Origin of the sequence: Paenibacillus periandrae, from assembly GCF_022458865.1 — a bacterium.
In the GTDB taxonomy this organism is placed as follows: Bacteria; Bacillota; Bacilli; order Paenibacillales; family NBRC-103111; genus Paenibacillus_S; species Paenibacillus_S periandrae.
Genome location: NZ_JAJNMU010000025.1, coordinates 57,672 through 144,599 on the forward strand (window position 1 = coordinate 57,672; position 86,928 = coordinate 144,599).

At 39.2% G+C, this 86,928-nt stretch carries 78 protein-coding genes and 2 pseudogenes (1 of these 80 cut by a window edge); 17 read left to right on the plus strand and 63 right to left on the minus strand.

Translation table 11 applies throughout. The features are described from left to right. Nucleotides 1-52, plus strand: the end of a protein-coding gene (locus LRL21_RS34325; RefSeq protein WP_240420317.1) for a hypothetical protein. The gene continues 209 nt to the left of window position 1, outside the view; 52 of the gene's 261 nt are visible here — the last part of the coding sequence; its start codon lies off the left edge, out of view; its stop codon occupies nucleotides 50-52. Nucleotides 53-111: 59 nt separating this feature from the next. Here LRL21_RS34325 and LRL21_RS34330 read toward each other — a convergent pair whose 3' ends face one another. The 20 genes from LRL21_RS34330 to LRL21_RS34425 all read right to left on the minus strand — a co-directional run bounded on the left by LRL21_RS34330 (nucleotide 112) and on the right by LRL21_RS34425 (nucleotide 21,545). Beyond that, on the minus strand, nucleotides 112-2,031 hold the full coding sequence (locus tag LRL21_RS34330; RefSeq protein ID WP_240420318.1) for a phosphoadenosine phosphosulfate reductase domain-containing protein: 1,920 nt from the start codon (nucleotides 2,029-2,031) through the stop codon (nucleotides 112-114). 119 nt (nucleotides 2,032-2,150) lie between these two features. Continuing rightward, nucleotides 2,151-2,303, minus strand: a complete 153-nt coding sequence (locus tag LRL21_RS34335) for a hypothetical protein (RefSeq protein ID WP_240420319.1) — start codon at nucleotides 2,301-2,303, stop codon at nucleotides 2,151-2,153. Nucleotides 2,304-2,453: 150 nt separating this feature from the next. Continuing rightward, complete coding sequence (locus LRL21_RS34340) at nucleotides 2,454-4,382, minus strand: DNA cytosine methyltransferase (RefSeq protein ID WP_240420393.1); 1,929 nt, start codon at nucleotides 4,380-4,382, stop codon at nucleotides 2,454-2,456. Between the two features lie 160 nt (nucleotides 4,383-4,542). Beyond that, nucleotides 4,543-4,821: a hypothetical protein gene (locus tag LRL21_RS34345; protein ID WP_240420320.1), complete on the minus strand. Its 279-nt coding sequence runs from the start codon at nucleotides 4,819-4,821 to the stop codon at nucleotides 4,543-4,545. 229 nt (nucleotides 4,822-5,050) lie between these two features. Continuing rightward, nucleotides 5,051-5,482 carry a single-stranded DNA-binding protein gene (gene ssb, locus LRL21_RS34350; protein ID WP_240420321.1) on the minus strand — a complete coding sequence of 144 codons (432 nt, stop codon included), beginning with the start codon at nucleotides 5,480-5,482 and terminating at the stop codon, nucleotides 5,051-5,053. Between the two features lie 45 nt (nucleotides 5,483-5,527). Further along, nucleotides 5,528-5,803: a DUF3854 domain-containing protein gene (locus LRL21_RS34355; protein WP_240420322.1), complete on the minus strand. Its 276-nt coding sequence runs from the start codon at nucleotides 5,801-5,803 to the stop codon at nucleotides 5,528-5,530. A gap of 340 nt (nucleotides 5,804-6,143) precedes the next feature. Continuing rightward, the gene (ltrA, locus tag LRL21_RS34360; RefSeq protein ID WP_240420323.1) at nucleotides 6,144-7,688 is read right to left on the minus strand and encodes a group II intron reverse transcriptase/maturase; all 1,545 of its coding nucleotides are present in this window, start codon (nucleotides 7,686-7,688) and stop codon (nucleotides 6,144-6,146) included. A 667-nt stretch (nucleotides 7,689-8,355) separates the two neighbouring features. Next, nucleotides 8,356-9,459 carry a hypothetical protein gene (locus tag LRL21_RS34365; RefSeq protein WP_240420324.1) on the minus strand — a complete coding sequence of 368 codons (1,104 nt, stop codon included), beginning with the start codon at nucleotides 9,457-9,459 and terminating at the stop codon, nucleotides 8,356-8,358. A 248-nt stretch (nucleotides 9,460-9,707) separates the two neighbouring features. Then, the gene (locus LRL21_RS34370; protein WP_240420325.1) at nucleotides 9,708-10,037 is read right to left on the minus strand and encodes a hypothetical protein; all 330 of its coding nucleotides are present in this window, start codon (nucleotides 10,035-10,037) and stop codon (nucleotides 9,708-9,710) included. Between the two features lie 19 nt (nucleotides 10,038-10,056). Further along, nucleotides 10,057-11,145, minus strand: a complete 1,089-nt coding sequence (locus LRL21_RS34375; protein ID WP_240420326.1) for a phosphoadenosine phosphosulfate reductase domain-containing protein — start codon at nucleotides 11,143-11,145, stop codon at nucleotides 10,057-10,059. 102 nt (nucleotides 11,146-11,247) lie between these two features. Next, the gene (locus tag LRL21_RS34380; RefSeq protein WP_240420327.1) at nucleotides 11,248-11,409 is read right to left on the minus strand and encodes a hypothetical protein; all 162 of its coding nucleotides are present in this window, start codon (nucleotides 11,407-11,409) and stop codon (nucleotides 11,248-11,250) included. Then, nucleotides 11,409-11,768 carry a hypothetical protein gene (locus LRL21_RS34385; protein ID WP_240420328.1) on the minus strand — a complete coding sequence of 120 codons (360 nt, stop codon included), beginning with the start codon at nucleotides 11,766-11,768 and terminating at the stop codon, nucleotides 11,409-11,411. The genes LRL21_RS34380 and LRL21_RS34385 overlap by 1 nt, the downstream gene beginning before the upstream one ends. A 196-nt stretch (nucleotides 11,769-11,964) precedes the next feature. After that, on the minus strand, nucleotides 11,965-12,408 hold the full coding sequence (locus tag LRL21_RS34390; RefSeq protein WP_240420329.1) for a DUF4258 domain-containing protein: 444 nt from the start codon (nucleotides 12,406-12,408) through the stop codon (nucleotides 11,965-11,967). A gap of 43 nt (nucleotides 12,409-12,451) precedes the next feature. Continuing rightward, complete coding sequence (gene dnaN, locus LRL21_RS34395; RefSeq protein WP_240420330.1) at nucleotides 12,452-13,591, minus strand: DNA polymerase III subunit beta; 1,140 nt, start codon at nucleotides 13,589-13,591, stop codon at nucleotides 12,452-12,454. 492 nt (nucleotides 13,592-14,083) lie between these two features. Next, complete coding sequence (locus LRL21_RS34400) at nucleotides 14,084-16,096, minus strand: hypothetical protein (RefSeq protein ID WP_240420331.1); 2,013 nt, start codon at nucleotides 16,094-16,096, stop codon at nucleotides 14,084-14,086. Nucleotides 16,097-16,941: 845 nt separating this feature from the next. Then, nucleotides 16,942-18,093 carry a GAF domain-containing protein gene (locus tag LRL21_RS34405; protein ID WP_240420332.1) on the minus strand — a complete coding sequence of 384 codons (1,152 nt, stop codon included), beginning with the start codon at nucleotides 18,091-18,093 and terminating at the stop codon, nucleotides 16,942-16,944. Nucleotides 18,094-18,252: 159 nt separating this feature from the next. Next, nucleotides 18,253-18,930, minus strand: coding sequence for a RadC family protein (gene radC / locus LRL21_RS34410; RefSeq protein ID WP_240420333.1), 678 nt, complete (start codon nucleotides 18,928-18,930; stop codon nucleotides 18,253-18,255). Between the two features lie 159 nt (nucleotides 18,931-19,089). Then, on the minus strand, nucleotides 19,090-19,437 hold the full coding sequence (locus tag LRL21_RS34415; protein ID WP_240420334.1) for a hypothetical protein: 348 nt from the start codon (nucleotides 19,435-19,437) through the stop codon (nucleotides 19,090-19,092). Further along, on the minus strand, nucleotides 19,403-20,119 hold the full coding sequence (locus tag LRL21_RS34420; RefSeq protein ID WP_240420335.1) for a DUF3990 domain-containing protein: 717 nt from the start codon (nucleotides 20,117-20,119) through the stop codon (nucleotides 19,403-19,405). Before LRL21_RS34420 ends, LRL21_RS34415 begins: the two co-directional genes overlap by 35 nt. 766 nt (nucleotides 20,120-20,885) lie before the next feature. Then, nucleotides 20,886-21,545 (minus strand): TetR/AcrR family transcriptional regulator, encoded by a 660-nt coding sequence (locus LRL21_RS34425; protein WP_240420336.1) that lies wholly within the window; start codon nucleotides 21,543-21,545, stop codon nucleotides 20,886-20,888. A 197-nt stretch (nucleotides 21,546-21,742) separates the two neighbouring features. Here LRL21_RS34425 and LRL21_RS34430 point away from each other — a divergent pair, with 197 nt between their 5' ends. Together LRL21_RS34430 and LRL21_RS34435 are read left to right on the plus strand one after the other, a co-directional pair. After that, nucleotides 21,743-22,690: an SDR family NAD(P)-dependent oxidoreductase gene (locus tag LRL21_RS34430; protein ID WP_240420337.1), complete on the plus strand. Its 948-nt coding sequence runs from the start codon at nucleotides 21,743-21,745 to the stop codon at nucleotides 22,688-22,690. A 284-nt stretch (nucleotides 22,691-22,974) separates the two neighbouring features. Next, a complete protein-coding gene (locus LRL21_RS34435) occupies nucleotides 22,975-23,289 on the plus strand; it encodes a hypothetical protein (protein WP_240420338.1) in 315 nt (104 codons plus the stop codon). Here LRL21_RS34435 and LRL21_RS34440 read toward each other — a convergent pair. The 42 genes from LRL21_RS34440 to LRL21_RS34655 form a co-directional block, all read right to left on the minus strand. Beyond that, nucleotides 23,270-23,587 (minus strand): M24 family metallopeptidase, encoded by a 318-nt coding sequence (locus tag LRL21_RS34440; RefSeq protein WP_338044719.1) that lies wholly within the window; start codon nucleotides 23,585-23,587, stop codon nucleotides 23,270-23,272. The two genes, LRL21_RS34435 and LRL21_RS34440, sit on opposite strands and share 20 nt — an antisense overlap. Before the next feature lie 62 nt (nucleotides 23,588-23,649). Then, nucleotides 23,650-23,922, minus strand: coding sequence for a hypothetical protein (locus tag LRL21_RS34450; protein WP_240420339.1), 273 nt, complete (start codon nucleotides 23,920-23,922; stop codon nucleotides 23,650-23,652). Nucleotides 23,923-24,209: 287 nt separating this feature from the next. Continuing rightward, nucleotides 24,210-25,658 carry a hypothetical protein gene (locus LRL21_RS34455; RefSeq protein WP_240420340.1) on the minus strand — a complete coding sequence of 483 codons (1,449 nt, stop codon included), beginning with the start codon at nucleotides 25,656-25,658 and terminating at the stop codon, nucleotides 24,210-24,212. Nucleotides 25,659-25,766: 108 nt separating this feature from the next. Beyond that, a complete protein-coding gene (locus LRL21_RS34460) occupies nucleotides 25,767-27,119 on the minus strand; it encodes a hypothetical protein (protein ID WP_240420341.1) in 1,353 nt (450 codons plus the stop codon). 695 nt (nucleotides 27,120-27,814) lie between these two features. After that, nucleotides 27,815-28,342 carry an adenylyl-sulfate kinase gene (gene cysC / locus LRL21_RS34465; protein ID WP_240420342.1) on the minus strand — a complete coding sequence of 176 codons (528 nt, stop codon included), beginning with the start codon at nucleotides 28,340-28,342 and terminating at the stop codon, nucleotides 27,815-27,817. 78 nt (nucleotides 28,343-28,420) lie between these two features. Continuing rightward, nucleotides 28,421-29,845, minus strand: coding sequence for a sulfatase family protein (locus LRL21_RS34470; protein WP_240420343.1), 1,425 nt, complete (start codon nucleotides 29,843-29,845; stop codon nucleotides 28,421-28,423). 91 nt (nucleotides 29,846-29,936) lie between these two features. Continuing rightward, a complete protein-coding gene (locus tag LRL21_RS34475; protein WP_240420344.1) occupies nucleotides 29,937-31,355 on the minus strand; it encodes a hypothetical protein in 1,419 nt (472 codons plus the stop codon). Between the two features lie 104 nt (nucleotides 31,356-31,459). Continuing rightward, entirely contained in the window at nucleotides 31,460-32,539 is a 1,080-nt protein-coding gene (locus LRL21_RS46445) for a radical SAM protein (RefSeq protein ID WP_240420345.1), read from the minus strand. After that, a complete protein-coding gene (locus LRL21_RS34485; protein ID WP_240420346.1) occupies nucleotides 32,529-33,428 on the minus strand; it encodes a hypothetical protein in 900 nt (299 codons plus the stop codon). The genes LRL21_RS46445 and LRL21_RS34485 overlap by 11 nt, the downstream gene beginning before the upstream one ends. Before the next feature lie 143 nt (nucleotides 33,429-33,571). Continuing rightward, a complete protein-coding gene (locus LRL21_RS34490; RefSeq protein ID WP_240420347.1) occupies nucleotides 33,572-34,348 on the minus strand; it encodes a hypothetical protein in 777 nt (258 codons plus the stop codon). Between the two features lie 109 nt (nucleotides 34,349-34,457). After that, nucleotides 34,458-35,231, minus strand: coding sequence for an arginase family protein (locus tag LRL21_RS34495; protein ID WP_240420348.1), 774 nt, complete (start codon nucleotides 35,229-35,231; stop codon nucleotides 34,458-34,460). After that, complete coding sequence (locus LRL21_RS34500) at nucleotides 35,185-35,793, minus strand: hypothetical protein (RefSeq protein ID WP_240420349.1); 609 nt, start codon at nucleotides 35,791-35,793, stop codon at nucleotides 35,185-35,187. Before LRL21_RS34500 ends, LRL21_RS34495 begins: the two co-directional genes overlap by 47 nt. After that, nucleotides 35,790-36,815 (minus strand): hypothetical protein, encoded by a 1,026-nt coding sequence (locus LRL21_RS34505; protein ID WP_240420350.1) that lies wholly within the window; start codon nucleotides 36,813-36,815, stop codon nucleotides 35,790-35,792. Before LRL21_RS34505 ends, LRL21_RS34500 begins: the two co-directional genes overlap by 4 nt. A gap of 49 nt (nucleotides 36,816-36,864) precedes the next feature. Continuing rightward, the gene (locus LRL21_RS34510; protein ID WP_240420351.1) at nucleotides 36,865-38,016 is read right to left on the minus strand and encodes a DegT/DnrJ/EryC1/StrS family aminotransferase; all 1,152 of its coding nucleotides are present in this window, start codon (nucleotides 38,014-38,016) and stop codon (nucleotides 36,865-36,867) included. A gap of 40 nt (nucleotides 38,017-38,056) precedes the next feature. Then, a complete protein-coding gene (locus tag LRL21_RS34515; protein ID WP_240420352.1) occupies nucleotides 38,057-38,527 on the minus strand; it encodes a GNAT family N-acetyltransferase in 471 nt (156 codons plus the stop codon). A gap of 458 nt (nucleotides 38,528-38,985) precedes the next feature. Then, entirely contained in the window at nucleotides 38,986-39,507 is a 522-nt protein-coding gene (locus LRL21_RS34520) for an AAA family ATPase (protein ID WP_240420353.1), read from the minus strand. Further along, a complete protein-coding gene (locus LRL21_RS34525; RefSeq protein ID WP_240420354.1) occupies nucleotides 39,504-40,757 on the minus strand; it encodes a DegT/DnrJ/EryC1/StrS family aminotransferase in 1,254 nt (417 codons plus the stop codon). Before LRL21_RS34525 ends, LRL21_RS34520 begins: the two co-directional genes overlap by 4 nt. Next, entirely contained in the window at nucleotides 40,741-41,898 is a 1,158-nt protein-coding gene (locus LRL21_RS34530) for a hypothetical protein (protein ID WP_240420355.1), read from the minus strand. The genes LRL21_RS34525 and LRL21_RS34530 overlap by 17 nt, the downstream gene beginning before the upstream one ends. Continuing rightward, nucleotides 41,895-42,926, minus strand: a complete 1,032-nt coding sequence (locus LRL21_RS34535) for a radical SAM protein (RefSeq protein ID WP_240420356.1) — start codon at nucleotides 42,924-42,926, stop codon at nucleotides 41,895-41,897. Before LRL21_RS34535 ends, LRL21_RS34530 begins: the two co-directional genes overlap by 4 nt. Nucleotides 42,927-42,989: 63 nt before the next feature. Then, the gene (locus LRL21_RS34540) at nucleotides 42,990-44,279 is read right to left on the minus strand and encodes an aminotransferase class III-fold pyridoxal phosphate-dependent enzyme (protein ID WP_240420394.1); all 1,290 of its coding nucleotides are present in this window, start codon (nucleotides 44,277-44,279) and stop codon (nucleotides 42,990-42,992) included. An 89-nt stretch (nucleotides 44,280-44,368) separates the two neighbouring features. Beyond that, a complete protein-coding gene (locus tag LRL21_RS34545; protein WP_240420357.1) occupies nucleotides 44,369-45,310 on the minus strand; it encodes an aldo/keto reductase in 942 nt (313 codons plus the stop codon). Nucleotides 45,311-45,400: 90 nt separating this feature from the next. Further along, nucleotides 45,401-46,216 carry a sugar phosphate isomerase/epimerase family protein gene (locus LRL21_RS34550; RefSeq protein ID WP_240420358.1) on the minus strand — a complete coding sequence of 272 codons (816 nt, stop codon included), beginning with the start codon at nucleotides 46,214-46,216 and terminating at the stop codon, nucleotides 45,401-45,403. A gap of 142 nt (nucleotides 46,217-46,358) precedes the next feature. Then, nucleotides 46,359-46,829: a nucleoside 2-deoxyribosyltransferase gene (locus LRL21_RS34555; protein ID WP_240420359.1), complete on the minus strand. Its 471-nt coding sequence runs from the start codon at nucleotides 46,827-46,829 to the stop codon at nucleotides 46,359-46,361. 850 nt (nucleotides 46,830-47,679) lie between these two features. Further along, a complete protein-coding gene (locus tag LRL21_RS34560) occupies nucleotides 47,680-49,227 on the minus strand; it encodes a nucleotidyltransferase family protein (protein ID WP_240420360.1) in 1,548 nt (515 codons plus the stop codon). An 851-nt stretch (nucleotides 49,228-50,078) separates the two neighbouring features. Further along, nucleotides 50,079-50,873, minus strand: coding sequence for an ABC transporter permease (locus LRL21_RS34570; protein WP_240420361.1), 795 nt, complete (start codon nucleotides 50,871-50,873; stop codon nucleotides 50,079-50,081). 19 nt (nucleotides 50,874-50,892) lie between these two features. After that, nucleotides 50,893-51,681, minus strand: coding sequence for an ABC transporter permease (locus LRL21_RS34575; protein WP_240420362.1), 789 nt, complete (start codon nucleotides 51,679-51,681; stop codon nucleotides 50,893-50,895). A 25-nt stretch (nucleotides 51,682-51,706) separates the two neighbouring features. After that, nucleotides 51,707-52,705, minus strand: a complete 999-nt coding sequence (locus LRL21_RS34580; RefSeq protein ID WP_240420363.1) for an ABC transporter ATP-binding protein — start codon at nucleotides 52,703-52,705, stop codon at nucleotides 51,707-51,709. Nucleotides 52,706-53,569: 864 nt separating this feature from the next. Continuing rightward, on the minus strand, nucleotides 53,570-53,713 hold the full coding sequence (locus tag LRL21_RS34585) for a hypothetical protein (RefSeq protein ID WP_240420364.1): 144 nt from the start codon (nucleotides 53,711-53,713) through the stop codon (nucleotides 53,570-53,572). 135 nt (nucleotides 53,714-53,848) lie between these two features. Next, nucleotides 53,849-57,871, minus strand: coding sequence for a glycoside hydrolase family 78 protein (locus LRL21_RS34590; RefSeq protein ID WP_240420365.1), 4,023 nt, complete (start codon nucleotides 57,869-57,871; stop codon nucleotides 53,849-53,851). Between the two features lie 62 nt (nucleotides 57,872-57,933). Next, complete coding sequence (locus LRL21_RS34595) at nucleotides 57,934-60,609, minus strand: CARDB domain-containing protein (RefSeq protein ID WP_240420366.1); 2,676 nt, start codon at nucleotides 60,607-60,609, stop codon at nucleotides 57,934-57,936. Between the two features lie 2 nt (nucleotides 60,610-60,611). Further along, entirely contained in the window at nucleotides 60,612-61,814 is a 1,203-nt protein-coding gene (locus tag LRL21_RS34600; RefSeq protein WP_240420367.1) for an S-layer homology domain-containing protein, read from the minus strand. 295 nt (nucleotides 61,815-62,109) lie between these two features. After that, complete coding sequence (locus LRL21_RS34605; RefSeq protein WP_240420368.1) at nucleotides 62,110-62,553, minus strand: hypothetical protein; 444 nt, start codon at nucleotides 62,551-62,553, stop codon at nucleotides 62,110-62,112. 118 nt (nucleotides 62,554-62,671) lie between these two features. Then, nucleotides 62,672-63,061, minus strand: coding sequence for a hypothetical protein (locus tag LRL21_RS34610; RefSeq protein WP_240420369.1), 390 nt, complete (start codon nucleotides 63,059-63,061; stop codon nucleotides 62,672-62,674). Nucleotides 63,062-63,323: 262 nt separating this feature from the next. After that, a complete protein-coding gene (locus LRL21_RS34615; RefSeq protein ID WP_240420370.1) occupies nucleotides 63,324-64,211 on the minus strand; it encodes a hypothetical protein in 888 nt (295 codons plus the stop codon). A gap of 12 nt (nucleotides 64,212-64,223) precedes the next feature. Continuing rightward, entirely contained in the window at nucleotides 64,224-65,228 is a 1,005-nt protein-coding gene (locus LRL21_RS34620) for a hypothetical protein (protein ID WP_240420371.1), read from the minus strand. 50 nt (nucleotides 65,229-65,278) lie between these two features. Continuing rightward, on the minus strand, nucleotides 65,279-66,739 hold the full coding sequence (locus LRL21_RS34625; protein ID WP_240420372.1) for an ATPase, T2SS/T4P/T4SS family: 1,461 nt from the start codon (nucleotides 66,737-66,739) through the stop codon (nucleotides 65,279-65,281). After that, nucleotides 66,740-67,837: a CpaE/TadZ family protein gene (locus tag LRL21_RS34630; RefSeq protein ID WP_240420373.1), complete on the minus strand. Its 1,098-nt coding sequence runs from the start codon at nucleotides 67,835-67,837 to the stop codon at nucleotides 66,740-66,742. A 3-nt stretch (nucleotides 67,838-67,840) separates the two neighbouring features. Continuing rightward, nucleotides 67,841-68,569 carry a hypothetical protein gene (locus LRL21_RS34635; protein WP_240420374.1) on the minus strand — a complete coding sequence of 243 codons (729 nt, stop codon included), beginning with the start codon at nucleotides 68,567-68,569 and terminating at the stop codon, nucleotides 67,841-67,843. Nucleotides 68,570-68,673: 104 nt separating this feature from the next. Further along, nucleotides 68,674-69,624: a hypothetical protein gene (locus LRL21_RS34640; RefSeq protein ID WP_240420375.1), complete on the minus strand. Its 951-nt coding sequence runs from the start codon at nucleotides 69,622-69,624 to the stop codon at nucleotides 68,674-68,676. Next, complete coding sequence (locus LRL21_RS34645) at nucleotides 69,599-70,525, minus strand: S1 RNA-binding domain-containing protein (protein WP_240420376.1); 927 nt, start codon at nucleotides 70,523-70,525, stop codon at nucleotides 69,599-69,601. Before LRL21_RS34645 ends, LRL21_RS34640 begins: the two co-directional genes overlap by 26 nt. A gap of 178 nt (nucleotides 70,526-70,703) precedes the next feature. Beyond that, nucleotides 70,704-73,661: a TraM recognition domain-containing protein gene (locus LRL21_RS46450; RefSeq protein ID WP_240420377.1), complete on the minus strand. Its 2,958-nt coding sequence runs from the start codon at nucleotides 73,659-73,661 to the stop codon at nucleotides 70,704-70,706. Beyond that, a complete protein-coding gene (locus tag LRL21_RS34655; protein ID WP_240420378.1) occupies nucleotides 73,658-75,334 on the minus strand; it encodes a replication-relaxation family protein in 1,677 nt (558 codons plus the stop codon). Before LRL21_RS34655 ends, LRL21_RS46450 begins: the two co-directional genes overlap by 4 nt. A gap of 1,914 nt (nucleotides 75,335-77,248) precedes the next feature. Here LRL21_RS34655 and LRL21_RS34660 point away from each other — a divergent pair. From LRL21_RS34660 to LRL21_RS34710, 11 genes are all read left to right on the plus strand, one after another. Next, nucleotides 77,249-77,674 carry a hypothetical protein gene (locus tag LRL21_RS34660; RefSeq protein ID WP_240420379.1) on the plus strand — a complete coding sequence of 142 codons (426 nt, stop codon included), beginning with the start codon at nucleotides 77,249-77,251 and terminating at the stop codon, nucleotides 77,672-77,674. 6 nt (nucleotides 77,675-77,680) lie between these two features. Beyond that, nucleotides 77,681-79,132 (plus strand): FtsZ/tubulin family protein, encoded by a 1,452-nt coding sequence (locus LRL21_RS34665; protein ID WP_420832526.1) that lies wholly within the window; start codon nucleotides 77,681-77,683, stop codon nucleotides 79,130-79,132. Nucleotides 79,133-80,110: 978 nt separating this feature from the next. Further along, nucleotides 80,111-80,833: a hypothetical protein gene (locus tag LRL21_RS34670; RefSeq protein ID WP_240420381.1), complete on the plus strand. Its 723-nt coding sequence runs from the start codon at nucleotides 80,111-80,113 to the stop codon at nucleotides 80,831-80,833. Nucleotides 80,834-81,058: 225 nt separating this feature from the next. Then, entirely contained in the window at nucleotides 81,059-81,331 is a 273-nt protein-coding gene (locus LRL21_RS34675; protein WP_240420382.1) for a hypothetical protein, read from the plus strand. Nucleotides 81,332-81,401: 70 nt separating this feature from the next. Further along, nucleotides 81,402-81,599 carry a hypothetical protein gene (locus tag LRL21_RS34680; protein WP_240420383.1) on the plus strand — a complete coding sequence of 66 codons (198 nt, stop codon included), beginning with the start codon at nucleotides 81,402-81,404 and terminating at the stop codon, nucleotides 81,597-81,599. 40 nt (nucleotides 81,600-81,639) lie between these two features. Then, nucleotides 81,640-81,846, plus strand: a complete 207-nt coding sequence (locus tag LRL21_RS34685; RefSeq protein ID WP_240420384.1) for a hypothetical protein — start codon at nucleotides 81,640-81,642, stop codon at nucleotides 81,844-81,846. Between the two features lie 14 nt (nucleotides 81,847-81,860). Continuing rightward, on the plus strand, nucleotides 81,861-82,166 hold the full coding sequence (locus LRL21_RS34690; RefSeq protein WP_240420385.1) for a hypothetical protein: 306 nt from the start codon (nucleotides 81,861-81,863) through the stop codon (nucleotides 82,164-82,166). 31 nt (nucleotides 82,167-82,197) lie between these two features. Continuing rightward, complete coding sequence (locus LRL21_RS34695) at nucleotides 82,198-82,428, plus strand: hypothetical protein (RefSeq protein WP_240420386.1); 231 nt, start codon at nucleotides 82,198-82,200, stop codon at nucleotides 82,426-82,428. Between the two features lie 236 nt (nucleotides 82,429-82,664). Then, nucleotides 82,665-82,862 (plus strand): hypothetical protein, encoded by a 198-nt coding sequence (locus LRL21_RS34700; RefSeq protein ID WP_240420387.1) that lies wholly within the window; start codon nucleotides 82,665-82,667, stop codon nucleotides 82,860-82,862. A gap of 33 nt (nucleotides 82,863-82,895) precedes the next feature. Further along, a complete protein-coding gene (locus tag LRL21_RS34705) occupies nucleotides 82,896-83,102 on the plus strand; it encodes a hypothetical protein (RefSeq protein ID WP_240420388.1) in 207 nt (68 codons plus the stop codon). A 673-nt stretch (nucleotides 83,103-83,775) separates the two neighbouring features. Beyond that, on the plus strand, nucleotides 83,776-84,213 hold the full coding sequence (locus LRL21_RS34710) for a hypothetical protein (RefSeq protein ID WP_240420389.1): 438 nt from the start codon (nucleotides 83,776-83,778) through the stop codon (nucleotides 84,211-84,213). A gap of 131 nt (nucleotides 84,214-84,344) precedes the next feature. Here the strand turns inward: LRL21_RS34710 and LRL21_RS46995 are convergent, their stop codons facing one another. Beyond that, on the minus strand, nucleotides 84,345-84,689 hold the full coding sequence (locus LRL21_RS46995; RefSeq protein WP_420832525.1) for a stalk domain-containing protein: 345 nt from the start codon (nucleotides 84,687-84,689) through the stop codon (nucleotides 84,345-84,347). Nucleotides 84,690-85,168: 479 nt separating this feature from the next. Between LRL21_RS46995 and tnpA the strand changes: the two are divergent. The 3 genes and pseudogenes from tnpA to LRL21_RS34730 all read left to right on the plus strand — a co-directional run. Continuing rightward, nucleotides 85,169-85,461: pseudogene (gene tnpA, locus LRL21_RS34720) on the plus strand (IS200/IS605 family transposase); the annotation flags it as partial. Nucleotides 85,462-85,594: 133 nt separating this feature from the next. Beyond that, nucleotides 85,595-86,167, plus strand: coding sequence for a Ger(x)C family spore germination protein (locus LRL21_RS34725; RefSeq protein WP_240420396.1), 573 nt, complete (start codon nucleotides 85,595-85,597; stop codon nucleotides 86,165-86,167). Between the two features lie 469 nt (nucleotides 86,168-86,636). Next, nucleotides 86,637-86,928, plus strand: a pseudogene (locus LRL21_RS34730) (hypothetical protein); the annotation flags it as partial.

The following is an 86,928-nucleotide window of genomic DNA, read 5'->3' on the forward strand; positions in this document are numbered from 1 at the left end:
GTTGTTTGTCTTCACTGGGACCGCATTTGTCGACCGTCTGACTTGTGCATAGCATATTACAGGATTATTGAAGGTATAAAAAAAGGATGCGGGCTATAAGCCCAACATCCGCTAATATCTTTCACTCGTCTCCCAATAGGGCACGATTTCACCCGATTGAATCATAGCCATTACGTTGTCTATCGCTATTGCATCGTTTTCGGTTCTTCTATCAATCATACCGGTTGGATTCAATAACGGATCATACATATCAGTTATAATTAAAGGATCAACCGTGTAAAAAGAACGCAGTACATTTCGAAAGCGATGAGATACGGGTATTCCTTCGCTAATTTCACGATTAGCGACCTCTTTGAAAATTTCATTCACTTCCTCATCCTTCAACGAAATACCGTACTCTTTCATTTTTTTCAGTAAGTTCGTACGAATATCCATCCCTAAGTTTCCAAAACCAGGCTCGAAGCGTTGCCGACCGTGGTTGTCACGTTTATATCCAGTTAAACCCGCATAACGAATGTCTTGCGATGCTTTTAATAAAGCTCTCATTCGATAATAAGGCTCAAGCTCTGGATAATCACCTCCAACCCCATTTATGCCTATCGATAGATTCCGTAACGATACATCCTCCGCTACAACAGTACATGACCAGCAACCCATACGAGCAGCCCTGCCAGTGCAGGAACGAACAGCCTCATTATCGCTCATAATTGCAGCCCCAACAGGGCACTCTGCAATCCCGCCCATTGATGATCCATACAAATTGATCAAATGATAGTTACTATAGTCAGCCCATGGTGTGTCATTTCGTACCAAATACGTTACAATATCCGTTGCCGACCAATCTCGAATTGGTGCACATGTGCGTATACCCTCTACGACATGACAACCATAGAAATCTTCTGCATAGTGACGATCTATGCTTGCAGATCTACTCTGGCTTTCTGATGCCCTTAGGCCTAGTAACTGGCAAACCAACTTGCCTTCTGAAACGAAACCTTTAAGTGCTTGTCGCCCTGGCATTGTCTTTATTCGAGCTACACACCATTTAAAATTAGGTTCTGATGGTGTCGAATAACCACGCCCAAACACCGTTACCATAAAGCTATCCTGAACACGAGGTTCTACAATAAGAAATGGGATATCTAAATCAAGGCTTTCTACAGCTTTTTTAAGCCTTCGCACATGGGCTTGCATTAAAGGGTTATCTACCCCTGTATCTGCTGAGACAATAACCAACTGGGCACGTGACTGGGGATGTTGTATCTTATAGTGAATACATTTTTGCATCACAACGGATGAATCTTTTCCCCCACTGACCGGTATAACACAAACGTCATTCTCTCGAAAGGCACGCGCTATGCTCTCCTCTGTTGCTTTCTCCAACTCCGTAGGAACAAAATCGGAAATAATCATTTGTTCCCCCCTGGAAGGTTCCGGTGATTCAGGAATAAGATAAGGTTCAATAGAAAACAACTCTAATTGTTCACTCTCATCCTTTAACCGAAGTGACGGCCAAGCTAAAGCCTCTTTTACTCCATAAGGGGGAAATGGCATGCTGTCTCCGTATATTTCAATCGTTATAGTCGTTTTAGCTTTTTTAGCAACAAAAAACAACTTGTGGCACGGTGAGTTCAGGTGCCAATTGTTGGCCCCCGCTAACTCGCTTTCCAATGCATCTATATAGACTTGCTCCGGAACGATTATAGTAAACCCTAAAGAAGTAAGATCATCGAGAAAATCAATTATTTCGCTGCCCATTGGGACTTGGGAATACGAGAACAAGCTTTCTTTCCCAAAGAGTTCTTCAAAAGGCTCTTGTTCGATAAAATGGTGTAACACAATATAAGTTCCATCCAATCCAAATATGGCACTCCAATTTCTTACTACTCCATAAAACTCCAGTCCGAAGCTTTTAAGTAACCCCCAAATAGTTCGGGTTTCATTGGTTTGTTTTTTTAAGTCAAGAGTAGGCTTTACCTTATTTGGCGCATCTTCAAATAGGTAATGTTGTTCATCCTTCAAATCGATCATTCTAATTCCCCCTGTGACTCCCGCTGCATCGGGAGTCGAAATTATCGGCTCCCATGCAGGGTCACAGCCTGCCCACATAGCATTTAATTTTCTTTTTTATGTTTGTCTATAATTCTTCATCAAGACTTATGATAAATTACTTTGTATGACCTATCTTTTTTCATATTTGATTGGTTAATTTGATTTACGACTCTTTCCGCTAATGCTGAGGAAACGGACGGAAACCAGATAATTTCTGTACCATTGATAACTTTTACAACGGATGCTGTCATTGTAATGCCTCCCTGTATTGACCAAATTAATCAAAATATCGAAACAATTGTTCACTGCAGCTTATCGATGTATCTTTGCCTAAATAATCTCGAAACTACTGCATAGATATTATGACCTCTCGAACTGCTCTTTAGAAATTTTAACCTTCATTAAATAGATAATTGCAATTGCCCTACCGGCTCTTTATACCGTTCAAACGTGAGTACGTTTCCTGAACCCGGACAGTGCTCTGGCATATTGGCACGAACTAATGCTGTCGCGAATGGTGGTGGGACACTGTTACCACAGCGAGCTACCTGATCCGATTTGGTCACGGCTTTCCCGTTCACCTGGTATCCTGAAATAATATAACTTATTGGAAAGCCCTGTGCTGCGTACAGCTCATGCGGTTCTAACATTCGCATTCCAATGTCTACTATTTGGTATACAGTCCCTTTAATCATGACAAGGCCAAAGCGTTCGCGTGTGGTGATCGTCCCCAAAGGATTTTTCACATCTTGCCCTACACTGCTGCCATAGTAGGCAATCAAGAAAGCTCTAACCTCTGCATGATGTAGCCCTCCGGACGTTACAGTCCGTAATGGCTCGTTCACAGGTTGTCCGATGTTTTTACCTCGAAGCTTGACCAAGTTACTTGTCACTAACGCTGATTTATTTATAGCCGTTATCGTAGAAGATGGTCGATCCAATCCATGACCAATCGATTCTCCAAAATGCTGTGCGACATGAGCTGTTACCAAAGCATTATGATCTACGGTAGTTATGGTAGAAAGTGGATCATTTAGATCATTTCCCGCTCCGGTATAGTTGCCTCCGTAATGCTTGATAAGGTAAGCTGCAGCAACAGCAAATTTGTTCCCACCGGCTACTATTGTACCAAGCGGACGTTTTAGATCGAGTGCGCGCGGTTCTTGACCCGGTCCCTCTCCATAACCTACTTGAATAAGTGTAGGACTGACAAGCAAGTGCTCCGCTTTTGTTACAATCGTAGTAAGAGGATCCATCAGAGGATACTGCATATTATCGCCGCCGAATTTGGTTTGACCTATCTTCGATATAAATGGTGTTACAAGCCCATAACCATTCTTGGCTGTCATAGTCTGCATCGGTTCCTTAATTCCTTGACCTCTAAACTCATTACCAGCATGATTAACCTTAACGATAAAAGGATCTGGGGCTTCTTCAAACCCAGGCTCGTAATAATTCGCTATATAAGGATCATCATTGTTAATAACATATTTCATGATTCCTCTAGCGATTCTTCGAAGCGTATTTTTTGCCAAAGGTTTTTTTCGCTCGAAAATACTCGGACAAGGGATGTCCCAATCGATGATCTCAGCTGCTGTTCTCCATGGTTTTAACTTACCGGACATTACCTCTGGATTGTTTGGTTCGCCATGTGTTGGCTCTGGCCATACAATTGGCTGTCCGTCGCAGCGAGCAACCAAGAAAAACCGTTTACGAATCGTAGGAGCGCCATAATCGCAAGCCCGAAGTTCTCTCCATTCAACGTCGTAACCATGCCTCTTAAGTGCATTTACAAAGGATTTGAACGTTCTGCCCTTTTTCTTGGGGTCGGGTATAAGGTATCGTTGATCAATTGGAACAAACTCACCCGGTTCAGAAACAACAATCTTATCGTCCTCATCTTCATTCCCACGGATTATTTTGAGCATTCTTCCAGTCTCAGGATCTACCTTTGCGATGAGTGGCCCCCAAGTCTTGAATTCCTCTACGTTCTCCAACATTATGACTCTCGGTTTGACCGTAGCTACCCATCGTAAGGTAATCCATGCCAGCCCGCGGATGCCCTTTTCGACTGGTTTTCCGCCCTTGGCTTTACTAAAATGCTTACAATCTGGAGAAAACCAAATATGTCCTACCGGACGACCCTTGGCGACTACTCTCGGATCCACATCCCATACAGATTCACAGTAATGATAGGTTCCCGGATGATTGGCTTGGTGCATAGCAATTGCTGCAGGATCATGGTTGATCGCTGCATCCACTGATCTACCAATAGCTATTTCAATTCCGGTACTTGCACCGCCTCCGCCGGCGAAATTATCTATGAAGATTTCCCGCTTATAATCGGGGTGCTGGTACTGATACCTGCCATGCTTCCTATCAAACTTGCGCTGTGCTACCCGACTTAATTCCAATAGATCATCTCCCTAAATTTCTCATTAAATAAAAAAAGACCACAGATTTCTCTGCAGCCTTTCACTTCCAATTTGTTTATGCTATCACCGCTTCACCCATATACCGCAAGCGATAAGTCCAAGGTCCGTTCGCAAAGTACAATAGTTCACCTTTTTTTGTGACCTCACCCAATAGAGAAGAGTGTAGCTTCGGAAGATTGTACTCGTCCGAATAAATGGTCGCTTTCCCCAATTTTTGCCCTCTGCTGTCTGTAAATATAAATCTAACCTGGCCAACGGGAGTTTCATCGGTTTGTGTTACAAAGCCATCTTCGGTCTTGTATCTCATTTCAACTACCACACGAATAGCTTTCATCAAAAAGCACCTCCGATTTCTATATAAGGGGGAAACCCAATTAAGATTTTTCTATAAAAACCCAACTATGGTCTTAATCCCAACTATGAATAAATAAATTGCTACTCCAACTGCAAGCGATCCAATAGTATCCTTCCATGTCCATCCGTCCATAGAATGGCACCTCCAATAAATATTTCAATTGCACAGTTCGGTCAGGTAAAATCCCCATAGAGAGCAAATTCACCTTCTAAAATGGCAAATCATCGTCAGAAATATCAACTGGTTTTCCCTCATCTTGAAATGGATCTCGATAGCTCTGTGACGGGGAACCACCTGTATTTCCACTACCTCCGCCACTATTTGAGGACTCCAAGAATCGTACGTTATCAGCAACAACTTCTGTTACATAAACACGACGCCCTTCATTGTTATCATAATGTCGGACTTGCATTCTTCCTTCGACAGCAGCGAGTCTCCCTTTTCTTAAGTAATTGGCGCAAGTTTCAGCCAGCTGCCTCCATGTTACAATAGGAATGAAATCCGCTTCTTTTTCCTTTTGCTGATTTGTATATGGACGATCTACAGCTAGCGTGAAAGTCGTTACTGCTATACCTTGGGGGGTATAACGCAATTCTGGCTCCTTGGTCAGCCTGCCGATTAAAATAACCCGGTTCAACATCTTCGGACACATCCTTTGTATTTTTAGTAATAATTGATATACCTTTTAAATGACAAATAACTGACCTTTATATCCATTATTAAAAAGATCATCAATACCTTTTCCAGCTTCCTCTGGCCACACATAGATGGCAAGCTCAATTCCATGCTCATTGAGTAATGGCTTAGCTCCTTCAATGCATTTCAATACTGCTTTGCCAACACTTTCTTCCTTCGATTGAGCATCTGCATCGAATCCTATAACGACACGTTTTGGTTTCAGTTTAATAGTGGGTTGCAATAGAAAGCGCCATGAAGATACACCAGCGACTTGCAAATGCAATTCGTCAGTAAAATCAGAAGCAGTGTCTCATGATGATAGGTAAGGTTTTGATGTAATCTCCACCTTTTCCCCCATCCCACACCGTACGTGCGGCTTTCACCGCATACAGCGTTCCATCGAAAAAAGGATTTATCTAAATCTTCGCAGATTTAGACATTCTGGTTAACTTTCCAAGTTCTTACGGAGTAATAGAATCAACTCAGCACCTTTACTGTTAATACCAGTAATAATTCCGCTACTATGAACCATATGATGGCACTCATTACAAAGGGTGATTAAGTTATTAACCTTATTAACTTTTTCCAAAGGAAGTTTATTGGTTTTATGATGGCAGTGAGGCTTAATACCGAAAAGGAAACACTTGCAAGCACGACACTTGCCTCCAAAGATTTCTGCCAACAATCGTATATGGAGTCCATTTTCGATTGAAATTTCTTGAGTAAGCGACTGGTGTGATAGATGCAAGTGTCAACCCAATTCTCAAACCATCAAATTCAACAAAGAAGCTTTTAGTCAAATAGCCGCTATGTCTGAACTTTCTGTTGTTGAAAGAGTCTATCGAATCGTATGCTTTTATAAACACTTGATTAATCTTTTCACAGCCATATAGCCATTTCATAGAAACCGCCATCTTCCAGAATAACCTGTTATCAATTTTCTGAAGAGCTCTTTTACTGATACCTTTATTAAAGTAGTTAGCAAGTCCAACTATTTTCGCATTAATTTTCTCGATATTTACAGCAGCCCATTCCATATCATGTAGATAGCGTAGACGCTTTACATCACGACTAATATCACGAATTTTATTCCCGAGTTTTTTCATATCCGGATATAAAATCCCCGTTATTTTATCACTTTTTCTGGGCTTGTCTGCTTTTAGGCAATAACCGAGGAATTTAGCTGGACGTACTCTAAGGTCAGTAATCAGAGTCTTTTCAGGTGACAACCTAATCTTCAATCTGTGTGAGAAGTATTTATCAATTTTCTCTAAAATCCTTTTGGCATTTTCCTCAGTCTTCGTAAGAATAATCCAATCATCTGCGTATCTTACAAGAAATGTAGGCTGGTGACCTCGCTTCATCAGTCGATCGTAAGCAGAATCCCTTCTGGTGTAACGATTAGTATGGGAGTGATATTCATATTCATTAGCAATCATCCAATCAAAATGATTTAGATAAATATTTGCCAACAAAGGACTGATAATCCCACCCTGAGGGGTTCCTACATCTGTTGAAAAGAGATTCCCTTTCTCCATATAACCTGCTTCCAACATCTTCTTGATAATCGCAAGATAGCGTTTGTCCTTAACACCCATAGTCCAAAGAGTTTCGATTAATTTGTTATGATTTACGTTATCGAAGAATGCTTGTATGTCTCCTTCAATAGCGAAATACGTTTTGCTTTTACAAATTAAATCTCTTACTCTGGCTAGTGCATGCTCTGCACTGCGGTAAGGTCTAAAACCATAGCTATGATGATAGAATTTTGCTTCTGCGATTGGTTCAAGAATAAGTCGTGCAAGCTCTTGTATGATACGGTCAATCATCGTTGGAATACCCAATGGACGTTCCTTCCCGTTTGTCTTTGGAATGTAGACTCTTCGGACAGGAGTTGGTTCATAGTTATCTACTGAATGAAGAACCAAACTGATTAGATATTCCTCATCCAATTGAAGGATATGGTCAATATCTTTATTATCAATACCCGGTGTATAACTACCTTTATTGCTCTTAATGTTGTGTATAGCGGTAATGATCGCCTGTTTGTTCTTCATCAGCTCAACAAGTCCAAAGAAGGATTTGCCATCTTTAGCTTCATGGAACATACGATCTCTTGTACTGTTCAATTCTTCTTCCGTTCGAATCACAAGTCTATTTACCTTCAAGTAATCACCACTTTCGGTTCAAACTTGAATTGACTCTTTACTCCAACATGTTTCGTTTGGACTTGTGAAAGAAATTAACCAACTCTTTCCGACTAGTCCCCTTCGCTCCCATGAGTTTCCCCATTTTCATCACTACTATGGGACTGCTGACTTCCTGTAAATTTCGTTTGAACTGCAGTCCATCCATTTACAGGATCTCAAACGTTCCATCTAGTCTATCCCTTTGTTTTCTACCTTTTAGGTGCCCACTGTCCGCCGGTGGCTTATCAGGTTTAACAGTCAATTATTCCTGATACTCTCGTACATTTCAGAACAAGAGGAATTTATATCATCCAACAAGATGATATCTTTTCGTAACCATAAAAGAGGGTTACATTCAACCACAAATACTTTTCAGTATGAGGACCTTACGACGGTTCGCACGTGGATTCGTTGTCTCACCATGAGTTAGATTTTAAGGAACACCGCGTCACTTTCTCCATATCTCTTTCGAGACTTAGGATACTTGAACTACGTCTTCACCTGGCTTCATACAGCGTTATTTGCAGATAACGTTGCATGCAGGAGTATCATGTACAAAGCCGTTTGACTGTTGGCTAAGGTTGAGGCTTCCACTCAACATTTCGACTAGATAGTTAGCAGCAGTTCGCTGCCTTCCATTTCCCACTTAATTTGCGGTTGTAGGAAAACGTTTCGCACCTTTTAAGGGACCTTCTCCCCACCAAATGGTTGAGGTGTCCATTACATCTTGCACGCTTTGTCCAGGCCTCCACTTTTCTAAAATAGAAGTTGGAACAGCACAGTGATATGGTGCCGGATCTCCGCTACTCGTCCCTTTTAAAATACCTTTCACAGGATCTGATTTCGATGCAAGCCAACCATACCAGCGGCGCTTAGAAATGATCTCTACTCCGTCTGGAAGCACAATTGGGAGTTGCTCTTCTCGTCCATCCCACATAATCGAGCCGGTATCACCATCAACAACTTTTATTTGTTCGGAACCGTGGACTTTGACATTTTCAATACCTTTAACTGCAATCTCAATTTGGGGCTTATCATAACGAATTTGAAACCCCGAAATATGATTGGATATGTCGCGGAATGGTATGAGCAAGCCCGGCTTTCCTCCAATGGTCCAATAATTTCCCGTTGAAGTCCCTTTAACGAACATGAAACCAGGTATCCCTTCGGGTTCACCAAATTCTTTACTGATTTTAGAAGCTGCATAATATCTAGCCTGCTTGTTATCGGTCAGGGATCGATACTGGCGAACCTGAATTTGGTGATCGTTCATTTTTCTTTTTTCAGATGTCAGATGAGTTTTGTGTGCAGAAATAATAGGGAACTCGTTCATCAAACGTCTAAAATAACGATCAAGCGTTGGATTGTCTTTCTTCGTGTTCTCCGGTATCATAGGCGGAGCTTGTTTTATTTTTGGAATCCCCGTATAGCCGGTTGGCTCCCATTTACGCCCATCCTCGTATTCGATAAGGATACCTGCGATCTGGGCTACATCTTTCACTGCTTCGATAAAATCTTTACCACTAGGATAGGGATTATTCCATTTGCGATACCCATAGTAGCTAATTGCATTACGTCCTGATTCCGTAGAACCAAAAGCAGTCCACATTCTCATATCTGGCGTAATACATAAGCTTGGTGTTTTCTCCCCACCATTACGATAAGTGAAAAAGTGACGGCCTTCTTTCTTTAATGGATCTCCCAACATTTCGGCAAAATCAGCTAAATCCAATTCCTCAATTTGATCCATAGTCCTTTGGCTAATCCTCGACATGCTATACATCTCCTTTTAAGGTTTTAAAACAACGCAAAAAAACCCTATGTGTAGAAGTTGTAGGCATAGCTATGCCGTACATACATCCACCCATAGGGTTTCACTCTTCAAGATAACGTCCAACCAACACAGTGGTTGAAAAAAAGTAAGTTTACTCTTTTATGTTAAATCACATCGTTAAAAAAATCAACCGTTGTTTATAGTAATTGCTTTTTGAGATTCAGTCATTCTTCATCTTCATCATTGGGGAGCTTTGTAATCGTTACAAATCCAAAACCAGCGTCAACTAATTCATCCTCTTCTTGACATATAGGACATGTTACGGATGTTTGATCTTCAAAAGCAGCTTCAACTCCAAAAGTGACAATACAACCTGAGCATTGATAGAAATGCATCTCGGGATAAAATTCCACAACTGGAGTACATGCACTACAAATATCCTCATCATTATTTATCCAATGGCAAGCTCCATTCTTCGTTATACATGCAGTATTTTCAGTGCATCCACATACCTTACATCTACTTACGCTTAACATTTGATTTCCTCCATTCATCTTATATCTTGCTACGACCTTAACAAGGTCCACCCTCAGACCCACGGAATGCCCCGGCTGGAAACTCCCATTCATGGCCATACGGAACAAATACATCTTCTGGATAAAAAAAGCCTTCTATCACTTGTGAGAGTGCTCGTCGATCAGAATGATCAATACAACTACTCGCATTCCCGACAAAGGTATTTATATCAACTTTATTGTCGAGCGTGAACCCAAGCTCTCTTTCGGCGTCTACAACCTGTTGAAACATACTGCCTTCTCCGCTGCCATAAAGCTCTTTAACACCGGCCCATTGACTTGGGCCATTAAATATACAGAGCGCGCATGATACTCTATTCAAACCAACCCTATAAAGCTGGTTAGGGTTGATGCGAAATCTCTTAATCTTCTCCCACACATCACGTAAAGACCAATCGATAAGTGGCCGCCACACATGCACAGTTCGATTATTTCTGATTTCTGCATTTGTTCCATGTTTTTCACATTCATTATACATTCGACGATTATTGCTTTCGCCTCGTCTCTCACCACTGACCATTAAGATTTTACAATCTCGTTTTGTTTCTTCTGAATGAACTATTGCAACGTTACCCACCATAATTTTTAAATATGCTGAGCAAAATCTTGTAGACAGATCTGCCCCCTTGGCTGGCAGCTTCATCCTATAACCTATTTGCTTTAATTCATTAAAGCACGTTTCCAGTACATCTAAATTATCCTCAAGTTCAGCCTGCTCCATTAGTTCTTTAAGTTGGAGCGTCCGTTTCCATAATTTAGATTCCACAGTTGTAATGCCATATTCATCCTCAAATGAAACCGGAGTCGATGAACACAAGCGATATACCTCTGACCAAAAGCCACCTTCACGCCAACTAAACCTGAGTCGTATTCCCAAAGCTTTTGCAAATGCCTTAGCGTAAGGAAGTGTAACAGGGTGGTCCATTTTCTTATCAGAGCCTTTATCGATTAGATGATGCCATAACTCGATCTTCTCTTTGGGTACACCTAGTTCCAATAGATGGAGCACACACCCGAGACTATCCTTTCCGGTACTAAATAAAACAATAATTTTCGAATATTCTTCTAATGGCAAGAGATTTTCCAAAAAATGCTCTTTATCGTGATGCGTCTCCGTTCTACCTTTATACCGAGGTGATATCTTTATAGCATTTCCATATATAGGATCGACAGAACCACCATAGACTACTTACGTATTAATTGAACAATCGATGTCTCTTATTATTTCTGGAATATCCATTAAACCGCCAGTATCAAAATCAAACTGCATACGTAATCCCATAGTTAATAATCCTCCCAAAAAAAAGCAAAATAAAAGAGCAGCTGCAAGTTGCAGTGCCCTCTTCATCATTATGTTAAGGTGACTAATTCATTAAATTCTATTTGCTTAGGAATGATATGGTGATTATTGACTCTCCATAAAATCTCCTCATCAAGAACATTTTCTAATTTTGCAGCCAATCGCATGTCTCCCATAATTCGACCGCAACTGCTACATTCACTTCGTGGGACGCCGGTAAGTGTAAGAATTAAATCTTGATTTCCCACATTTACCTCCCGCTCCTCATCTATGTAGATGATTTTTAGTGAAGTGCTTCCACAAATGCAGGTTGGCATGGGCTTTGGAATGCGGGTATCGTTTAAAACTAAATCACGAATATATTCGGCCATATTTCCTTTAGTATGTAAGACAGCCTTCAGTTCAATCATCCGTCTTTCCTCCCTGGTTAAACGAGTCTTTGGTAGGTCGAACGTACGCGGGTTCTCGGACTTGTGGCGGCCAGCTTTTTTAGTATGCATGGTCCATCTCCTTCAAAACGTTGTACGATCATTATACCGCAGATTCGCAATTAATGCACGTGCATAAATAGATAGCTATTCAGGATTCTTTGTTTAGAATCCTACCTCATTGATCACGAGTATCACATAAACAAATCCGTCGCGTATAATTTTCGGTCCAAATCCATTCTTTAGTTCGTGGATCATAAACTGTCATAACCATCATAAAATTTTGATTATTTTCAGGCATGTTAACACGAACATGCATTGGTCGATATTGACGAGTTGCTATTTTGACGTTGTACCAAATAAGAAATCCATATTCGCCATTTCTATAATGACTTTCAATGACCTCTCCCTTTAGCAATGCTTCTAGAACCTGACTCTCCGAAAAAGCGCGCCAGAGCACCCGAAATTCAGCGTGATCATCGAATGCCAGATCCGCTTCTCCGTTTTCATATGCATCTCTGAATTTACTAAAGCGGTCATTATCTTCCTCAAAATGTCTCATCATACGAGCATGACGTTCATTTGTAACTTGAGCGCAGCGTAATTCATTTCTGCAAATCATCCCGGTACACCTCCTTAAGACTTTTCTTATAGTCCTTCATTCTCTAACTTTCTTCTCTAATTCTCATAGGTATCAAAACACCAAGTGTTTTTAACGTATCCTCTGCCGGCTTAATGCACATGGGTGTAACCGGACTCGTAAATGATAACCTTATTTCTTTTTGATCAATCACTTTCAAAGCATCCATTAGGTAAAAGACATCAAGTCCTATCCGCAATTCCTTTCCGTCTGTTTTGCAATCCAAAACATCTAGAACTTGTCCAACTTCAGCCTTACTCACAATGGATATTTGATCATTATTCAAAGTAAATATAGCCATTTTTTTATCCTTAGCAAATAAGCTGGCTCGATTCAAAGCCCCTACTAATTTATCCTTCTCCAAAGTAGTCTCCAATTCAAATTCACGAGGAATAAGCCTATCAGTATCAGGAAAATCTTCATCCAAAACTTTGGTAATCAGTTTGACGCCTGGCCCTGATATTGAAATAACTGCTTCTGATATTTCCATTTTTAAATTTGTCTCAGACCCATCGAAAATACGTACAATCTCTCTGCACGAGGTCAACGATAGCGTTTCCCTAAAAGGAATCGCAACAACATTTTCGATCAGAGAACGTGACAATCGATTTCGATCCGTAGCAGTCAGCTTTAAATCCGTACCCCCTACTGCGACCTCAAAATTTACTCCAATAAGATTCACCTGCTTTGTTGAAGCAGCATACATCGAGCTCTTAAGTGACGCTACAAGTGAACTGGCAGGGATTGTAAATGTACTCTTTATCTCCTTATCAAGTAAGATGGATGGGTATTCATTCACGTCCAATATGGCCAGATCGAATTTTGCCTTTCCAGCTTCAATCAATAACAATGTTTCGGTTTTCATGGTTAGATTTATTTCACCGGAAGGTAACTTTCGAATAATTTCAGCAAATAATTTAGCCGGTACCGCAAAAGAGGCATCATGTTTTGCTGAAATCAGATCTCTTTCTCCTATGCATGTTGTAATAACACCATCTCCACCTGTTAACATTACATTCCCTGCTTTAATATCGATTTTCAAGCAACTCAGAATTGGGGTAGCCGTGGTTGTTGAGCAAGCATCTGCAACACTTGAAACTTTATCAGCAAACCTTTTTACATCCTTAATAGTAAACTTCATCTTCTCTTTAACTGGTGTTTTCATATCGCTTCATCTCCCAAGAATAGTTTTTGTAAATTCACGTACACGCAAAAAAGCCCCGTGTCGGTGATCCTTTCTTGAAATAGACATATCTATCCCAAGGAATTCATACCGCCACTAGGGCTTTTATCTTCGTGTGTAACGATTAACAAAGGTTAATCAACATGAAATTATACATTTACATACTAACATATGATCCTAATGCTGGCAATAATCTTGCCTGTTACTGCTACGTCATCCAGTCCAGAGGTTGACACTATATACAAAAGCAAACTACGGCCCCGACAGCTCCTTATGAATGGCATCTCTATCTACAGGAAGGGATGCTTGAATTATTGCTTGTCACAAACGCTCAACAAATTAAGAAAATGTCTTGATCCCCGCTTTATTCAATACATTGGTTGAAGGTTTTGACCAGATGAATTCAATATGAGCTTCGTCGGGGCTGACGCTATCTTGATCATTATACCTAGCCTTAGCATGCGGCGTTACGTTCTACAACTCAGCCCCATGCTTTTTGAATTCAACCACCTGTATAAACATCTGAGGAGATGCCTTCTCGAGCGTAATCAGGCTCTCTTTAAGCTCGACTTTTTCCAATAAGTTCTTCACGATAGTCGGCTTTCTTAGATACGCTTCGAAATGGTCATAAAATTCATCGATATTACTCCACAATTTTACCTGATTCACGACTTCCGTTTCAAATTCATTATTGTCGTCGAAGGAAGCTTTCATATCGTTGATTTCGCCAGTATTCATATAACTCTGCAGTGCCATATAGTCAATAACCGGCACGCCATCGATCTCCATCCCAGTGAAATGTGGATAGTTGCAAACTACCGCAATGTGGATACTTTTCCCTTCTATGCCTCGCAGCTCCGAATCGAAAGTCGATCGATGTCTCAATAGGAAGTCCCGCTTCCGCACCGCTTGCTCCGCGCCTTCCTTCAAGCGCTTATATCCATTATGTAAATCCCTTGGTTCCATCGGAAACTTAATATTTTTAATTTCTATTATCAGTATCATCTTTTCCATAGACACAATTAGATCGATTTCTTCGTATTCCCTCTTATTTGCATAGAACTTTTGCTTCTCCGGAATTACTGCGTACTTGCCTTTCCCTTTCAGATAACTCTGCAAATTCGCTTTCATTAACTTTTCCAGCGCGGTCCCCCTCTCCTTCAGTGAATAATTCGCCGACTCTAGCCATTCGTCGATGAGCTGTAAGTAATTTGGCGCATTAAGGCTCGACAAAAGCAGAAAATAGACGTCCCTTGTTTTTACCAAGGGCCTTGACCAAAGATGGATTCTTCTTTCTGTGTCGTACAGATCACTCTCGACAATTGTAAGGAACGATTCAATTTGCGATTTGGAATACATGGTCACGCTTTGCAGGTAGGAAAGAAGCTCTTTCTTCTTGATTCTTATGAAAAAGCGTTTTAGTTTCTTGCTCTCTTCGCCTCCCTCTTGGCTTAAATCATGCTTCAACGCACCGGCCAAGGTCAGTAAGGCGCTGTAGATGGCAAGTATATCCCGGATGGACAGCCGGTCCAAGCCCTTTAAAGTTTCCATATTAACATGTGGATAGAAGGAAAAGATTGCTGCCAATCCATCCAGCATTTCATCATTCGCTGGGTATTCTTCTGATTTGGTAACCCGGATCGAAACGAACCCCCGGTTGTCCACCCGCGCTTCGTGAAGATGCACCTTCTTTCTCATATAGTTCGTCATATCTTGATACTCCGGACGCTCCGTTAAGAGATTTCGGAATTCTACGAGGGCGGAGAGTATATTCCGCTCGATGCGATGTTGTCCGACCTTCAGAAGCAATGGGTATTGATCATCTTTATAGATCAGACGGAGCTCGTTATGATGCGGCCCTTCCATCTTCCCCTCTTCCCAAACGATTCTGTCGTATGAATCCTTCACGGCGAACATGACGTTGGAGGAGGAATACAAATAACTTGAGATTTGCTCTAATTGCTCTTCGTCGTAATGGCTGTGCAATTCCTTAGTATGTAGAAAGTACCGTAAGTAATTCAGTAAGCTGGTGAGGAGATCGACCTGCATCTCGAAAGCACCTATCGCATGAAGTGGGGGAAGCCCGTTCCCCGGTTCAAATTGAATATCAGCAATTTCTTCCAACCTTATGGAATCGAAATCACGAAGCAAAGTCTCGTTCAGATGCTCATTTAAGAGGATCGTATCAGAATTCCCCATGGCGACAAGATACTTCATGATTTGTTCCGGGTGAGCCTTCGTCCTATCGATGGCATCCCTCATATATTCATATAACTGTTTGAAGTATTGATGAAAGAGGGGCCCGTTTTTCACGATAGTCAAGGCGTACAGATCGTCCGGATCCTGGTCCTTCCCATTGTCCTGTTTCCAAGCTTCTAAGTATGTCTCCAATTCATCACTAATCTTATTCACATCGTATTTGTCACTGAATGGATTCCAATGACTCTGATTTCTAAGCATATGCCGAATACTTTTAGGTTTCGCCAACGTATGATCCCTCCCGATTATGATCCTTTTCGCTTCATAGCTATCTACAGATGCCACATGTATAATCGATTCTTCAGTTTCGGCTCCGTCCACCAATTAGTACTCCAGATTCCCACGTAGTTCATCGGTGCGCATCCGTTCATTATTTATTTCATCAGCTTGTCGATATCCCTATTCCTTCACCTCAATCCATTACCCCATATTGTTAACACAGTAAAATATTAACACTACTATTCTATCGCCTAAAGCACTCGAATTCTACTTTAAATTTGGGGAAATCATATCGCAACGACATAACGACAGTACGCGCGGACCCGGGCTCATTTCAGAAAAAAGGTCTTAGCGGTAAAGATAAGGCATTCGATAATAGAGCGCTGCACTCGTTCCCAGGGCGTATCGGTTAACGTTAATATACCGTTTATAACACCATTAATAAATGCAGTAACCCCGACCATGGTTCTAGAGCCGGGGGAGAAATAAATAACGCGCTGCCAGTCTATCCTGAAATAACTTTATTTCATCATCTGATGGCTCCGCGTTAGCGGCATGGGCGTCTAATACTCTATTTCCAAATAGCAGTTGGGTATTTCGATTTGTCCGCATCCGGAAGCACCAGGATGCGGTGATGCTGCGGGAGTTTATTATAGTCGAGGTACATAAATAAAATAAACCCAACACAGAGTGTTGGGTTTATTGATCAACTATGGCTATGGGCTAAAGCTTTTTTTGTGTTTTTTTCCGAGATAGCAAGTTGAGCTTGATTCACAATATTCAAGACACTCTTTAAACGAAGATCACTGTCCATGTTTCGATTATCATTAATGCTTCGAAGTTCTAAAGTTAATTTAAGAAGTTGATCCAGATTTTGATCTTCCAAAGAACGTCTTTTGCGAAATAAGTTCATAAAGAATTGCATGCTCGTCACCACCTTTTTTAATTCTGTAAGATAATTCAATTAATATACTCAGTTGAATAATATTAAGATATCTTTGAATATTGTCATAATCAACTTCACTTATTTCATCCTTTAATTGCGAGGCTACCACAACAATACCGATAACATCATCATTATGAATAATTGGTACCCCTGCAATGCTATTATACCTTCTTTCTCCTTGCTTTACAATGATTTCGTGGGCCTGCTTATCAATGTCTGTGTAAATCATTTTTTCTTTATTCTTCCATACCCTACCGACAAATCCAATTCCCTCTTCAAATGACAAATTACTACTGATATTGCTTCCACTTCTACATTCACCTACAAGTTCCATCTTTTCATCAGTAAAATCTCTTAAAAAAATGTAGGCGTGCTTATTATTGTTGCTATCCATAGTTGTACTGCAAATCTCAGCACAAACACTGTTTAAAAATAAATTCAAGCGGTATGGTTCATGATCTTTAAGCGTGAATGATTTCGCAGCCATACTGTAACATTTCCCAATTAAATTATCTAGATTTAACACCAGTCTGCGGTCTCTAAGGGAGTTATTAACAGATCTCCGCATTTCATCAAGAAGAAGACCTGTAACCATTTTTTCGGCTTCAATTGCTGCCATATCTTTTTGAAGTTTTTTTATTTCCTCTTCTTTATTCGACAGCTTGTATCTTTCTACTGCATATCCATGGTAAAGAAAATTTGGCATCCAAGAATAAAGCTGACCTCTCTCTCTGTCTCGGCTACACAACCATAGCGCCCATTTACCTAGATAATGATACATACCCAATCCAGCAAAAATCAAAAATATAAATGCAATGAATATGGTTTTTGTGTTAAAGTTTCCATTTAACACAAAAAAGAAGCTAACAATTTCATTAAGAATCAGATATGTCTTAACGATCAGGATTGAGAAAGCAGTATCAATCATTGCATTGAATGCAAACAGTGTTAGAGCTAACAGGCCAAATGCAGTGATAAATGCAAAAATCATCCTTATTCCAAGTCCTTTTTCAGGGTTCAAAATATCTTGCGTTTGCTCCGGCTTTAATGGTGCTTCCATCGTTATGTTCCTCCAATAATCTGTTCTTATATTATCCTCATGACAATAGTCAGCCTTAAGAGCAAAACTCGAACATATTCAACATAACATTTTTTTTCATTAATGCTCAATGATTCTTTTATGAAAAAATGATTATTCATTTTATTTATGGCTTCCAAATTAAATGTTACCATTTTCTTTAAAGCTGTAAGTGGTCTGTCCAACAATAATATGATCAAGAACTTCGATACCCACAATCTCCCCTGCTTCCACCAATCTTTTCGTAAGTTCGATATCTTCAGACGATGGATCTGGTTTACCACTGGGATGGTTATGTGCACAAATAATAGAAGCTGCACCTCTTCGAATAGCTGCTTTAAAGACTTCTCTTGGATGCACAATTGCTGCATTTAGAGAACCAATAGATATTGTCTCCCGTCCAATCACTCTGTTTTTAACGTTAAGGTAAATGACTATGAAGTGCTCTCTGTCCAGGTTCGTAATATCCCAAAGCATTTTTGTTACATCATTGGAACTACGAATAATTATTTCTTCATCCGGTGAAGCGCCATGAATTCGCCGCGACATCTCAAAAACCGACATTAAATGAAAGCTTTGAGTTTCAGTTAACCCGAACAATGTTGACAACTCAAATTCAGAAAGAGTTGCTAAATAAGGCAATCCTTTTTGAAGAATATCGTCCGCAACTGTTGAGAGTGATTGATTACCAATTAGAGGCTCCAATATCAAGATTAGAAGATCCTTATCAGTTAATCTATTTGTATCGCAGCTTCTGTAAAAAACAGTCTTAGCTTCCTTAACTGCTGTTTGATTTAATACTAATATTGAGTTCTTCATTCAATTAACCTCCATAGGACGCCCCCTTGATTGCACAGGGGGATTTATTAGTTCTCACTGTGCATAGGGATATTACATGAAGTTGTATTTAAATAGTAAAGAGCCGCTGGCAAATTTGCCGCGGCTCTTTCACTTCTAACAATTTTTTAGTTTCTAAATTTAATGTAAGTGAGCATATTCTCGAGGAGAATGTTTGGCATGTGTCACACGCTTGCCAACGTTAACAATATGTTTCTTAATATTATCATTAGTCCAAGAATATGTCTTAATCGATTTTACACCAAGTGTTCTTTTTAGTACTTCTTCAGGCTTCATTCTTTTTAAATAAATACCACGAAGCATGCTAGAATATTTTTCTGGTTCTACTTCTTTACGATAGATATTCAGCACCAGAGGGTAATATTTTTTAAAAACTTTATGCGCTTCGGTTTTGGGGATGCGATTATCTGCCAACACCCCGTCTAGTACCGCTTTATCGTACGGACTCAGATTTACCATTGTAAACATGGTACATCCACCCCTTCCAGTAAGTATCCTCAAGATTGTTTGTATTATTATCATCATTACCTGTACAATAACCAACTAATTTTAACATATCGTTTAATCTTTCGTCAAAGAAAGCAATTTGATCGCCAAGCTCCAGTCCAGCCAGCACTCGTTTATGCTTCTGCTTATAAACAATTTGGTTTTGAAACCAAAGCTGGTCATGAACAAAATCGATCCGATAGCCATTCGTACGGAAGGTCTTAATGACTTCTCCAGTATCATTGTCAGCCATAGAGCCACTGACAACCTGAGGATGAATATCACCACACGGATCAAAATCCAATGAACTTTTAAATCGATGCTTCAAGATAAAATTGGACCATGCACTTGATTCCCCACGAAAGTCCATCACATCAACAACCCCATCATAATTATCAGGCTCTACCTTAATTACAATAACAAGTGGCGTATCGTCTCCAAAAAAATTATCTGACAACGCCAAGTCATTGGATAACTTACGAGCCCAATCTGCTGCCTGCTGAAAATCAATTGTTGTGTACAAACCTGTTCCAAAATCTTTATTGAAACTATGTTGCAGGTTTTCTTTATTAATTAATTTATCCTTATAACCATTTAAATATTCTCGTACTGTTCCATGATAAACGTAATCAGGAAAAGTGAATCTCGAAAAAATTTCAGCCATGATCTCTCTCCACCATTATATCAATTATTTTCAGAAAATTCAAACAAATAACCATTAGACATTCCTCCATTTATTTTATTTTACTTTTGAAAAATACACCGTGCAATTCATTTTTCATTGCCTCAAAAATTTCTGTATTCACCACAACGCACGCAAAAAAAAAGCCCGGTGTCGGAGATCCTTTCTTGAGATAGACATATCTATCCCAAGGAATTCATACCGCCACTAGAGCTTTTATCTTCGTGTGTAACGATTAACAAAGTTAATCAAAATGAAATTTACATTTTTATTTTAGCATATGATGATAATTACTGACAATCACCCTTCACCATAATAATTTATGATCTGCAATAAAGAGATTCATTTTGGAATCAAAGGCTTGTTCGCGGAGAACTGGTGGCTCACACCTTATAGATACAAATGGTTTTTATTATTCTATAACAATTTCTCCATCGCCATAACATCAACATACTCACCATCTAAAATTCCCTGGTTATGAAAAACGCCTACTTTCCAGCATTTGTAATATGGAGTCTGTTATCTTGGCGATTCGAAAAGCCGCGTGAATAAAAACATCCTAATTAAAGTTTTTTGCTGACATTTAATTTTCTTTTATTTAATTGCATTGATTATTGCCGATTGAATATAGTTTTCAACATTGGTTTAAGAGGTTCTGACACCTAAATTTGGCCTAATACAACGTGACAGAACTAAGCTTTTTCGATTACTATAGGGTTTTGGCAGCTCGCTTGAGTTAGTACTGTTTTTATGGGTTAGCTTGGCTCCGTCCCTTTTTTGCCATTTCCACGTCCTGCGGGTTGGTCGCAAATGAAAATACATAAGCGTAGGCCGTTTGAAGGGCAATTTTGAAAGGACGGGTCGATTTGCGGGTCTTGGTTAAGAGCTGCCCTCCCTGTAGACTGGTTATAACTGCACAAGCTAGTTCAGCCGGGTCAGTCTCGGCCCGAAGATCACCCCGCTCTTTCATCTTGCTAAATCCATCAATAAAGTATTGCTCCCATTCATCAAAAGAATGCACCAGGGCCACCCTGGCTGTCTCGTCCTGGTCGGCTAGTTCGCTAGCCAGTGAACCGAGCGGGCATCCTCCCAAGCTCTCGCTGCTTTCCTTTAAGTCTATAATCGTCGTTCTCCATTTTTCGAGGTTTTCCCAGGTGTCCAGATGTTCCAGGAGAGGCAGTTGCGCACCCAGCACATTGACGGTTTGCCGCTCAATAACCGCCAGGACCAATTCGTCCTTATTATCAAAATAGTGATAGAGCTGGCTTTTACTGACGCAAGCTGCGACCCTCATATCGTCCATACTGGTACCCCGGACGCCTTTTTCGTAAACAAGTTGGGCTGCCTGATTGAGAATACGCTCTCTACTGTTCTGCCCGCGTGAAGTTAAAGACCCGTTGTTTGGCATAAGCTTTCTTCCCTCTTCCTTTCTCATTCTTTTTGCAGTAATCTCCTATCCTGAAAGTAAAGCACGATTTTCACCAATATTATACCATGAACTGGACTATTGGGTCCATTAATGTTACTATGGACTAAGTAGTCCATTTTTCATCACACACAGTTCAAAATCAGCAAAGCAACCCTAACCTCAGAAGGAGAATACACATGGAACATTCGATCGCACTCGTCACAGGCGCCACCTCCGGGCTCGGTTATGCGGCAGCCCGCAAGCTCGCCATCGAGGGTTACCGCCAGGTCATCGTCACCGGGCGCAGCCTGGCCCGGGTTCAAGAAGCGGCCGCTCAACTCGCGGCTGAGACCAAGACACAGGTTTTCACTCCGCTGGAGCTGGATCTGGACGCACCGACCAGCGTTCAATCCGCCCTCGACGAGCTGGTCAAACGAGGTTGGCCGGTTGATTTCTTGCTGCTCAATGCGGGGCTGGTTCCCTTCAAGCAGCGCGAGATTACCGCGGCGGGCGTCGAGGCATCTCAGGCCCCGCTCATTGGTCATCATGAACTGACTGTCGGGTTGCTGAATGCCAACCTGTTGAGTCCCGACGCGCGGATTGTTATCGCCGGCGCGGAGCCTGCCCGAGGGGGCGTGCCCATGTTCAAATACACTGACCTGCCCGCCTTCGCCGCCAAATACCACCAAGGCGACCGAACCGCCGCTGTTGAAGCCCTGATTCGCAACGGGCCGAACGTGAAGTACGTGCCCAACAATGCGTATGCCGACGCGAAGCTGATCATCGCTTGGTGGGTCGCAGCGTTGGCGCGCCGGCTGCCGTCCGGCATGGCTGTGTACGCTGTATCGCCCGGTGGGGCGACCGCCACCAACGTGAAGCGAAGCGCTAGCCCTCTGTTGAAGTATGTGTTTATCCCAATCGTGAACCTCATTCCCGGCATGAACCAGACGCCGGAGACCGCGGCCAGTCGCTACATCCAGGCGTCGGAGTTCGGAACCGACGTCTCAGGGCAATTCTTCGCCTCGGCCAAAGGGAAGTTCTCAGGCCCAATCGAGGTGCAGCTCGAGCCACACCTCCACGATCGCGCCAACCAGGAAGCCGCGTGGCAGGCTGTCGTCAAGGTCTCAGGCGTCGACTTGTCTTAGTGTCTCCGGCGTCCTTGTCTTATCGTACTAAACAGTCAGCTAGGCGCCGCTGGCGTCGCAAGGAGAGTACGCATGGAACGGTACGAAGCGAAGCGGGCGGTGATCATTGGCGGCACGAGCGGAATAGGGCTCGCGACTGCGAAGATGCTGAAACGCATAGCGGCGCACGGTATCCTCAATTACTAGGTAAGCGTCAAATATCCCCATATCCGGAATACCGGATATGGGGATATTTGACGCTTACCTAGATACCAATGGTAGTGCACTCTGGAGGAAGCGAGAGTGTGAGTTTACGAGTGAACCGACTGCCGAAAGGCAGACACAAAAGAGCGGCTCCGATGAACCGCCCGCTCACGCTCTTGAAAGGGCCAAGGCCTCCTAACCCGCATTCTCGCAGCATGCGCAGTGCCGCCCGCAACGACAAGCTGGCGCATCCACTGCGTTACAGCGGGTGCCGGTGCTGCGTTGTAGCGATAGCTAGTCTTGGACCGGGCTCTGCGATCTCAATAATGCGCCGGCCTTCCCCCCACCTCTCCAACGCCCCGAACGGAAATGTAATCGCGATCAGCTCGTTGCGGTTCAAATCGACGGCGATATAGATCGCTTGGTCTTCCTCGTCCACGTAGCGTCGGGATAGTGGTACAAGTCGATTTCGCGGCGCGGCACGCTAAGCGCCCAGCGGTCCGGCTGCGCGATGACGAAGCGGGCGACCGTCGACAGGAACGTCTTGATCGTTAGCACCATGCCTTCCTGCAGCACCCGCTTATAGTGCTTGTTATATACCGGCAAATTTTCCGTCGGAGCCACGTGCAACACCTTGCCGATGCCGTGACTGCATAAATTGCGGATCAGCTGATAGGCGCCGCGGTGCTCCTCCAGCTGGATCAGATGTCCGATCTAGTGCACCTTTACGCCGTGCGTGAGATGGGAAATGACCTTTATCATGAGTCTCCAGGTGATTAAATAAAAAATTTGATTTGTTCAACTTGTTGGATGTTAGCTTTCGGAACTCCAAGGATTTTCTTATCATCCGCTTGGGTGGCATTGACCGCAACAGCAATGGATTCTTGAACATTATTGATTGGTACAGAAATAACAACAAGAACATGTTCTTCATGACAAACTGAACAAACATATTTGATTCCTGGAACTCGTTCGACGGCAAGGGCGTAACGGGTGTTCAAATCTAATCCTTCCTTAATAGCGCATGGTCCACAAATCTTACTTATCATTGTATCACTCCTAAGTTGTATTTCTTTTCATTATCTTGAGGTAATCTAATTAAGAAATTTTCAAATCTGGTTATTCAAATCTAGATGATTAGAAGGACGGGATTTCTTCGAGGAACATCTCAAGATGATCCGCCAAAGTGCAGTCGATCGTTCCTCACTTAACAAACGAATGCAATACTACAGCTGCTCAAGCTGTTCACCTCAGTGACAGCATGATGTGTGCACAAGCATTCTCTCCTTCTTAATTTTATCAATTACCTCATTGTTATAGCAGCGGCGGTTAATATTTAAGCGGGGCTATCATCCAATTCAGCGGGTGGTTGTTTATTCTCCTTTTTAAACTTGTTAATTATTTTCCCTATAAATCCTTGTTTGTCTTTCTTTATAAGCTTTTGTATCAATTCAGCTGTGAGAAGTTCCACTGATATTTCAGCAAAGACGGATTTAATATGTTCATGCGTATCCGTTTTAATAAAAGCACTTTCCCAAAACGAATCGCCACTCATATATATATCTGGCATAGCCGGGATTACAGGGAGTGGATAGATATGATTAACACCATATGCCTTTTTAAGTCCTTCCTCATTTTCTTTATGTAACCAAGTGGTTGATTTATTGGATACAACAATTACTTTATCGCGAATAGTACGGAGTGTTTCTTCATACTGCTTGTAGTCGCGATTCACCCGGAGCGGGTCATATCCACTAACTAATATAATTTTGTTAGCCTGCCGTAGGATGATTTTCTCACGTTCATCCGATAATCCCGAGCTGCTCATATCGTAAATAAGGATAGGATAGTGTCTTGCAAAACCTACTAAATGTGCCGTGTGCATCATATCCCAATCTTTTAGAATATCATCTCTATGCTTGATCATATAAGCTACACCATGTGAATAAAGTTCTGTTCCAATCTCAATAGTTTCATCCTCAAGAATTTGTCGATGCCAGCTTTTCCAACCGGTATCGAACTTCTGGTCACGTAGGAGCTTCAGACCGTGAATCAATTCAAAATAAGAATATGGATTATATGGAGATTCACAAATTCCTACTTGCAAAGTCAAATTCACTAAATATTCAGATAACATACGGGCAATAATCGATGAGCCGGCACCTGGAAACGCAGAAGCTATTACTATCAATTGAGGCTTAACAAACAAACGCTCATAAACATGAACCAGTTTTTCCCTCTCTACGACTTCTTTGGCTACTTCCTTCACAACTTTTGTCTTTTTTGGTTGCTGCTCTTTTATCCCTTCTCTTATAATTTCTTCAGCTCGCTGCTCGCGTGATTTTTCAGCAATTTGTTGGGCAGCCTCCGCCACTTTACCTCTAAATTTCTCAATGTTCTTATAAGCTGGGGGAATTTTAAGTTGTTCCAAATAGGAAGGCGGCAGCTTCCCCTCATTAAAAATGTCATAGACTGAATGTGTCGTTAATTTTGTCAAAAATAGATCTTCGGCTGGTCGATCACAGAAGTACACAATACGAATCTGTAAACTAATACGCCTAATTTCCTCGATAATGCGTTCCCACTCATCATCCGATCCATCATCACCAACCAGTTCTTCTCCAATAAATATCATACTTGCTTCAGTTTCCATAAACCTTTTGATAACCGTATTTCGTGTTGTCACGGTTGCAACAACAGAGCCTATGCTTGCTTCTTCCATATCCGTTTTTATTAAATCATCTAAATGCTCATTACCTGTCCCAATAATTATAGTGTGTCTCATATAAACTCTCCCTCCCAATGAAAAAAGGCAAAGGACGCCTACAATCTGCGTCCTTCGCCTTTTAAAATTATAGCATAGCTTCCCAAAATTTTGAATGATATTTCCCATTCATAAACGTATCATCTGCAAGGCTTTCTCTATATTCATGCCTCTCAAATAAAAAACTTTGATTCCACGATCCGCTGCCCATTCTTTGATCTCCCACATTGAGTCGTGAGAGATGAATTCCCACCACACAATATAAACGTCAGCTGATCTTAAAGCTGAGAAAAATTCGGGATCGTGGCGTTTGCCGTCATGCAATATAACTTTACAACCGAATTCTTTTCTAAGTTCGCTCCGCCATCCTCCGAAAAATGCTACAGTTTTTCCCTCTAGATGTTCATTACAATCTTCGACATCATTAGATATTTGGAGATCGTTTATATCAGGATATGTATTTATCTCATCATTGTCAGAGAGACGATTATACAAGTTTTTATTTTCTTCCTTCAACTCAGTTATTAATGCTTTTAAACGTTCAATTTTTTTGGATTGCCCTGTTTCCTGTCTAACTTCAAAACGGTCTTCTTTAAGGTTCTCAATATCCTGATAAGCAATTCCAAGCCTATCCTGTAGATTTCCAACTTCTTGCTGAAGTCGGTTCGCTCTAAGATTTGATTTCTCTAAACGACCTGACAGTTGCTCTATACGACGATACAGAAACGCTTGTTCGCTATTTTCCTTCTTAACCAACTCACCAATGCTCCGAGAACGCAGCCCTTCTAACTCCTCTGGAATAGGTAAATTTAAAACAATATAACGAACACGTTCACGTCCAAACAACTTAATGTCATTTTTAATATCCCATGCTTCGATACCTAAATCGATAAAATGCCGCAACATTCTATGATTAGCAAAACGCCAGAACTCCCTTTTAGAACCCTCCGCTAGCAATACAGCTGCATTTTTACGATACATAAACACCGTTGATTTCGGATCCAGAAGCTTCCAACCACATGCTATATAGGCATCTTCATAATCCTGTTTAGATAATTCAGAAATGAAGTCATTCCAATGTTTAATGGCATGATTCACGAATTGCTCCCAAAACGATCCGCTTTGATCAACTATAAAATCATTCCATTTTGATAGCCCACGATCTATCTCCACTTGTTCCTCATCTGTTCGGGAATATACATAACCTGCTCGTTCCCCATCAACTACTGGTACGTCGATTCCGATTTTAGCTTCCGTTATGATACGCTTCTGCAGCTTATCAAAAAGCCTCATTATTGTCGGTAGGGTAGATTGACCGCAATTTTTACATAGGATCGGGTAGAGACTAATATCCCGCTCCTCCATCTTCCTCTCAAGAGCAGCTAAATCCATTTTCCCAAAGTCTTCAATTATTTCTTCCGTACGCCGACTGCAATCACTACAAATAGAAATAAACGAAAGAATGACATGAAGCTGTTTCAAGATATAAACCCTCGTTTCGTATTCAAATATTCACTTCAATAATATCATTTATATCATCAGGTTTATATAAATTGGCAAAGAAATAGTTCAAGTCACATTTATATGAGACTTGAACTATTTCTTTGCCAAAACAGCACGTAAATGCTTCCAAAGTCGCAAATGGGATCCGCAGAATTCGAAGATCCCGTTTCAATTGATTGAACTATCGTATCCGTTCGTAATGTTGTTTCAGTCAAAATTTTCTCTGATCCCTTGCCGATTAACAATGTTGCTACATCTTCACTTACTTGTATAGGGGATTCCCAAGTATAGGTTTCCCAAAGTATAATGGACCCGTCTGGTTTTCCTATCATTCTTGTTAATGAAAAATTCCATATTTGAAATTGTGGGTTCTATAGTTGTATTTATATCTAAGACTACGTTCTCAAACTGATCCTCTTCGAGAACTCGTTTCTACAGGCTCAATCCTGTAATTGGTCTTTAAGCAATTTATCAGCCTCTGAACATTGATCCAGCCAGGTATAAGCGTTGTTTCGAAACAAGATAACTTTCGCTGCTTTGATCCTCAATACCCGTCAATGTGTTAGTGCTTCTTCACAACAACCGGTTTGTATTCCACTTGTGGACCCCGAGACGTTTTTTCGGTTGATCCCACACTCCTCAGCGGTTAATTTAGTTCATAAAACCATCAACACTTAAATGTGGCCACATTGCTCTAACTTAGTTAGAATTTTTGTTACACATAATTTTATATCTTCGTACTGTGTATTCACAACTAGATCTGGATTCAAAGGTACTTCATAAGTATCAGTAATACCGGTGAAATGCTTGATTTCTCCCTTTAAAGCCTTTTGGTATAAGCCCTTAACATCCCTCTTTATGCACTCTTCAATGGAACAATCCACATGAATTTCCAAATAGTTGGTGATATATTTTTTTAATTCTTCTCTAGTTTCTCGGTAAGGAGAGATTGTTGCTACAACAACACCAATCCCGTTACGTGACAAAAGCTCAGTGATATATCCTATACGCCGAATGTTAGTGTTTCGATCATCTCGAGTATATCCAAGATCACTTGAAAGGTTCTGCCGGACTTCATCTCCATCTAGTAATTCAACTCTTACTCCTCTAATGTTTAGTTCCTCACTTATAGCTTTAGCTAGCGTCGTTTTCCCTGAACCTGATAAACCTGTTAACCATAGGGCAAATCCATTAGACTTCAATCAAAATTCCCCCAACCTAAAATTAAAAACGTGTTTACCATAGGCATTTTAAATTTGTTTATGGCTATCTATACTTTTTTATACAGTATATTTTTCTGTTTGTGATAACGCTTTCTTTCTTTTCAAACTTTCCAATGCTTTATTTAACTCTGTAGGAGAAGGATTACTGATCCATTCTTCATACGTTAGGCCAAAATCCATTAATATCTGCTCCATTTTTTTTCTTTTAGGTAGCATTTCATTATTTAATATATAATCCATAGGATCCTCTTTACCATTCAATTTAGTCTGAACCCAACAATCAAGCTCCTCTGAAAAAATTCTAGTTAATTCGGGTAATTTCTCCGCGATATTATGCTCCTCATTTGGGTCTTCAATGAGATCATACAGTTCAATTTCCGGTCTTGAGAATATTCCTGAAGATTTAGTTTTCATAAACTTATATTCGTTAGTTCTAATTCCTCTACTCGCCTGGTGAGCACATTCACTGAGATAAATTTTTGTATGTGCTTCTGATGCGTGCCCATTTATTACTGGCCAAAGACTTTTCCCATCTAGATCGTTTGGTACATCCAAATTAGCATCCTGTAATATTGTTGGCATAATATCAGCTTGTTGAACCATTCCTTTAATTGTCTGACCAGCCTTAATCTTACTTGGATACCTCATTATCATAGGAACACGGACAGTATTATCATATAGCCCACAATGATCCCAATAGATGCCATGCTCTAGTAGGCTTTCACCATGGTCACCCAAAATAATGAGGAATACGTCGTCCTTTATTCCTAATTCACTTAAATTGGAGTCAAGCTCTTTTAATAAATCATCTAGATAGCGTATCTCCGAATCATATAAGGCATTAACATAATTTGAATCGGTCACTTCACCAAGAAAATCATAATGATTGAGTTTCTGATTAGGATAGGAAGTATGACTATAAGCTTTATCCATACTTCTATTTGACTTATCAAATGGATCTAATTTTGTGTCGTAGAATAGAGGCAAATATTCTTTAGGTGGCAAATAAGGAGTATGAGGATCCCAATAATGTAAAAACAAAAAGAAGTCATCCTGTGCATGATCACGCAACCAAGGTATTGCGAAATCGTTTATCGTCCGTCCATCAATCCATCTGTTTTCTCCCGTTGTATTCATATAATATTTAAATCCTCGTGCAAACCATTCTTGTAGGTGATAAAGATTATCCACCGCTGCCGTGGTTATTCCTTTTTTCCTTAACATAGATGGCAACCATTTAATATTTTTTTGTAAATAATTTGATTTTGATCCATGGGCTATAACACCTGTAGACAAACCGACTTTTCCGGTGAACAAATCTGTATGTGCAACCTCCGTAGGAATATCGGCGGCAAAGGCTTTATCAAAAATTACTCCTTCCTTAGCAATTTGATCAATGTATGGACTTGTAGGTAAGTGATAACCATAACAACCAAGTCTATCTGCACGCAAAGTATCAAGTGTTATTAAGATAATTTTCATTATTAGATAACCTACCTTAGATTAATTTGTATTTTGAAAAATAAACAATCGTTACACTACTATTAGACACACCGAATTGTGAAATAATCGATTATTTGATTTTCATGTAATAAGAACCATTTCTTGTAACATTATGTTTCATTAAAGCATTCACAAAATCTTCATCAGTTACAGGTAAACGATCGATTGAAACCAAAATATCAGTCAGTTCATCTAATTCATGGGTATATGGATACCCGCATTTTTCCATTACACTACAATAAAAGAGTAGTTGACCTTTGTGGCGTTCATCCTCGTCTCTTTTAATAAGTATTGATAACTTTGATTTATCCGCCCTCTGAAGAACAGTTAGGCAAACGTCCTTAAACAAAAGTTTATTGGGCTCAATATCAAGGCTTTTAATATATGATTCCAATTGATAGTAAGCAGGTCTATAGTCGTAGTAATTATTAATAACTCCCTTGTAGCCCCAACTCAATGGGACAGGAACAATATCAAACAAGGTTGATCGCGTTTCAATGATTTCATATCCTAAAAAATCGGGCGCTTCCACCGCCAACTTCTTAGCAATACCTGTTCCTCTAAATTCCGGATGTACAACAATACGATGCATGGATATCATCTTTGAATTAATCAGTTTGAAATAGGGATGAAGTATTTCTCTTCTTGAAGATAGCGGTGGTATCATTATTATAATTCCAACAGGAATATCTTCACTAATTGCTAACACAGTCTTAGCATTATCCATACGACCATCAATATGAAGATAATGGTACTTTCTAAATTGTTCGTATTTATCAGGGGTACTGACTAATAATTCAATTTCTGGCGTATTAAAAATGTTAGCTTGCAGTTTATTGGGATATTGAATTTCAACCTGATTATCGTAGCCTACGGCTATTTCAACATCAGCACCAAAAGCTTTTGCGACATCTGGGTTATTACAGCAAACAAATAAACATTGGTTTTTTTTTCTCATTTGTTTAGAAAACGTTCTAGCAACTGCCTTCGCTGTTGAGGGATCTAATTTGGAAGCAAATTCATCAATAAATAAATTCTCTTCGCTGTTTTTGTCGAGTTCTAGTGCGAGTTGCATTCGGAACTTTTGTCCTTCCGAAAGCTGTGAATAGGTTCGTAAAAACAAATTCCCTTCTCCCAACCCCGAGTGTGTTAGTATTCGAATGGCTTCTTTCGCATCTTCTCCTACCATTTCAATTAAATAATCATTTTGTTTTTCAACCACATCAATAAATCGTCCGCCAATAATTTGTTTGATTTGATTTATGATCGATGATTTACCTGCACCACTTGGACCGTAAATAACGTTAATTCTGCCAACCCGAAAGTTAAATCCCGAGCTTACTAAAATAACTGAATTTGCAGGTGCATCATCAGCAAGATAATTAAATGTATTAACCACCATATTCACTCTATCAGTTGAAGCTAGGTTATCTTTTTGATAGAAAATACTTGGAATGTCGATTTGGTCTCCAATATTGGTCATATGCATAATATTCCAACCCCTATTTTTCAGTCTCTTAGATTACTATGTTAATTTTATTTTTTAGTATCGTACAATTGTGTAATTTTTATTATCTTTAAGCTATAACAAATTCATTTTTGATTATTCCAATCCGCATACTCCTTTTTATTATTTATATCTTTAACAATTCCTCGTCGAGCCGTTCCTTTTCTCCCTAAAGCATCAATCAATTCAGAGATCGATCTATGACTTTTACGATGTATACAACTTGAACAATGGATTTCTTTATGGTCAGAAACTTGTATTTTTCCCATAACAATTTTTCTAGCATCTTTCATTTTCGGATTATTCCAAACTTTTTTAAATCCATCATTAAACACATTTCCCATCCTATGATCATCCCCATATACATAACTACAAGTGAACATATCACCATTACCGTTAATAACTGGAGAATTCCAAAGTTCTAAACATCTATCAATATATGGTTTATCACTCACATCATTATGATCAGCTTTTCGATACAAAGGATTTTCAGGATACCATTTATCCTTATCCTCTTGACTAAGTTCATCAAGCGATAGCGCCTTAACACGAAAGCGCATACCTAAATCTTTAGCCATTTTTCTTGCTTCTTCAACTTCACTCTCATTTTGTTTCATTAATATGTATTGCCAAACCAAAATAGGATACTTACTATTGTACTTTTGTTTCATTTCATTTATCCTTTTGATCCCTTCAATAACTTTATTGAGGTCCCCCTTTTGACGGTATTTCTCATACGTTTCTTGGGTAGCTCCATCTAAACCAATAGATATCTTATACAAACCGCTTTGTACAATAGATTCGATTATTTCATCATTATAGTAATTTAAATTGCTGCTAATATGAGTACGTATTCCTTTTTTCGTTGCATGATGAATACATTTAAAGAGATCAGGATTTAGCAGAGGCTCTCCCCAATTATAGAAGGTAATTTTGTATAAATAATCCCCAATCTCATCCATTAATTTTATGTAATCCGAGAATTTTAAAAAAGCTGGCTTAATCTTCTTTAATCGTTGGCCGGTTGGACATAAGGGACAACTCAATTGACAAGTATTAGCGGAATCTATACAAATACGTGTTGGATAACCCACAACATTAGAATTTCTTAAAACATATGATTGGATGTCATTTAAATACTTGTTAAGAATACGTTTAATTTTCACTTTGTTCACATCCCGTTATATTTTTTTCGAGTAAATGGACAAATTCACATAAATCTCCTCGTCCAGTTAATCTATAAAAATTCACCTTTTTCAAATCCTCACCTACTAAAGTTAATGAATTAGTGTTGTTATCTTTTAAAGCAATTGATAATATTCCCTCTTCTGAAGGATCGATTGTGTTAAGCATTAATTCATCAAATGAATTGTCTGTCATTTTTTTGAGAGAATACCCAACTTGCTTTTCATCATACTTGATGAATATTCCGACGTCGAACAAACTATAAGAAATTGATTTTATTTTTAGGCAGTGAATTAAATTCGATGGTGACATGCGAATCTTATTTTTCTGAAAATAATCTTGATTTTCTTTATATTTATCGTAGTACTTTGTTAAATTCAAACGAGCTTCATCATTGGGTAAAAACGAAAGGACGTCTATACTGGGTCTATATGTGCTAATCCAACCCGCACAAAATAATCTTCCTTCTTTTTTCCAAACTAATGTTCGGTCAGCACTTATGAAACTGGCTTTTAGTGTGTGCATTAAATAGTGCTGAATCGTTGTCTTCCCCGCACCCTTTTCTCCCATTATAATTATAGTTTTGTTATTATAGCGTACACTACAACTATGAAGTAGACACCCCCCCTGATCTATCACATGAAGATAACATAGATGTTTTATAACTGAATAGCAGTCTTCAAGTAATTTCATATTTACTTGATAGTCTGTATATATTATTCTAGCTGTTCTATACTTGAAATTAACAATTGTAACGTTGTTACTTTCTTCATTGCAATACATTATTTCTTGAGCATCATTTAGAATCCTGTACGAGCTCAAATCAAACTCTGATTGATGAAGATAAAAAACTTCCCATTTATCTTTCAAGTCTCCATTCGTGGTTTCATTAAGATGTGGACTTAGAAATTTATTGACTTCAATGAATAAAAAAATGTTAGAACAATAAATATAAAAAGTAGTCTCTTCAAAACGATATATTTTTCGTAACGTGGATGAGTTTAGACTATTTGTCATAGTAAACCTCTAGGTTCGAATATCCCTGGAAAGTAAACTCTGTTTCTTTTGCTTAACTGAGTGAAAAACAGATTGGAATCTTCAATAACAAACTCAACGAAACGAATATCTTTATAGTGGTTTTCTATTGTTTCCAACTTATCTTTTAACTCGCAGTATACGGTAGGCATTAATAATTTTAATTCTGATATATCTTTCCAATATTCATCAGCTATATTATTCACTTCTATACCCTGCTTATTCACCATAAATTGACAATAATCTACCTTATCACCATTATAAGGATTTCTTGTGTATGCCGTTCCATAGCCAGATCTGTGATTACGGTTACCATAAACCATTGTTTGTATGATAATTGAGAAATCTATTCCCTTATCTTGAATATTTTCCAAATTATTAAACGCTGAATAAAACATCATTAAGATTTCTAGGACCTGGTTAAAAGTGGGAAGTTCTATTAGGTTTTCGATTACACACTGCTTTTTAGAAACTAACATCAAATTTTCCAATTGTATCTTATACAGATGATAATTCTCTGCATAATTCTCTGAGTTTTCCGTCTGGAATTTTTTTTTCAAACCTACGTTGATCAAACTAGAGGGCAATACTTTGTGACTGTTTTTATCCCCACACCGTATAGCAAAAAGTGTTGAGTCCCCACTTTGTTCAAGAAATTTTTTTAGATTTAAACAAGTCTCATCTGGTAAGTGATTGTATTTTAAATAATAAAATAAATTATATTCTGTGAGGATTAGTGCGTTAGGCACTCTCAAATTTAACCTTTTACATTCTATTAAATTATAAGCTTTGCTATCTTCTCGTATTTCTCTTATTTGTTCACTTAAGTTTATGGTATTTAATTCGTAAGTTAGCTTATGCAGTTCAACTCACCACCCAATTTTCAATAATCTCAATAGCAATTTGTAAACTTTTCTTATCAACATCATTTTGGGGAACATATTCTACAAGATCGAACGCAATAACATTTAATTGAAAGAGTTTTTTCAGAATATTCAACAACTCATTCTTGCTCAAACCACCAGGCACAGGGAAATTAACTCCAGGACATATACTCGGGTCTAACACATCAATATCAATTGATACATAGCAAGGCTTATTCCCCAATCTTTTAAAAAAATCCTCTAAGCCATCATGATGTAAAAACGAGAAAGCTGGATAGACCATCTCATCGATGTCACTTAATTTTATGGGGTCGTAGCGGATACCTATATGAAAAATCTCTGGTTTTATATTTTTAGTCAGTTCTCGTACAAATGTTCCTTGGTTAATCCAACCATCGTATAACCGACTCGAATCCGAATGGGCATCCAATATAACAAGTACAGGTGGTTCATTAAAATTAGACGCACAAATACGATATAAGTAATAGGTAATACTATGATCCCCTGATATGAACATAATCGAATCATTCTTTTGTATAAGCTTCTGTATAATGGGGCTTATTTCCACGAGCTGTTGATAAACATCTGCTGTCTCACTTTTATTTGAAAGCAATACCTTATTTTTCATATAATATAAATTATCAATATTTTTATTTGCTTGTATTTGTAAAAAAATTTTATTTACACCTTCGTTGGCACCTACTATATCAGCTCCCGCATCGAAAGGGATTAAAAATAAATTTTTCCTGCGCAAAATTATTCAACACTCCCTTTAAAATTTGAATGATTGCTTCTGACAACATTGGGTCGTAGACGCAGGATGAGATGTTATTAATAATTATTGTGTTGCAACGGTATAATTCTAAACTATAGATAAGAAATGTTATTAAACGTAAATTCAAAATCACTTGCGGACTCCAATTAAGAACTATTTGCTCATAATTCCCAACATCCTTATAAATCTCATTAATATGGTGGATTTGGTCGTAACTATCCGCAATCTTATCGATATTAATTTGTCCTATCTTATTTGTCAGACTAATCTGTGAATCGGATGCTTCTATTATGCAGCTATTTCTTTGGTTATCTTGTTGACCTTGTGAAGCAAGAAGAAATATTCGTTTTTTGTAAAAGGATAACTGATTATGTTTCTCTAATTGCACGATAGGGATTGTCCTTGAAATTAGTTCCTGTAATGTCTTATAAACCACTTCTGATTTGTAAATCTTTAAGTGTGAAGCAACGTAATTCACTATTAATTCTATTGAAGGATTAATTTCGAAATACAAGTAAATAGATGGCCAATCTTTATTCATAATACTAATTCTCTTATATTATTAAGACTATAAATAACTTGTTCAACATAATCTAACTCCGATGGATATAGGTTTTCGGGAAATATGTTCGAGTAATAAGACTTTACACCTTCACTTGATCGGTTTAGATTTTTCAAGATGTATGCATCCTCGGTCTCTAGTCGAATTTGGTGTCGGGGATAACTTTGATTCATTTCATATCCATTTAATCCAGGTGTGCTGATGTAAGCAAGGTGACTAATTTCGCTGTTTGTTTTGAATACTGCACGATGCAACTCACTTGCTCTATAAGATGTTTTTATTTGTGTACAATTTTCAACCACTAAAACATCAACATCTTCTCTTAAATCTAGTATTTTATTTATAGTGACTGGCAAATAACTGATAATATTTCTTTTATAGACTTCTAATAGAAGCTTTTCAAATTCGTTACCCATTGGATGTGAACCTGTATTGTTTATTGAATACAAACCATATAAAATCTCCTCTGTTAAATGCCTATTCACCTCGTCCAATGATAGTATATTAGTTATTATTTCATCTATCCTAGGTTCCGCTGTAGATATTATTGATACCTCTTTGTCAGACATCCCAAGCAATGACATTATATGCTTAGTTAATAGGGTCAATTTTTCGAAAAGGGTATTCCAACTATCTACTGCCGAATGATAATGATCTATCGCTATTTGTTGATCTACTGACTCTTTTATTTGAAAATAAATCAGGCACTTTGACCCCATTTGTTTGGCAGTGAGAAGTGGGTAAATAATATCAACTATGTCCTGTATATTTATCTTGCTAATATTAGCTTGGCAATAACAAATACACGGCCCTCCGATAATTATACAGTTTTTATCTATATCGTTTTCCTTCTGCTCTGTTACTCCAACTGCTATCCCAGAGAGGACAATACTTAGATCTTTATATATTAACGACTGCCGTGGATCAGCTAATTGATATAATGCAAATAGCTCTTCCTTGGTTATATTATGTATGCGGTGCAATAAACTATCATCATTCATATTATGAAAACCTACTTTCTGTGTTATCTGTCGCTGCAACCTAATTTATTTAGCTTGACGATAATTTACTTAAAATAAAAGTCGAAACTATGTCAATGCTCTTATCATTAACCAGATCGTGTGTGGAAAGGTATAAATATCGATTTAAATTTTTCCTCCAACCTGGGAAACACGAATCTGGTAAATATGCCAACTCACTCCTATTATTCATCTCTAAATATTGATTCACAAATTTTACTTTAAAAGGAGGATTAGTTAACGCAGTTTGGATTATATTAAAATTATGAATTGTATTTGCACTTACTATTTTATTGAACTTTACACATTCCTCTTCAGTCATAGTGTCGGGTAACTTTAAAATCATTTTATGGAAAATAGATTTACTGCCTGTCGTTGCGTCAATATAATCCCCTACATAGTTGAGCTTGCCGGTAAAGTATTTTTTGTATCTCTCAATTCTTTTATCTTTTAGAATTAATTTTTCATCAAATGACTTTAAGATAAAATAAATATAAAGGGCATGTATTTCATTCACACTAAGATTTAGACCTACACTGATAAAATTGGGATAATTTTGTGCTCCTTCTCTTGCTATCACTCTGGCTTTTTGTATAAGTTCATTATTCTTAGAAGATAAAATTCCACCGCCACCAGCGGATATAGGTTTGTTCTGACCAAATGAAAAAATTGAAAAGTCCCCTTGGTTACCAACATAATTACCTTTGATCAAGGCTCCCGGAGCTTGCGCACAATCTTCTATAGTATATATTCCAAGTTTTTTGCATTGCGCAATAGTCGAATTGAGTTCTAATGGAAAACCAAAAGGATGAACAAAAACAATGATTGAGGTACTGGGAGATACTTTATTGAACAAATCACCAATATCCATACATAAATCATCGTCTATATCAGCGAAAACTGGAATGAATCCAAGAAGAATCACACAGTTTACCATACTTTGACAAATATTTACTGGGAGAATTACCTCAGATTTCTCTTTAATATTCAGAGACAATATTGCTGTGTAAAAAGCCATTGAAGCAGAGGTTACTAACACTGAATTTCCTAAGTTAAATCTTCTTTTGAAATAATGTTCAATATTTTTCACAAGATGACTGCCTTCAAAGTCATAATTCAGTAGTGGTTCCATTTCCTTTATGAAACTTAATATTTCTTCAGAATTTTCTTTGAATTCAGTCAACTGATTACCTCCTTCCTTTTGAGAGCATCAAACATGCCATTCATTCTAATGTTTTGACTAGTTTCAACGCACCTCCCTGCCAAATTTCAACATATTCCTTCTCTAGAACAAATCCATTTTTTTGATAAAAAGCTATAGTCGCTGTATATTGGGGATTATTATTTGGTTTTACAGTGAAAAGTTCTACTTTTTTATAACCATTAATAAACAAATAATTAAAGAACTGTTTTAATAGCTCTGAGCCGTAACCTTTGTTGTGTTCACTGGGGTCTGTTCCCATAAGACTTATCCTTATACTGCCTTCGTAGCTTGTAAAAATAATAAATGATTTCAATTGATCTTCTCTTTCAAGGCAAATAACATCATGAAACTTTAAGTCAACAAGAGTATCACTAATAACATCCTTAGAAAACCACCTATCAACCATTCTTTGTGTTATATCTAAAATCTGCTGTTCAATCCTATGGTTATTCAAACCCGGACGTTGATATAAAGTTATTTCATTATTCATGGGAAACCACCTTTAGATGATAATTACATTCTTAGTTTGTAACTATTTCGCATTCAATAAGGTAATTCAATCGACTTGAAAGTTAAAATTAAAATCATCCCAGATAGATAAAGGTATTACAGTAGATGCTGCCGGACTTCACTTCATGTGATATATTATTCGCTATTTCAAAACAATGGTATTAATAACTATGTAAGAAATAATGTTGTTTTAGGTGATTACAACGTGATTGGCGTAAAGAGATGTCCATATACTATAAGTAATAAGTAATAGTAGTATTATATTAATAGCATTAAAATAGGAATTTACTTTGTATAAGATTTATCTTTGGAAAGACTTTTTCATGAATTAAAAGCATAACGACATGAGGACTGGCCCGGTAAATTGTATCACATGATCTTCAGTAATTTTATAACTAATTATATGATCTGAAAGATGGTTTCACATATTTTTTCTTTTTACTCATATTCACCCAGCAAATTGTAACTCATTAAGTCGAGCATATTAACTAAAGTGGTCTCTAGACTTAAGTTAGTTGTATCCAACGTATAGTCAAAACCACCGGGTCCCATTAATCTGAAAACTTCATTAAGCTCATTTATTCGTTGTGCTGTCATAAGATCCATTACTGAACGAGAATTATTACGTTTTTGATTTTCACTAATTTCGCAATAAAGCATAAAAGATACAATATTCTGATCATGAATCAATAATTGTTTATATGCTGCCTCATACTGAGTTCTTGTCTCATACACGCCATCAATAATAATATATTTAAATCCATATCTTCGATAATTTTTCACCATGTCTGCGATGTTCTCATCAGTCAATGCTAGGTACTCTTCAGTAATTTCGTCAGCCCCGATAAAGTTATAAACTTCATCGTAATTAATATGAACACTGGATTTTAGTTGTGAGGCCAAAAGAGAACAAACAGTAGTTTTCCCGACCCCTGAAGGGCCTGTAATAATAATTATCATTTAAACTCCCTATGTCGTAAATTTGAGGAAGACAGTTCCGACTTAGGATAACCTATCCCAATTAAAGTGTCTTTAGTTTCATCAAATATTGTATGTATTGTGTATATATTTCCACTCGTTAATAATGGTGATATTGGGAACCAAGCGGTTCTCTTGCTCAGTTCTTCAGAAATTGGACAATCATTCAATTGATATGTTGCATTTGTATAAGGTATACCACTAGAATGCCATGAACTTTTCATTCTAAAAGTCGTATATGTTGTCAATATTTTATCGCAATATTTATCCATTTCCAGGTTTCTCTTTTTACATTCTTGTATAAAGGATTCACACATTGAAATTGAGTGAAATACAAAACATATACTGACGGGAACTGGATTTGCTTTAGGTGGAAAATTTCTCAGATTATAAAATGTCACATCAATTCCTTTCACTAATTCACAATATAATTCGCGTTGTTTTTCAATTATGATATGGCTTTTTTTTAATTGTTCTAATGCAATAGCGCTTTGTATCTCAGTTATTTTAAAGTTTTCACCGAAACTACACTCAGGATCATCCCATATTGGATAGCCGTTATCAATCCGTTTCCCTCCATTATCATGATAACGTTTTGCTCTTTCAAACCCGTCTTTAGATTTACAGATGAAGATTCCCCCTTCTCCACATGTTATAATTTTGCCAGCCTGTAGGCTAAATGCTGCTGCATCACCGAGTGTACCAACATAATAATCATCATACCGAGCACCGAAGGCTTGAGCTACATCTTCTATTACATAAAGCCCATGTTTTTTTGCTATGTCCAAAATAAGATCCATGTTGCAAGGGACGCCTTGTATGTGTACCGCCATAATGGCTTTCGTTTGAGGAGTTATCCGCTCCTCTATTTTTTTGCAATCGACATTCATACTTTCATCAATTTCGAGAAAATTAGGGATAGCGCCGCAACTAAGAACCGCACCGGCAGATGCGATAAATGTGAAAGCGGGAATCAGTACTTCATCACCTGGTCCAATTCCAAGTGCGACGCAACACAACTTAAGAGCAGCAGCCCCTGAAGAACAAACTAAGCTATTTTCAATACCAAAAAAAGAATTTAAACTTTCTTCTAAAAATAAACTTTTATTCAACAACCTTGGACCATCATATCTAAACAAAGATTTAGACTTTAAAACTTCAATGACTGCATTCTCCTCTTCTTGGCCGATGTAATGAGTACCAATAAAGTTATCACTAGGTATAATATTCATTTTGCCTACTCCTTTTAAGAATTTCATTTACCACTGTGTCAATTCCATTGGGCTTTAGACATGATACTATTTTTTGTCGTTCTTCCCCATAATTACAGTATGCATGAGGTTTCATGAAAAAATTTTTTATATGATGCGCTACTTCTTTTTGCGCCCTCTCAGACTCAAGAAAATATTTCACATTCTGGAGGACTTGATTGACACCCAATTCTTCTTTCGCACATCTATCAACATGATGGCCCCATTCAAAGTTTGACCAATTGATTTGATCAAAAGCAGTTGAATATTTTTTGTAATCCTCTATTTGCCAAAATTGACTAAAATTAATAGGTGGGATAAAAAGAACTGGCACTGTTTGGTTTAAGACTTCGAAAAAATTTCCTAGACCGGGCGAAAGAACAATAGAAGTAGATTCGTTCAGTTTTTCTAGATATTCTTCATTGGAGAAAGTACAAAATGATAGTAAAGACAATTTTGTAGTCCTAGACTGCAATTCTTTGATCAGCCCACTACCACCACAAACAAGAATCGAACTAAATGTTTCAGTAGTAACATCCAAAATCTTTGACAACAGACATTCATAATAGTCATAGATTAAATGCTTATCTATCATAAAAGACTCTGCGCCGCCAAAATTAATTAAAAGTTGATTTACTTTATTATTGTTTTTTATCGATTCAGAATGTGCCACTTGTCTGAGGGGACCGACAATCTTTAATCTTCTAATACTATTCTTAAATCTTGATAAATTAGATGAAATATCCAAAGATTCTGCAATAAAATAAGTATCTACCTCCCCTAATTCTTGAGGAATCTCATCCCACATCCAAAAGAGGTTATCAATATAAAACACCTTTTTTCCGGCCTTCACCCCATAAATGGCTCCTTCAATATTTTCTGAAGAGACTATGAAGCTAGCTTCGTTAAATACTCCATCATGTTTTTTTAAATCCGCCGATGAGAAGGTGTCACACTCCACATATTCATCGAACAATTCAGATAATTTAGCCTGTTCCATTGACACCCCAGAACCTAAAAAAGAAAAAGTTCCTACCGTTCTTCTTTTTAATTTCTCTATGACATTTAAACAGGTGATGATAGGCCCGTATCCAAATGACTCTGCTGTAACCAGAATCTTCATGTTAACAACATTACCTCCTCAATTGTTCTGTTAAACAGTACATTCGCTCGGTCACAATTTTTCTTGCAAATCATATACTGATGTTCCAACTTATGCCGCAGATTTTGCATCGGCACATCATTCCAAATTTCTGTGAATGTTTTTTCATTTAAATTACCGCAATTGAATAATTTGGGGCTTCTATGTATTGTGCAATCACAAGGATAGACTGACGCCGTTGGGCAATCAATATAACTCGCATATTGTGGGTAATAGCATTTGAAATTAGTATTTTCCCACCTTTTTTTTGTCATACCATCTAAATTTTCATCAATACCAAAAAAGTTAATTCCATCATAGAGAAACTCAACATGTTGTTCTACTGATAATTTTTCATAGTCTTTTAATGAATTATTATATTTTTCAATTTGCTGATTGGTCATTTCAAGCTCAGGACAATCTTTTATGAGCAAAGGATTAAAAAAATCGAAGGGTATTTGATCTTTAAGTTGTAACATATTTGAAAAAAAGTCGATATTATTTTTATTTAAAACGTGATTTATTACAATTTTAGCTTTCGGAATCGCTTTCTTAAGAGAAACAATATTTTCGGTTGCTCTCTTCCATAATCCAGGAACGCGTCTAATTTGATCATGAATTTCAGCAGTATGTCCATCAATGGAAAAAAAGATGTGATTCAAATTATAATTGGCAAGCTCGGAAATTTTGCGATCATCTAAATAAAAACCATTTGTGGTTATTGCAAATTTCATTCCCAGATTGGTTATTTTACCAAAATACTTCCATATATCTTTATTTATTAAAGGTTCTCCCCCACCTATAAAATGGATATATTTCGTTCCTAAACTTTGAAGTTCATCTAACAACACTTCAACATCAACATGACCCTGTTTATACCTTTGTTCATGTACATCACAAAAAACGCAGTTTGCATTGCAAAAATTACTTAATGAAATATATACATAGTAAGGAGTACCTTGAAATTGTTTCATATTAGTTAAATCGTCTGTTATTAATTTCTGATACAATGTAATCCTCCCTTTTATAGATAATGGTACTATCCGAGTTTAAAATGATTAATATTCACGATTTCATTTTTCTAGGGGATAATCTCCTCTACCAAATGGACCAGCATATCGATTTAGAAAACCTTTTTTATTTCGATATAATTGAATGGAATCCAGTGAAAAATCTTCATTCGTACCTTTGTAATCACTTAACGATTTGCTGGCCACATCATTTATTGTTTCTAATACCTGCCCGAGAATTGTCTCGTTATGAGCTGCACTGATAAAAGAATTATCATATGCGTAGAATAAAATACCTTTACTTGCCATTTCAGTGTAAAAAAGTGATTCCATTTGTAAATTTTTGCACCAGAAACGGAAACTACCACCACCAAAGAGTCCTTGTATTCCTATTTCGTGTTCGGTAAAAATTTGATTTAATTCTTTAATAAATTTCTTTCCTATCAGTTCTATTTTGTGATTTATATTTTCTTTTTCCAAAATGCTAATTGTAGTTAGTGCAGCGGCTAAGGGGATAACTTCCGTATCATAAGTTCCAGCAGTATGAATGCGCTGATTTAACTCCATGATTGCTTTTTTGCCAACCACTGCAGAAATCGAATACCCGTTTGACATGGCTTTACTGAACACCGACAAATCTGGATCTAAGTTATATTTCGCTTGAAATCCACCTAGAGCTACTCTAAATCCACTTTTCACTTCATCTAATATGAACAAAATACCATTCTCTTTACACACTCGCTGCAATTCTTTATAAAAAATAGAGTCAAAATATCCATCTTCTGGAGTAACAATAACAGCACATGTATCATCGATATAATCGTGAAGCAGGGACTCTAGGAGATTCAAATCATAATTAAAATCAATAAGATGGCCAACCTCTTTAGAATTTACTCCTAAATTACTCCAATCATGCCAACCATGGTAACCACTACTAAATATCATATTTTTACCAGTAAATTCTTTAGCAATTCTTACCGCAGCAGTTGTAGCACAAGATCCTGTTTTATAAAATAAAACTCTTTCTGCTGTGGGAATTTTGGTTTTTAAAATTTCTGCCAACTCATTATGAAGCACATTGCCCATTGGAAAAACATTGCCAAGGCGAACCTGTCGGATGACAGCTTCGTCAACTTCTGGTCTACAATAACCTAAGATGTATGGACCCTTTCCCATTATAAAATCCACATAACGATTATTGTCTAAGTCCCAAACGTGAGCACCTTTACCCTTACTAAAATAGTAAGGATACTCACCGTTTCCAATAATTTTATGCATACCTTTAATTCCTTCAGGAATCAAATCCTGAGCCCTATTGAATTCATCATTGGAACGACTATAATTATAATTCATTTTCAACTCTTTCCTCCTGTCATATACTAATATGCATGGCACCGATTTACGATTGATTTTCAATATGATTCCTTTTTTGTGATATTGACTTACATAGACAATTTGATATCTTTCTCTAAATTCAGATAATGAATTTCTTCCACAGTCAATTGTATATCGATCGCTTGTACACTTGAACGAAGTTCCTCAACAGAATGAGGCCCGATTAGTGCACATGTTGGGAAGCTCTGATTCAAAACATAGCCGAGGGCAATAGTATTTGCTGAGGCTCCCTTGATCTTTCCAAGAGTTTCTGCTCTATGATTTCTCTCCCAGTTATCATCACTATAATACACACGTATCATATTCGAATCGCCATTGTGAGGATTATATCGTCCTGTAAAAAAACCTCCAGCTTGGGAAGACCAGGAGAAGACAGGAAGTTGTGTACTTTCATACCAAACCATATCCTGTGAGTCGATATGAACACATCCAGCCCATCGTGGTTCATTTGGCTTAGCTAGACTAAAGTTTGGACTGCTACATACCAAACCTTGGAGACCATGAGATTGAGCATAATTATTGGCTTCATGAATTCGTTCGGTAGTCCAATTTGATACACCTATCGCGCGACAGTATCCTGCCTCCAACTGTTTATTTAATGATTCCATTATGTATCCGACTGGTTGATTAGGGTCATCTTTATGTAACATAAAGATATCCACGTAATTTGTCTGCATCCATTCAAAGGTATCATGCAAGTCTTGTTCTATGTCTTCCAATGTCACACGATTGTTACCTTCATCATCTGGGTGACCACCCTTACCAATAATCATAATTTGAGATCTATTCTTACGTTGTTGTAACCAAACCCCTATAGCACGTGAACTACTTCTTCCATAAACATGTCCTGTATCAATACAATTACCACCAAATGAAACAAAATCATCCATAATTTGTATCGAGTTATCCAGTTTCTCTTCACTAAGCATCATAGAACCTAAAACAAGTTGCGAGCAGTTAATTCCGTCTACAATTGGTATTTGTTTCATATATATTTCATCCTCCTAATATTTTCACAGTATAATAACAGTGGCTAGTCAGTGCTGTAATTAGACGCATTTACGCTTTCCCATAAGTTGTTATTTATCTTGTAGCGACCTTAAAATTTTGGCGCTTTTCAAATTATCTTGCCGACTATAGCATTCAAACAAAAGTGGCCGATCAGATAAAAGATATTGCAAAATTTTTAATAATACTATTTTAGAAGAATCATCTAGTGGCAAATGGCTGTCTTCATATTTATCATTCCAATGCAAATGGAAAGCCAAAATTCGGTCAAAAACTTTTTCAATAAATTGATTAACGGTGTTTGATTCGCATTCTAAAATTCTAGCGTGCCCAATATCGAATAGCATTTTTAATCTTTCGGATTTTATATGGCTGAAAATATATTCGAATTCCTCCTTACTATCACCCAGACGAGTTTTAGCAAAAGAAGGCGGACAACGAGGTAGATTTTCAATTGCAATATTAATTTTAAGATTTTTAGTTACTTCCAAAATCTCATGCAAAGTTTCAATCACAAGGTCAAGTCTATGTTTCTTCTTATCAATCCTTTCACTAGAAAAACCAGCGGTTCCCAAGTGAATAGTCACCCACTTAGCATCAATATATTCACCACAATATAGTGTTTCTATAACTATATCTCTCGAAACATTACGTAAGCGTCTAACTTTTTCACCTAAGTTAATCCCTTGGATTGCATGCAGGCTTAAAGAATAGTTCTTTTTGGAAGAGGTTTCTTTTACCTTTGTAAGATAACTATGATCAAACATATATGATTCAGGGGAGACATCTGATGAATACAGCTCAATATGCGTAAAATCTAGATTCTGCTCTGATTCCAAGAATTCTAGCCAATCCCCTTGAATTTTTTGACAAATACCATATATCATATGTATCTTATACCTCATTATTTTTTATTTTGCCTTTGGATAAAAGCATTTAAAAAAACACTTTTTGTATTGACATCTACGACGGGGGTTTCATACATATATTTGTTGATGGCAAACTAAGGCCCCCGTCTGAATGAGCAATTTAACTTACTCTGATCGCTCGATTTGTAAATATAACAACATTATCTACCACCATCGAAGTAAGTTCATTAATAGATTTATCATTAAAATGAACATATTCTACATTGGTGACTTTATGTAAACCAGTTATCATAGGTGTGTACTCCTGATCGTCGTGTAAAAAAGCAATTATTGGCTTTTTCATTGAGGATGCCCAGCCGAGTTCAACATGAACCCCACCTGAAATAGGTTTCCATCCTGGGAAAGCAACCACAAGGTCAGCTTTACACATTTCCATGTGGTCCAAATTGGTGGCAACATCAGGTGTCATCAATTTATCCCCAAATTCTTCACGTAATTGCGCTGAAAAAACGCTATGACCCTTGTTGGTGAGAGCATTGATCGTATTAACCAAAAAATCTTTCATATTTTCATCAAATATATTATCTTCGGTAAGCAATTTGGTAAATGGAAAAGCAAGAAAAATTCTCATTTTTTATTCTCCCTTAGCATTTGTAGTAGTTGGCATTAAATGATTTAAGTAAGTATTTAAATGACGCGAAAACTGATTACATGTAAAACACCTCCTTATCAAACTAAATGGTTTTGAATGGTTTAAATTATTTAAATGACCAAATGTTTATATAGTATGGTCTTTGATTTTATAAAACGCATTTAAGATTATTACCTAACGAGTAGTCAATCAATCATCTTCAACGCCTCCTCTCCTGCTTTGGTAAGCGTATAGGTAGCTTTGGTTTGGTAAAGCTGAAGTTCATCCGTTTGAGCATCGTGCTGATTTCACGTACGCATAGTGTCTGGCCACAACTCCCGCTGAATGCACTTGGCTACCTGAGGCAGTGTCCAATGTATATCGGGCCTCAAAACCAATATCAGCATGTGCTGATGCCTCCACATGATTTCCATTTGCTGTTGTTGTTCATGGGTTAGTTTAGGAGGTTGCCCTGGTGAATGATCCATTCCCTAGCCTGCGATACCTTCTTCCTGATAGCTTTGGCAATAACTGCTGATGGTCTGGTAAACACATTGGGCAACTGAACGATCTTGGTAAACGAGTGGCTTTCCAGTTGCAGGAACCTCAGGAATCTATCGCATTAACGTTTCTTTTAAGTGTCTTTCATCGCTTTATTTAAGCTTTGAATCTCATCTTTAATCTTATTCATATTCATCACTACCTAAGGGTCTTTTTAAGAAATCAACCCATTTAACAGTGAATTAATTTGTCAAATGCACCTCATATAATAATAAAGGAACTCATGCTTTTACTAAAACGAATGAGAGATTACAATATCATAGAAGATCTTAGCAAAATTTTCTGATTATCAGGTCTGATTACCTCTAATAATCTCTATAGGGATAACAACACTTTCCTTATCTATATTATTCCATATTCTTTTTACATTGAGCATCACAGAGAGAGAATGATTACTTGGTGAATGGTTTGGAAGTTTTGACCAAGGAACTATAAAACGAATGCTATGTCCTTTTTCATTTTTTTTCATTTTAATACCATCTTTATCTACAATTATTCCTTTTATCTCCTGTTTTTCGTTAATATAACACCATTCAGAAAATAGTGGAGTCCCAAAATTAATTCTTACATATTCATTCACATATAGAAGATCATCCATTATTAATATATTAAAAGAAATATTTTCTGAATCCCAATCTATAGTAATTTCAATTTCTAATTTTTTTATTTCTTTTGACCAATGTATAACTCTAGCTAAATTTTTATTCTTGTCCTTAGAATATGTACTATAAATGTTTTTTTTATTTAATGATGAAGTGATTATTTCATTTGCCCCAATATGATTTACAATAGCATCAATATTACGGTCTAGAAGCTGATAAGGATTGTTTAACGATACCCAAGGCCCCCAAATTATTCCCACCATTTTTTGAGGAAATTGTACCCACTCTAATCTCTCTTCGCTAAAATTAAAGCTTGGGAGATTGCAACATTCAAAAAAAGCGATTAGTAGATGCCTGACAAAAGATACCGCTACCTTTGCATCGTATTTTTCTATTAATTCAAGTAATTTATTTTTATCAAATTTTTCATGTTTGCATAAATCATTAATTTCAGCTAATTCACCTAATCTTAATAAGTCAACTTTATATGGCTCCCATACATAATCCTTAAAAATATGTGCGCATAAAATTAATATCAACATACAAGGTTCTAATATCTTAATGTTATTTGTATCTACTGTAATACCAAAGGTTGAATTTTCGAGTAAATCGTTATAGTAAATTTTTGTAACTCTAAGTTCTTGATTTTTTTGAAACCAATAACCTTGAAATTGATCAGGTAAATAATCTTTTTGTTGTTGAACGATCTTTGGATAACTAAGGACCGGAAAATAGTTATGAACATCCATAACAATATTATTTCTAATCATATTGCCTATTTCATGAGGTGACAGAAACTCATTGGTATCAACAAAATTTATTGATGATAATCCCGCTTTTAGTAATTGAAATTCATTACAAAATAAATCTATATCTGTGGAATAACGAATACTTTGACTTTCTCCGGTTAATGCATAATATGAGAAGCCCTTAATTACAATGTAAGATGAATTTCTGGAATCTATTACTTCATTCAGCTCATTTAATACTTTCATAAAATTCCTATTCCTTACCTCTATGTCATTTTGAAAATTACTCAATTTCTCTATTAATTCATTACTAAATTTCTTTGGATAATCACTCTTCATTCTTTTCAGAAACCTACCTATTACACGTTGCTCTTTTAGTACTTGAAATAAGATGTCGTCATCAGTAATGTTGACCTCATTTATATCCTGCGTTCCACCAACAGCCCATTTAGCAATTTCGTAATATTGACTATTCTCAATTTTCATATGTCACCTCTTATGCATATATTATTGAAAGTAAAAAATCACTAGCATTGCATTAAATTCGTCCATCATATTATACATATATTTCCATATATTATTATGCAAAAAAGTTGATCTCCTCAGAGAGGTAGCGTGTCCATTGTGTAATCTATGTAATATGTTTACCAATGACTTCAATATTGTTTTACATTTTTACGGTGTCTTCCTGCTGATGTTCGGCTGGGCTTTTAGTGAACCAGCTAATCTGATGCACAAGCCTATAACAAGACTTTTAACCAACGGTAGAGTTCCAGAAGACTATGTTTAGAGACCGTTTTCATTTTAAATGAGCACAAAGCATTTAAAAAGCATAAGAGCCAAACAACCTGGTTTATAACCGCTTGTACACTGGTTCCGTAAAAAGTTTTAATTCGGACATGCTGTTTCATATATTTAAAAAAGGTCATATAGCCCATCGTTCACGATAAATTTGCCCAATTTCATCCGCACACAATTCAAACCGGTTAGTTAGAATGGCATTTTACCGCTTTTCGAATCAATGGTATGGATGCCATTTTCCATTCATTTTTGCGACATTCCGATAGACCATTTCTGCGGTGAGTAGAACAGAATTTGTAGAACCAATTCCATGTTATGCTTGCAGTTCAACTTAGACGCATAAATCGATTGTATGCCCAAATCTTGTTGAAATTTTTTAGATAGCACAGCAGCAGCAATTTCACGTACGTGTATGGACAGCTACTACATGTCATTTCATTGTGGAGGATTTTTTCATACGTTGACAATGATTGAATATCATGAATTTTCAGATAAATTTAATGCAATACAAATGAAAAATTATTACTCAATAAGTATCACCCCCCTGCTCCTTGATATTTATTAAGACTATACATCCATAACTTATAACCGATCCAATAACAAAATGGTCCTACTAAAGGTGAAAGCCAACTTCCGAATTGAAATATTGAAGATGACTCTTTTGCCAATATTAATGTGCTTGGAAAAAAGTTAACGAATGCTAATGGAACAACAAAGACTATTATAACTTGAATAAACACCACATAAATAGAAATAGGATATGAAATAAATTCCTTTAATCGGAAAAATAAATCAAACATGAAAGCCGTCCGGACCCACACGAAGGAGCAAGCACCAATTATAGTCATGATCCCAGCTTGTATCATTGCGCCACTAAAGAGAATGATTATAAAATATACCAATTTAATCCAGGTCCATTCAATATTTAACTGGATCAATGTCCAAATAAGAATAGAGCCGGAAATAATCATGTGAGCTATGTACGCAAGATTAAAACCTCTAGATACCAGATAAAAATATGGATTTACTGGTTTAACTAATACGATTTCAAATGTACCATTTCTTACATGGCCTTCGAGCTCACGCATTTGTACATATGAGAAAGCGGCTCCCAAGGCGTAGGTGAATAAACCCATACTGTAAAGAAGTGCAACTTCCGGCCAAGACCATCCTCCAATGGTTTCAAACCTTTTAAGAAAAAGCCAAAGGATTAAATAACTTGCACCATAATTAATAATTTGCGCGATTGCATTCAAGAAAAAATTTGCGCGATATTCCATTTTCTGTTTCATTAGTAACTGAACCAATTTGCCAAACAAAGACCAAGTCATGTTGATACCCCTTTACATTTTATCCACCTTGTACAACGAGCCTGCGAATTGCTTTCCGCCATAACCAATTGACCAATAGAAATAAACCCGCTATCCAAGTCATTCCAATCAATAAAGTATCACCGATTTGTTCTTTTGGAATATATCCCATGTATATTGCAGCAGGAACATAACCAAGGAACTGAAATGGTAGCGATCGGGCGATTAAAGCCCATGATTCGGGATAAAACCATAACGGTAGGAATGATCCGGAAAATAAAATCAATAACCCACCTACGATCCATTCAAGTGAAAAGCTAGTCAGAATCCAAAAAGCAATTAATGAAATCAAATAGCCAAGGAAGAATGATAGTATCAAGGCAATTAATAAAGATATTATAAATCCTACAAAATGATTAAAACTAACCGGCGCTTTAATGCCAAAAGCTATCCAAGATATAAGAAAAGACGGAATAACGACAAACACAAACTGGTAGGCAACAGAACCTAATCCATCTGAAAAAAGATACAAAGGATAAGATAAGGGCTTTAATAGTTCCGAAGCGATGCTACCAGTAGTAAGGCTATCATTTACTTTTCTACTGACGTTATGGAGCAGTAAAGATAAAATCAAGGTGTTCAATATGCTATAAGTGACCATTTGTTCCAGTGAAATACCAATCACACTTCCGCTTCCGATTACGGCCTTCCAGATGGAAACTTGGATGAATATCGTTACAAAGTTTCCTATCGTTTTAAGCCATACCTCTGAACGGTATGCTAAGTTATTAGAAAAGGACTTCAGACCAAAAAAAATATAAGTTTTCATACCGTCTCCTTCTTACCAAAAACTTCTATTCGTTAATAGAAGTGGTTTCTAGATTCTCGTAAAGTGTCCGTATCACTGATTCAATATCTGAATCTTCCAATGAAACATCTTCCACAGGATATTTCTCTGCTATTTTACTCACCCATTCGAATGCGCTTTCTTTTCCTCTCTCGAGCACAAATGTTTTTCTAAGACCTTGATCTTTCACCAATATAGTACCAGGAAAATCAATATTCCCAATATCATGCCGAAAATCAATCGTTATTTTTCGTTCGTTACCTATTTGTGTACGGAGATCAGAAACTTTTCCATCATAAACAAGATCTCCCTTGTTTACTATGATCATTCTTGGACAAATTTCCTCAATATCTTTTAAATCATGAGTGGTTAATATGATGGTTACTTTCCTTTCGGAATTAACTTTTTTAAGAAAATTTCTAATTTGATCTTTAGCAAACAAGTCCAGACCAATGGTTGGCTCATCAAGAAAAAGAATCCTCGGTTCATGCAATAAAGCCATCGCAATCTCAACACGCATACGCTGCCCCAAACTAAGTTGTCTGACAGGCTTATGAATAAATTCTTGTATACCCAAAATTTCAACACAATAATTAAGATTATCATGAAACCGTTTGTTTTCTATCTTATAGATGTGTTTATGCAAATCAAAAGAGTCCTCGACCGGTAAATCCCACCATAATTGACTGCGTTGTCCGAATACAACACCAATTTCTTGAGCATTTTTTTTCCTTGATGTATGAGGAGTATTTCCCATAACTTGCAGCACTCCACTTGTAGGAACAAGTATCCCTGTCATCATTTTAATCATGGTTGATTTACCCGCACCGTTAGTACCCAAATAACCTACACTTTCGCCTTCCCTAATTTCAAATGATATTCCGTTTACTGCTGTATGCTCCGTATATTCGCGTGTGATTAAGCTACGTAAGGAACCTATAACCCCTGGAAATCTTCGATATTGACGAAATACCTTTACTGCTTCATTAACACGAATGATACTCATTTCAGTTCTCCTTTTCCACATCTTCCTGTCTAAGCGAATATTACCATTATATCCCTTGTACTTCCAGAGACGGAAATTGACTATATGCATAAATCTGCTTTAAATTAATAAAAATCACTATATTAAGATTAAAAAGATCAAATTATGTCTCTTTTTAAAAGATAATGTCCGTAATTTTATATGGGACATCCGCGGTTAAACTTATTATACGAATACTGATCTTCAGAATGTGGTGCTATAAGATGAGATTTGATTCATATTCCTAGTGATGCGACCATTAAGCCACGAGCTTGCATCAGCTAAGTACCAGTTCCGGTAACCATCATATTCCTCGAAATTGGCTTAGTCCGTTTGGATATTCTCATTCATCTTGCTTACGACATCGCGGCAGACATTTAAAGCTGTCTATGGCTAAAGCCTTAGCAAAATTCACAATAAACCACTGCATTCTATTGTTGGAAGACATAATCAAACTGACGATTTTTGCCTTGCTTAAATCCCTTTGTTGCTCCGATGGTTCCCAAGCGGTGTCCTTGCGGATTATCCGGTCCCGGCTCTCTTCCCCCGTTTCCTTGTCCAACCGGATATCCACATATTTGTTGGAATATATGGAATTACCACCTTCCCTTATTTATTCGTCCAAAAATGCCTCAATGCTGTTCCATTTGGGTTGCAGCCCTTTTTTGATCTTCAGATTATGGTATGCTGGGGTCCCCGAATTCCCCCGTGATCATCTCGATCAACCATTCTCCTCCTCAGCCCAAAACGATATTCTTTGCTTCCACCGCCCACTCGGACGATGCAGTCCGCAGGATCTAGTCGATTTCTTTCCCCCTGTCCTTCTTGTCTAGGTATTTTTCTTTCTTATCCGAGCAGGTGTGGGCCAGTAGCAAGCTGCTGCAGCTCCTCCGCTGCAACCCCGATCAATTGAGGCTGCCCGCTTCCATAAGAACCTGGAGCGCACACTGCCGCTGCTCCATACTCCGCCGCCGAGGTGCTTCGAATCAATTACGGCGGGTCACACCCACTTCTTGTCTTATAAGCTAATTACCTTCGTCACTGGGGACTTTCACTCTGTAGATAGCGCCCATGCTGGGCGCAAACTAAAAAGGGCTGCATTAGGCTGCAGCCCTTTTCTTCTAACTATTTATCTCGCTTCAATACCCAAAATTCATCAACAGTATTATCTAGAATGTCAACTGGGACTACTGCCGTTTTTATCGTTCCGTTCGAAAAAGTCACTGTAAATGTAAACACAGCAGCTCCGCTAGTTAACTTTTTAAAATTCTCATTCCACATTTCACCATCCCAAGAATTATGTGAAATATTTGGAATGAGCAAGAATGGATCCGCATTCCGATTCCAAGTTACAACAACTGTCTGAGCGATATCAGAACTTGCCGGGTCGATAATCGTTGTATCTGCATGTAACAAGAATGGTTCTCCTGCAAGAAATTGTTCCCGTTTCCATGGCATTTCTGGATTCGGACCTTTAGAAAGATTGAATTCCTGACGCAAAATATCCCATCTTGGTATGTGCCTTACAGAACCAGTAATCGTGAGTGGCAAAACGGTTATCACATGCGAAACTGAATCGCTCAATCCATAAGGGTCTGTAACCGTTAGCGTAACGGTGTTATCACCTGGGTTATACCTAGTCGAATTACCGTCTATAACAGCATTCTGAGTGTTCTGACTGGATGTGTATCCATTGGGCCCTGTAATCAACCATTGACTTGTTAATGCATCGCCATCAGGGTCCGTTGATTGATTTATGATTGTGATCGTATCCCCTTCGTAAGCTGGCTTGGGTGTCCAATCAAATTTGGCAACCGGGGGCCGATTGATCATAAACCACGTTTGTGGCGACCAATTCGATTCAGCCCCATACTGGTCCCAGATTTTCACGCGGACCCTCATTTTTTGTCCGGTTGGTAGATCAATGGGAACTGTCATTCTCCCGGTTGTAGAGGTCGTGTTCTGCCACGTTTTCCCCGAATCGTAAATCATCACATCATTGGCCTCGTTTGTAATCTGGATCTGATACCAATACAGCACGTATCCGATATCCGGATCGGTTTGATACCACGTTAGCTCGGGCCGCAGCGTGTTTATGATGTTGGGAGCTGCTTGCGTTCCGTAAGGAAAGGTCATATAGGCAGATGGTGGGCTGTTCGTAGACATCCATCCGATATTACTCCAATCGGACCAATCTTCCCCATCGCTGACTTGTACCTGCCACCAATATTTTTGTCCCATCGCAAGTGGAGTTTCCATCGTCCAGGCCCAACTTGTTAAGGGTGTACTCATGTCACGATTTTTGACGCACTCTACCGGATTATTCGATACATCGTACACACATAAATTAAAAGTAGAAAATATCGTGTTCGAATCGATATCGGCCTGATTCCAAGAAAGGGTAGGCTGCAGCGAAACGTGTGAAGGCTCCGAATAGCTTCCATTCGGGAAGATGATCGATACCGTCGGTGGATGATTCCGAGCTACCGGCTGATCGATCTGGATGGTCTGAACGTACCAATCGGACCATGCTTTGTCCTCGTCTCTAACAGCCATAGCAACAGTGTATTCCCCGCCCTCTAAAGGTCTGATGAGCTTGCTATCCTTCTTCACGCCGGATGGGGTGATGTAATAAAACTTTTTGGCATAAATCCCGTTGTTGGCTGCATAGGGCGCTTGACAATTGCCGTGTGCGTAGCAACGGTCTGGATCAAAGCTCAGGTCCGTCCATCCAACTGTTCCGTCCGATTCGATATGGAGGGTGAATGGCGCTTCAGGTATCCGATGCACAATTAAGTACTGCTCGTAATCCTCCGAATATTTGCGATACGAATCAAACGCAGCGTTATCTGGCCTTGGATTATCCGGCACCCGATATTTGAGCTTATATAAACCAACCTTGTCAAACTGTGGAACGGGATTGGTCACGGTTTGGCCATGCATCGACGATAAGCCAAAATCCGCATCATAGGGTGCCCAGGTGTACGGTAGGAATCGATTTGGATCAACGTGGTCAATGTACCACTGCGTTCCCGGAGCATACATCGCATCCCTTTCCGGATCGTCATAGGTAGTTTCATACGTAATGGGTGTATTGACGATCGCAGCGCCCGGTGTATCGTAGCTCAGATCCGACTCGGACCACATGTAGCTAATGCCTTTAAATTCGGTATTATCGGCTGTTGAATACGGACCCAGCGTACCGGATGTAAACGTGTTATCTACCACATCGATGATAAGTCCATTTTTTTCATAGACCTTGATATGCGTGCCTGTTATTTTAATTTTAAAAGCTACCTGTTGTTCATTAGCTAAGTAATGGCTCGCGGGTTGAGAAATTGCGGTCTTCCTGCCGTTTACGATACGAAACAGCTGAACAGTATCTTTATATACTTCGACTCGATACATATTTTGGTGATTTTGAATTCGGAATCCCATACCCGCATGATAATCAGGCCCGTCCAGCTTGGCGAACTTCATAGTCCATGAAATCGTACCGTTGAGCACCTGTTGAGAAGAAGGATTGAACAGTTGGCCGAATGTAATAGGTTCGTTACTGTAGGGTGATTGTCCTGTACTCGGCTTGTAGCCGTAGGATATCGAATATTCGACTCCAGCTTTAGTCGTGGAACCTCCAATATACCTTGTGCTGCTAGTAGGTAGTTGATTGCTTCGAGGTTGTGGATTAATTTCAACCCCGGAAACAAGGTCAATTGTCTTGCCAGTAATCCGGTGTGTGCCATAGCCATTCCTATAGGTTGTATAATCTTTGTAACCATCAGAGGTACTTGTGCCTTCCGACCATTCGAAGAAATCTGCAGGCTTGGTTGTCGTTACCGCACTTGTACTCAGATTTTCGTAGTAGTAATTACAACCAGCAGGTGTCTCATATTCAGAATCATAAGGCCAACAATAGGATAAACCAACATATTTTTGATCAGCTGATACTCCGCCTCCGATAAATCCATTGATATAATCATGAGCTGCAATTTGTTTAACAATAGAAGGAAATCCAGTTTCAGCATCCCATCTAATTAAGTGGGGTTTATTGTTAATTCTGCTTAAAGTATAATAGTTGCCTTTCGGATCTCCAGCAGGTGCCCAATACCCGATATCCTCGTCATCCACACTTCGCTTAGCCCCACTGGACGTTCCTAAAATTTGATCCAAGCCGTCAGGTAGATACGCGATATAGCCATTCTGTGACGTGTTGCCGGGATTTGATCTGGGCTCGGCAGGAATATTATCAAATGATTCTGTCTTATAGGGGGTAGCCATGTTATCAGGCTTAAACGATTTAATTGTCCTGGTAGTAAGATTAATTTCCTTAAAATCTGAATTAAACCGCATACGGGCATAGCGACCAAGCTCATCCCCATTACTAAATGTTCCTCGTGCGCCCGTATAAGATGGTCTACCTGAATCGATTTCTATCATAAAACTTCCAGATGCCGATGCCGATGCTCTTAATGCAAGAAGATCATCAATTCGGTACCTCCACCAATATTCATTATATTGATATCTACTCCCACCTGTATTTCTAGGCGAAACTATAGTTCGGAACATAATTTCTCCTAAATCTTTGCGCACATACATCACTGGAGCGCTACCATTAACTGCAAAGGGGCTCAGTAGTATTGGATCGTGCGTATCTCCTAGTAGATAATGCTTACCATAATTCGTATCTGCAAATGTCGCGCTACTTACATATTCTCCTTGACCCAAATAATGGTAAGGCGCGGCCCCACCGTAAGGTAATTTAATCTCCTTTGGATCAAGATCCATATTTTCGGCTCCTATCGGCAAGGAGAATTTACTATGCACTCCATTGCCCATCCTAGCGCTTATTAATCGACCATCAGCAGATGCAAACCACCCATTGTTGATCCATGACTTATCCAAGCTGGTATTCGTCCAGTTCATAAAATCGGACGCTAGGAAGGGAGTTACATTGATGGGCATAGGCTCTGTGGCAATACCTGTAGCTGTAAAGGTGGCTTCCGGATTATCATTGGTCACCTTTACAGGGAAATGCTTCGTTGCCCTATCTCCAATGGCGTGAAGAGGCATCGAGTCAACAAAAAGGGAGAGAAATAAAAGAACGGCCATGACGCTGTATAACCATTTATTTTTTTGTTTCCGAAACAATGTTGTCCCTCCTAACCAAGTTGAATAGGTGGGCCGATTACGGTCCCACCTATTTTCAAAAATTAATGTACGAGATCCGTAGGCTGTCCGGGTGCTTCAACCACTGAAAGTATGATATCAAAATCTCCTACATGCTGACCTCTCAGTTCTAAGACATGAACTCCAGTTTTTGCGATATAGAAAGATTCTGTACCGACTGAATATAGATACTCAGCCCCTATTACCAAACTATCCTCATCGATTTCGGCTGTTACCCCTTCATTAAAAATGCCATCATTGTTGCCATCATAGGAAAATGACCATAATCGCTTCATAATGATATCCTGGTCTACACTTAATCCGGTTCCAAGTACAGTAAAGGTTGCCAACCCTCGATTGGTTATATCTCTCCCCGCCCTATCATTACCTACTATATCGACAATAGGGGGAAGATCGGGTTTAACTTCTACCGTTTTAGTTGCCGATCCTGTAAGGCCCTCTGTATCTGTGACGACAAGCGTAACCAGATAATTCCCGAGCTTTGGTGTTTTAAAATCTTTGAGTTTGCCTGTTAACGGCTGGATGTACTCAATTTCTGCTTGAGTCCCTGCTGTTTGTCCAGCTATCGGTGCTATCGTCCAGGCATACGTCAACGCCATATCTCTTGGACTGCTGCTTTTCTCTCCGGACAATTCAATTCTCCGGCCTTCCTTCAGCCAGCCGCCTACATCAATGACAGCTACAGGCTCAGGGCCGATGACATCCAGGTACGAGCAAGCTTTAGCGCTTATTCCTGATTCATTGGTTCCCGTTACGCAAACTTGGTGGGTTCCTTTTACAGCTGCTGTTATATTCGAATACTGCGTTTTGTTTAGTGGTGAGGTCCATCCCATGGAAGCTGGTAATCCAGCGAGCCAGCTTGTGCTCCCTGTGAATGTCCAGCTCAGTGTTACTTTCTCGTTTTTGCTATCGGTGGCTGCTGCTTTCAAGAATACATTTTCATCCTGTACAACAAAGGAGGTTTTTGCGCCTGTGCTGGTTTTGTACCAATCCACTTGAACTGTTGGTGCGCCTGCGACCTTGATAATTTCAAAAGGTTCAGGACCTATCAACGATATACGGCCGCAGCTATCCTCGACGTCATACATAACGATGACATTCCCAGCCCCGATGTTACCCGGATAGGTCGAAGATCCCGCCATTTGCCACGCAAATCCTATCGTATCTTTGCCACCAACAATGGGCGTCCAACCATATGCGTAAGCGTTATTCCCTTGCGTGACTCGAAACCGCCCTGTAACAGCTGTGCAGCCATTGGCCGGATCTGTCAGCGTGACGTTAAAATCATTTTGGTCTTTCCATTCAATTGTTGGGTAATGGACCTTTAGGGTTCCTTTCCATTCTCCGGGGCAGCCTGCGCCTAAACTGCATCCGCCAGGATCGGTTCCGCCGCCATTACAATTGGCTGAGGCTGTAAAAGATTCAGTTTTGGAATTGTTGTTGGTCGATTCCTCGTCTAATGAATTGTCGCTATTGGCTAGAACTGTGATACCCTTTGCACCAGGAGCTGAAAACGTATAGGTAAACGTCCCATCCTCCGTGGTTGTTCCGATCCCATTGAACGTATGGGTAATGATCTCCACTCCATCGGCTGAAATTTTGACCTTAAACGGGCTGGATGTAGCCGGGCCGCTGTTTGTGATGGAATATTTGAATGTTGCGCTTTTGCCTGCTTCGATGCAGGAAGGTCCGGTTAAGGTAGGAACAGTTAAATCCACTTTAGCTGTAGGTGCAGCTGTGTAGGCTACGGCTTCGAGTTTGGGGTATTTGTAGACGTAGCCGGTTAGTTTGATTTTCCAGTTGCTGTACCATCTCAGAACACGGCCATCACTGGGATTATCTACCGGTATCCTATCTGGTTGGGTGGAAAATAATGTGGTAAAGCTAAATCGATAGGATAAAGTTGGTATATCTAAGTAATCTGTTGTCACTCCTGTTATGTTAGATGCAGTTAAGGAACCAGCATCGTCAAGTTGAAAATCTGAGGTATTGAACTCCAAATGTACTGCATCCTTAACATTTAATTTCACGGATGTGTCACTAAGAACACTCAATTCTGAAACTGGCAACACTCCTTCTCTGTAATCGTAAGCACTATCGCAATATTGAACAGTAGATTCATATCCAGATGGGTAAGCAGGTATGCCATAGGGCATTCCTCCTTTGTGCTGCAAGCAAGATGATGGTGGGGGTGCTGAATAGACTGCATTATCCTTGTTCCTATAATAACGATTTGTTGGACCACCACCACCAGAAACATACTCCTCATAGTCAAACATCCATACCTTTTGGTTAGGATCTCTGAACCACTCAAAAGTACCTTCATCAAGCTGTACATAATCCTTAGTACCAACTATGATTTGACCCTGCTGTTGTAGTGGATTTGCTACATTATACTTGCCCCCACCAACGCTAATCATTTCCTGTAGTACTGTATGGGTGTTAGCATCCCTCAACTCAACCTTCGTTATTGGATCGCCGGAAGGATTTGAAATCGTGATGTCACCCAATGTAATGTTTTGATTTTTAGACCCAAACGAGTTACCATCTGACATTGTAAAGAGCATATCCCCTGACTTATAACTAACAACTTGAGCAGGCAAGGCCCCAGCAGCTTGGACTTCGTTTGGTTCTACGAGAAATAAAAAATTCGTTAAGGTAAAAGATATTATTAGGATTAAATATAATAATTTCTTCACACCTATTTACCTCCCAGAGCTTTCTTAATTACAGAGCTATAAACAACGGGACTGCCTTTCTCTCCCAAACTTTGCGCTGGTCTGTGATATACGCTGAACCCATTACCATCAATACCTTTCATTTTCGGAACGATCTGACCTGTCACCACTCGCACATCATTAACTCCGGCTTTCAGGCTAATCCTTCCGAAATTTAGCCCTTCTGGAACTAACTCCGCGTAAGGAGTTACATCAAGCAGTTGACCATCCTTTCCAATATTATCTCCGGTAATGTATAGGTTTGTTAAACTTAGGTAGGAATATTGAAAGCCTCCTTCAGGCTTAACTAATTCCGCATAAATGTGATCAAAGGATAAAAAAGCGTATGCATTAGTTGGGACATCTTGCGTATAAGTTCGTTCATTACCAACCTTCATCATCCATCGCATATTATCCGGAATCAGTTTTCGATTAGGGTCTGTCGGATCACCCATATCGACAACGATATATTTTTCAGTTTCCGAATAGCCATTAGGAGCATCGAAACGAAGCTTATCAAACTCAAATGGACTGTTGTTCTCAATAGCCCATCCAAAGTATTCAGGGGCAATCGTGGAAGCATTGGTTTTATGCCAAAGGATCTCAGCGGCTGAGGTTGCGTACTTATCTGAAGGTAGCTTTTCACCGGCTTTAAGCTGTAACATCCGTTCAATGACCGTAATCGCTTGTGCCCTCGTTGTCGGTTGATCTGACCCGATTGTTCCTTGGTTATCCAAACCATTGATAATACCTTTGCTCGTAGCCAAATACATCCACTTTAAATCATCTGTATTCTTCTCTCCAGCGCTTCTAACTGCTATTCTAGCCATCTCCTCCCGGGTAATGGGAGTGTTAATATCGCCGCTGGTGTAATCCTCGTAACGATGGATTCCGTTCGTTACAGCCGATTCGACAAAGGGCTCATACCATTGTTGCCCTGGCTTAGACTGCGTTTTGATGTTCAATGCTGTGACGGCCAGCTTGATAAATTCGGCCCTGCTTACGTTCTGTTCCGGTTTGAACGTTCCATCCGGATAACCGTCTACATAGCCATAACTAATTGCTGCATTAATGGTTTTAAGCGCCCAATGTCCATTCGTATCGGTAAAGCTCGCTGCTTGTGCTCCCATAGCTAAGGCAAGTGTACCTGCAGCTCCTACGATGCTAATAATAGTTGTTTTTTTCATTTAATCTCTTCCTCTCTTCATTTGAAAATTAGTATCTAATCGACTGACGGAGATACCAGATTCTTAATAATACAAAAAAATAAAAAGACGAAGGAAGTGATTCCCGCGTCTTTCGCCCTAAATCAAAAGTTAATTAATATAGAGTTATTTCTTCATCAAACAGAGCTTCCCCGGAAAATAAAATATCGTCCATAGGACTTTAAACTTCGAGATAACGCTCACAAAAGTTGAGCAATCAACATTTCTCTATTTCCATTTTAGCATATATTTGATAATTGCAACACCTTATTTTATTTCATATTGATTTATCTTTGTACCGATACACAGCCTTTTTTAAGGTTACGGGCTCCCCTTCTACTTTATAAGAAACTTCAATCAACCCAAGTACACTGGGACCATACAGAGTTTCCTTCACTATGACTGTATCCCCTCGATACGACACATTTTCTTGAAAATCATAAGGATATATTGGATTCCCGCTTCCATCCTTTGGAACTTTATCATCTCCTATAAAAAAAAGACCGATGATTTTGACGGGAGAAGCAAAGATAGAGTTAGCTTTGGGCGAAAGATCCGAGTTTAACAATAAAGTTTTGACTAAAGTCTGACGAAAGTTAAGAAGTCCCATGGTTTCGTCGAACACGACCCAACCATGCGCCATTTCATATTCAAGCGGGATGGCAGCATCATGGCAACCATTTATAGTCGCTGAATATGATCTTAATTCTCCCGTGATCATGATTCGGTCATAGGTGTCATTTCTCATAAGTATGACAAACAATATACAGGTCACAATAAGTCTGAACACAATATTCACAATATCACCTGCCAACTTCTATGTATTCATTAAAAGAGGTCTATGGAACATACTCGGTTTTTATCGTACGATATGCTTTGCTATTATTAGAGATCATAGCTCCAAAAAAAATATAAATACGCTTAGGGTAACTAATCATGAGCGTTATGTCTTCCGAGACGCTACCTCGTACTTTCCGTTGAGTCAAATTGATGTCTCCAGTGATTTGTATATCACTAGCAACCAAACCGCGTGTTTTAACCAGGTTATCTTTAATTTGCTGTTGAAGCGCACTTGATATATACCCAGTTGGTGGTGCTTTTAATATGGCTTCAGAAGCTTCCATTTCAATATACATAACATTTTTAGTGTCTGCATGGTCCAATATGATAGCAACCATCATGAGTGTAGTGATCAAAAGGTAAAGAATCATTTTGAAGGTAAAACTCAAGGAAAACCCTCCATTCAGAGTAAGAGAGCGGGTCTCCCCGCTCTCCAGTTTGTATAATATTTTGAAACTACGGATCCATTACTCTGAGTATCCAGATACAACGGTATCCACTCTCGTAACCGCCTTAGTTTGAGCATCATTCGTTTTAGGAATAAGCCCTGTACCTGGTTGAAATATCAAAGTTACTACCAAAAACGCTGTCAATCCAAAACCTAGTACTTTCTGCCATGTCCAACTCATTGCTATGATCGTCTCCTCTTATCTAGTAATTTGTATCAAATGAATACGACCACAGAAACAATCCAATGACGAACCAAACCATTGCAAGTCCTGTACCCGCTACATTGATCATGAACAACACTTGATTTAAATCGTTCTCCCGGGCTTCAAAGCTTGATTGCTGTTTTTTATTGAGTGTATCGGAGTTTTCCTTCAACATCTTGTCGAGCTCCTTGTACTCGACGCCATCCAGATCTCGAAACATCGCGGCCAAGTAGGTTATCTCCTCGTTACCCGGATGTCGCTGTTGCAACCGCATAAGAGCAACTTCTTTCCCCTTTCCCCATTCGTGTTCCAACAGAATGAGGTCACCCTTAATGATTCTAAAGTAATCTTGGTATTTCTGGATCAAGTAAAGAACATTTCGTTGCTGGACCTCCTGCACTTCATTTCGTAAAAGCAAAAGAAGCACATGTGTTTCCCTGGTGACGCGGTATCTTCGAACCTTTTGCAAAACTGGACCTATGACATTTGAAAATATCGTAAAGTTCTTAACACTTGGCCACATTGTGCTATAAAGTAATAGCAAACTGGCAATGGGTAAGAACAAATTACCTTGATAATCTGGCCATCTCATTAACATGGTTACAAATACAACCAATGTTACGATGTCCCGAAATACTTTTAGCTTAGCAGCATTGATAGGAATACCCATGCTTTGGATCAACTGATCTTCATCTTCGTTAATATAGATCTTTTGCCATCTTGATAAGCGCTCTGTCGTCTCCAACTGGACATAAATTCTCATTTCATTGACCGCTAGAATCCGCTGTCCCTTGCCGATCGAAAGAATTACCGAAAGACCAGCTGCAATTATTAACAGGAAACTCGCCCATAAGATGGTATCGAACGGATTTTCCCAAAAATACAAGATATCACCCCCCTATAAATCAAACTTTCTCCGGGAAATAATGAGATTGACTACAATAGCCATAAATCCAAAGAAAATACTACCGATAAACAAGGTCGATCCAATTACACTTTCAAACATAAACTTCCTTGTTCCATCTTCTCCCATCATCCGTAGCGCAAAGTAATAGGCGCCGTAGAGCAGTGGAAAGGCAAAAAAACCAACTTGAACTATTTCCTTTTTCTTGGGTTTATCCTGATGTGAAACGCGAAGATAGCCATGCATTTGTTCAATTAATGATCGAAGGCCCATTGATATCTTTTTGGCTTCTCTGCGGCCTGTTCCTTTATGATCAAGACCATAGGCTTCGCGAAACATAATAAAAAAAGTCGTTGCAAAAATGGATCCCACCTGATGCTCAAAAACATCCAACTCAAAAACTAAGCGAATCTCCTGTTTCCTTTGCATGGCCTGTGAAACCCGAAAGGTCATCGATTTTAGGGGGCCGGTATGCAGCACATCCGTTAGTTCCATCATCGTTGAGTACAGATCATATTTCTGTAGATACTTCCTTTCAAATTCCTCCACATAATTCAGAAATTGGTGGCTCAATTTGGCTCGACGACGTTGAACAAACGCACGCAGGAATATAAATGGTAGCAGCATCACAGCAAAAATGATAAGCACAGGTATGATATAACTAAGTCCGCTAAAAGGAAGTAGACTGCTTCCAGCTTTAAAATAATTGTTTTGCACCCATATTCCACAAGTTATCCCCATAACTATACTAGCCGTAAAAATAATGATCAGTGTTACACGAGTCGCTGTCGCCGATAACATAATCAAGGCATTTAAGTCCAATGCAACAACACGGTACCACGATTTTTCAAAATAGTGCTCGTTATTTTGGGGTGATAATCTTCCAAAACCATTTTCAGAAAATCGATGATCAATTTCTTCCTGAATTTGATGCAATTTGATTCCTTGGATAAGGAAATGGATACCGCAACCCACACCTCCTAACAAAATGGATAACATGGAGATGAACAACCAGTATTCGCTCAGGTACGTCAGGATAACTGCCAGCATTAGCCCCCTCCCCATGTTAAGGAAACTTCTTTCTCTTCTTCCGGAATAGGATATTTGAGTGATAATGCCTCTAAAGCTTTCATTCCCTCTTCAAAACTTTCGCGATTCTTTCGACGCATCCGATTCTTTAAGCGGTTATCGATATGATGATGGAAGAGCCACTGCTGACCATCGAACCACATTATCCGTCGGCTTGTTACAGTCAATGTAATGGCATCAAATACAATTTCGGATATTTCAACATTCCTTAGTGTGATTTGGTTTTCATCCAATTCCATAACCAAAACAAAATCGATATGATTGGCATAATCCGTTAATGCAATTTGATAATTCAATCCCTGTACCCACCGTATTTCCTTCCGTGCCAATGTACCCGGTACGTTTGACGAATCTTTTTCATGCATCGTTGTTCCTACAAAACCCGTAGTATTCGCACAAGCCTCCTTGTACAGAGAAGCCTCTACTTCCCGGACCTCCCCGATAATGTACTGACCGGGATCCTGCCTGAGCGTTCGTGGAAATACAACGGCTACCATGGTTTTGTCGTCACCCACAAATTCAGTTATATCACGATCGGGAAATCGAGACTTTAACCCAAGCTCCGGAGCATTTTCAGCAGAAACCGTAATTTTATCAGTTTCTGTTTCGGCAAATAGGGACAATAGGATGGTTGACTTTCCCGTTCCTGGCTCACCGGAAATGATGCATTTAGAACCACATCGAGCGATCATTCGGTAAATGGGAGCCGCCTTATCATCAATCGTTTCTAGCTTGGCTTGTTCTTTCAGTGTGAAATGCTCTACTGTATTTCGCCTAAATACAATTGTTGGTAACAGAGTTAAAGTTGGCTGTGTAATTACTACCCTTGTCCCGTCGTACAAACGCAATTCAGCATATTGTTTATCCCGACTCATGACTGCCGCTTCATCATTGCGCATTAAATTCTCGATTAGTCGATAGACATCCTTGATGCTCCGATACTGCTCATGCATACGATGTTTCTCACCAATTTTTTTGTACCTTACTTCTGTACCGTTCACACGACATTTCCCAATGTTTCGATGCCGCTCCAACCATACACTTACCACACCCAGCCCCCATATTTCATGGAATAAGGCATCTATAAGATTCTGGTAGATAGAAGGATACTGTGTTTCTGTAAGCTTCATGTGCTCAACCTGCTGCTTAATAATAATTTTTATTTCTTGAACAGCTTCAGGATGCCCGATTGTTGCTCTATGTTGTTGGTTCAGATAGGACTTTTTCTCATCATCGGTTTTTGCGGAATCGAGACGTTGATCAAAGTATTTACTAATGACTTCAAGAGTTCCATCAAAAGCTCCCAGGGAATAACCGGTTGTTGCAGCAGCTTTATTTTTTTGATTTTCACGAGTGTAATTAATCAACTGTTCAATGGTAACTTCTTTATTTTCCTTGGTTTCCTTTTCAATGGCAGCCATTTAACCCGTCCTTCCAGCAAACATTGCAGAAAAAAAGGATACTTTTTCATTTTTCGCCGTGATTAGAGGTAAATCGTAATCAGATATGATGAGATCAACAAGCTTGCCAAGTCCATTCTTAAAATGTTTCGAGTTCTGTGCATTCATTGGCACATATGGGAGCGTAGCGATGTTGGGAGAATCCATATAGGTCGCTATACTTGATTTTGTACCGGTCCCCTGACCATCAAAATTTAAAATAAAGCTTGTCTTCCTCAAATCGATCTCAAACTGATGTTTCAAATCAGGCATTACTCCATAAAATTCTTGCATTTCCTCTGCTTTACTCGTGGTACACATATACTTTCGCTGAATTGCCTTTAAAGCAACAAGTGTAAATGAATTATCCCAATACGGACTAACGTCGAACAAGGTCACATCAAAAGCATGCTGCACAATTCCAATGATCTGCTCCAAGCGATTAGGAACAAACGTTCGTGCGTATTCCAGATGCGGATTACCAGATATCTCAAATATTTTTTTTTCTTTTTCGCGGGCTATTTCTTTTACTCGCTCTGCAGTCAGCCCGCCTGATTCAAATTCACGATATAACTGGAAAATGCCCTCAGGCACTGAGTTAAAAGCGTAGGGATCCAACCGAATGACCCCAATTGTGGCACTTGTTTTTTCTGATAGCTGTTGAGCAATGGAATCGACAATTTTAGATGTACCCGATTTGCGATGGCAGGATACAAACGCGACTGCATTTTGCCGTTGTGACTGAAATCTCTCCGGAAATACGGTCCTGGCGATCTCATCTTGTATTTGTGAATCGGTACGATCTACCAGGAAACTGGCCGATTTGATGTCGCAGGTCTCTTTGGCTTGTTCATAGTCTCCGTCCAAGCCACGACGAACACCATAAACATAAATGATCTTTGCATTCGGGTACTCATTGACAGCATAGTCTAACAACTGTAATGACGTATGATCTAAAATGATTACCTCGGTTTCAATACGTTCTGTAAACTCGAAAACGTATTTCGTTGTTTGCAGGTCCTTGATATTTTGAACAATTGGTGCTAATCTACTCGTTTTTCCTACAACGATAGCCTTCATATGTCACTCCCCATTTACAGCATAAATCAGTTTATAACCTTCCTGAACGGCCATTTTTAACACAGCGTATTCATCTGATTTGAGATATATTTTTGCTTCTGTCGGCTTCGCTGTACCCTCGGAGCGATCGTCAACTCCTTTTTGATTTTTGACTGTCTTATTGGTAGAGTCCATGATATAACGTAACCGAACATTCTCAAATACAGGTTTAGTTAACGGTCTCTCGGGAGTATCTTTTACTTGTTCAACCACTTCTGGAAGGCCAAGCAGCTTGGACTGGGTATTCGCTTTTGCTGCCTGACTTTGCTTGAGTTTCTCACTCGGAAACAGCCAAATGTCACCTGTATCCCCATTCCGGCCTGTCCAGTCAAGTACTTCCCACCATGACGCAGGAATCGGATATTCTTTTTCTCCTTTTTTTGGGGCAAAGATGGTATCTCCAACATAATTCACGGTTAAAAAATCACCTGGATGGAGCGTCTGAACCATGGTTTTATTGATAACTTGATTTTTATTTTGCGGTGTTATCATGGTTGGGGTTATCGCAGCTTGAAGAATTTCCTTTTCATCAAAAAGCAGTTCAAATTTATCGGCAGTAATTTCAGAGAACTTCTCCACCTTTGCGCCCTTTTTTGGCTCATAGACATAAGTCTTTGGCAATAAATCTTGACCTGCTAAATAGATGATCGTAAACCCACCAATACCCACCACAAACATGACAATGGAAATCATGAATAATAGGGTTACCTTAACGCGCATAACTGCTCCTCTCTGACACAAAATCGTTCCATTAAGACGGACTTTGGCAACGTTCTACCTTAATGGAACGTTTGGAATCAGTTATCTAAAAAATCAAATACAAATTGTTTTAATTGTACTTCACCAGGAGCTTCTCCCTTAATTGCCATGCGAAAAGCGTTTTTTACGTCTGCCATGTGTTCATCGATTAAAAACAAATGGATCATTTCGTCAGGCAAATGATTAAGTGAACCCACAATTTCACTCACAGCTTCCTCAGTCCCGCAGCTCCATAACATAATTGGAGGATTATCCGTTGGATACGGACTCGGGAGACGACCCTCCCGAGCAATCCAGTTTAGATACCTCTTCAATTTGTATTTCATAAAGCGCAAGGGTTTTTTTGTTTGTTGTAGACGCTCTATGTACATCACGATGGATCCCACTGGTGTATTCATTCTTATGAGCGCCAGAGGGTTTTCTTCGTTTGGAGATATATGCGGGTACAACATGAAATCTTCATGGGCTATAATCCCTCTCTGCAGTAACTGTATTCTCAGTTCGTTGACTGCACAAATAGAAAGATAATGCGATATATTTTGTGCTAGAGCAATGGGATTGGGAAGGTCGTGCATGCCCATGACAAACCCCAGATAATTTCTAGCCGCAATCCCGATGCTCCAGACATATTCTCTCGCATTATATTCACTTTCCATGTACCATCCGTCAAACCAACCAATTCCCTGTAGAAAGCGGAGCCGCGATCCGAGTTTATGGCCTTTCTCAAACTTGTTCTGATAGAGACGGCGAAGCTGGTTTTCTGTCAACACTTTCATATGAGCTAGTGTGACAGCTACTTCTAGGTCACTTTCCGTAATCTGTCCGGTTTCGACGCGGAAAACCGTAACTTCCAAATTTGTTTCTGGCCGACTCCGAAAAGGCAGCATTTTGAATTGCAATGTCGGGTCATCCAGTATTGGAACACCGCCATCCAGCGATTTCCAGATTCTAGCTGTTTTTCCGTTAAGTGGAGTAAGGGCTGAACGCATATGGTTTGCGCAATGTCGATTGTAGTGTAGGGTCTATTTTAAAAATTCTTGCCTTTCCGCGTCGAGCCTGTTTATCCATCGAAACTATTTCTACGTGCACTGTAAGTCCTTGTGGCAAGCTTCCACCGTACTGACGCCGTAGATTGGACTGAAGATTTCCCAGAATGACAATACCTTTGGGTAGTTCCAAAAAATAACTATTCTGTCCCGCTCCAAATCCAGTTATTTTAGCAACCGTAGAGTCACCCCTGGTATAGTAATCTTCAATGTTGTCCCATATTTTAGCCTTTGCTTCATCCAACACAGCCCTACGTGACAGACGAACACGATAACCAAATTCAACTACAGTTTTACTTATGGCATCAACCGCTGATGTTTCATCGGCTTCCTCATCTTTTCGCTCATCAATTGAAATAATTTTCAAATCAAGTTCCGTCCCCACCTTCAGGAACTCTCTTAGATTTGAAGTCCGGACATGATCCCATTCTTGAGGAGGGATTAGGCATGGAACACCTTCGACATCCACAAAAACCAAGTTATTCTCAGTTACACCCGTTACAAAACCGTTAACCATATCTCCAACGGAATGGTTTCTTATGAAGGCTCTTGATACAAGTGGGACGGCCTCGATACGGCTAACAATAACATTTCCGTCAGTTGTAACATGCTTCACGACAAACGGTACTGTTGTTTGCAAAAAGCCGCTGTACGATGTTAAATCTCTGGTAATAAATTCATTTTTTCTGCAATACACGATCACACCGTTGAAGTTAATCAAAATCAATTCTTCGCTACTATCCTTACCCAATTTGACAGGACGAATGTTCTCGACCACTCCATACTGCACATACTTTCTACGCATCGATTCCTGTAACAATTCCAACACAGCTTGGTTATTCATAGTTTGCCACCTCCAGGGATTCAAGCAAAAGGGCATAGAAAAAGACGCACGTAACCAATAGGTCGCGTGCGTCTTCCGCCTCGTCGCTAAATGAGAGTTTATTCTAATAAAAATACTATACTCAAAAGCGAACAATTAGACAAGCCCCATTTTGTGAGGCTCTTTACAAACACTGTAATCATTCGGTATCTTTTGTTATTTTAAAAACTTGCTTTAAAAAATTTTTGCTATTTGCATCAATGCCAACATCTTTTAGTTGTTCTAACCTTTGCCGCTTCTTATCAACGACTACAGGCTTAGGAATAACCAACTCCTCGGAAGTTGTAATCGGAGCATCTACAGTTGAGGATCCTGTCGGTCCCTTTTCAACTAGTACTTCACTTAGTGCGGAAATGCTATCATTGGTCTTGGGTTCAGCTACCCTTTCTTTGTTATGTCCGTTAAATAGACTCGAGAAATTAACAACATCATTCGATGGAATGGGTACTTTATTAGCAGCAGGGACAGCAATCGTTTCTTTTTTTGGTATAGGCGATAATTCTGAATTTATTTTTATCGCGGAATGGCTATCTACTAGATTCATTGCAGGACCGGTCATTTTTTCACCAGTTTTCAATTCACCTGATGTTTTTTTTCCATAGGCAATTTGAGATGCACGAGGGACAATCCCTTTCTCAGTTTCTGTTACTGCTGGTAACTCAGTATCCATGGATTCTGAGACATTCTCTTCATGCTCAGGTTCAATTAAAGCAAGACTAACGAATCGATCTGGATAAGATTCTGGTTTCTCCATTTCTTCAAAAGTGGGATTCATTCGGCTATTCTGGATCTGCATCTCCAAGTCTGCAGAAGGATCCTTACTATTCGGGTCAACGAACTCACCCCAGCTATCTATCCAGTTCATATCAAATGTATATACCGTATCAGCATCATTTTGCCAGTACCTCATAAATTCTTTTACAGCAGCTGGCTTAAGTGCTTTTTTCCACTTTGATGATTTACCCATGTCAACAAAATCGCCTTCACCCTTCACCGCTTTGGCTGTACTACCTTCGACTACCAATCGAATGTAGCTAAATTTAAATTTGTTGAACATAATTTCATCTTCAGTTACCAATTCTTTTTCCTCACGTGTAATCGTTTGCCCATAACTAAATGATGGATTCGCAGCGCTCTCAGGAGTGTAATTTTCTCTAATAGAAACATCCTCAACAACGTGTGTGCCAAATATCGGTACAAGCTTCTTCGCATCATACTGGCCGACACCACCGTACACAATATAGTTCCGTATGGTACCGATCATGGCATCCACAAAAGCTTCATCGAATTTTACTTTGAGCTGTGACAATGATTGGCAAGCAACCATGAAAGCCACCTTATATTTCCGCCCCTGCCCTGCTAATTTCAAAAATGGAGCATTCATATAATCATAAAATTCATCTACATCAACCGCAATTAAGGGTCTTGTATCTTCATCTCCTTTTCGCCGGAACACCGCATTTTGGACACTCATGAGCACCAGTTTTCCAAATGCGTCAGAAACATTACCCAATAAGCCATTATCTGTATTACATAGCAATATTCCGCCTTTTGCCATTAATTTATCTAAATCTACTGCATTCTCACCTGTTAGGATCCGTGCTAAGTAAGGATTTGTAATTAAATCAGCTAACAGATTACGAGTTTGGCGTGTGAATTCTGTCTGCTTGTCCTTAATTTTTATCTGTCCCTTGTACTCACCTGAAGTAAATTTTTGCAGCATACCCTCACGGTCTTTTTCTTCTTCTAATCCATCGTTATCGAACCAACGCAGTGTCCGGGCAACAAGCATCCAATAGATTTGCATGTCTCGCGGCATGCGCTTAATTTCTTCTTGATCTGGAACCTTGCCACGAAGTTCTTCTACCATATTTTTCGTAAACCTTGGATCCTGATACATTTGGTCTAAGTCCAGAAGCGTACATTCATTTTTTTTGAGAAACTTTAATAAATATATATATTGTTTCAGAACGGTACGACATGCTTGCCTGAAGAATTCATTCGATACTTCGCTCATACCATCCAAAACCGCTGTTATTGTCTCCGCTACCTGCTCAATAGGACCGATCATCGTATTAATACCTGGGGTATCTGGATTTGAAGGGTCAAGATAAACGATTAATTTATCCGGAATACCATGTTCTTTGGCGAGTTTATAGCTTTTATCACATAAATCTTTGGATGGTTCAATGACGACCATACCAATTAAGTGCTTACCTAACTCTATTAAAAATTCAGGAGTGTTCAATCCATATTTTTTAACAAGCTGAGGGAATGCATTAATCATCTTTTGCATATGCGCCAAATCTTGTCGCACTACTTTAAGAATTTTAAGGGACGTTTTCCCGCTCCCTGGTGGACCTATTAAAAAGGTCCCTAGTTGTCGAGTCACACCCATTATAACAATGGGAACTCGGGATAGGGCATCAAGCGCTAAGGTTACATCTGGAAATTTCATTGCCATTTCCTCACCAAAGCGCGCTAAATACTTCCATTCAAATTTATAATCCGAGAACCAATCCTGGATAACTTTATCCTGTCTATATGTGCCAATAAGCCAGTTCAAAAACATGTATGTAATAATCTCTGGTATCATAATTAGAACTGTTCCCAGCAGATGCAATGCACCAACGTGGACATATTTTCGGTTCGCTCCTGTAACTAATTCATCCAGCGCCATCACTTTATCATAAGTTATTGGTTTCAAGTAATTGCTAGCAAATATATTGTAAGCAAGCGCACCAGTCATGATTGCAAATCCAAAAAATAGCATACGTCGACGTACAGAGCTGGTACACATTTTTAATCTTGTGCTAAATAACCATGCGCTAGTTGTTAAAATTCCAGTACTGATTAGCATAAAAAAATGATCTCCCGAAGGAGGACTATAGAAAATCATAAACTGTCCTACGATCGGGATCGTGTGTGCGATCTGCTCTCTTGTCATATCAAACTTTCCAAGAAACATAGCGATGAACATCCCAAGAGTGGATATAAATATAAAATACAAAATGATATACATCAGCCATAAAACGACCCCTGGAATTATTTTTCGCCAGTCAATTTCTCCGAACCAATTTACAAGATATTGTTTCACTGATTCGCATCCTCCCAGGTCAGTGTATTAATATTTCTTATCTTGCGGTAAACGGTTTTTTTATAGTGACCCCACACACCAGTTCGACAGACGTCCTCCCAATTGACGTAGAAAAAAGGAGGATCAGTAAAATGCACCTCATTATCCAGTTCATCTTTGTTAGGGTAGATCAGAATGATTTTTGCCTTTTGGTTTCCTTCATCAATCCACTTTTGCATTCGTAGTGCTTTCGCAATAGGATTCACCCAACCAAGCCTAGCAAAAAAAATCATATGTGTTTCTGCATCGCCAAAATTCCGGATGCGAACCGCTTCGTCAGGAATAATAGGTAATGATGGATTCAACACAATTTTTTTTAACTCATCAGTAAAATATAAAATTTCCTTATCCAATGTGCTGGGTGTTTCATTCACAAACTTTGCAAAACCATTACCTCTTGGATATCCTTGCTGCATATTGCCATTATTCTCAATAAAAAATTCAGACGAGGCAAGACAAGTATATTCATCACCGTGCAGCACTTGTGTTTTATCAAAGACCAGTTCTTCTTCCATTTGTCTGATGATTACTTTTTTTGTGTTTCTGGCCCTCATCTGAGTATGATTTTTAGGGGCAGGAAGTAATGTATCATTCTCATACCAGCCATTAACTGAAAAGAAGGCCATATTATTTTGAGGATAATAATCAAGGGAATAAATAAATTTTCTACATTTATCTTCTATCTCTTTAGAATCCTCTGTCTTCAGATCACACTCGATGGAAAGAAAGCCAGCGTAGTGTTGATTTAGTATTTCCCTATCAGCTTCTTGTCTGGATTCAACAGGTATATTTAGTGGACATTCTGTAACCCGCTTCTGTTTGACTAACTCCGTGTAAAAATGATTGGGTTTGAATATAAACCAATCAGGTCGGTAAGGAGTAATCTTACCAGCTACACGCAAATCCTGAATCGGATACCGCTTCCAGTCTGAGTGAGGGAAATAGATTTCCTTTTTAGTAAGATTGTATATAAGACGGGACATAAATTCTTGTGTTTCAAAGTGGTGGGCTTGTTGGCTGCCTACTGCAAGATTCTGTAATAGATAGTGTTGTTTGGGCTGATTGGGATGTGAATAATTCCATAATGCTTGTAAGTCAAAGGTAGCAATAATATAAAGTCCGAGTTTGGCTAATCGGTAGTGAAATTTTTTCTCATCACCTTTTGCTCTGCTCGCTTTCAACAAGTTCTCACGATTAAGCAAACGTTGGGCATACATTTCAGCTAGAAGATTTCCAACCGATTTTTTGTGCATATGTGGAGTTGCTACACGACCGATTTGAAACATATCTAGCTGGCGATGTGTATAGAGACATCTGAGGATTGCCATTTTATTTGCATTATTGATCGCAAGTTTAATAACTTTATCCTCAATATACCCATTCTTTAATCTGCTAGATTTTCCATTGATCCACCGTTTCTTCCTACCACTTTTTTCAACTTGGCCATTTAACTTTACTGATTCAAGCTTAAACTTTTCCGACCTATCAACTTCTTGTTCATCGATATCTCCTTCGTCCTCTTCATGTAACAAATAATCCTTAGCGAAGTTTAATGAGACATCTTCATGTTCCTCAATTGGATCAAAGTCAGCAGCATCGAAATCGTCATTAATGATGTGCCTTACTTCTGACATCTGAAACACCTCCTAAAATAAAAAAGACGCGATATGCCCCCTAAGGGCCACATCGCGTCTTCCGCTCTACATATGATCATCATAAATTATACACAAGATGATTACATTATGCATCCGAAAAATAATTACAGCGCTACTTTATTTATGAAATAGGAAGCCCACGAAGGCCACTTCGACCGCGGCGGTAGTCAGCTGCTCATATCCATTCGATTGTTTGGTACGCGGCGATCGCTCCTTCCTCCTACACTTCGACCGCGGCGGTAGTCAGCTGCTCATATCCATTCGATTGTTTGGTACGCGGCGATCACTCCTTCCTCCTACACTTCGACCGCGGCGGTAATCGGCTGCTCATATCATCCGATTGTTTGGTACGCGGCGATCACTCCTTCCTCCTACACTTCGACCGCGGCGGTAATCGGCTGCTCATATCATCCGATTGTTTGGTACGCGGCGATCGCTCCTTCCTCCTACACTTCGACCGCGGCGGTAGTCAGCTGCTCATATCCATCCGATTGTTTGGTACGCGGCGAGCCGCTCCGTTCTCCTACACTTCGACCGCGGCGATAGTCAACTGCTCATATCCATTCGATTGTTTGGTACGCGGCGAGCCGCTCCTTTCTCCTACACTTCGACCGCGGCGGTACCCGGCTGCTCATATCCATTCGATTGTCTGGTACGCGGCGAGCCGCTTCTTCCTCATGCACTTCGACCGCGGCGGTAGTCAGTAACGATGAGCGATTCTTCTTTTAGATAATTGAAAAATAACTTGTGGAAAATACACAGAAAAATTTGGTATTTTTAACAATTGGCGATTCGATATATATAGTCCATTTTAAAGCTATTATTAGGCTATGAGGATAGGGTAATCGTGTATAGTTACTCGGAGATTTGGAAGAGCATTTCAGGGTAGTTCTTATATCTCTAATTTTAGTTACATATCAAACCTCTCATCTCCTTAAAAATCAACCCAAATTCAGATTTAATCTTAATTTTTTGATTACCATTCGTAGAAAGAAATAGATGCTTAGAGGCAACGGTTTCAGAACGTTGCCTCTAAGCATCTATTAAAAGCTCTCAGTAAGTTGATTATAGACTCTTAATAATTGGTAATAATCTTTATCTTTGGCTATCAATTACCTACAGGTATGAGATAGTTCTAGTTGACCATAATTACTTACTAATATCGGATTGAACATACCTCTCCCATTTACTTAAGGCTTCCTCTCTTTACATGACATTAACTTACACTGAGTTTAGAAAGCGTGGAGCGGAAACAGTATTAGAGGTATTGGATATGTGCAACATGTAGCGATGAGTGCTAGATAATCGAGTATGAGATTAGTATCATTTAAAGCCGGCTCCTTGGAATCTTAATAGTCATGCAGATGGTGAACCTTAGTATTCTTCTTTAATCCTACTTTGTGTAAATGATTATAATGTCTTCAGATCCTCGAAATTGATGATCGCGATGCATTCATTATGTTAGCGATTATTTTTCTTCAGCAAGTAATTCCAAATACATTCCAGACATTAATTCATGATCTTATAGTTACTATTTCAGAAACTATTATAGTAACTATTTTAGTAACATTCCATAATAATTAATATAAAACCTATATAAACCAATAGTTTCAATGTAGTAACTATAGCAAAAATAATATCTCATATTACTCATAACTATCTTGGGAACCACATGAAAAATATAACATTTTGTATAAACCGTCGCCATTTTAAAGACTTGAAGATATAGAAATTTGATCTAGTTACTATTTTGGATACATCTGTAGATACCTCAAAAATACTTATGAAAAATAGGGATTTATACAAATATTGAATTATTCAAAAAATTATATTATGATGTACTAGGTAACTAAAATAGTTACTATATAGTAGATAGGGAGGCGGTAATTATCCGTGGAGTTCCAAATGCATCAACAATACATAGAGTTGGAATTCAACAAAGAACAAATAAAAATGTTTGCTGATATTGTTGAACTAGACCTGCCGATGAAACGAATTCTTTTAAGTATTGGACAACATGCTGATGCAAATAAAGATAATGAACTTAGTGCTGGTATTTCTATAAAACAACTTTCCGAAAAAGTAATAATTACCCGTAAGGTCCAGGAACGTGGCAAAGGGAAAAAATATGGACTTCAGGAAGCTAATATTGATCGGAAACATGCAGAACGTATCGTGGAATCACTACTTAAAATGTCTCTATGTTTCTATAAATCCTTCCATCCAACCAAATTGATATTTCTATCCCCTCGCGGCCGCAGTATTGCAGCAGAGATCCTGCGAAGACATAAAGAATCCCAAAAAACAAAAATGAATTAGGAGTTGATTATATTGTCTTTCAGAGATAACCCCCCTTCTATTAATATGACAATAGTCGGTTTTGGACAAGCTGGATCACGGATAGCAGATAAATTTGCTTCTTACAAAACCAGAGATGGAAAGCCAGTATACAATTGCTTGGCACTAAACTCTAATGATGGTGATTTAGAGGAATTACGTCACATAGCACCAGACAACCGAATATCGCTTAAATTAGGAGGTCTTGGTAAAAACCCTGAAAAAGCACTTCAAATATTAGAACAAAATGAACAGGTTAAAGAAAATCTAAAAGAATTTGTTACAAAAAAGGTACGTGTTGAGGATACATTAGTACTCTTTATAGCCGGTTTAGGTGGAGGAACTGGTACGGCCACCATAGTAAAGGCTGTCGAAGAATTCCACGAGTTTTATAATCTAAAACTCGTGAAACAAGCTCTCTTTAAAATAAGGGAACAAGTTGGAGATGCAGACTTTAAGCAAAATATAAAAAAATATCAAGTAGATGCCTATAATAAAGTAAAGGACCAGTTTAAAAAAATCGGTATCATTGCTACTATTCCCGTTCGTAGCGATGGTCCAGATGTCTTACGCCAGGTTAATGACTTTGCTTCTCGGATATGGGCAATGGCTAAAAATCCTACTAAGGGAATCTCATTCGTTTCATTTCCTGATAATCAAATGTTTTATGAACGCTTTATTAATGAACGAGACTCTTCTTCGAAAAATTACCGGGATTTTGCAAATAGTGAAATAAGTTCGATTCTTCATGAGCTTAACACAGCGACAAATGGTAGTGGCACTTCAGTAATAATGGATTCTAATGATTTTAAAAGAGTTGTTCATGAGAAAGAAGGATGTTTTGTCATTAATAGAGTACAAAAAAACGTTAAATCAATTTCAAATACAGATGACTTAACTAATCTTTTTGTAAGTTCTGTTAGTTCTAACAATCTTCATGATCCAATTGCTCTACAAGAAATAGATGAACAAGGCCAAAATGTTTTCGCACGTGTTCATCATGTTGGTTTACTGGGTATAATGCCTCCTGAACTTAATAAATTAGGAAGTTCATTTATTGATAATGCAAAGGAAGAAGTCAGCAAGAAATTACCCTTGCAAGGAACGATATTTTCTGGGTATCTCAGTGAAAATAACAATTTCAATGCAACTGTCTACTCATTTTATAAAACCGATGCCCTTCCTATTCGGCTTTCAAAAGGCTTAGTTAAAGAGTACGAGGAATTCATGGCCAAACAGAAACAAGTAACATACAAGCAAGACTCAATCCAGCAAATTGCTGCAACGGCTGATGAAGATCTAGATCTAGATTTGGATCTTACTGATTTCGGAATTAGTCTTGAAGAACTAGGAATTTCTGACAAAAAGGAAGAAATAACAGAAGACATTAATATAGACAATATGGATTTTTCTAACATTAATCCTAACGACATAAACTAAAATAATTTAAAAAGCGGGTTCTCGATAGAAAGAACCCGCTTTTTTTTGTAAACCTTCAATTCAATATTGATAATCCATATGCCTCCCTCCCTTTCCCTTCTCTATTTCTAATGTGATGACTAGGTAAAGAGCGTTGAACTGTTGAGAAACTGCAAATAGCCTCCCTAAGATGCCCCAGTTCGTTTATGAGGGCTTTTTTATGGTCTTGTGAAGTAAAATACCTACTCGGGGTTTGTCGTCCCTCTAACATGCTGCTTGAATGAGCGTTATTTTGTGAAAAAGAAACAGAACTACAGTTGATCAAACTGTTAAAGGTAACGCATCACCCCATCAAATCGTCACTATTCACCAATTGATAATAGCCTATCAATAGATGATAGTCTATTATCAATTCAATATTATCTATCTATCAATATGTCATCATATAATTTTATATCATTTTTAACTATGATGAGGTATCCTATTAAAAGATCATAGTCTATAATTAATTAAAAGTGATCTATCTTTTGATATATCATTATATTATTATATGTCATTTCTGATTATCCGCAGGGAATCTATTGATAGTTGATAGGATATTAATAGTCTATCTATAATCTATATGCCCATATATCATGGATTTATATAAAGTAATATCTTTGAATTTCAGAGGAAGCTATATACAGATGATAGTCTATTAATAATTAATAGTGGACTATCGTTCATATATCATGTAATTGTTACTATGATTTCTTTTGTAGTTTATTGAGATGTGCAAGGGTTCTTTCAATTAATAATAGTCTATATATTAATATATGATAGCTTACGAGTAGACTGATTCGATAAATGAAACAAGAGACTATCAATATCTGATAGATACCTTAGAAGCTATCAAACAAGAAGCTCATATGTTATAATTTTTTCAAAATATTAGGCCAAAATAATCAAGAAATAGGCCCAAAACTATATTTAGGGTTATAAGGAGGCTATTGATAGGCTATGACGGACCATTTTGAACAATATGAGGGTTATGTCACAATTGGAATTGCTCATGAGAGAATGAAAAAAGGAGGTATCAATATACCAATTCCTACTATGAGAAATTGGGTAAATGAACTTCATCAACTCAAAATTCATACCATACCAAGGAATACAAGAGATGAGAGAATTTTTAGTAAAGAAGACATAGAAATAATCAGATTTATTTCTGAAGCCAAGCAAAGGTTTGGAAATAATATCACTATGCAAAACATTGGTAGTATGTTGCTGGAAAATTTTTCACAGCATCTTCACTATGATCCAAATGATTCACAAGAGCAGCAACAAGGGATTATTCCGATTCTGTCTGAAGAAAGATTAAAAGATTTCCTAAAAACAGAGTTACAAGAAATTAATTTACTAAAACTTGAAATGGAACAATCAAAAACAAAATATGAAGAGATGTTACGCCTAATGCCAGACCCGATAGAGGAAGAAAAACAACGTAAAAAGGAATTGCGTCAACATGATCTGGATCGATCATTTACTGAAAACCGTGTCAATAAACGATTAAGAGAAAAAGCTGAAGCTGTTTGGAATAAAAATCCCAAGAAAATTGGGGTAATATTCAAAAAAGAAGATACTGCAGCAAAACTAGAATTTATCGAATTATATAAATTGGAACACTATGAAGAAGAAATGAAAAAGGAATATGATTTAGGAAATGATACAACAAAAAATTAAACATAATATAATTCATATTTAAAACGAATTTATGGAGAGGAGGAGGGGAGGGGGGTTAAATCAAATGCCTCTTTACTTATGTTGCATAACTCCAGGCAGAGAACTGATACACACAAAATAAAAAGACAACTCTTACCTAATAAATGAGCTGTCTTTTTTTGATTCTAAGTGTCTATTAAAAATAAAGTATTAGACTGAGATACTAAAGTTGTAGACTGAACGCCCGTGCCGAGAGCATCAGCAGCTCGAGCTCCTGATGCTTCCAGATGGATACCCAGCTTTGCGATCGGCAACCCGGCAATGGCGGCCGGATCGAGCAGCTGCAGTTCACGTTCTTGGTGCTTCCGGATGGATGCCCAGGTAGAGCCGATTTCCGGAAAGATGGACCTGGGATGCAAAACGTGGACTGGTGAACAGGACCCGATGCAACCATTACCAAAAAAAGAAGGCATGATCGAAGGGAAAATAATCCTTGGACCAAGTGCCGGTGGCTTATGACATTATGTTGCTGGTGAAGCTGTTCATGCTGGCGCTTTTATAGAAGTAGCGTTTGGCGGTGGTTGGATACATGGGAGGTACGAATGGAATTTCGACCAGGAAAGTCCGATACAAATCCATTCCAAAGGCTCTGTTATTTACATCCGTGAAGGGCACGTTGTCCGGATTCGTGGTTAAAAGAAAGAATCAAATGAATAACAAAATTAACAGCACGAACAGCGTTAAAAAATCAGGTGCAGACACTTCGACACCATCCAAAAACAATTGAAGATAACGATGAATATACGGCGTATAAGGAGGTACTTTCCTTGTTAAAAGTCGGTGATAGAGTATATTTAGAATATGATATTCTACGTGGATTAGGAACAGTTCTCGTATTATCAAAGACTGGAAAGACAGCAAAAGTTCAATGGCCAAACCCTTATAATAGCATAAAGTTGGCTAAGCCCACTTACTACAAAATCAAATGTCTTCTTGATGTAAATTTTCGGGCATTAAGAAATACAACAAAATAGGGAGCGTGTATGATATGGAGAAATTTAAGTTTGAAATAGGGGAACGAGTAACATTTTTTTGGAACTTTACTGGCCATTCTTTGGAAGCTAAAGATGCAACAGCAAAGGAAATAGAAGATGCGGGAGTTTGGTTTGAATTTGATGGTGAAGATGACGAATCATTTGTTGCGTACGAAGAGATGCACTTGTTTTTACGTTCTTCGGGAGGAGCTCCGGAAGGGACACACGCTTTGTCTGTAAATCAAATTACGGAAGCGCACTTTGATAAAAATTTTACCCCTGAGCAAATGAGGAAATTGATAGAATCTCTTAAATTGTGAAGTAATTCGATAAATAGGGAGGTTTCGTCAGATGAAGGTTGAAACCGTCATCGAAAAGGCATTTCATAAAGCTAATCTGATAGGAACGCATGTGGATATTTACGAAGTTATCGAAAGTTACAAAACCCTTTCGGTATTGCCGGAATCGGAGAAAGATAAGATTTACGACAAGATAGCCGGAAGTATGGGACTTTTTAGCAAGGGAACATATTGTTTAGTTGATAAAGTTGACCTGATTCATGCCTTGTCAACGGTTAAGTAATTCAGTGAATATCAATTCTCCATAAGGGGGTGTAACGGTGATTGGACGGTTGAAGTTACAGTTACGGATCGGGAAGGAAATATAATTTTCCAGAGAGATTATCCAGGCGACTCCATATTTGAAGCATCAGCAATATTTAACATGAACAAGGTTTCAGTTACCAAGCTGGAACGATTATTAGCTTTAAGAAGCTGTGATGCGACATATTGAATAAATTGTACATGGGGAGTGAGATCGTGGGGAAAAGATTGCGTGAATGTGAGACGGAAGATGAATATAAACAAACAACCATTGAGCAAGCTTTAGATGACTATAAATTCTTTAAAGAAACACGCGGGGAAGAAGAGGCGCTGAAATTTATTTTTGACATAGTTTACGAACATGCAAGTAATGCAGGTCATTATTTCGAACGGAGATCGCGTCAGGAAACATAATAAAAAATTTGTACATGGGGGAGCGTGAATTGAATGAAACTTACAAATGGTGAACTTGCTGTCGTGCAGATGGCGTTGGATGATTTTATTTTGAAAGAATCTGCGAGTTTAGAACGATATACGCAAAAAGAGGAATCTTCTATTACTGGAGATAGAACAAAATCTCAAATAATTGAATGTATTGAGAATCGACTTGAACGAGCGAAGACGGCGTTGAAAAAAATGAATGAGGTTACATAGTAAATATAACTGAAACAAATAGCTCGGTAGGGGCGACTAGCGAATGGCTGGCTAGCCGGTCAAACCATGAAAGCCTGGTATTCTATTCCGATCATGACATCACCGTTTATCAGTTAAAATACTGGTTATACAAGGCGCAGAGATAAGCTCAAATCTCCACCCTGACGTTCCGCCCCGTTACGTTCTCCTCTCAGAGTTCAATTACCCCATCGGTTCAGATCCAAGTCGGTATTGCCCAGATCGAGGTTCGTCGGTTTTGAATCCGGGCTGCTTTGATATTTGGTCCCCGCGCTTACGCCGTTTTGTTGAGCTTCAGCTCAACCTCGCCTGTGTATCTGCCTACGGAGCCACTGACACGCGTAAAATACTAGGTAGGGTCTATTGAAGCTTACGTTCCGGAAGACATACCACGCGGCCCTCGCGAAGTAGCTCGTGGCCAACGCCAGAGGGCGCACCAGGATGTGGCCTATCGCGGAAGCTCTGTTCCGAAAGACGTGCGGCACGTATGAATCTCGCGTAGTTGCTCGTGGCCAGTGCCTGCTGCGCACACCAGCACGTTTTACCGGCAGATCTGCTCGAAAGACGTGCCGCGTGGACCTCGAGCAGCAGCTCGTGGCCAACGCCACAGAGCACACCAGGATGCGGCCGTTCATCGGAACTCCGTCTGGAAGAAGTGCCGCGCGGATCTCGCGCAGCAGCTCGTGGTCAACGCCAGCAGTACACATCAGGATGTGGCATATCGCGGCAGCTCTGTTCCGAAAGACGTACGGCACGTACGAATCTCGCGCAGTTGCTTGTGGCCAGTGCCTGCAGCGCACACCAGAATGTGGTTGTTCACGCGGATCTCGCGCAGCTGCTCATGGTCAGCGCAGTAGCGCACACCAGTATGCGTCCGATCGCACAGCTTTACGTACATCGTGGATCTCGCGCAGCAGTACACATCAGTATGCGTCCGATTGCGGCAGCTCTGTTCCGGAAGACGTACCGCGTGGATCTCGTGCAGCTGCTCAAAGTGGTCCGGCGTTGGAAACGAACGGCAAGCCGTGCCGCAGTATTGGGACGTTTGCAAGGCGCAGGGCAAGGCGGAGGACTTGGCGAGGGCCAAAGATAAGTTGGCAGACCGTGAGCGCATCACAGCTGAATCCTTCGAGAAGCTTGGACGGAGGGCCAAGACGCAAGCGGTGTTCGCGGAATTACCGGTCATCATTTTGGAGTTTGCGGCACAGTATAAGGCCCGTTGTATCAAGTGGTTATTGGATGGTGCGGAGAAGTATCAGGCGCACATGATCGAGGTAAACGCCATACAGGACCGCAACGAGCGCAACAAGGCACGGGCGACCGCTTACAAAGCGTTTGGTGGAACGTGCCGGTCGCTTTCGATACCCCATCGGCGCTCCTCCAGCCCACCTCGAAGCCCAGCGTCTCCAGCAAAGAACGGAACGGCACGAGCGTCCTGCCGTCCAGGAGGATCGGAGGAGCTTCCTGAAACGTCACCAATTGGTCCTTGTAATATATGCTTATCTCCTTCGGGGCCGCCGATGCTCCTGTTTGAAACATAATCGCGATCACTAGCGATAAGACGGTCATCAGACTAGCCGCCTTAGCCGATAGACGATATCCGACATCTGATGTTCTGAACAAGCTAAACAGTCCTTTCCATGTTGATTTTCGACCGCCAATTCATGGCCGTTTCTTCTTAGCCAGTGTAGCATCACGGATTTCATTCCAATATTATACGATCGTATACTCTTGAATCATTTCAACGCTGCCCCCTACCGAGTGTCATGCTTGATCGGAGTTCGCACGAGAGAGCTTCGAGCGCTCGGTGCCGGGATTGGCGTGTTTCGTCATGCCCCAGAGCATGCGAAATGTCCCTAAACGCAAACAACCCTCCCTGCTTCCTACTTGGGAAGCAAGTCCGGGGGGCCTGGTTTGTATAAGAAAACCCCCAGTTCGACTGGGGGTTCAGGAAAGCTTATAGCTATGAGTGGTCCATCTTTTGAACTTCATGATAAGATGAGTGCCGGTCTGCCAACCGCACACATGAAATCAAAGGAGCTAAAAAGATGGACAAGAGCAGCTTAGCACATACGAAATGGAACTGCAAATACCCTATCATATTTGCGCCAAAGTATCGAAGACAAGTGATTTATGGAAAACTTAAGCGAGAGATTGGAAAGATCATCAGGCAGCTTTGTGAGCGAAAAGGAGTAGAGTTAATTGAAGCGGAAGCATGCCCTGATCATATCCACATGCTAGTGAGTATCCCGCCAAAACTCAGTGTATCGAATTCATGGGATATCTGAAGGGAAAAAGTTCACTGATGATTTTCGATCAATTTGCTAATCTAAAGTATCGGTACGGGAGCAGGCAATTCTGGTGCAGAGGGTATTACGTAGATACGGTAGGTCGAAACAAGAAAGGTCGCGCTTCCTTCGGGGATCAGCAATGTACAGCAAGGCGGTGGAGGTGGAAAAGCCAAAAGACCGGTCGTGATCATTTCGGAAAAAGGCAAAGACGGTCTGGATGCTTTGAACAAGATGCAAGAGCAACTATCCCGGACGATCTACTTTGGCCACAGGGAAATACTCCTTTTGGGCGAAAAATACGCTCTGCACGGAGTAGCCCAAGTTCTAGACAAATTTTTACGTGCGCCTGTCGACCGGTATAACAGCTTCGTCTTGACGACGCACGGAGCATCCGTAAAAGAAGTACTCAATGCGAAATATGCGCTGGAAAATTTACCGGGTACCGAGATGAATAAAATTGAAGCCCATAATAGCGGCGTATCGATCAAAATTGGCGAATTTATGGATGAAATATCGAAAAGTGGAATCATGCCAGCAACCGGGGCGATTCGGCTCGTGAAAGATCCAAGTAGCGGCGAAACCACCTTCAAAATCGACGAAGCGGCCGTCTACAAGTCAAATAAAGTCGTAGGATTTTTACCGGAAAATGAAACGAGAATGCTGCAGATTTGGAAAATCGGGAAGAGCGATGTTTGTGCCTCTGGATATTTTCCTTTGACCGCGGCTGTGTTGGCTTTGACAAGGCATGCTCAATAGTGCATCGCTTAACGCGTCGACAAGTGAAGATATGCGGTATGGTTCGTGGGTTGGCTGTTGATATCATTGTCAACGGTAATTTGACACTTGGAAGCAATATGATATCAGTACATATACTTGACATCTTGTCGAAAAATCGACGCATAGAAAAATAACCCAATTGAGCGAAGTATGGTATCCATTAGTTCTCACACGAAAGGAATAAACGCCAAATGGGTTACAACAAGCAGTTTACCCTATTTGCAGACGATTGAACATATCTATGCTCAATTACTTCCCTTCCGTTCGTGCTTCTCCAGACAAGCCAGTTTCTAGTGGTTTGTTGTTCTGATCGTCGGCTTCATGCTGCGCTCCGACCATCTAGGTGTGACTTCCGTGATTCGGGATCTCTCGCTGTTACGAAACACTGACTCACTTCTTCCGTTCTTCTGCTTGGCCCACCTCATTGTTGTGGCAGTGGTGGCTTCAGGTGGTTCGCCAGCATGCGCCTTTGCTGGTGATTCAGGGTCGTGTGGTCCTCGTCGGCGATGGCATGAAACAAGCCAAGGAAGGTCGCCGGATGCCGGGGGTCAAGAGGCTTCATGAGGAATCCGAAAATGTCGCCAAGGGTGAGTATATCTTTGGTCATTTGTTTGGTGCCATTGGCATTCTGGTCGGCGATTCCCGGAAGTGGTTCTGCTTGCCCTTGTTTATGAATCTACAAGACGGTGTCCAAACCATTCTGGGCTGGAAGAAGTCCGCGAGCGAAGTAGAAACACCTT

Coding starts and splice junctions, on each gene's coding strand:
- LRL21_RS34330 (WP_240420318.1), bottom strand. CDS start 2,031: ATGATCGATTTGAAGGATGAACAACATTACCTATTTGAAGATGCGCCA.
- LRL21_RS34335 (WP_240420319.1), bottom strand. CDS start 2,303: ATGACAGCATCCGTTGTAAAAGTTATCAATGGTACAGAAATTATCTGG.
- LRL21_RS34345 (WP_240420320.1), bottom strand. CDS start 4,821: ATGAAAGCTATTCGTGTGGTAGTTGAAATGAGATACAAGACCGAAGAT.
- ssb (WP_240420321.1), bottom strand. CDS start 5,482: ATGTTGAACCGGGTTATTTTAATCGGCAGGCTGACCAAGGAGCCAGAA.
- LRL21_RS34365 (WP_240420324.1), bottom strand. CDS start 9,459: ATGGATCAAATTGAGGAATTGGATTTAGCTGATTTTGCCGAAATGTTG.
- LRL21_RS34370 (WP_240420325.1), bottom strand. CDS start 10,037: ATGAATGGAGGAAATCAAATGTTAAGCGTAAGTAGATGTAAGGTATGT.
- LRL21_RS34380 (WP_240420327.1), bottom strand. CDS start 11,409: ATGATGAAGAGGGCACTGCAACTTGCAGCTGCTCTTTTATTTTGCTTT.
- LRL21_RS34385 (WP_240420328.1), bottom strand. CDS start 11,768: ATGATTGAACTGAAGGCTGTCTTACATACTAAAGGAAATATGGCCGAA.
- LRL21_RS34390 (WP_240420329.1), bottom strand. CDS start 12,408: ATGATTTGCAGAAATGAATTACGCTGCGCTCAAGTTACAAATGAACGT.
- dnaN (WP_240420330.1), bottom strand. CDS start 13,591: ATGAAAACACCAGTTAAAGAGAAGATGAAGTTTACTATTAAGGATGTA.
- LRL21_RS34405 (WP_240420332.1), bottom strand. CDS start 18,093: ATGGAAGCACCATTAAAGCCGGAGCAAACGCAAGATATTTTGAACCCT.
- radC (WP_240420333.1), bottom strand. CDS start 18,930: ATGAAGAACTCAATATTAGTATTAAATCAAACAGCAGTTAAGGAAGCT.
- LRL21_RS34415 (WP_240420334.1), bottom strand. CDS start 19,437: ATGTTTACAATGGTAAATCTGAGTCCGTACGATAAAGCGGTACTAGAC.
- LRL21_RS34420 (WP_240420335.1), bottom strand. CDS start 20,119: ATGGCTGAAATTTTTTCGAGATTCACTTTTCCTGATTACGTTTATCAT.
- LRL21_RS34425 (WP_240420336.1), bottom strand. CDS start 21,545: ATGCCAAACAACGGGTCTTTAACTTCACGCGGGCAGAACAGTAGAGAG.
- LRL21_RS34430 (WP_240420337.1), top strand. CDS start 21,743: ATGGAACATTCGATCGCACTCGTCACAGGCGCCACCTCCGGGCTCGGT.
- LRL21_RS34450 (WP_240420339.1), bottom strand. CDS start 23,922: ATGATAAGTAAGATTTGTGGACCATGCGCTATTAAGGAAGGATTAGAT.
- LRL21_RS34455 (WP_240420340.1), bottom strand. CDS start 25,658: ATGAGACACACTATAATTATTGGGACAGGTAATGAGCATTTAGATGAT.
- LRL21_RS34470 (WP_240420343.1), bottom strand. CDS start 29,845: ATGAAAATTATCTTAATAACACTTGATACTTTGCGTGCAGATAGACTT.
- LRL21_RS34475 (WP_240420344.1), bottom strand. CDS start 31,355: ATGCATATGACCAATATTGGAGACCAAATCGACATTCCAAGTATTTTC.
- LRL21_RS34500 (WP_240420349.1), bottom strand. CDS start 35,793: ATGAATAAAGATTGGCCATCTATTTACTTGTATTTCGAAATTAATCCT.
- LRL21_RS34505 (WP_240420350.1), bottom strand. CDS start 36,815: ATGAATGATGATAGTTTATTGCACCGCATACATAATATAACCAAGGAA.
- LRL21_RS34515 (WP_240420352.1), bottom strand. CDS start 38,527: ATGAATAATGAAATAACTTTATATCAACGTCCGGGTTTGAATAACCAT.
- LRL21_RS34520 (WP_240420353.1), bottom strand. CDS start 39,507: ATGATAATTATTATTACAGGCCCTTCAGGGGTCGGGAAAACTACTGTT.
- LRL21_RS34525 (WP_240420354.1), bottom strand. CDS start 40,757: ATGAATATTATACCTAGTGATAACTTTATTGGTACTCATTACATCGGC.
- LRL21_RS34530 (WP_240420355.1), bottom strand. CDS start 41,898: ATGAAGATTCTGGTTACAGCAGAGTCATTTGGATACGGGCCTATCATC.
- LRL21_RS34540 (WP_240420394.1), bottom strand. CDS start 44,279: ATGAATTATAATTATAGTCGTTCCAATGATGAATTCAATAGGGCTCAG.
- LRL21_RS34545 (WP_240420357.1), bottom strand. CDS start 45,310: ATGAAACAAATACCAATTGTAGACGGAATTAACTGCTCGCAACTTGTT.
- LRL21_RS34550 (WP_240420358.1), bottom strand. CDS start 46,216: ATGATATATGGTATTTGTCAAAAAATTCAAGGGGATTGGCTAGAATTC.
- LRL21_RS34555 (WP_240420359.1), bottom strand. CDS start 46,829: ATGAGAATTTTTCTTGCTTTTCCATTTACCAAATTGCTTACCGAAGAT.
- LRL21_RS34560 (WP_240420360.1), bottom strand. CDS start 49,227: ATGAAAATTGAGAATAGTCAATATTACGAAATTGCTAAATGGGCTGTT.
- LRL21_RS34570 (WP_240420361.1), bottom strand. CDS start 50,873: ATGACTTGGTCTTTGTTTGGCAAATTGGTTCAGTTACTAATGAAACAG.
- LRL21_RS34575 (WP_240420362.1), bottom strand. CDS start 51,681: ATGAAAACTTATATTTTTTTTGGTCTGAAGTCCTTTTCTAATAACTTA.
- LRL21_RS34580 (WP_240420363.1), bottom strand. CDS start 52,705: ATGAGTATCATTCGTGTTAATGAAGCAGTAAAGGTATTTCGTCAATAT.
- LRL21_RS34600 (WP_240420367.1), bottom strand. CDS start 61,814: ATGAAAAAAACAACTATTATTAGCATCGTAGGAGCTGCAGGTACACTT.
- LRL21_RS34605 (WP_240420368.1), bottom strand. CDS start 62,553: ATGATCACGGGAGAATTAAGATCATATTCAGCGACTATAAATGGTTGC.
- LRL21_RS34620 (WP_240420371.1), bottom strand. CDS start 65,228: ATGTTATCCATTTTGTTAGGAGGTGTGGGTTGCGGTATCCATTTCCTT.
- LRL21_RS34625 (WP_240420372.1), bottom strand. CDS start 66,739: ATGGCTGCCATTGAAAAGGAAACCAAGGAAAATAAAGAAGTTACCATT.
- LRL21_RS34630 (WP_240420373.1), bottom strand. CDS start 67,837: ATGAAGGCTATCGTTGTAGGAAAAACGAGTAGATTAGCACCAATTGTT.
- LRL21_RS34635 (WP_240420374.1), bottom strand. CDS start 68,569: ATGATTTCCATTGTCATGTTTGTGGTGGGTATTGGTGGGTTTACGATC.
- LRL21_RS34640 (WP_240420375.1), bottom strand. CDS start 69,624: ATGCGTTCAGCCCTTACTCCACTTAACGGAAAAACAGCTAGAATCTGG.
- LRL21_RS34645 (WP_240420376.1), bottom strand. CDS start 70,525: ATGAATAACCAAGCTGTGTTGGAATTGTTACAGGAATCGATGCGTAGA.
- LRL21_RS34655 (WP_240420378.1), bottom strand. CDS start 75,334: ATGTCAGAAGTAAGGCACATCATTAATGACGATTTCGATGCTGCTGAC.
- LRL21_RS34670 (WP_240420381.1), top strand. CDS start 80,111: ATGACGGACCATTTTGAACAATATGAGGGTTATGTCACAATTGGAATT.
- LRL21_RS34680 (WP_240420383.1), top strand. CDS start 81,402: ATGGGAGGTACGAATGGAATTTCGACCAGGAAAGTCCGATACAAATCC.
- LRL21_RS34690 (WP_240420385.1), top strand. CDS start 81,861: ATGGAGAAATTTAAGTTTGAAATAGGGGAACGAGTAACATTTTTTTGG.
- LRL21_RS34695 (WP_240420386.1), top strand. CDS start 82,198: ATGAAGGTTGAAACCGTCATCGAAAAGGCATTTCATAAAGCTAATCTG.
- LRL21_RS34705 (WP_240420388.1), top strand. CDS start 82,896: ATGAAACTTACAAATGGTGAACTTGCTGTCGTGCAGATGGCGTTGGAT.
- LRL21_RS46995 (WP_420832525.1), bottom strand. CDS start 84,689: ATGACCGTCTTATCGCTAGTGATCGCGATTATGTTTCAAACAGGAGCA.